Source organism: Shewanella spartinae, assembly GCF_019457555.1.
GTDB classification, from domain to species: Bacteria; Pseudomonadota; Gammaproteobacteria; order Enterobacterales; family Shewanellaceae; genus Shewanella; species Shewanella loihica.
Map to the genome: position 1 here is coordinate 1,205,861 of NZ_CP080418.1, position 115,343 is coordinate 1,321,203.

Genomic DNA, 115,343 nt, shown 5'->3' on the forward strand with positions numbered 1-115,343 from the left:
TTGTTTTTGGTAAACAGGGATTAAGGAAGAGGGCAATGCACAGGGGATATGTACTGCACACCCGTCCCTATCGGGAGTCGAGCGTGCTGGTCAATCTGTTGGTCGACGGCCTGGGCAGGGTCGATGCCGTCGCGCGCCTGGGCAGTGGCAAGACCTCGATAAAGAGCATACTGCAACCCTTTCAGCCCTTGCTGTTTCAGCTGTCGGGACGAAGCAGCCTCAAGAGCCTGTATCAGGTAGAGGCCGCCAGTCCGGCTGTGCCTCTGAGCGGTAGCGATAGCTTTGCCGGCCTCTATCTCAACGAGCTCTTGGTGCGCTGCCTGTCGGTAGAGCATGGCGCCGAGCAGTTCTTCTTTACCTATCATAAGACACTGATGGCCATGGCCGCCGCCTTTAGCGAGGCGCAGCTCAGACAGTTTGAGCTTTCGCTGCTCAAGGAGCTTGGGGTGATGCCCTCGCTCAATCTGGATATCGAGGGCAGCCCTATCGAGACCGATTTCTACTACCGCCTGTTATCCGAAGAGGGCTTTAGTACGGCGCTCGGCCCCAAGCCCAACCATTTTAGCGGTGAGATGCTGCGGGCCCTGGAGGAAGACAAACTCGCAGAGACCGACTTTAAACAGGCTAAACTGCTGATGAGGCAGCTACTGTCGCCCCTGCTGGGGGACAAGCCGCTTAAGTCGCGGGCGCTGTTTTTAAAGGGCAACAGGCCATCGAGTTACAGCAAGTAGCTCCCCATCCATGTTCGCAGCAGATAGTTGCGCACATTCATCGGGTGTTTCCCTTGTGGCCTTCCCTTAAGCTTTAGTAAAATAGGCACAAAATTCCAATCGCGACACTCTACACTTAAGGACTTTCCATGAGCCGTATTCATCTAGGCGTTAATATCGATCACATTGCCACCTTACGTCAGGCCCGTGGGACCAGTTACCCGGATCCCGTCCATGCTGCGGCCGTTGCCGAGCATGCCGGCGCCGAAGGTATTACCGTGCATCTGCGTGAAGACAGACGCCATATCTGCGACAGAGACATCTATCTGCTGGCCAAGACCATCAAGACACGTATGAACTTCGAGATGGCGGTGACCGACGAGATGCTGGATATCGCCTGCGAGGTGAAGCCTGCCTATGTCTGCCTGGTACCTGAGAAGCGTGAAGAGCTGACCACAGAAGGCGGCCTGGATGTGGCGGGGCAGCAGGAGAAGATCCGCGCCGCGGTTGAGCGTTTAAGTGCTCTTGGTATCAAAGTTTCGCTGTTTATCGATGCCGATCCTGTGCAGATCGACGCCACCGTCGCCGTAGGCGCGCCGGTTATCGAACTACACACAGGCTGTTATGCCGACGCCGAGACAGATGCAGAGCAAGCCAAGGAGCTGGCACGCATTACCGAGATGGCAACCTACGCCCATGGTAAGGGATTGGTGGTCAACGCCGGCCATGGTCTGCATTATCACAATGTGAAGCCTATCGCAGCCATTCCTGAGCTGTATGAGCTTAATATCGGTCATGCCATCATCGCCCGCGCCGCGATCGATGGCTTAGATAAGGCAGTGCGTGACATGAAGCAGCTGATGGTCGAAGGTCGCAGCGGTCAGTAATTGTATGGAGCTGAATTTAGGGTGCAGTTAGTAGGGAAGGGCAGATGATTGTTGGTTTAGGGACAGATATCGTCGAGATCGCGCGTATCGCCGACAAGGTGCCCGCGGCGGGAGACGAAGCGGCGCTGATCAAGTGTCCGCTCGCCAAGCGTGTGTTGACCCAAGCCGAGATGGCAATATTCTTGGCTTCCTCCCAACCCGGTCGCTATTTGGCGAAGCGTTTTGCCGCCAAAGAGGCGGCCGCCAAGGCGCTGGGCACCGGCATAGGCCGCGGTGTCTCCTTCCAGCATATCGAGATCAGTAACGATGCTAACGGTGCGCCGCTCATCGCCTTTCAAGGTGGTGCGGCCGAGCGGCTGAGTCTGTTGGGCGGCAGCCGTGCCCATCTCTCCATCGCCGATGAGAAACACTACGCCACGGCGACCGTGATCCTCGAGTCAAACTAGCTATTGGCCTTGATAGATGGGGTAATGCAGCTGCTGTTTAACTAGCTGTGCATTAGCCTCTCCTGGGTTAAGGTTCAGAAATATAGGCTGTTTTAATTTCGTTTTCGGTGCTTTGTGTCGACGCATCGCACTGGCATCTGTTAATAAAATGTTTTAGGTTAGGCTAACTGAGACGAGCGTCAAACTTAGCCTGACAGTCTAAAATGGCGGTTGCCAGGATAGGGCTGGCTTTGGTCTCGCAAGATAAAAAGACTATGGAGCCGAGCCATGAAATCTGCGATCGAGCAGTTATCCACCTACAAGAGTGTTCACCTCAACCCCACTAACATCGAGACCCACTTTGTCGGTATCCCGCTGATCATCTGGTCGGCCTTCGTGATGTTAAACACCATCCCCTTTAGCCTGTATAGCTTCGGCTCCACAGGGCTGGAGCTCAATGTGGCCGTGCTGTTTGCCTGCGCTGTATTGATTTATTACTTTGCGCTGCATGCCAAACTGGCGCTGGGGTTGGTGCTGTTTATCCTGCCCGTGCTCTACACCTCCTTCTTGGTATCGCGGATGGAACAGGCCTGGCCCATCGCCATCGGCGTGTTCGTGATTGGCTGGATCTTTCAGCTCATTGGCCACAAGTATGAGAAGGCCAAGCCGGCCTTTATCGACGATCTTAATCAGCTGTTGATCGGCCCCTTCTTCCTGATGGCTGAGCTCTATTTTATGCTGGGACTGGAGCGCGACTTAGACGAGGCGATCACCCCGCTGGCAAGAGATAAGCGTCGGGCCCTGACCCATGCCAGTAAGCATGACAATTAAAAATTTTGGTCGCTATGGGATAACAAAAAGGCGCCTTAGGGCGCCTTTTTTGATCAATAGTAAGGATTAGTTGCGACTGCCCTTGGGCGCCTTGTAGTGCTGGGGCATGACCCGCACCGTCTTCACCATGTTGTCGGCCACCTCGACTACCTCAAGCGGATAGCCTGAGAGACGCATAGAGGTGTTAGGCTCGGGGATCTCCTCGAGATACTCAAGGATCAGGCCGTTGAGCGTCTTAGGCCCGTCGATGGGGAAATGCCAGTCCATCTCCTTATTGAGATCGCGGATGTTGATGGTGGCGTCGATAAGGAAGCTGCCATCTTGCTGCTGGTTGATATCTTCGCTAGGCGTGGTGATCATCGAGGTGGTAAAGTCGCCGACGATCTCCTCGAGAATATCTTCCAGCGTTACCAGTCCTTGAATATCACCATACTCGTCTACTACCAGGCCGATACGTTCCTTGTTCTGCTGGAAGTTGGCCAGTTGCACGTTGAGGGGCGTGCCCTCGGGGATGAAGTAGATCTCTTTTACCGCCCGCAGCAGGGATGACTTACTAAACTGCTGCTTGGATTGCAAGCGCAGGGCGTCTCTTAGGTGAACGAAGCCGACGGCATCGTCTATGTTATCGCGGTAGAGCAGGACCCGGGTGTGGGGACTCTGAATCACCTGCTTGTTGATGCGGCTAAAGTCGTCGTTAACGTTGATGGCGTAGAGATCCGAGCGCGGGATCATGATGTCCTCGACCGTGACCTTTTCCAGATCCATGATAGAGAGCAGCATCTCCTGGTGGCGCTGGGGGATTAGGGCGCCGGCCTCGTGCACAACTGTGCGCAGCTCCTCTTGACTCAAGGCATCATCGGCCTTTACCGAGCGGATACCCAGCAGGCGCAGGAAAGTCGAGGTGATAAAGTTAACTATCTTCACTAGGGGAGATAGCAGCACCAACAGGGCTTTGAGCAGTACGCTGGACGGGAAGGCGATACGCTCAGGGTGTAAGGCGGCGACGGTTTTTGGCGTCACCTCGGCAAAGACTAATACCACCAGAGTGAGCACACCCGTGGCGATGGCCACCCCAACATCACCAAACAAGCGAATCCCCAATATGGTGGCGATAGCCGAGGCGAGGATGTTCACCAGGTTGTTGCCGATCAGAATCAAGCCGATCAGTCTGTCTGGGCGCTCTAGCAATCTGATGGCGCGTTTCGCGCCCTTATGACCATTGTTGGCCAGATGACGCAGGCGATAGCGATTGAGCGACATCATGGCGGTTTCGGAGCCGGAGAAATAGGCGGAGATGATGATGAGTACGAACAGGATGATGACAAGTACGCTGGTGGATATAGCTTCCAATCAGTGGCCCCACTTTGGCGTTGATGAGTAAGAATAGCGTTAAGATTTAGTAAATACAGCGATTTGGGCTGTGAGTCAAGTTCACCTAGGTCGCACTTTAGTCCATCTTGACCTAGGTGAAGTGTGCGGAATTTAGCGTGTCTGGCCTATTGCAGGATCAGTTCTTTGACGATGCGGGCGCCGAAGTAGGCCAGTGACAGCAGGGTTGCGCCAGTCAGAGTGTAGGCCACGGCGGTGCGGATCTTACAACCTACCCAGTACTGCTGCGCCAGCATGGCGATATAGGTAAACCAGGCCATGATAGACAGGATCGCCTTATGGCCCTGGCCGTCGGCAAACATATCATCGAGGAAGATAAAGCCAGTCGCCAGCGACAGACTCAGGAGTACCACACCGATGATTACCAGATGATAGAGCTGTTTCTCTACCGTCATCAGCGGTGGAATCGCCGGGCTCAGCATCAGCTGCTTCTTCTTCAGCTTGTTTTGAATCATCGCCAGTTGGATGGCATAAAGCGCGGCGATCATCAGGGCGCTGTAGGCCATCAGCGACAGCACCACGTGGGCCAGCACCTCGGGGTAAAGCTCGAAGTGGGTGATATATTTAGGCGGTAATAGCCACAGCAGGGCCACAGAAATGACGGAGCAGGCATAGACCACGGGCACGACGACGATCACCTTGAGACGGAACATCAAGATGGTGAAGGTGAAGGCGATGATCCAGTTCACCATGGAGATCACATTGGTCAGGCTGAAGTTTTGACCGTCACCGGTGAAGATGGCCTGAGACAGGGCGGCGGCATGAAGCACCACGGCCACGGCGGCGAAGGCGGCTACGGCTTTACGGTTTGGACCATCGGCATGAAACAGTCGGCTGACGACCAAGACGAGTGCGATACTGTAGAAGAAAATGGCTGAAGCCGAAAAAATCACCATCGAAAATTAACCTATCGTTATGTGAGCTTTCTTGTGGTCATCGACCTGCGCGAGGCGGTCGAGTTTTTATCCTTAGTTGATCGTTAGAATAACACGATGGATGCTATTTTGGGCAGAGGCTTTACACATAAAAATTAGCACTTTCTGAGCGTTACTCCTAAGTTTTGACATTTTTACCCTACAGCAGATAACTTGCCTAAGCCATAACTTACGCTGCGCGGTAGCATAATATCTGTGCATCGCTATAATACTGCCCCAATCATGTAAATTCTAAACGGTAAAGAACGCGATAATGTTTGAGAACCTCACCGACAGATTATCACGCACCCTGAAAAATATTAGCGGTCGTGGTCGCCTTACAGAAGACAATATTAAAGAAACGTTACGCGAAGTGCGCATGGCGCTGCTGGAAGCCGACGTCGCCTTGCCCGTTGTACGCGCCTTTGTTAACAGCGTTAAAGAGCGCGCCGTAGGCCAAGAGGTCACCAAGAGCCTGAGCCCAGGCCAGGCCTTCATCAAGATCGTCCAGAGTGAGCTCGAAAATGCCATGGGCGAAGCCAACGAGGCGCTAAACCTCTCGGCGCAGCCGCCTGCGGTGATCATGATGGCCGGTCTGCAAGGTGCGGGTAAGACCACAAGTGTTGCCAAGCTGTCTAAGTTCCTGCGTGAAAGACAGAAGAAATCTGTATTGGTGGTCAGCGCCGACGTCTATCGTCCGGCGGCGATCAAGCAGCTGGAAACCTTGGCCAATGAGGTCGAGGTCGAGTTCTTCCCATCGGATGTATCGCAAAAGCCTATCGACATCGTCGATGCGGCCATGGCCCACGCCAAGCTCAAGTTTATCGACGTGGTGATCGTCGATACCGCGGGTCGCCTGCATGTCGACGAGAGCATGATGGACGAGATCAAGGCGCTGCACGCCGCGGTCAAACCGGTAGAAACCCTGTTTGTGGTCGATGCCATGACGGGTCAGGACGCGGCCAACACCGCCAAGGCCTTCAACGAAGCCCTGCCGCTGACCGGTGTGGTACTGACCAAGGTCGATGGTGACGCCCGTGGTGGTGCGGCGCTGTCGATTCGCCATATTACCGGCAAGCCGATTAAGTTCCTGGGTGTGGGCGAGAAGACAGATGCGCTCGAGCCTTTCCATCCGGACCGTGTTGCTTCGCGCATTCTGGGCATGGGTGATGTGCTTTCCCTGATCGAAGAGGTTGAGCGCGGCGTCGATAAAGAAAAGGCGATGAAGCTGGCCTCTAAGGTCAAGCAAGGCGGTAGCTTCGATTTAGAAGACTTCCGTGAGCAGCTACAACAGATGAAGAACATGGGCGGCATGATGAGCATGCTCGAGAAGCTGCCCGGTGTCGGTCAACTCCCTCCAGAAGCCCTGGCTCAGGTGCAAGACGGCAAGCTAACGGGACAAATGGAGGCTATTATTAACTCCATGACCCCAGGCGAGCGTAAGCGCCCAGAGATCATTAAGGGTTCTCGTAAGCGTCGTATCGCCATGGGTTCAGGTACCCAGATCCAGGACGTCAATCGTCTGCTCAAGCAGTTCACTCAGATGCAGAAGATGATGAAGAAGATGTCCGGTAAAGGCGGCATGAAGAAGATGATGCGCGGCATGAGTGGAATGCTGCCTCCCGGGATGAAGATGCCGGGACGTTAATCGTCTGACTTTGTATAGATTTAGCTAAGTCCATTAAGGGTTTTCAGCCCTTAGTGGGCTTGCTATTTTTGCGTGAAAAACGTTGCATTTGTCGCCGGTTCAGGTAGAATCGTGCGGCTTTCTATCTGGGACTCTTCGCGAACACGGGGTTCCAGTTTTTATTTTTGCTTCAGAACGAAGCAAATCATTAGAGGATAAAAGACGCATGGTTACCATTCGTTTAGCTCGAGGCGGCGCAAAAAAGCGTCCATTCTATAACATCGTTGTTGCTGACAGCCGTAACGCTCGTGACGGTCGTTTCATCGAACGTGTTGGCTTCTTCAACCCTGTTGCTCGTGGTCAAGAAGAAGCTCTTCGCTTAGATCTTGATCGTGTAGATCACTGGGTTGCTAACGGTGCTGCTACTACTGATCGTGTAGCGAAACTGATCAAAGACGCTCGTAAAGCTGCTGCTTAATAGCGTTTAGGTATAGATTGATGAGTAGTCACCAAGAACCTGTCGTACTAGGCAAATTAGGCGCTAGTCACGGCATTAAAGGTTGGTTGAAGATCACTAGCTATACCGATTCTGTCGAAGATATTTTTGACTATTCACCTTGGTTGATTAAAGAGCAAGGCGAATGGCGCGAAGTCAAGGTTGCACAGTGGCGCTATCAAGGTAAGGCGATTATCGCCGCCCTGGAAGGCGTAACCACTCGAGACCAAGCGCAAATGCTCACTAACTGTGAGATTGCCATTCCCGCCGACGCGATGAAGGCACTGCCGGAAGATGAATTCTACTGGCGTGATCTTATCGGCTGTGAGGTGGTGAATACTAAAGGCTACAAGATGGGCAAGGTCGACCAGATCGTGGAAACAGGATCGAACGACGTGCTGCTTGTGAAGGCCAACGCGAAAGATGGCTTTGGCAAAACGGAACGTATGATTCCTTTTGTTACCGAGCAGTTCATCCTTGAGGTGAATCTGGCGGAAAAACAAATTTTAGTGGATTGGGATCCGGACTTCTAAGTCGAGGGACAACAGATGTGGTTAGGGGTAGTAACCCTGTTTCCAGAGATGTTTCGTGCCGTAACAGACTTTGGTGTAACGGGTCGGGCCGTAAGTAACGGTTTGTTAGAGTTGCAAACGTGGAATCCCAGAGATTTCACCCATGATAAACATAGAACAGTGGACGACAGGCCTTACGGCGGCGGACCTGGAATGTTGATGATGGTGCAGCCTCTACGTGATGCCATCCATGCAGCGAAAGCCGCTGCGGGTGATAAGGCTAAGGTGATTTATCTTTCTCCTCAGGGACGCAAGCTGACACAGCAGGGCGTCGAAGAGTTAGCTAAATCGGAGCGTTTGATTTTAGTGTGTGGTCGCTACGAAGGTATCGATGAACGTATTATTCAAACGGAAGTGGATGAAGAGTGGTCGATTGGAGATTACGTGCTTTCGGGCGGTGAACTCCCTGCGATGACCCTGATCGATTCGGTGTCTCGTTTGGTTCCTGGCGTGCTAGGTAAACAAGCGTCGGCAGAGCAGGACTCCTTCTCTGACGGATTACTGGATTGTCCCCACTATACTCGCCCCGAAAGCCTAGATGGTATCGATGTACCGGCGGTATTGCTTAGCGGCAACCACGAAAATATTAGACGCTGGCGATTGCAGCAGAGTCTCGGAAGAACTTTACTGCGGCGACCAGAATTATTTGAAAATCTAGCTCTGACTGATGAACAAACCAAGCTGTTAGCCGAGTTTGTTAATACCGCCCAAGCAGGCGAGTAAAAATGGTCAGTTATTACTAGTATGGAGTTTATTCATGAATAACATCATTAAAATGCTCAACGATGAGCAAATGAAGCAAGACGTACCAGAATTTGGTGCAGGTGACACAGTAGTTGTAAAAGTACGTGTTGTTGAAGGCGGTAAAGAGCGTCTACAGGCGTTCGAAGGCGTTGTTATCGCTAAGCGTAACCGTGGTCTGCACTCTGCATTCACTGTACGTAAGATCTCTAATGGCGAAGGTGTTGAGCGTGCGTTCCAAACTCACAGCCCGCTCATCTCTAGCATCGAAGTTAAGCGTCGCGGCCGTGTTCGTCGTGCTAAGCTTTACTACCTACGTGAGCGTTCAGGTAAGTCTGCACGTATCCGCGAGAAGCTTGCTAAGTAAGCACTCGCTAAAACGTAAAAAAAGATGCAGTGTTCGCACAATGACCCGCCTTATGGCGGGTTTTTGTTTTTTAGGCATTCGCTAATGAATTGCGCTGTTATCCTCAGCATAGCCTTGTGCATTTTCCCTTTTCCTATTCTCTTACCTGACTGATCCCACCTGACTGATCCCTCCTGGCTAAACCTCTCTTGGTAAATCCACTTTATTGGCAAACCCCTTCTCTTTAGCCAGCGCTAAATGGGGCTTTTACCGCTTCGATCGTGAATTCTGCTTGAAAAGCAAATTTCTGCTTGATCTAAATTTATGCAGCAGGCATAGTTAGCCCACAGGTGTAATGGTGTACCATTACAATATTGCATTTAGATATGAGAAAACACACTAGGTTGGTGACAGGTATGCAGCAAGACACGATTAATAATGTTCACATCAGCTCGGAGAAAGTGCTGGTGACCCCGGAAGAGTTAAAACAACAACTGCCCCTGTCGACTGCCGCCTATCACTATGTGCTTAACGCGCGCCGCACCGTATCGGATATCGTCCATAAGCGTGATAACCGAGTGCTGGTGGTCAGCGGTCCCTGTTCTATCCACGACATCGCCTCGGCCAAGGAGTACGCGCTGCGCCTCAAGACGCTACACGATGAGCTTAAAGATGAGTTCTACATCCTGATGCGCGTCTACTTCGAGAAGCCGCGTACAACCGTGGGCTGGAAGGGGATGATCAACGATCCCGATATGGATGAGTCTTTCGATGTCGAGAAGGGGCTGCGTCAGGCGCGCGAGTTGATGATCTGGCTGGCGGAGCTGGGACTGCCGGTGGCCACCGAGGCGCTGGATCCTATCAGCCCGCAATACATCTCCGAGCTGGTCACCTGGTCGGCCATCGGCGCGCGCACCACAGAATCTCAGACCCACAGGGAGATGGCGTCCGGTCTCTCCATGCCAGTGGGCTTCAAGAATGGTACCGACGGCAAGCTGGGGGTGGCGATCAACGCGCTGCAATCGGCGGCCAGCAGCCACAGATTTATGGGGATCAACCAGGCGGGTCAGGTGGCGTTGCTACAGACCGCGGGTAATCCTGATGGTCACGTGATCCTGCGCGGTGGCAAGACGCCTAACTATGATGCTTCGAGCGTGACCGAGTGTGAGCAGCAGCTGCATGCGGCCAAGCTTAACGCCCGCTTGGTGGTGGATTGCAGCCACGGTAACTCAAGCAAAGATCACACCCGCCAGCCGAGCGTCTGTCAGGATGTGTTCGATCAGATAGCCAATGGCAACAAGTCGATCATAGGTGTCATGCTGGAGAGTCATCTGAACGAAGGCAATCAGAGCAGCGACAAGCCGATGAGTGAGTTGGCCTATGGGGTGTCGGTAACCGATGCCTGCATCGACTGGCAGACCACAGAAGATCTCCTACGTCAGGGTGCGGCACAATTAGCATCGGTTTTACCAGGCAGATTTGCTATGCTCAAGGCGGTCAATGCCTGATGGAACACGCGCAAATGAGTGAGAAAACCACTAACGAATTGGAAAAACTGAGAGAGCATATCGACAGCGTCGATCAACAGCTGCTACATCTGCTGCGAAAACGCCTGGACCTCGTGGCCCAGGTGGGCGGCGTCAAGCATGCGGCCGGCGTGCCCATCTACGCGCCTCAGCGCGAGGCCTCCATGTTGGCCAAACGTCGGGAAGAGGCGGCAAAGATGAATGTCTCGCCCCAGCTGATCGAAGATATTCTGCGCCGCCTGATGCGCGAGTCCTATCTCAACGAGAAGGACGTCGGTTTCAAGCAGGTGAAGACGGATCTGGGCCATGTGGTGATCGTCGGTGGTCAGGGCAAGCTAGGCGGCCTGTTTGCGCAGATGCTGAGCCTGTCCGGCTATCAGGTGAAATCTCTTGATAAAGACGACTGGCAGCAGGCCGAGGCGATATTCGACGGGGCAGGGATGGTGATAGTCACTGTGCCTATCAGCATCACCTGCGAGCTTATTCGCGACAAGCTTACCAGCCTGCCAAGCAGCTGTATCCTGGCCGATCTCACCTCCATCAAGGAGAAGCCGCTCGAGGCGATGCTCGCCAGCCATCAAGGCCCGGTAGTGGGTCTGCACCCCATGTTCGGCCCGGATGTGGGCAGCTTGGCCAAACAGGTGGTGGTGGTGTGTCATGGCCGCGGTCGCGAGCAGTACGAATGGCTGCTGGAACAGATAGGGATCTGGGGCGCTCGCCTAGTCGAGGCCGATGCTCAGCAGCACGATAAGGCGATGCAGCTGGTGCAGGCGATGCGTCACTTCTCCTCCTTCGTCTATGGCCTGAATCTCTATCGTGAGGCGGCGGATATCGACAACCTGTTGCAGTTCAGCTCGCCTATCTACCGACTGGAGCTGGCGATGGTCGGGCGCCTGTTTGCCCAGAGTCCCGAACTCTATGCCGATATCATCTTCGCCCAACAGGAGAGCCTGACCGCAATAGGGGATTACCTGGATAACTATGCCCAGGCGCTCGAACTCCTGAAGCGCGGCGACAGGCAAGGTTTCATTCGCGAATTCGAGGAAGTGGCGGCCTGGTTTGGGGATTTTGCACCTCAGTTCCAACGCGAGAGCCGGGCGATGTTGCAGTCGGTTAATGATATGAAGACAGGCTAATCGATAACCTAGGGAGGGTGTGAATAAGTCCCGTGCTTGCTCTGCGTGTGCTTAAAGTGGATAGATGCAAGGCACAGTTTGCAGCGAATGGCCGTAGTCCTTCGCAAGAACTGTAACGCAGCAAATACCGCTGTAAGCCTCGCCCTGCGGGGCTTTGATAGCAACACCATTTCGGCGTTATTCAACTTCAGCAGGCCTCGGCATGCCTTCAGTTGAATGCCTTGAACTGTCGCTGCTATCAAAGCCAGAGCTGTGCGACGACTTGTTCGCACCTTCCCTAGATTAAAACTCCCTGGCGGCGTCCGAGTGATTGACACTCGGGGCGCCGTCTTTCTTTTGGTCCCCTTTAAAGGATAACTTGCTGTTTTAAATTGTTTTACCATATTTTTTAAAAACTTAGTTTCGCATAAGCTAATTTGATCCGCTTCATAGTTTCTCACATTGCTCGCAAGTTTCACTTTTGTGCCTGTGTTTACCACAGTAGACTCCGCTTAAAACATGTAAAGAAAAAGCATGATTAAATAAAGGAGCAGTATTGTGTTTTGTATTCAGTGTGAGCAAACCATTCGTACCCCTGCCGGCAATGGTTGTAGTTATTCCCAAGGCATGTGTGGCAAGCTAGCGGCCACCTCAGATCTGCAAGATCTGCTGATTTATATCTTACAAGGCGTATCTGCCTATGCGGAAAAGGCGCGCGCCTTCGGCATCATAGACCCGGCCATCGACACCTTCGTGCCTAAGGCATTTTTCGCCACCCTCACCAATGTGAACTTCGATGACGAGCGCATCATGGCCTACACCCAGCAGGCCTATGCCTACCGTGCTCAGCTTCAGGCGGCCTATGAGGCGGCTTGTAAGGAACAAGGGCAACCTATCGAGAGCCTGATCCCCGCCGCCAGCCTGGTACTCGCCAGTGTGAAAGAAGAGATGCTGGCCCAGGCCGCTCAGGCGCTGCCTAATCGCGGCAAAGAGGAGGTCAACGAGGATATCATGGGCCTGCGTCTGCTCTGTCTCTATGGTCTTAAAGGCGCGGCCGCCTACATGGAGCATGCCCGCGTATTGGATCAGACCGATAGCGAGGTCGCGGCCAAGTTTCATGAGATCATGGCCTTCCTAGGCTCAGATTCTGTCGATGCCGACAAGCTATTTGCCACCGCGATGGAGATAGGTCAGCTGAACTATCGCGTGATGGCCATGCTCGATGAGGGCGAGACCCAGGCCTTCGGTCATCCGGAGCCGACTCAGGTCAACACAGTTGCGGTGAAGGGCAAGGCGATTCTGGTTTCAGGTCATGACATGAAAGATCTCGAGCTTATTCTTAAGCAGACCGAGGGTAAGGGGATCAACGTCTTCACCCACGGCGAGATGCTACCGGCGCTGGCCTATCCCGAATTGAAGAAGTATCCACACCTGGTCGGTAACTACGGCAGTGCGTGGCAAAACCAACAGAAAGAGTTCGCCAACTTCCCTGGTGCGGTGGTGATGACCTCTAACTGTATTATCGATCCTAATGTGGGCGACTATGCCGACCGTATCTTTACCCGCAGCATAGTGGGATGGCCGGGCGTTACCCACATCGTTGGAGATGACTTCTCCGCGGTGATCGATAAGGCCTTATCCCTTGAGGGCTTCACCTATGATGAGATCCCCCATCACATCACCATAGGTTTTGCTCGCAATGCGTTAATGGCCGCCGCGCCTGCCGTTGTGGAAAATGTGAAAAACGGTTCCATCAAGCACTTCTTCCTGGTCGGTGGTTGTGACGGCGACAAGGCCGAGCGCAGCTACTTTACCGACATCGCCAAGGCGGCGCCTAAGGACTCCATTATCATGACCTTAGGCTGTGGTAAGTATAAGTTCAACAAGTTGGCCTTCGGTGATATCAACGGGATACCACGCTTGCTGGATATCGGTCAGTGCAACGATGCCTACTCGGCGATTCAGCTGGCGATCGCCCTGTCTGAGGTGTTCGAGTGCGAGATCAACGAACTGCCGCTGAGCCTGGTGCTCTCCTGGTTTGAGCAGAAGGCGATCGTTATCCTGCTGACTCTGCTGTCACTGGGCGTGAAGAACATACGCACAGGCCCTAGCGCGCCAGCCTTCTTGACGCCAAACCTGCTTAAGGTGTTGGAAGACAAGTTTGGCCTGCGTTCTACCACCACGGTGGAGCAAGACCTTAACGCTATTTTAAACGTTGCCTAAAACGCCCCCCAAACGTCCACGGTATTGCCGTGGGCGTTTTTTCTTTTTTGGTAAGTCACCCATGAATCAACAAGATTATCTATCACCCAACTGGCAAACAGGCGAGACTAGACTCGTCTGTGTCGAGCGCTGGCAGGAAACCCATGATGTGACCAGCTTTCGCTTTCAAGGGGCGCAGCCGGTTAAGTTTCATTTTAAGCCGGGACAGTTCATCACCTTCCTGCTGGATATTGAGGGGGAGCGGGTCGCCCGCAGCTATACCATCTCCTCGTCCCCCTCGCGTCCATACTCCCTGGTGGTAACCATCAAGCGTATTCCTGGCGGGCGGGTGTCGAACTATCTGGTCGATAACCTCAAGGCGGGACACAGCGTCAACGTCAGCGGCCCGGCCGGCGCCTTTAATCTGATCGACATTCCCGCCAGTCGTTACCTCTTCTTAAGTGCCGGCAGTGGTATTACCCCCATGTATTCCATGTCGCGTTGGCTGACGGACACTCAGGTGGGCAGTGATATCGCCTTCGTGCACAGCGCTAAGGCCATGGAAGATCTCATTTTCCATGAGGCGCTGCTGAAGATGGCCCAGCGTCATCCCAATATGGCGCTGCACTACAGCTTGGAATCGGGCGAGTTACTCGAGGCCTGTGCTAGTTTTGAGGGCAGATTAAACCTGGAGGTGCTCGTGAAGGCCGTGCCCGATTATCTTGAGCGCACCGTGTTCGTCTGTGGCCCCGAGCCCTACATGCAGGCGGTGAAGGCAATGTTGCAATATGCTGGGTTCGACATGAGTCGTTATCATCAGGAGAGCTTCGGTGCGCCGTCCTTCGCGTCTTCACAGCAAGTAGAAGGGCAGGACGAGCTTGCGGGTTCTACTCCCTTCACGCTACAGATCGGTGATCTGTCTACGCCCCTCACTGGTGAGCAGACGGTACTAGAGGGGATAGAGGCGAAAGGCTTGCCCATTATCGCGGCCTGTCGCTCGGGCGTCTGCGGCGCCTGTAAGTGTCAGGTGCTAAGCGGCGAGACAGAGTCCAGCAGCGAGATGACGCTGACACCAGCTGAGGTAGCGCAGGGCTTCATTCTTGCCTGCTCGACGCGATTAAAGTCTGATGTGACCCTCTCATTGGCATAAGAAGTGCTGGCTGGATAAGAGCTATTAGTCGGCAAAGGCGTGGAGCTTCAGCAAAGAATCTCGCCAGCTCTTACGGCATCTCTTTTAGCAGAGGCGCTATTGCCTGCGCAGACAGTTTGGCACTCTGCCAGCAGAATTGTCGCGCTGGGATAAATCGATCGCAAGATTTGCGCTAAAGACGATGACACAGTATGGTTAATGATAGGACTAGGCGCAGAATGGCATCTGGTTCATTCCTTATCCCCTGTGTGGAATTTGTGTGGAGCGCCCCTTATGGTATCGACTACGTCACAGCCTGTCGTTTTAGACGACCATAGCCTTGGCCATCTACTGTATGCCTTGATGTCGGCCTTTCCGCTGCTGTTACTGCCGCCTCTGTTTGCCCTAGTGATCAGTCTCGGGCAGAAGGGGGATAAGATGAGCAGCTTGCTCTATTCACATATTCGTTGGCAGCGTTGGTCGATTATCTCCTTGTTTTCGCTATTATTGCTGGCCTATTTAGTGCCCCAAGGCTGGGTGGCCGTGAGTTTGTCACTGCTGGCGCTCTTGTGGTTTTGTCATCGCACCATCAAAGGCTGGATGAATCTGGTGGATGGCCTGGCAATTTAAGTTTATCGGCAAAGAAAAAGAGGACCTCTGGTCCTCTTTTTTTATGACTTAGCAGCTCTTGTTATGACACAAGTGACTAGCCACGGTAGAGACGGGCGAGGATGTCGCTATGCCCCTTAAGTTGCTCTGGGTCACTCACGCCCAGCACCAGGCCATCGGCCTTGAGCGCCTTAGCTGCGCCCGCTTGGCTAGCAAGCTCCTCTTGCTGACAGGCGTAGCGGGTGTTGAGCAGTACCGGTAGGTGGCTTCTCTCTTTGAGGCTGATCAGGCCTGATAGGTCTAAGGTGGGGCGCTGCTGCTCGTTGAACGTCCTGATGCCGGCCTCGCTCAGGGCCAATTGTTGATTACCCGCGGCTAAGATGATCTCGGCGGCACCCAGCCACTCATCCAGGCTGGCCATGGTGTTGCGCTCTAAGATAACCGGCATGTGCAGGGCGCCAACTTGTTCGAGTAGATCGCGATTGTGCATCTGCTTGCCGCTGATCAGCAGCATGTCGGCATGATCGCTGGCCAGGGTCAGCTCGCTCTCATGTTCGATGGCGACGATACAGGCCAGATCAAACTGGTTCAGGGCTCGGCGCATCTCACTCAGCTGGCGATTGGCCATGGGGTTAGTATTTAGCTCGCTGACGGTCACCGCCTGGAAACCCGCCTCCTTTATCTGTTTCGCCAGTTGGCTGAAGTGGCCAGACTCTTGGGTCAGCGCCAATTGAGCGATGGCGCCAAACTGACCGTCGCCTATCTGTAGCTGTCTGCAGATGACGCTGGTGACCTGTGGATGTTCGGCCAGGCTATGACGCTGGTGTTTGGCATCCTGCTTCTCTTTGGCCTGTTGGTCCGCCTCGCGGCTGGTGGTGGGCTCAATCATCAGCTGACTGTTGCTTAGCTGGGTGGGGTTGACGGTTTCGCAAGGGTAGCAGCCCAGCACCTTGATGAAGCGAGTGATGCGCTCAAGCTCCTTCAATGCCTGCTGCATCTCGTCGCTGGCAAGATTCGCGTCGAGATCCAGATAGAACATCTCTTCCCATGGTGTGCCTGGGATAGGGCGGGATTCGAGCTTGCTCATGTTGAGGTCATGGGCCTTTAAGATAAGCAGGGCTTCCACCAGGGCGCCGGGCTTCTGTCCCGTGGCCATGATGAGGGTTGTCTTGGCCGGTAGTTGCTCGGGCACCGCAATCGCCTTCCTGGCCACCACTATGAAGCGGCTCTGGTTGATCTTTTGGTTGGCCAGCTCGCGCTCAACAGCCTCGAGTTGATAAAGGGCGCCCCCTTCGACGCTGCCTATGGCGGCGACGCTGTTGTCGTCGGCCTCGAGTACCCTCTCCATGGCCTCGGCGCTACTGGAGCAGTATTCCAGTTTGAACTCGCCATGTTGGCTCAGGTAGCGACTGCACTGACTGATGGGTTGCGGATGGGCATAGATGGTCTTGATCTGCTTAACGTTGGTGCCGGGCTTGGCCAGCAGGCAATGTCCTACCTCTATGGTGGTCTCGCCGACGATGGCCAGGCTGGTGTGTTGCAGCACGTCATAGACTTCGTTGATCGAGCCTGAGGAGGTGTTCTCGATCGGCAGGAAGCCGTAGTCCGCATGACCGGATTCCACCGCCTGCACTATCTCATCGAAGCTCTTGCAACCCAGATCCTGCATGCCCACCTGACGACGTTCGCAGTAGCGGGTAGCGGCTAGATAGGAGTAGGAGCCGCGAGCGCCCAGATAGGCGATGTTATATTGCTGCTTCTGCAAGTCTGGATTGGCACGCCCCTGTAGGTAGGCCTGCTGGTTCAATACCGAGTCTTCGATGATGCTCTGATAGAGAGAGAGGACATAGTGGGCGTCGAGTCCCTGCTCGCGTCCCTGCTTAACCAGGCGGGCCAGCAGCTCTTTCTCTCTCTGGGTGTCGCGTATCGGGCGAATATCGACCTCTTTGCTGCGGGCGACATCAAGGCTCAGTGCCCGTCGTTTGGCCAGCAGTGCCAGCAGTTCATTGTCGAGTGCTGTGATCTGTTCCCGGGTATGGCTAAGGGGATGTGGTTTGGTCATGCTGTCCTCTGTCGTTGAACGCTTCTCGATTACTAATACAAATAACTACAAATAAAAAAGCCCCCCATAATGGGAGGCCTTGGAATTTTTACTTTCGTTTTTACACCGAAATTCCGCCTCCCTAGAAGGGTGGAATAAAAAAGAAAGTAAAAAAAGCTTGGGTGTTCATTTTCATAGCCTTCAAATTAAGCCCTGCTCAATACCCTGTCAATCAAAAAAGGGACAAAGTGAGAATTTATCCCTTTGGGAATAAGCCGCCGGCTCTGACTGGGGGAGTCGCTATTAATAGAAAGCGCACCTATTGAGGTGCGCCGGGAGAGTAAAAGATCAGAATTTAAGATGGGGCATCCTCCTTTGCTTGTCGCCTGCAGATGAAAGCACTGCGGCAGGTGATAAGGGAGAGGCAGCGGGCTAATCGACTAGCGGTGATCCAATGGCCTGTTAACGTCTACTACGTTGGTTTGCCTTGATTGGTTATCTGGCTGCCTCAGTTAGGGAAAAAGCACTCAATATTAAAATGGGACTGCGCTCCTTTCTCACTACTTAGGGGGCAATAGTTTGAGATTATCTCAGCGGCCACCCTATGGCTCTCGGGGACGACTTGTTTGGCGCTATGCCTGGTTCCTATTTGGGCTCATCTTAAGCCTTAGGTTGTGTGAGTCGCCTACAATAAATCAAACGTGAAAGATTAACGTCTTGCGTTTGGCTAATGTGACCTCTTACTCCTGTGTTGGCTTTTATGTGACATCAGAGACGGCACTTAATAGTAAGTATAACAAGGGCGGACAACATAGCTAGTTCGTTAGCTGAGTTCTACGGCTTCTTATTGAAGGCCTGTGGCTGGTTTGAATGTCCGTCCTCGTCTTTTGCCTGTCGCTGTACCTTTATTTAGGTGGCGATTTGATTATCCACCAAGTTTGGGTAAGTGGCTTTTGTGCCTGTTCGTTAGCGTTCGTTCCTCGGTCTATGCCTGAGGCGATATTTCGCCACTTACCGTTAAATCTGTTACGCCGCGTATTCCTTATCTATTGTCTCGTCATACTCGTCGTCTAATTCGGCGCTTTCTGGCGTTGGGCTTGTCGCTGGAGCTGTGTAGCGAGCTCCTTCCGGTTTGTGGCTGAGGCGATTGAGCTGTTTCTCCAATTTTTGACCCATTGCATTGATTGCTGCATAGAGATCTTTGTCTTTCGCCTGAGCAAATAAGGTGTTGCTTGGTATACCGACTGAAGCTTCTATCTTAAACCCTTGCTTCTCTTGACCTATGATTACATGTGGATTTATGAGCTGTACATCGTGTCTACTTAGTTTTTCTAAACGGCTCTCGATACGTTCACGGATAGGAGTGGTGACTTCGAAATCTTTACTTGTAATCTTTATCATATGTCGAACCTTTCGTTGTTTCCTTGACTTCAGATTACCAATTTAGCCCCCATAAAATGTGATCTAGATCAACTTTTTGCAGCCATTATTTTCCGTTCGTTGGTTATTTGAGCCCTTAGACAAAATTGCAAAATAAACATTAGGAATGGCTTGTATTTCTCTATTTTAGGCTGCATATTTGACTGGATAACACTGCTTACATAAATCTATTTGCCTCTCCCTATCGCTTCAAATATCATCAATTTCATTATTTTCTAAAGCGATGAGTTATAAGATGTCCTCAGTAGAAAACCCTCAGTCTGGCCAGGTAAAAATTAAGGTATGGGATCTGCCTACGCGCCTGTTTCATTGGTCCATGATAGCGCTGCTCGGTGGTCTATGGTGGAGCGCCGAGGTGGGGGAGATGCAATGGCATCAGGTATTTGCCTATGGCCTATTGATCTTGATTGGCTTTCGTATTCTCTGGGGCATAGTGGGCAGCGAGACCTCGCGCTTTAGTCATTTCGTTAAGTCGCCGACTCAGGTGCTGGCCTATGTCAAACAGCCACAGGGCCGTAGCATAGGCCATAATCCGCTCGGTGGTTATATGGTGGTGGCGATGATTTTGGTGCTGGTGGCGCAGCTCACCACAGGCCTGTTTGCCACAGACGAAGTCTTTACCGAAGGGCCGCTATACAGTTATGTGAGCAGCGAGCTTGCCGGGATCCTGACCTGGCTGCATAAGCAAAATTTCAATTTACTCCTGCTGCTGGCGGTTTTGCATATTCTTGCAGTGATCTGGCACGGTATTAAAGGCGACAAGTTGGTGGGCGCCATGATCACCGGCTATAAGAGTGTCAGCCGCGAGAGCGTTACCGAGTTTAAGTTTCGCTCAGGCCTGATGGCCCTGACCTTGGTCGGCGTGTTAGCGGGCTTGGTAGTGAACTATCTGATTTGGCCAATCGCGGCCATGCTTTAGCGCTATTAGGTCTTAGTGTTGTTAGGTCGAAGCGGTATTAAATTGAAGCGTGATTGGCCGCGCTGAAGCAAAGGATAAAAAAAGGGAGCTTAACTGCTCCCTTTTTTATTCGTCTAACGAGTTATCTTGCTGGTCGTCTGACTAATCGTCTGCAATAGTCGAGTTTGAATTAGTCTTTCTTGTAGACGTCGTGGCAACCCTTACAGCTCTTGCCGGTATTCATAAAGGCTTGCTTGATCGCGTTTTGATCGCTTGATTGTGCGGTAACGGCGAGTTTAGCGGCGTTGTCTTGGAAAGCGCTCATCTTAGCGTCGAAATCGGCCTTGTCGCTCCAGATCTTTGCCAGCGCATCTGTGTGGCCCTTGTCAGAACCGGCAACGAAACCTTCGGCAGGTAGCTTGCTCAGTGCGGCAACGTTTTGTGCACGCATGGCAAAGACTTCGGCGTCGAATGGCTTCTTGCCCTTAAGCATGGCGCCCATGTCGCCAAAGTTGTGAGCGATCAGGCCAAAAGCAGATTGACGATAGTGGATTGCATCGTCTGTCTCCTTGAAGTTATTGGCTTGTACCGCTGAGGCCAGTAAGGCACTGCCAGCTAGGGCTAGCAGGCTTAATTTAATCTGTTTTTTCATGGCAATCATTCTCACTACTTTGTGGTTTTATGTGATCTAACGCAAACATTCTAATCTTAATTAACTATCAGATACTATAGATTTTTCTGTAAAAGTCCGGCCAAAATGTGTCCGAATGTGTCGAACCCTTAGGCGCTCGACTAACTGCATCGATGGCCCAGATAGCCAGCGCGACAGGTTTCTTGGTACACTTGCTTGTACTGGTAGGCAATGACAGCTTAGGGGCCAAAGTGCGCGCAAATTGGGATCTGGTTTTAGAAAAAGTGGTCAACCATCAAGACACCGACGCCTTGATGGATCTGTTCGATTTGCTGCTCACCGAAGAGGAGCGCAGCGCCATCGCCGGGCGGCTGAAGGTGTTTCAGGCCTTGCTGCTGGGAGAGATGAGCCAGCGACAGATTGCCGCCGAGTTCGAGATCAGTATCGCCACCATCACTCGTTGTTCAAATTACCTCAAACATATGCCAGTAGAGCAGCGCGATCGCATCAAGGCGCTCATTCTCTAACGGCAAGCTTTGACACGACTCAGTCTGTTAACTATTCAGGTTGTTAACTATCAGTTCTATCCGGAAGCTTTTTAACTAGATCACCCGAATAGTCACGGGTAGTTGGTGCTGACGATAGCTGTGGCGCTGCGCCAGACGAAACAGTGCGAAACTGGCTAATCCTGCGGCGGCAAACATCAGATAATTCGAGTCGCCATGGCGAAAGACAAACAGGGCGCCTAGCAGGTATGCATAGGGCAGCATATTGTAGAGGGCCTCAGGCAAGAGTCCGCGCCTGCGACGCTTGGGATTGTCGCTCCGCCGGTTTTGTGAGCGCATGTTGAAGATACGCGCGCCGAGCAGGAAGATTACCACGGCTAAGAGCACGGGAAGCGGCGCCGGGCTCAGCAATATGGTACTTGCTGCGATGAGCAGGTAGATGGCGGGGAGTTTTTCATAGACGGGCTGAGCTATCATGTCGACATCCTTATCGTTAATACGCAGCGAGCTGATTCTGTTTTGAAGCATAAAATAAAAGAGTCGGCTTCACCTAATAAAAGGTGGCCGACTCTGTTCAGAATCCTACCTGAGTCTGACGCGCCTGCGTCCAACTAAGGCTTTAGATTGAGTGGCTAATGCCTCTAGTTACTAGTGCCTTTAGAGCTTAGTGCTGGCAGCCGCAACCGCCGTTGCCGTCACAACCTTCTTTGGCTGGCTTCTCAGGATCTTCGCTACAGCAACCGCCATGGTGACCATGACCTTCGCCGCCACAGCAACCACCCTCATGGCTATGCTCGTGGCTACCACAGCCGCCGGCCGCATGGATATGGCCATGGGCGATCTCTTCGGCGCTGGCGTCGCGTACTGACAGTACTTCAACGGTGAAGTTAAGGGTTTGACCCGCGAGTGGGTGGTTACCGTCAACCACGACCACATCGTCTTTCACTTCGGTGACTTGTACTGGACGTTGGCCCATCTCTGTTTCGGCGATAAAACGCATGCCTGGCACGATATCTTCGATATCGCCGAAGGCTGCTAATGGGACCTCTTGGCGTAAACCATCGTGGTAAGGACCGTAAGCCTGCTCGGCTTCTACGGTAACGTCGAGCTTGTCGCCAACACTTTTGCCTTCGAGCGCCTGCTCAAGGCCGGGGATCATGTTTTCTGCACCGTGAAGGTATAGCATTGGCTCACCTTCAAATGAACTCTCGATCAACTCACCTTGCTGGTTCGTTAAGCGGTAATGGATGCTAACAGCTTTGTGTTGGGTGATTATCATATCGCCTCCAATTCAGAATGTGGCGGCATTTTAGCTCGCTTTGTTGGCCTTGGCGATGACCTAGCGCAGCTTCTTGAGGGAAAATCGGTAAATTTTTTTTCATTAGCCTAGGCTTTGGGAGAAGCTGGGCAGGTCTAACAATTTCTTTTTGATTTTTTATTCACTATTGGTGGGAAAATATTTTATTTTGTTGGTGGCTAAATTAGTGGGTTAACAGTGGATTTTGGGTCTCTCATTTCGGTAGGCGAGTTAGTTGTATTAAAGCCAGGGTTTATACTGGGTTAGATTGTTTTTGTGTCCCTACTTTACTGTTTAATAATGCTTTTATTTTCAGGTTAATAAAGGTGCTTTGACAGTAAAACTAAGTCTAATTCACCCACAGATGACTGGGAATCTATCTCCTATTATTTGATTTTAAGGCCCGCGGTACGCCCGGTGCCCAAAGTGTATTTTTATAAAGTTTCATTTCAGGGGTTGACACCTTGGGGCAAAAAAGGCAATTCTGTAGAGACTTCAACGAATATGTTTTGATACGACGAAAAGAATTTAAATGTTTAGCCTTAATCTCGTAGTAACCACCATTATTACAACCACCACGATTACCAGCGTGGGGGCCGGCTAAGCATACTCGAAAGAAATGATTTGAAATGACTAAGCCCGCTCCCCATCAAGGAGCGGGTTTTTTTGTTTCTGGGGCGCGGTACTAAGGAGAGAAGATGAAGGTAATGAAGTTCGGTGGTACCTCGCTGGCCAATTGGCAGAGGTTTAATAGTGCGGCGCAAATCGTCTTGGCTTCGGCCGCAGAGCAGCCGACGGCAGTGGTATTAAGCGCCCCGGCAACCGTGACCAACGGTTTGCTGGAGATGGTCGACCTGGCGGTGGCCGGGGATGATTTCTCTCCCGTCTTGAGTCAGGTGCATGAGGTCTTTAAGACTCTCTATGGCCAGGCGGCCAGTGAGGTGCTGAGTGCAGAGCAATCCGATAGCCTAGAAGCTGTTCTCGCGGCGCAGCTCAAGCACTGGCAAGACAAGCTACAAGGAGTAGTCTTGCTGGGTGAGTGCCCAGACTATGTTCGCGCCGAGATAGTGGTCGGTGGCGAGCGCCTCTCGGCGGCGCTGATGGAGCAGTTGATGTTGGCGGCAGGCGTGTCGGCCAATCAGCTAGTGCCACAACAGTTGTTTGTGGCCCACGGGCCGGCGCTCGAATCGGTTGTCGATATCGCCGCCAGTAAGCAGCGCTTTGCCGAGCTTTCTCTCGATGCCCATCAGGTGTGGGTGATGCCAGGCTTTACCGCCGGTGACAAGGATGGTCGTGTGGTCACCCTGGGCCGTAACGGCTCAGATTATTCGGCGGCCGTGCTGTCGGCCTGTATCGATGCCAGCTGCTGCGAGATCTGGACCGACGTGGATGGCGTCTATAACACTGACCCACGTGTCGTCGCCGATGCCAAGCTGCTGACTCAGCTCAGTTATCAAGAGGCGATGGAGCTGTCTTATTTCGGCGCCAAGGTGCTACACCCTAAAACAATCGCCCCAATCGCCCAGTACCATATCCCTTGCTATATACGTAACAGCTTCAACCCTCAGGCGCCCGGCACCTTAGTGTCGAATCAGGTGGACGAGACAGGGCTGAACGTTAAGGCTATCTCTAATCTCGACGAGCAGACCATGTTTGATATCGCCGGTCCCGGCATGAAGGGCATGGTGGGCATGGCGAGTCGTACCCTGGGCGCCATCTCTCGCTCTGGGGTGTCAGTCTCCCTCATCACTCAAAGCTCTTCGGAATACAGCATCAGCTTCTGTGTGGCGACCCAGGATGCCGAGCGGGTGCGCCTGGCGCTGGAGCAGGAGTTTGAGTTGGAGCTTAAGAGCGACATCCTCGAGCAGATCGCCATGCGCCACAATCTGGCCATCGTATCCCTGATCGGTGACGGCATGCGCACGCACAAGGGGGTCGCCGGTAAATTCTTCCAGGCCTTGGCCCAGGCCAATGTCAACATAGTGGCCATCGCCCAGGGCTCCTCCGAGCGCTCCATCTCGGCGGTTATCGAGCTGCGTAAGACCAAGCATGCTATCGCCGCCTGTCATCAGAGTTTCTTCGATGTGCAGCACTATCTGGATGTCTTCCTGGTAGGCTGTGGCAATGTGGGCGCCGGCCTGCTTGAGCAGATCAAGCAGCAGACAGAGATGTTGAAGGCCCAGCACATTACGGTGCGCGTCTGCGGCGTGGCCAACTCTCGCCACATGCTGCTCGATGCCAAGGGGATAGATCTCAATCATTGGCAGGGACTCCTGGCCGACAGCCAGCAGGCCTGTGACCTGGATAAGATGCTCGCCTGGGCCAAAGACCAGCAGCTACTAAACCCTGTGCTGGTGGATTGTACCTCTAACGAAGCGGTATCTGATCAATATGTTGCGGTAATGAATGCCGGCCTGCATGTGGTGACTCCTAACAAGAAGGCCAACACCCGCGACTATGATTACTACCGCGCCCTGAGACAGACAGCTTTGCATCAACGTCGCCAGTTCCTCTACGAAACCACAGTTGGCGCCGGCCTGCCGGTTATCGATAACCTGAAGAAGCTGTTGTTCGCCGGTGATAAGCTGCAGAAATTCACCGGTATACTCTCGGGTTCACTCTCCTACATCTTCGGTATGCTCGATGAGGGGATGAGCCTGTCTGAGGCGACAGGTATCGCCCGTGAGAAATGCTTTACCGAGCCCGACCCAAGAGACGACCTGAGCGGCATGGACGTGGCCCGAAAGGTGCTGATCCTTGCCCGCGAAGTCGGCATGCAGATAGAGCTGAGCGATATCCAGGTGGAGTCTGTGTTGCCGAGTCATTTTGACGCCTCCGGCGATGTCGAGACCTTTATGGCGAACCTGAGCGCACTTGATGGCGAACTTGCCGAGCGCGTAAATAGCGCCAAGGCGGCGGGTAAGGTGCTGCGTTATGTGGGACAGATAGACGAAGAGGGCTGCCGGGTGAAGATCGCCGAGGTGGACGCCAAGGATCCCCTCTACAGCGTTAAGGGCGGTGAGAATGCGTTGGCCTTCTATAGCCGTTACTATCAGCCGATCCCATTTGTGCTGCGCGGTTATGGCGCGGGCACAGAGGTGACGGCGGCGGGTGTGTTTGCCGACCTGCTGAGAACCCTTAACTGGACACGGGAGATGGGCGTATGAGTTTAACGGTTTATGCGCCGGCCTCTATGGGTAACGTCGGAGTCGGCTTCGATCTGCTGGGCGCCGCCTTGGCACCTGTTGATGGCTGCCTTCTCGGCGATCGCGTCGCCATTGAATCTGCGCCCCATGGCGTCTCGCTCAGTCTGGCCGGTCATTGGGCCGACAAGTTACCGGCGGCCAGCGAAGAGAATATCGTCTACCAATGTGCGACCTTCTTTCTCGAGCAGCTAGGGAGCCGCGCCGGCGTAGCCATGACCTTAGAGAAGAACCTGCCGGTGGGCAGCGGCCTTGGCTCTAGTGCCAGCTCTGTGGTCGCCGCCCTGTACGCCCTGAACGAGCATTTCGACAGGCCCTATGATAGCGACGCCTTACTGAGGCTGATGGGGGAGTTTGAGGGCAAGATCAGCGGCTCGGTCCACTATGATAATGTGGCGCCCTGTTACCTTGGTGGCATGCAGTTGATGCTGGATACCCCTAGCACCGTGTGTCAGGGCCTGCCAGTGTTTAAAGACTGGTATTGGGTCGTGGCTTATCCTGGGATCTCCCTGTCGACCGCTAAGATGCGGGCCCTGCTGCCGACGCAGTATGATAAGTCGGTGGCGATCGATTTTGGCCGTTACCTGAGCGCATTCGTACACGCCAGTTACCGTCAGGATGCCAAGCTGGCCATAGAGGTATTAAAAGATGTGCTGGCCGAACCTTACCGCGCCTCGGAAATTCCCGGCTATGAGCAGGCGCGTGCTGCGCTGGCTGAGCTTGGCATGGCCACTACGGGGATCTCGGGCAGTGGCCCCACGCTGTTCTCCGTGACCGATAACCTGGAGACGGCTAACAAGGCCAAGGCCTGGCTGAATGCAAACTATGTCACCTCCGGCGTGGGATTTTCCCATATATGTCAAATCGATATGCTCGGCACGCGCCGTGTAGATGCAGCAATTTTAGATAAATAGGCGGATCAAGATGGAACTCTATAACTTAAAGCACCCCTCACAGAAGGTTAGTTTCACTCAGGCGGTCAAGCTGGGCCTAGGGAAAGATCGTGGCCTGTTTTTTCCTGTCTCTATCCCCAAGTTAGATAATGTCGATGCGCTGCTGGCGATGGACTTTGTCGAGCGTTCTAAGGCGATCTTAGGTGCCTGGTTGGCCGACGAGCTGGGTCAGGAGATGGTAGATGGCCTGGTGGACCGCGCCTTTAATTTTGAGCTGCCGCTGACCAAGGCCGATGACAGACGTTTCTGCCTGGAGCTATTCCATGGCCCGACCCTGGCATTTAAAGACTTCGGCGCCCGCTTCATGGCCCAGTGCCTCAATAGCCTGGCCCAGGAAGATAAACTCACCATATTGACCGCCACTTCGGGTGATACCGGCGCCGCCGTGGCCGATGCCTTCTATGGGCTGGATAAGGTGCAGGTGGTGGTACTCTATCCAAAGGGCAAGATCAGCCTGCTACAGGAGAAGATGTTTACCACCCTGGGCGATAATATTCATACCGTGGCGGTGGAGAGTGATTTCGATGCCTGTCAGGATATGGTTAAGGCCGCCTTCGAAGACAGCGATGTGCGTGACGGCCTGCATCTTAACTCGGCAAACTCTATCAACATCAGCCGCTTGCTGGCGCAGATCTGCTACTACTTCGAGGCGGTGGCCCAGTTTAAACAGACCAATCAAGGCGATCCTGTGATCGCCGTGCCCAGCGGTAATTTCGGCAACCTGACGGCTGGCCTATTTGCCAAGGCGATGGGACTACCGGTGAAGCGTTTCGTGGCGGCCACCAACAGTAACGATACTGTGCCGCGCTATCTGGCCGATGGTCAGTGGTCGCCTAAGGCAACCGTCGCGACCCTCTCTAATGCCATGGACGTGGCCGAGCCGAGCAACTGGCCCAGGGTTGAGACCATCATGGAGGTGATGAACTGGCCACTGAGCGAACTGGTGGGCGTTGGTCTCTCCGAGCAAGATACCGTGGAGGCGCTGGATGAGCTCTATCGCGGCGGTTATCTATCCGAGCCTCACGCGGCCATCGCAGCAAAGGCGCTGTCATTAACCATGTCTGCCGATGAGCAGGGGATCTTCCTCGGTACGGCTCATCCCGCCAAGTTTAAAGAGGTGGTGGAAGAGGCGCTAGCTATCGAACTTGAGTTGCCGCCTGAGCTACAAGCGGTGAAGGATAAGCCTATCCTGTCGGCCGAACTGCCTGCCGATTTTGCCCGCCTCAAGGCTCACTTGTTTGAGACCTTGGCTTAGCTTCTACCTGGTTATTCATGCTTAAAGCCAAGGCGATAGTGCCTTGGCTTTTTTCTACCCGCTTCTGTCTGCTTTATCTTTTAGCACAGCTTTTTAGTTCAATTAGGCTCTGTCAATCCAGTTGTTTTAATCCAGTTGTTTCAATTCGGTTGTTTAGATGGGGCAGCTGCTAACCTCCGCGCCGTATTTTATCAGCAAGGCGTTTGCATCGAATCGCGCCAATTACCTAGGTTGCCAAATGTATCAATGACCTTGAGACCGGCGTGATGATTATCACAACCAAGCTCTGCTAAATCACTTATCTTACAGGCCTTTTTCTTTAGCCATTATTTGATAGAGCCGTGACGTGTTGCATCTTAGAGTGATTTTACCTGGCCTTTGTTTACTGACAGCCTGCGCCTCAAATGAGCCACAGCTCTATTCTCGAATCAATGAGGCCTATGATTTCGAGGTGACCCATTGCGATAGCTTCGCCATGGTGACTGGGATAGGCAGAGGAGAGGCGCCGCTAAGGGCGGCGCAGGATAATGCCAAGCAGCAAGGCGAGGCTCTGCAGGGCACTCATATTGTCTGGCTACAAGAAGATCACTTCGACAGGGATAATCAGGTCTGGGTGATTGCTGTGGTTTACAAGTGCCTGCTTTAGCGTGTCTGGCTACGTAGCCAGTTGATCTCTTGCTGCCAGATCTCAGGTTCTATCGTTTCTAATATGAGGGGGATCTGCCTGGTTGCCGGGTGTTTCATGATATAGCTAAAGGCGTCCATACCTATATAACCGGCGCCGAGGGAGTGGTGCCTGTCCACCCTGCTATTAAGTGGTGTCTTGCTGTCGTTGAGGTGCATTGCCTTAAGATAATGGTTGCCCACTATGGCATCAAATTGGCCGAAGCTCTCTTCACAGGCCTCGAGAGTGGTTAAGTCGTAGCCGGCGGCAAACATGTGGCAGGTGTCGATACAGATACCGACCCGGCTCTTATCTTCTACCTTGTCGATGATCTGTGCCAGCTGCTCGAAGCTATGGCCCAGGTTTGAGCCCTGGCCTGCGGTGTTTTCTATGATGGCGCTGACGCCTTGCGTCTTATTCAGTGCTAGGTTGATCGATTCGCTGATACGGGCCAGGCACTCGTCTATGCCTATCTTGTTGAGATGACTACCGGGATGAAAGTTGAGCAGGGTCAATCCCATCTGTTCGCAGCGCTGCATCTCGTCGAGAAAGGCTTCTCGCGAGCGCGCTAGCTGCTCCTCATTTGGGTGGCCAAGATTAATCAGGTAGCTGTCGTGGGGCAGAATGGCATCGGGTCGAATGTTGGCCTGTTCGCAGTTGGCCTTGAAGTCGTCAATCTGCGAAGGGCAGAGCGGCGCCGCCTGCCAGCGTCTCTGATTCTTGGTGAACAGGGCAAAGGCATTGGCACCTATCTTCTGTGCGTTCAGCGGCGCATTGGCGATACCGCCGGCGGCGCTAACATGGGCACCGACCCAATGAGTGTCTGGCATTTTTCCTCACTAACTTTAAACAAGTTTATAAATTTTATCGGTATTTTGAGCGATTTTCCTAAGCTGGACTATGCTCAATGAAAGGCATTTCGCCCGACTTCTTCATTTTTCAATAGTGGAATGGACTCTAGCGTGTTTAAGGATCTCTCTCAATCTGAATTTATGGACTTTGGCCCGGCCTTGATCGCCCAACTGGGGAAGTTACAGGGACAGTTTATTCGCGGTGACGATGTGCTCCTGCCCCTGTGTCGTATCCTGGCCGATAGCAGCGGCGCCGAATCTGTGATGATTCTCTCCCGTCGTCTGCTGGCCAGCGACGAGATGCCGGCCGATGTGACCTGTTGGTGTCGGGACTCCATGCGTTATATCACCCTGTGGCGACAGGTGAAAGACTGGCCGCTGCTGGATGGCCAGCGGGGGGCGCACCAGTGGCAACGCTTTGTGGTTTGGCCCATAGAGGGGCTCGACGTCAACATCTTCTTCTATCGCCCGGGCAAGGGCTGGCTGTCGTTTCTCACCTCCTATCAGACCTTCATTGCCGACAGCATCAGCGGCATGTTGCTGCAGCAGAGCCAGGATTGGCAGCAGAGCCGTAACGCGCAGATCATCAAGTCTATCGACACCCAAATGTATCAGTCTATCGTCAGTAATAGCGAAGATATGATAGTGGTCGCCTCGCGCCAGAAGGGGATGGCGCCGGTGATCATGTATGCCAATGCGGCGGCGACCGCCATCAGCCAATATCCGCGCAGTCAGCTTATCGGCAAGTCAATCGAACTCTTCTTCGGCGATCAGGACGACAAGGCGCTGGAACTGCTGGAGGCGATTGAGCTGCGCCTTGAATTTACCGGCGAGCTGGTCTGCTCCACCGCCACCGGGGAGAAGGTGATCCTGCATACCCATCTGATAGCCCTCAACGAGCAGTATGAAGATGGCAGCCTGTTTACCCTGGTGGGCCGGGACATCACGGAGCAGAAGCTGATGCAAAATACCATGGCCCGCACCCAGAAAATGCAGGCCATGGGCCAGCTGGTGGGGGGCGTGGCCCACGATTTCAACAACATCTTAGGTGTGCTCAAGGGCAACCTGGAGCTGATGGAGCTTAAGGGCAAGGATGATGCTATCGCCCGCTATCTGGCCACGGCGCTCAAGGCCTGTCAGCGCGGAACCGACCTGACCCGGCGTCTGCTGCAGTTTTCCCGGCAGGAGCAGTTCAGTGCTCAGCCGGTGCAGGTCAACGAGGTGCTGCAGAGCCTGGAGGAGCTGCTGGAAAAATCCTTAACCACTCAGGTGAGCCTCAACATTCAGCCCCAGCCATCGATGCGGGACATTTGCGTCGATCGCGGCGACCTCGAAGATGCGCTGATCAATCTGGTGCTGAATGCCAAAGATGCCATGCATGGGGAGGGACAGATCACCATAGTGACCGGCGAGCAGTATCTGTCGGGCTATCTTCCCGGCGTGGGCAATACCGTCAGCACAGATAACCGGGATTATGTCTGGGTGTCGGTGATCGATCAGGGCGGGGGGATCCCAGATAACTTGCTGGATAAGATCTTCGAGCCATTTTTTACCACCAAAGATAAGAGCAAGGGGACCGGGCTCGGGCTCTCCATGGTGTATGGCTTCGTCAAACGCTCCAACGGTTATATGAGCATCATGCGCACGGGCGCTGATGGCACTGAGATCCGCCTCTGGTTTCCGGCCATCAAGCCAGTCGAGCGGCAGATTGAGCGCCAGCACAGTCCGCTGGAGTATCCCAAGGTCGCGCACCCCATCAAGGTGCTTATCGTCGATGATGAGCCGGATCTGCTCGAGGTGCTGTGCGATTACTGTCAGATGATGGGGATGGAGGTTCTGGCCTATACGGATCCTCTGCTGGTCAAGGAGCAGTTTAAGGATGGCATAGATAACATAGACCTCATCATCTCAGATCTCTTGATGCCGGGGGGCATTAACGGTTATGAGCTGGTGACCGACCTGAGCGTGCACCGAACGATTCCTGTGCTGCTGATCTCAGGCTATGTCGGCGATGTCGGCATCAGCAGTCGGGAAGATCTGCCTTTTCAGGTGCTGCAGAAACCCTTCGATATCCGCACCTTCGTACGCGGCCTCGAGGAGATAGGGATTGAGTTTGTACAAGGAGAATTGCGATGAACAACATGGAGATTTGGGTTGTAGACGATGACAGGGATTACTGCGAGTTGATCGTCGAGATGTTGCAAGATGAGTTCAAGGTGAGCCCCTTCTATGGTGCGGCGGATTTTCGCGCTGCCCTGCAAACCCAGAAGCCGGATCTGCTGCTGATGGATATCAACCTGCCCGATACCGATGGTATCACCCTCTGCTGTGAGCTACAGGCCAGCAACCAAGAGGTGGCCGTGTTGTTCGTCTCTGGGATGAATACCCTGGAGGAGCGCCTCAAGGCCTATGAGGTGAATGCGGTGGATTTCATCGCCAAGCCGTTTGAGCTCAAGGAGTTGCTGGCCAAGGTGCACAGCGTCGCTCACTATGTGATGAAGCAGCGGGAGCTGATCCAGGCGGAATCTGTCTCGCGCAACATGGCCTTTCAGTCGATGACGGAGTCGTCACAGTATGGTTGTGTGCTGCAGTTTTTCCGTCAATGTTTTCTCTGTAACGATCATCAGACCCTGGCGGATGCCTTTTTTGATCTGATGCAGCAGCTTAATCTCAACACCTGCTTGGAGATACGAGGGGAAAACGTGGAGTATTTTGCTCCCAGGCATGCAGCCATCAGCCCCATAGAGTCGAATATTTTAGAGCTGCTGGATAAACATGGCCGCCTGTATGATTTTGGCTGCCGCACCATATGCAACGACAAGCATGTCTCCTTCTTGATCAAGAATATGCCGATAAACGACGAGATCCTCTACGGCAGGCTGAGAGATATCATCGCCGTGGTGGTCGAAGGGCTGGAGGCGCGCGTCTTGGATATCAGTCGTCAGCAGACGCTGACACAGGTGTTTCTAGACATCGAATCGCTTATCGGCGATATCAACGTCGCGACCCTAGAGCATGATGAGAAATTTAGTGCGGCGCTCATTAACATGACCACAGAGATCCGTGGGAGCTTCCATGTGCTGGACATGACCATAGAGCAGGAAGATTATTTTACGGCGCTTATCGAGCGTAATCTGAAGGAGGTGAAATCGGCCTCCGAGGCCTTTACCCGTCTGCAATCTGCGCTGGGTAAGGTGATGGATGTGCTCGGGGGAAGCGTATCTTAAGTGATTATTTTATGTTCGTTTTTCTTGATCTGAGTCACGTCATCATGACGGCTTACATATTAGTGTGAGTAAAAGTTCAACAATTTACTATAGTAACTAAAGGCGTCTAGAAGGTTGGAGGTGACGATGTTAGCGAGACTTCATAATGACCATAAACATATCGCGATACTGTTAAATATTCTTAAAAATAAGCAGCAGCGGCTGCAACATGGCGAGGCCGTCAACTTTAATCTGATCCGAGATATCGTCGAATATATGCAGAGCTATGCCGAGCATAGCCATCACCCGCTCGAGGATCTGATCAACGAATTTTATATTCAGACCCATCCCGAAGAGGCCTTGGAGAAGCAGTTGGGGGAAGAGCACCATAACCTTATCGAAAGTTCAACCAGTCTGATGTCTACCCTAAACCTTATCTTAAGTGACGTCCCGGTACAGAATGAAACCTTGAGCCAGGCCTTGAAGGAGTATGTCGAGGCGCAGCGCAATCACATGATGTATGAAGAGGGTAAGTTGTTCCCCATCTGGGAGGCGGGGATGACAGAGGCTCAGTGGCAGGAGGTGGCAGACAGATGCCAGGAGAAGTTGATCTGCGACCCATTATTTAGCGATGACGACAATCTACTCTTCGAAGAGTTAAAAGAGTATCTGGCCAAGGCCGATGACTAACAGCAAATCACTAACAACCTATAGATATAAAAATAGCGCCTAAGGCGCTATTTTTATTGTTTATTTACATCAGAAGGTTATCTAAGTCGTATTCGAAACTGCTGTCGATATCCTGAAGCTCTTTAATCAAACGCTGTTTCTCTTTGATAGCCTCTATCTCACGCCATTTTCGCTTCTTGTTGGAGCTTCGCGAACGACTGTTGGGTCTTTCAATGACGGTATCATCTAGCGCACTACCATAATCTAAGCGATTCATGGCAACCTCCTGTTGTTGTATTTTTTCTCAACAATTAAATATCACACTTCCAATTTATGGTGCAAGAAAAATGTTTCAATAATGTTAAGTCTGGGTGAATCATTTATGGCGCGGCAGGTGGTTTTTTGCCCGCTGTATGGGCGAAAGCTTAAGCTTGCTGGTGGATATTACTGCAGATAATAAAAAAGCCAGTGAAAACTGGCTTTTTTAATCGGCTAAGGTTGCAGGCTTAAAGGTGGCCGCGTCTAAAGAGATTGATGAGGGCGTTGCTGGAGGCGTCTAGCGCCTTAGCCTCTTCATCGCTCTGCAGACGTGCGAGCACATCGTTGCCTAGGGTCTTGCCCAGTTCGACGCCCCATTGGTCGAAGGAGTTGATGTCCCATATCGCGCCTTGAACGAAGGTTCTATGCTCGTACAGGGCGATCAAGGCACCCAGAGTTTCCGGAGTCAGCTTGTCCATCAGCAGGGTGTTGCTTGGCTTATTGCCTTCCATCACCTTGTGCTTAGCGATCAGTGCCTTCTCTTCCTGGCTCAGTGAGCTGTTGTCGAGTTCGGTGAGTGCCTCATCGAAGGTTCTGCCTTGCATCAGTGCCTGAGTCTGGCCAAAACAGTTGGAGGCCAGCTGCACATGATGTTCGCCGAGCGGGTTATGACTCTGCAGTGGCAGAATAAAGTCTGCCGGGATCAGTGCCGTGCCTTGGTGCAGTAACTGATGGTAGGCGTGTTGACCATTGGTGCCTTCGCCGCCCCAGATCACAGGGCCGGTTGCATGGTCGATATTGTCGCCATTGAGGGTGACAGATTTACCGTTACTCTCCATGTCCAGCTGTTGGAAGTAAGCCGGCAGGCCTCTGAGGTAGTGATCATAGGTCAATACCACATGGGATTGTGCTTGGTAGAAGTTGCCATAGAGCAGGGAAAACAGCCCCATGATCACCGGCATATTCTGTTCGAGCGGCGCCTCGACAAAATGCTTGTCCATCGACTTGGCGCCGGCCAGCAGCTGGTAGAAGTTGTCCATACCGATCAACAGGGCGATAGGCAGACCTATGGCTGACCAGAGTGAATAGCGACCGCCCACCCAATCCCACATAGGGAAGATGTTGTCCGCATCCATGCCAAATTCGGTTGCCTTGGCCACGTTTGAGGTGACGGCGACGAAATGCTTGGCGATATCCGCTTGGGTACCGCCATTTTCCAGGAACCAGGCCTTGGCACTCAGGGTGTTGGTCAGCGTCTCTTGGGTGCCAAAAGACTTAGACGACATCACGAATAGGGTGGTTTCCGGATCCACCAGACGCAGCTTCTCACACAGTGAGGTGGCATCGACGTTGGCGACGAAGTGACACTTGAGCGCCGGATTCCAGTATGGGCGCAGGGCCTGAGTAACTATTTTAGGTCCCAGGAAGGAGCCACCAATGCCGATGCTCACGATATCTGTGATCGCCTTGCCCGTGTAGCCCTTCCACTCGCCGCAGGTGACTGCCTCGACAAACTTGGCCATCTTGGCCTGAGTCTGTTTTACCTCGGGAACGATATTCTGGCCATCGACCAAAATAATCTCGTCGGCCTCGGCTCTGAGGGCCGTGTGCAGCACGGCGCGCTTTTCGGTGTTGTTGATGATCTCGCCATTGAACATGGCGCGGATCTTATCGCTTAGACCGGCAGATTTAGCCAGTTTAAACAGCTGCTCAAGCGTCTGCTCATCCGCTCGGTTCTTGGAGTAGTCCAGCAGCAGGCCGCAGGCGGACAGTGACATCTTGTCAAAGCGCTGTGGATCGGCCTCAAATAGCTCGCGCATGTGGGGTAGCTTCGCGGCTTGTGCCTCGAGCTGGGCCCATGCGTCTTGCTGAGTAAGCTTAGTCATGACATCTATTCCCTTAGGCTTCGAGTTCTGCTTTTAGCATGGTTTCAAGTTTGCCCTGATCGATGGCAAAGTTGCGGATACCTTCGGCCAGCTTCTCTACCGCCATCGCATCTTGGTTGAACTCCCAACGGAACTCGGCTTCGCTCAGTGCCGCACCAGGAGCGACCACTTCACTGGCCGCCTGTAGTTTTTGCACGACTGGAGTGTCGCTGTTGGCCATCTCTTCAAGCAGCGCAGGGCCGATAGTTAGACGGTCACAGCCTGCCAGTTCGATGATTTCTCCCGTGTTACGGAAGCTAGCGCCCATTACAACCGTCTTGTAGCCGTGACGCTTGTAGTAGTTGTAGATGTTAGTGACTGAGACAACGCCTGGGTCTTCTGCGGCGCTGTACTCTAGGCCTGTGTCTTTCTTGTACCAGTCGAGAATACGGCCGACGAAAGGTGAGATCAGGTAAACACCGGCTTCGGCACAGGCTCTGGCCTGGGCAAAACAGAAGAGTAGCGTCAGGTTACAGTTGATGCCTTCTTTTTCCAGCTCTTTGGCGGCGCAGATCCCTTCCCAGGTTGAGGCGAGTTTGATCAGGATACGAGACTTGTCTATGCCGGCTTCTTCATAGAGCTTGATCAGTTTATGCGCCTTCTCGATAGAGCCAGCCTTGTCGAACGAAAGGCGAGCGTCCACCTCGGTAGAGATGCGGCCAGGAACAATCTTTAGGATCTCCAGGCCGATGTTGACCGCCAGCTTGTCACCGGCATCTTCGACCTGCTGAGCCAGATCGTCACTCTGCGCCTTGGCCCATTCGATGGCATTGGCAATCAGGTGCTTGTATTCAGGAATTTGGGCTGCTTTTAGGATAAGAGAGGGGTTGGTGGTGGCGTCTTGTGGTTGATAACGCTTGATGGCTTCGATGTCACCGGTATCGGCAACTATGGTAGTGATAGATTTGAATTGCTCTAGTGTATTAGCCATGAAAATTACATCCTTCTTAAGAAGCAGCTTAAGTGTGTGGTTTACTAACGGCTATTAGACGCGATTTTGCCGATATTTCCAACCGTGAATGAAAAAAAATTACAGAAAAGTTGCTAAATATCAGTAAAAGGCATTTTTGCCGTCGCCGATTAGTGAGGCTGACGCTTGTGCTAAACGGACTTAGAGTATAACCATTAAATTATGACAGGAAAAAAAATCGCTGCCTAAGCAGCGATTTTTAGTGAGGTCGATCATTAAGTTAATCGTGAAGACTTACTTTAGAATCGGCTCTTTACGCACGCCAGTGACGTGGGCTTCGATGCGGCGGTTAGCCTTGTTGGCTTCGGCGCTTTTGCCTTCGATCAGAGGCTGAGTGATACCGTAACCTTTAGCGCTGACGCGATCTTGGCTGATACCGTACTTGCTAACCAGCAGCTCGGCAACGGCATTGGCACGACGCTCTGACAGATCCATGTTGTAGTCTGGGTTACCTACGTTAGAGGCGTGACCACCGATCAACACGGTTGCGCGTGGGTTTTGGTTCATGTAGTTGGCCAACTTTTCGATTTGACCGTAAGACGCAGAGTTCACCACGGCTGAGTTGTTGGCAAAGCGAATTGAACCTAGTTCATGCTTTTCGGTGACTTCGCGGTAAACCGTACAACCATTGGCATCAACCTTGTGGTTGCTTGGCGTGTTGGCACATTGGTCTTTGTCGTCGGTTACACCGTCGTTGTCTGAATCTTTTGGTGCAACAACCACAGGTGCAGCTACAGCGGCTGGTGCTGCGCGACCAAAGCGGTAGCTCAGCTCAAGACCCCAGTAGTTGCTTTCCATCTCAAGTGTGTTCCACTTGTCTTCGTCGAGATTTTCATAACGACGATACTTGGCTTGCAGCTTGAGGTTGTCGGTGAAGTTGTAGCCGATACCCGCACCAAAGTATGGTGCAACACCGCTGTCGCTGTAGTACTCGCTACCCCACTGTTTGTTGTTTGACAGTAGGTAGTTCATTGCACCCGCTTCGGCAGACAGGCTCCAACGGTCGGCAAATGGCCAGAAACCTACCAGGCCGAGTGTCATACCGCGAGCACCGACGTCGTTTAGTTTGTTGGCATAGTCGACCCACTCGGCACGGCCTAGGTCACGATAGCCTAGCTCGACTCCGAAATAGTCGTTAAAGAGGTAACCACCAAATACGTCCCAAGCATAAGGATCGTCTTCACCACACTGCTTCATGGTCTTCTGATCGCAGTTAGGCTCGTAGTTGTTAACGCCTAAACCGCCACCGACATACCAAGGGGTGAGTTCTTGTGCTGCATTGGCTGCAAATGGGAGCATTGATGTAAGCAGAATAGCTTTCAATGTATTGTTCATCATTTTCCAATTCCTTTGTTTTACTATCTTCCCCCATGCTGTTTTTATCCTGTAAAAACATGCCAGCACTTTGTGGGGGGACTCCTTAGATATTATCGCTAGCCTCTGTATTATCTTACGTGAATATAGAAATTGCCATGATAAACAGGCATTTTTTTTAGGATCATTGGTCACTTGATAATAAAAAAGGCGTTTCCGCTAGGAATCGCCTTTTTTCTAGTAGAATAATTAACGTAGCGTTAATCTATTCTTAACGTGTCCAGATCCAGTTTTCGATGTTTTCTGGGTCGACACCGTTTGCCTTGATGTAGTTACGGTGGTCAACCAGACGCTGTAGCATGTCTGTGGTGATGGCAACGTGTTGTGTCTCGTCGATCACACCTTGTTGGAATAGCTTGTAAGCCATATCGATAACCAGGTGGTAGCGAGAAGTACCGTTACGCACACCCATGTCGAATGGTGTAGTGGTTGAACCTTCCTCTTCATAGCCCTTGATGCGGAATCTGTGGCTACCCTTGTAATCGAATACCAGTTTCTTGATGGTGTTCGGATAACCGTGGTAGTTGAAGACCACACCCTTATCGGCGGTGAAGATCTCATCCATCATCCAAGGCTTGCTTTGGAACTTACGGCTACCCAGACCGCTGCTGGTTAGCTCGGTTACGCTGACGAAGCGCACGCGGACTCTTGGTAGCAGCTCACGCAGGATGACCAGAGAGGCCATACATTCTTGGGTCACATAGTCACCACAGCCTGCCAGTACTACGTCTGGGTTTTCATCTGAGGCGAAGTCCCACACCATGACGCCATCTTTAGCCTGTTGACGGGCTTCGTCCAGTGTTAGCCATTGTGGCAACTCTTTCTTACCGGCGGCGATGATGTTGAGCTTATCGCGATCGGCGAAGGCACGCTCTGTGTAAACCAGGGTAGAGTTAGCATCTGCTGGCAGATAAGCCGAGATGATCTCTGGGTGTTTCTCAAGCATAGCTCCTAGGAAAGAAGGGTTCTGGTGAGAATAACCGTTGTGGTCTTGGCGCTCCAGCAGTGAAGAGAGCACGACGTTACAAGCGGGAACTGGCTTACGGAAGTGTACGCCTTGGCTTGCATAGACATATTTACAGTATTGGTCGGCCATAGAGGAGACCACCTGTGAGAATGACTCATAAGTTGGGAACATGCCGTGACGACCCGTTACTGTGTAGCCGTGTAGCATACCGAATAGCAGGTTCTCAGATAGCAGCTCAAGTACTCGACCGTCGCGAGACATATCTTCGTCCCAGCTTTCGATAGGCCACTGCCATGCACGATCTGTCTCTTCAAACACAGCTTGCAGCTGGTTAGAATAGGTTTCGTCAGGGCTGAAGATACGCAGATTGCGTTGGTCTCTGTTGAGCTTGAATGCATCACGCATCCATTGGCCCATCTTGAGCATAGAGTAACCACGTTGGCCTCTAGGCGTTTCTGCACCGTAGGCCAGGTCTTCCAGCTTAGGATTGTTGAGTGAACGTACCACTTCGCCGCCGTAGCTCAGGTGTTGACGACCACAGCAAAGCTCTTTTGGTGGGAGCAATGATTGAATGTCTTTGTCGAACACGATCTGGTTTTGTTCGTTGATGCTATAGAGTTCGTTAAACTTGTAGCTGGCAAGCCATTGATCTAAGGCTTCAAGGTGTTGTTTGTCTTTCGCACACTTGTTAACGATAACCTGGTGAGACTCACAGTTACCTTCTAACTTCTTACCATTGTCTTCGGCAACGCCTGTCCAACCTTTTGCGGTGCGCATCAGAATCACTGGCCAGCGAGGCTTAACGACATCTTCGCCACTACGTGCCTTGGTCTGAATGGCTTCGATCATGGCATAGGATTCATCCATCGCCTTGGTCATCTGCACGTAGACATCTTCTTCAAGGTCACTGTCGACAATGATTGGGTGGTAGCCAAGGCCCTTGAATTCAAGTTCAAGTTCTTCGTGGCTCATGCGTCCCATACGGGTTGGGCCAGAGATCTTGTAGCCGTTGATGTGAACGATTGGCAGTACGGCACCGTTGTTGGCTGGAGATACCAGACGGTTGGCATACCAAGAGGCTGCTAGCGGGCCGGTTTCTGATTCGCCGTCACCGATAAGTACGGTAGCGATCAGGTTAGGGTTATCCAGCACGGCACCCCAGGCAACTGAGAGTGAGTAGCCTAGCTCACCACCTTCGAGGATCTGACCCGGTGCTTCTGGGTTAGCGTGAGAAGGGTAGCCATAGGCGGCTGAAAATTTCTTACAGATATCTTCGATACCTGTCTCGTTGTACGGAATCGTCTCTGGATAGAAATGACTCAAAGATCCTTCCATAAACAGGTTAGCTTGTACGGCTGGGAAGCCATGGCCTGGGCCGACAAGGTAGAGGAAAGGACGGTTGGTTTTCTTGATGAGACGGTTGACGTTAGCGTAGACGAAGTTGATACCTGGACAAGTCCCCCAGTGCCCTAGCAGTCTGGGTTTGATGTCGCTATGTTCTAGCGGACGCTTGTGCAGTACGTTCTGCTTCAGGTAGATTTGCGAGGTGGCCAGGAAGTTGGTCGCTCTTACAAATTTCTTTAGTGCGGTGATCTCTTGCTGTTGTGACATAAATAACCCCATTTATAGTAAGCAATAAGTTAATCAAAGCTCATGTGAGGCACTATATTTGTAATTTTATTACAAAAATGTGTTCAATATCTTATTTTTGCAAAGTCATTAAATTTGCCGAATGTTAAATTTTTGGTGGTAAACACCATGTTAGTTACGTTAATACAGTAGCTTATTTATGTCTGATTGCGTGATGGCAATGTCATGTAAATGGGTAACTGTGATCTGTATCACATGGTGCTTTTTTGATGGTATGCTATTTTGGCGTGTCGAATTCGGCAGGCATGTTGTTTTGGCATCATGAAAGGATAATTCGAAAAGATAATCCTGCCGGAAATATTCGATCAAATTGGGAAGGAAATTCAACAAAGGTGGCGGCTTGCTTGGCAAGGTCACCATAAACGTCCTAAGGGTTATAGAAGTTCTATGTTTGAATCTGTATTAAATTTAGTCGATTCGACTATCAACGCGGTAAACGGCATGCTGTGGGGCAGTGTGTTGATTTACGTGCTGGTCGCTGCGGGCGTGTTGTTTACATTGAGATTGGGCTTTATCCAATTACGTATGTTTGGTCATGGTAGCAAGTTAGTGCTACAGGGCCGTGAAAAAACCAATGGTATTTCGTCGTTCCAGGTATTTTGTACTTCTATGGCGGCCCGCGTGGGCACGGGTAACATGGCTGGTGTTGCGGTAGCAATCACAGTCGGTGGCGCCGGTGCTGTGTTCTGGATGTGGCTCATCGCCCTGCTGGGGATGGCTACCGCCTTTATCGAGTCGACCCTGGCGCAGGTATACAAGGTTAAAGACAGCGACGGTCAGTACCGTGGTGGCCCGGCCTATTATATGGAGCAAGGGTTAGGCAAGCGCTGGATGGGTTCTTTGTTCTCTGTCTTGCTGATCATCGCCTTCGGTTTCGCCTTCAATGCGGCCCAGGCCAATACCATGACTGATGCACTCAACAATGCTTTTGGGTTAGATAAGACTATGGTGGGTCTGGTGATCGTCGCAGTTGCGGCCTATATCATCAGCGGCGGCCTGAAGAAAGTGGCCAAGGCCTCTGAGCTTATCGTGCCTGTGATGGCGGTGGCTTATCTGGCGATTGCCCTGATCGTTCTGGTAATGAACCTTGAGCAGGTGCCTGCGGCGCTGGCTTATATCGTCAAGAGTGCCTTCGGTTGGGAAGAAGCCGCCGGCGGCGCCATGGGCGCCATGATGGCGGGCATCGCAAGAGGATTGTTCTCTAACGAAGCGGGTATGGGTAGTGCGGCCAATATCGCGGCGTCAGCATCACCAAACCCTAACCACCCCGCCTCTCAGGGTTTCGTGCAGATGATTGGTGTGTTTGTCGATACCATAGTGATCTGTAGCGCTACCGCAGCCATCATCTTGTTATCGGGTGTACTGGATGCACCGGGTGAGCAGAAGGGCATAGGTCTGTTGCAGTTAGCGCTCACCAACGAGGTGGGTGGCTGGGCAGCTTATTTTGTCGCCTTCGCTATCATTCTCTTCTGTTTCTCTTCTATCATCGCTAACTATAGCTATGCAGAGAGCAATATCATGTTCCTGAGTCGGAGCAAGAAGGTGCTCTATACTTTCCGCGCCTTGGTTTTGGCCATGGTGATGGCGGGTTCAGTGGCGTCTCTGCAGTTGGTGTGGAACTTTGCCGATGTCTCCATGGGCTTGATGGCGCTGGTGAATATTGCCGCCATCGTCATGCTCTCTAAGGTGGCCTTTGCGGTGATCAAAGATTACGAAGTGCAGCTAAAGGCGGGTAAGGTGCCGACCTTCGATGCGGCGCATTTCCCTGAGCTTAACGGTCTGGATGAGAAGATCTGGAAGGGCAAGCCCAGTGCCGATGCCTTGGCTAAAGAGGAAGGTAAGTCGATTGCCGTCCCCGAGGTGTAACCCAAGCGGGTTAATCGCGCCTCTCTATTAGTTCCATCTAAAAAACCACGCTCCAAGGGCGTGGTTTTTTACTGTCTGCGTCAGTATGATAGTCACCTCGCTTAATGTTAGATACAAAGGATAATTTATGCTGATCTTAGTCTCTCCGGCTAAAACCCTGGATTATGAAACGCCAGCAAGTACTCAAACCTTTACTATGCCTGCACTGCTCGAACACAGTGAAGCCTTGATAAAGGTGTGTCGAGAGCTAACACCAGCCGATATCGCCTCCTTAATGAAGGTTAGCGACAAGATTGCCGGACTCAATGCCGCGCGTTTCGCCGACTGGCATCGCGATTTTAATCTGGACAATGCCAAGCAGGCGCTGTTTGCCTTTCGTGGCGACGTCTATACCGGGTTGGATGCCGATACCCTGTCTGAGGAGAGCCTAGCGCGCGCCCAGCAGCATCTGCGTATCCTGTCAGGCCTCTATGGCCTGCTGCGCCCTCTTGACCTGATGCAGGCCTACCGTTTGGAGATGGGCACTAAGCTGGCTAATGACCGCGGGGCGAACCTATACCAGTTTTGGGGTGATATCGTCACTCAAGAGGTCAACAAGGCGTTGGCCGAACAGGGCGATGATATCCTGGTGAATCTGGCATCGAACGAGTACTTTAAGTCGGTGAAGCCAAAGCAGATCCAGGGACAGGTGATAACGCCTATCTTTAAGGATAAGAAGAATGGTCAGTATAAGGTGATTAGTTTCTTCGCCAAGAAGGCCCGCGGCATGATGGTGCGCTACATGCTTGATAACAAGGTGAGTCGCTATGAAGAGCTGCTTAAGTTCGACACCGCGGGTTATTACTACAGTGAGGCAGACTCCAGTGTTAACGAGCCTGTGTTCCTAAGAGAAGAGCAAGCCTAAGCTCAAGAACGAATTTGCCGAGTGAAAGACTCTGTCAATGCGATAAAAAAGCAGCCATAGGCTGCTTTTTTAGTCTTAAGCCAACTTAACTTTCGTCGGCCATGAACTCACGTTGGCTATCATCTGAGGCCGATTATCAAGGGCTTGCTTTGATTATTTGGCCTTAGGGGTTAGCGGTCTTAGCTCAATCTCTGATTGCGCCATGAGGTAAGCAAACTGGGCGTAAGCCGCCGCATTTTGCGCCAGCGCCTCAGGATCGATCTTATCCAAGGTATCGTTTGGCGTGTGGTGATAGTCGAAATAGTCGCTGCCATCTTGTCTGAGCGACGCCACGGGTACGCCATAGTCTGGCAGCATGGAGACGTCAGGGCCACCAGAGGCCTGGTTGTTGCCTGGCGCTACACCATTATCCTGCATCGAGCCGGTATGAGCCTGCACGGCGGCAAAGGCCCCATCGGCAACGTTAAAGTCGATCTGGTAGATACGCCCGGCGCCAAAATCAGATTCGGCGGCAATATAGTGTTTCGCCAGCTCGGCTTGATGGTCTTTGGCGTAGCTCTTACCACCAATTAACCCCAGTTCTTCGGCGGCGTAGAGCGCCACGCGAACCGTACGGGCAGGTTTAACGGGTAGCTGAGAGATGTAGTGGCCTGCGGCGGTCACAATGGCTACTCCTGCGCCGTCATCGATGGCGCCAGTGCCTTCATCCCAAGAATCCAGGTGCGCGCCGATAAGCACTATCTCATCGGGTTTGCTGCTGCCGGTAACCTCGGCAATTACGTTATAGGATGTGGCGTAGCCAAGGTTCTTGGGGCTCATCTCAAGATGCAGCACGACATTGGGATCGCGCTTAAGCATCAGGGTCACCAAGTCTGCATCGGGATTAGACATGGCCGCAGCCGGGATCTTATTTCCCCCTTCTTGATAGCGCATCATGCCGGTATGGGCCATTCTGTCATGGTCTGTGCCGATGGAGCGGATCACTATGGCGAGTGCGCCTTTCTCTGCAGCGGCGATGGCGCCCCGTGAGCGTCCGCCAACCGTCATGCCATAGCCTTTACCCGTCTTGAATCTAGGGGTGATGTGGTCGATAAAGACGATCTTGCCCGCAACCAGGCTTGGATCGGCTTGTTTTAGTTCGTCTAGGGTCTCGAAGCGGACGATTGGCGCGCTAATCCCTTCTTCCGGCGTGCCGACACTTCCACCTAGGGCGGTGATCACCAAAGGTTGGGCGTAAGGGGAGACGATATTGGCCTTGGCCTCGCCTCGTTGCCATACGGGCACCTGCACGGCTTCCTTATAGACCTTATCAAAACCGAGGGAGCCTAGCTTTTTCTCGGCCCACTCTACGGCGACTATGTCTTTGTCGCTGCCCGCGAGTCTAGGGCCTACTTCGACCGTGAGTGATTCGACAATATCATAGGCCAGGCTCGAAGAGAGTGCTTGCTGCTGTAGCTTGGCACTAACACTTTGATTTGTGTCTGTTGCTGCCGCATCTTGACAGGCAAACAGGCCGCTGAAAAAGAGTGTGGATAGGAGGATGAGAGGGGAGCTTTTCATGAGTTTCCTTTATTTTTATTACGTATGTCCCATTTTTGAAAACAATCTAGCAAAAAGTGTGCTTTATGTCCCGACTATATCTTTAAGTCAACGCTATATTAGTGCCGGGGTTTGTTTTAGGAGAAATTGCTCGTAATGAATATAGAATTGATGCAGCAACGAGCGGATAATGCTGTTGTATTGCTAAAGGCTTTAGCAAATGAACGCCGGCTGTTCATCTTATGCTACTTGTTGAGCGAAGGTGAGATGTGCGTCGGTGAGATGAATAAAAAGCTGGGGCTTAGCCAATCTGCGCTGTCGCAACACTTAGCATGGCTTCGTAAAGACAATTTGGTCGAAACGCGAAAAGAAGCGCAAACGGTATTTTATTCGCTGAAAAGCAAGGAAGTATCTGAAATTATTAAGTTACTTAACACTATCTATTGTCACTAAATGGCTTGAGAATAGCGCAGATAGAAAGCTGATGGGCGACTGGCCGTCAGCTTTTTTGTTTTTTTGCCCTGGGGATTTTGCCCGTTTAGAGTATTTACGAATTTTCGATTGACTCTACTGCCGCTTGAATGCTGTTTTTGCGAAGTGGCGAGATTGATTGGTGCTCGAACGACGGGCACAAAAAAACCGGCCTAAGCCGGTTTTTTTATATCGCTAAAAGATTAAGCAGCTAGTGCTTTGATCTTAGCGTTTAGACGAGCCTTATGACGGGCAGCTTTATTCTTGTGAATAAGACCTTTAGTCGCCATACGGTCAACAATTGGTTGTGCAGCATTGAATGCTTCAGTTGCCGCTTTGTGATCGCCAGTGTTGATCGCAGCGATTACTTTCTTAACGTAAGAACGTAGCATAGAACGACGGCTAGCGTTGTGCTGACGACGTTTTTCAGATTGAAGCGCGCGCTTCTTTGCAGACTTGCTATTAGCCAAGGTGCAACTCCTAAAAGGGTTAGATATTTTTAAAGGTCGAGGAATATGCCTTTTTTTCGTCAGTTTGTCAATGACAATGATCGGATCTTTATCCTAAAGATAAATTAATCAGAGCAGACTTGGCGTTCTTCAACCTAACTCGTGTAATATGGTGCGCTATTCTAGCAGTATTTGCTGCTTGGTGACAGGGGGTAGTCGACTTTTTAACTTGCTCGATACACCTGTAGTGCTCGTTTCAGGGGGAACTTTGAGCAAGAAACTATTTAAGTCAGGCATGATCGTGAGTGCTATGACGCTGATTTCTCGTGTTTTAGGCTTAGTGCGAGACGTGGTTATCGCCAATTTGATGGGGGCCGGGAGTAGCGCCGACGTCTTCTTTTTTGCCAACAAGATCCCAAATTTTTTACGCCGATTATTTGCCGAAGGTGCCTTCGCCCAGGCCTTCGTGCCTGTCTTGACCGAATATCAAGAGAAACATGACGATCAGGCAGTTCGTGAGTTGCTGGCCAAGGTCGCCGGTACGCTCGGGCTGGTGGTGACCTTAGTGACTCTAGTGGGGGTGATCGCCTCGCCATTATTAACGGCCCTGTTTGGCGGCGGCTGGTTCCTGGCCTGGCTAAACGATGAGCCAAATGGTCAGAAGTTTGAGCTGGCATCACTAATGCTGAAGATCACCTTTCCCTATCTCTGGTTTATCACCTTTACCGCCTTGGCGGGATCGATACTCAACACCCGTGGCCGCTTTGCAGTGTCGGCCTTTACCCCGGTGTTTTTAAACGTTGCCATCATCAGTGCTGCGCTGTTTCTGGCGCCTAAGCTCGATCAGCCGGAGATAGGCCTGGCCTGGGGCGTCTTCGCCGGTGGCCTGATCCAGTTTTTATTCCAAATTCCTTTTCTGTTCAGAGAGAAGGCTCTGGTTAAGCCGACATGGGGCTGGCAGCACCCGGGCGTGGTTAAGATACGCACCCTGATGCTGCCCGCGCTGTTTGGCGTGTCTGTGTCGCAGATCAACTTGCTACTCGATACCTTTATCGCCAGTTTCTTGGTGACGGGATCGATCAGCTGGCTCTACTATTCAGATCGACTGCTGGAGTTCCCCTTAGGTCTGTTTGGTATCGCAATCGCTACCGTTATCTTGCCGGCGCTGTCGAAGAAGCATGTTAACGCGGAGGGGGATGGGTTTGCCAAGACGATGGATTGGGGGATCAAGGCGATTCTGCTGATGGGGGTGCCAGCCATGTGCGGCCTGATCGTCTTGGCTAAGCCCATGTTGATGGTGCTCTTTATGCGCGGCGCCTTCACACTAGATGATGTGGATATGGCCTCTTATAGTTTAATGGCCTATGGCTCGGGGCTGCTGAGCTTCATGCTGATCAAGGTGTTGGCGCCGGGCTATTACTCCCGTCAGGATACCAAAACCCCTGTGCGTTACGGCATAGTTGCCATGGTGAGTAACATGGTGTTTAACCTGATTTTTGTGTTTCCTTTCGGTTATGTAGGCTTGGCGATTGCCACCTCGTTATCGGCGCTGCTCAATGCAAGCCTGCTTTATCGTGGTCTGCATCGCGCCTGTGTGTACCAAATTCCTCGCCAAACCTTTGTGTTTATGGGAAAAACCTTGGTTGCCGCTGCCTTGATGATCGCCGTGCTTTATCTATTGTTACCTAGCATTGATACCTGGCTAGCGCTTTCATTTATGGGCAGGGCAACTCAGCTGGCCTATTTGATCGGTGCAGGGGCTGTGGTCTACCTGTTGGCTATGTTATTGTTAGGAATTCGCCCCTGGAGGATGAAAGCTGGCTTTTGATTGCTGATTATCCTTCTCAGCTGGTATATAATCCGCGAACTTATGCTTGCTAGTTATTGAATGTAATGGAACTGATCCGCGGTATACATAATATTTTACCCAGACACCAGGGTTGCGTGCTGACTATTGGGAACTTTGACGGCGTGCATCGTGGGCATGCCGAAGTCATTGCTGCCCTTGTAAAAAAAGCCAAGCAACATGGGGTTCCTGCAACACTCATGACATTCGAACCTCAGCCGCAAGAGTTGTTTAAGGGGGATAATGCCCCGGCTAGGCTGAGTCTGCTGCGCGATAAGATTGTCTTGCTCGATGAGCTGGGCATAGATCGTCTGCTGTGCGTCAATTTTAATCAGAAGTTTGCCGCCATGCCGGCTGAAGCCTTTATCGAGGATCTCCTGGTAAAACAGCTAGGGGTGAAATACCTGGTGGTGGGGGATGACTTCTGTTTTGGCAAGCAGCGCCGCGGTAATTTTGAGATGTTAAAGGCCGCCGGTGAAAAATATGGTTTTGCCGTGGTCAATACCCATAGCTTTATCCTAGGGGATAAACGGGTGAGCTCGACCGAGATTCGTGGGCTGCTCGCCAAGGGGAACCTGGAGCAGGCAAGGCGCCTGCTGGGCCATCCATATGCCCTGAGTGGCAAGGTTGCCCATGGCGAGAAAATTGGCCGCACCATAGGTTTTCCTACAGCCAATATCGCCTTGAAACGCAAGGTGTCTCCGGTCAGGGGCGTCTTTGCCGTCAAGCTGTATTGGGACGGCAGTGATATCTATGAAGGAGTGGCCAACGTTGGCTTTAGGCCCACGGTCAACGGACAAAATTGTCAGTTAGAAGTCCATCTGTTTGATTTTGAAGGAGACCTTTATGGTCGCACCGTCGAAGTCGAGTTGGTGGCAAAGATTAGGGATGAACAGCCATTTAAGTCTTTAGATGCGCTGAAGCTACAAATTAAAGATGATGCTGACAGGGCCAAGGCCCTGCTTGGCTGCGATGCAGGCTGAGAGCAATCAGCTAAATTAACGGTATAGGATCAATGAGCGACTATAAATCTACTTTAAACTTGCCGGAAACTGAGTTTCCGATGCGTGGTAATCTGGCACAGCGTGAGCCAGAGATGTTGAAATCTTGGACAGAAAAGAAACTGTACCAAAAGATTCGTGAAAGCCGCACAGGTGCCAAGCCATTCATTCTGCATGATGGCCCACCGTACGCTAATGGTAGCATTCATATTGGTCACTCAGTAAATAAGATCCTTAAAGACATTATTATCAAGTCTAAGACCCTGTCGGGTTTTGACGCGCCTTATATTCCAGGTTGGGACTGTCACGGTCTGCCAATCGAGCTTAAGGTCGAGCAGAAAGTGGGTAAGCCTGGCCAGAAGGTGTCTGCGGCCGAGTTCCGTCAGAAGTGTCGCGAATACGCTGCTGTTCAGGTAGACGGCCAGCGTGAAGACTTTATCCGTCTTGGCGTGCTGGGCGACTGGCAAAATCCTTATCTCACCATGAACTTCGACACCGAGGCCAACATAGTTCGCTCTTTGGCTAAGGTGATCGACAACGGCCACCTGCATAAAGGTGTTAAGCCGGTGCACTGGTGTACCGATTGTGGTTCTGCACTGGCTGAAGCGGAAGTCGAATATGAAGATAAGACTTCACCTGCAATCGATGTTGCCTTTGTGGCTGTCGATCAAGCAGCAGTTCTGGCTAAATTCGGTCTGGAGCAATGTGACGCCGAAGTGGCGACCGTTATTTGGACCACAACGCCTTGGACACTGCCTGCTAACCGCGGCCTCTCAATGGCTGGTGATATCGATTACGATTTGGTTGAGTTCACTAAAGATGGCAGCAAGCGCGCGATTATTGTGGCGCAGGAGCTGGCTGAGTCTTGCATCGAGCGTTACGGCGCCGAGTCGCACAGCGTGCTGGGCACAGTCAAAGGTCAGGCGCTGGAGCTGTTGCGCTTTAAGCATCCTTTCTATGATTTTGATGTGCCTGTCATCATTGGCGATCACGTCACTGTCGATTCGGGTACCGGTGTAGTACACACGGCGCCTGGCCACGGTCAGGACGACTTTGTTATCGGTCAAAAATATGGTCTGGAAGTGGCTAACCCTGTAGGGGATAACGGTGTCTACAAGCCAGATACCGAGTTCTTCGCCGGCCAACATGTCTTTAAAGCCAACGATAATGTGGTTGCACTACTCGAAGAGAAGGGCGCACTTCTGAATCATGTGGCTTATCGTCACAGCTACCCACATTGCTGGCGCCATAAGACACCTATTATCTTCCGCGCGACGCCGCAGTGGTTCATCTCTATGGACCAAAAAGGTTTACGTACTCAGTCGCTGAGCGAGATCGAGAAGACGCAATGGATCCCTGACTGGGGTCAGAGCCGCATCGAGAAGATGGTCGAGAATCGTCCAGACTGGTGTATCTCACGTCAACGTACCTGGGGCGTGCCTATTACCCTGTTCGTACACCGTGATACCGAAGAGCTGCACCCTGACAGCGTTGCCCTGATGGAGCGCGTTGCCCATCGCATCGAACAAGAAGGCATTCAGGCCTGGTGGGATCTCGACGCCGCAGAGCTGTTAGGCGAAGAAGCCGACCAATACCGTAAGGTCACAGACACCCTAGATGTATGGTATGACTCAGGCTCTACCTTCTCATCTGTGGTTGCCGCTCGTCCTGAATACAATGGTCATCCGGTGGATCTCTACCTGGAAGGTAGCGACCAGCACCGTGGTTGGTTCATGTCATCACTGATGATCTCTACCGCCATGAATGGCAAGGCGCCTTACAAGCAGGTATTGACCCATGGTTTCACCGTGGATGGTCAGGGCCGTAAGATGTCTAAGTCGATCGGTAACGTGATCGCACCGCTGCAAGTCACTAACAAGCTAGGCGCCGACATTCTGCGTCTATGGGTGGCAGCGACCGATTATAGCGGTGAGATGACAGTGTCTGATGAGATCCTCAAGCGCAGCGCCGATGCTTACCGTCGTATCCGTAACACGGCGCGTTTCCTGCTGGCTAACCTGAATGGTTTCGATCCCGTAAACGACACAGTTGCCATCGAAGATATGGTTGCTCTGGATCGCTGGGTGGTGCGCCGCGCCGCAGCCTTGCAAACCGAGATCTTAGAGGCTTACGAGCAATATAACTTCCACCTAGTGACCCAGAAGCTAATGCAGTTCTGCTCTGTTGAGCTTGGCAGCTTCTACCTGGATATCATTAAAGACAGACAGTACACGGCTAAGCGCGACAGCCTGGCACGTCGTAGCTGTCAGAGCGCGCTGTTCCTGATCGCAGAAGCCATGGTGCGCTGGATCGCGCCAATCCTGAGCTTTACCGCCGATGAGGTATGGCAATCGCTGCCGGGTGAGCGTGAAGAGTTTGTCTTTACTCAGACTTGGTTCGAAGGCCTGGTCTCTGTGACCCTAGATAGTGACCTGAGCGACGAGTATTGGGCAAATCTCATCACAGTACGTGATGAGGTGAACAAGGCCATCGAGCAGGCGCGCCGCGAGCAGCGTGTCGGCGGCTCGTTAGAAGCCGAAGTGACTCTCTATGCCGATGAGGCCTTAACAGAGTCTCTGGCGCTGTTGGGGGATGAGCTGCGCTTCGTGCTGTTGACCTCTAATACTCAGATTGCTCCGCTGGCGAGTGCCAGTGACGATGCGGTCGAGACAGAGCTGGCTGGTCTTAAGCTATTAGTGGCTAAGACAGAGGCGGCCAAGTGCGATCGCTGCTGGCATCACAGAGAAGATGTGGGACAGGTTGAAGCGCACCCACTGCTGTGTACACGCTGTGTGACCAACATCGAAGGTGATGGCGAAGTTCGCCAGTTTGCATAAGGGAATCGAATGCCATCTAGCTGGAAAGAGAGTGGCTTACGTTGGTATTGGGTAGTTGTATTGGTGTTCGTTGCCGATCAACTATCCAAACAATGGGTACTAGCCAATTTTGACCTGAGAGAGTCAATCAACTTACTGCCATTTTTTAATTTCACCTATGTGAGAAATTATGGCGCCGCCTTTAGCTTTTTAAATGATGCCGGTGGGTGGCAGCGTTGGTTGTTTACCCTGGTTGCCGTCGGTTTTAGTACCTTGCTGACAGTCTGGCTGCGTAAGCAATCGAAAGGATTATGGCGCTTAAATCTGGCCTATACCTTAGTGATTGGTGGTGCGCTGGGGAATTTAATTGATCGCTTGCAACATGGCTTTGTGGTCGATTTTCTCGACTTTTATTGGAAGACGAGCCATTTCCCCGCCTTCAACATTGCCGATTCGGCGATCTGTGTCGGTGCCGGACTCATCATCTTGGATTCGTTTATTTCAGAGCGTAAGCCAAATGGCGAAGACGTTGCAAAGGGGTAAGAAGTGACTGTTACACGTTCATTATTGTGCCATATGAATATCCTGCTAGAAGATGGTTCGACTGCAGATAGCACAAAAGCCTCTGGTAAACCGGCCAAGTTAAACATTGGCGACCAGAGTCTAAGCCCGGCATTTGAGGCCGAGCTTTCGAATCTCAAGCAAGGGGATAAGCATAGCTTTACCCTGGCTGCTGCGGATGCCTTTGGCGAGTCTAACCCGGATGCTATCCACCATATGGACAGGAGTAAGTTTCCTGCGGATATGCAGCTCGAAACGGGCGTTATCGTCAGTTTCGCCGGTCCTGGTGGCAGTGAGATCCCAGGTATCGTCCGCGAGGTAGTTGGGGATTCGGTAACCGTCGATCTTAACCATCCATTGGCGGGCCGGGCGGTGACATTTGAATTGGAAGTGGTTCAGGAGCTCTAATCATGGCGCAACCTCCTCAAAGTCTGCAGATTAAACTGGCCAACCCGCGAGGTTTTTGTGCCGGTGTCGATCGGGCCATCAGCATAGTCGAGAGGGCGCTAGAGCTGTTCTCGCCGCCAATTTATGTACGTCATGAAGTGGTGCATAATCGATATGTTGTGCAAAACCTCAAAGACAGGGGCGCGGTATTTGTCGACGAACTAGACCAAGTGCCGGATGACAGCATAGTTATCTTCAGTGCTCACGGTGTATCCCAGGCGGTTCGTGCCGAGGCGAAAAAACGTGGCCTGCGAGTATTCGATGCCACCTGCCCATTGGTGACCAAGGTGCATCTGCAGGTCACTCGTGCCAGCCGTAAGGGTATTGAATGTATCCTTATCGGCCATGCGGGCCACCCTGAGGTTGAAGGCACCATGGGACAATACGACAACCCTGAGGGCGGCGTGTTGTTGGTGGAGTCGCCGGCCGATGTTGAAGCCTTAGTGGTGAAAGACCCGGAAAACCTCTGCTTCGTGACGCAGACGACTTTGTCTATGGACGATACTGCAGACGTGATAGCTGCTTTGCAGAAGCGTTTCCCGTCAATCCAGGGACCACGTAAGGACGATATCTGCTACGCGACCCAGAACCGACAAGATGCGGTGCGTAACGTCGCCGATGACGTCGACCTCTTCATTGTGGTGGGTTCTAAGAACAGCTCCAACTCGAATCGTTTGATGGAACTGGCCATTAAGAAGGGCACACAGTCTTATCTTGTGGATAATGCCGACGACATTAAACCCGAATGGTTTAACGATATCGAAAAGGTTGCCGTTACCGCTGGCGCATCGGCGCCGGAGGTGTTGGTACAACAGGTTATCGATGCAATCGCCAAGTTGGCACCTAGTGTGATCACTGAGGTGGAAGGGCGTAAAGAAGATACCGTATTTGCCGTACCGGCTGAATTACGCTAGATATCTTGCTGTTTTGGTAGGAAAAGGAGGCTAAGGCCTCCTTTTTTATTGCCTAAAAATTTCCTGTGGCATATCGAATTTCCTTTTTAGACCTAATATTACTAGCGAGTAACATTCGACTAATCTATGATTAACTAGTATAGTTTAAAGTTATGCTAACTTTCAGATTTTAAAAGACTAAACGACTGAAACGACTGTCAAAAGTATGGCTAATATCGGAGATTTGACATCATGGTAAAACGTGGGAAAGGGTTTTCCCTAATAGAGGTGATGGTTTCGCTCGTCATTCTTGTTATTGGCCTGATCGGCATATTTAATCTACACGTTGTTTCTAAGCGAGGCAGCTTCGAGTCTTTTCAACAGACCCAGGCTTCATACTACGCCAACGATATTATCAATCGCATGAAGTTAAATCCTAGCCAGTTAGCAAATTATGCAGGCACCTATAGTGGCGCGCCAACTCTGCCAAATCCCGCCTGTACTGGCGCAGCCTTATGCTCTCCCTCTCAGACTGTCGCTTGGGATTTATATGAGTGGCGTTCAGCGTTTATCGGTGCGGCTGAGGTCGTGGGAGGGCAAAATGTAGGAGGACTTGATACTCCGACAGCTTGCGTTACGGTTAATGGGAATACCGTAAATGTTGTTATGGCGTGGAAAGGGATAAGAGCTACCTCTGATGCAGGAAGCTCGGGTGATTGCGGCACAGCAAGCAATCGACGTCGTCTTTACTCAATACAAACAGTGATCATCTAGATGGATATGGCTTTGAAAATAAAAAATAAACAAAAGGGCCTGTCACTTGTAGAGATGATGGTCGCTCTAGTTATAAGTCTGTTTTTATCGGCTGGCCTTTTTACCATGTTTAGTATGTCGTCTTCGAATGTAACGACTACGAGCCAGTTTAATCAATTGCAAGAAAATGGACGGATAGCGCTTGCCATAATGGAGCGAGATATCTCTCAGCTTGGATTTATGGGGGATATTACGGGGACGGATTTTGTTGTTGGGACAAACACTGTACTTGAAGTGCCCACATCAGGTTTCATTGATTGTGTTGGCGCTGGATTAAATAATGCGACGCTTCCTAATACGCAACCTGCTCATTTCAGGCGGTTGTGGGGATACGAAAGTGGCGTTGGAGGTAGCTCTTTAAGCTGCTTGGCTGGTGTGACGGTTAATAAAAATACCGATGTATTACAGATGAAACGCTTTATCGGGCCCAATGTAGCAAATGGTAATAGTGATGCCATATTTGCTGCTACGAACTCTAGTGAAGTTGCATTTTTCGTCGGTGCTAACCCTGTAGCAGCCCTAACCAATCCTAGGATCTGGGAATATCAGCATCATGTTTACTATATTGCAGATGATGCAGCAGGTACTCCAGTATTACGACGAATTACTCTAACAAATAAGGGAATGAATAACTTTGAGCAATTAGTGGAAGGAATAGAAAATGTTCGTTTCCTTTATGGATTTGATAATGATGGCGATAGCACGCCAGATCGCTACATTCCCGAATCCCAAGTGACCTCGCTAATGTGGGATAACGAATCATTTCAGCGTTTGGTTGCGATAAAAGTTTTTGTTTTGGTTCGTTCTGTCCAGAATGACCCATCATATACGAATGAGACCACCTATCAATTGGGTGATAAGCAGATACAGCCTATCAAAGATAATTTTAGACGTAAGGTTATGTCGACAACGGTGGTATTGGAAAACCCAGTACTAATAAGGAGCTAAAGATGATGAAAAAACAGCAGGGGATAGTACTTTTTCTTTCCCTGATAATTCTCATTATCATGACTGTAATAGGTGTCGCGTTAGCTGTTAACTCTACACAGTCTCTTCGCATGTCTGGTGCTGGCTCTGAAAGAATTGAAGCTAAGGCAATAGCTGACGGTGGGCTTTCGCAAGTTATTGATAATTATTCTGGTGCCGCTTTTGCCAATCTTTCTAATAAGGTCACAGAGACGACCTTTAGTAGTACGCAAGTGATAACCCCACTCCCTGAGGCGGCCGTTAAGGATGTTGGCTGTCAAAGAACGACCAATGCGACAGGGGCTAATTTAGTGAGTTGTCGTCGTGCTCAGGTTACCAGTACTGCCGTTTTTGGCCGAGATAACCTTGGCTCTCTAACAGTGGCTTCCGGCATCGAACAGCAAGTACTTACAGGAAACTAGGATTATGTTTAAGAAATTACTATGCAGCACAGTTATGGCGGCTACAGTGGCTTCAGGCGTATCACTTGCTGATGATACAGAGTTGTATTTAATAAAAAATAGTGCGGTAACAGGTAAGTATCCGCAGATTTTATTTATTTTTGATAATTCTGGCAGTATGACCACGGAAAGCGAAAATGCTGTTAGTAGCTATTGTGCTACAGCGGGTCAAGTGGGTTGCGAAAAGTTTGATGCATATGCTGAAGCTTATTCTGGCTACATAAATGAAAAAGGTATTTATTGGAATGCCGGTGGCATTGACAATACCAGTTTGGCGCCGACACCAGATGATCCTACGGACTCCAGGCGTTTTTATCTTAACAATAATAACTGTGCAAATGCTGCGAAGGCATTAGAAGATAAAGGACGATATACAGGTTTTTTAAGAGAGTTTAAGGGAAAAGGTAATTCTGGGAGTTGGGTTCCGTTGGCCGATAATGAAGGATTCAATAAAGGCCAAATCGTCGATTGTTATCAAGATTTTGTTAGCATACCTGATGGGTATAGTAATAATCCAGGAACATCGGATGTAGGATATCCTATTAACAACAAAAATATGTATAACGAGACGATTGAGAATTCGACGAAGGAGCTTTTTTTAGAAGGGGCTCCTGTAACACTTTATACATCTCGTTATCTTGTTTGGTATAAATGGGTCACGACCACAGAAGATGGCCAAAATAGCGGCACAACAGGCACTCGTTTGGAAGTAGCTAAGTCTGCACTAAAAGATGTTTTAGAAGATTGGGCTGAGTCTGATATTAGAGTCGATGCAGGCTTGGCTGTTTTTAATCTAAACCATGCTGTAGAAGGTAATGCTGATGGCGGGCGAATAGTTTCAGATATAAAGGAAATGACGGATGTAAACCGCAGTTCGCTGATTTCACTGATTAATAGCATGCCTGCGCAAACGAATACGCCTTTATGCGAAACCCTTTATGAAGCGTATCAGTATTTTAGCGGTGGACCTGTAACATTTGGTAATAAAGACAGTAATGCTAAAGGAAATGAGAAAATAGATGGCTACGTGCCAAATGATCCGCCGAGTATCATATCTTCAGGAAATTATACAACGCCATTTAAAAAGTGTGCAGATACTGCATATATTGTTTACATCACAGATGGCGCACCAACACTAGATAAATATGCAGATCCGGCTCTCGCATCATTATTTTCAACAGGGAGTTCTAAAGGGAACTATAGTGCATTTACGTTTGTGAATGATAAAGGAGAGAATGAAGATAGTTATTTCCCCGCCTTAGCATCTTATATGGCAAACAATGATCTAGTTGTTGGAGTGAAAGACATTAACGGTGTAGATCATGAGCAGAATGTTCGTGTGTTTACCATCGGATTTTCAGCTGGTGCTGATAGGGCTGCAGCCTTACTAGAAGAGGCTGCTTACAGAGCTGGCTCATCAAGGGAAGGAGGCGTTTCGAAAGGCTATAAAAAGGCTGAAGATGATTTAGAATTAAAAGAAGCTTTTAATGAAGTGCTGAAGTCAATTTATTCTATTGACTCATCTTTTACTTCTCCAAGTATTGCAAGTAATAATTTCGATAAAACGCAGACCTATAACTCAGCTTATTTTGCGATGTTTTTACCAAGTAAGGGGCCTAGATGGAGTGGCAATCTCAAAAAGTTGAAAGTCAACTCTTCTGGAGAGATTGTTGGCCCCGGAGGGAATACAAAAGCTATTGATAGCAATGGTAATATTGCTTCTTCAACATGTACTTATTGGAATACCTGTGCTGCAAATAATCTAGATGGTAATAAGGTTAATTCTGGTGGTGTGCTTCCAGTTCTGAGATCGACGCTAAAGAACCGAAATATTAAGACAAATGATGCTTCCGGGTTAGTAGGAATTGAAGCATCAGCATTTGTATCCTCTTATTCACAAAACGATTTGGATTGGCTCTATGGCGTCGATATCGATGATGATGATAAGGATGGTAGTCATTCTGATGCCAGAGAAGACATTATGGGCGACCCACTCCATTCTAAGCCATTGGCAATAAACTTTGGTGATAAGCCTTTAGTTGGTGATGAATGTCTTGCTGCACAAGCGTTAGGGCAAAGTTGCGAGAATCTAGACGTGAGGGTGTTAGTTGGAACTAACCAAGGTCTAGTTCACATGTTTAAAGATTCTGATGCGGGAAGCGATGACTATTCTATAGGAACAGTCTCCGAGTCATGGGCATTTTTGCCTCAGGAACTGTGGGGGAACATTTCAAAGCTTAGGCAAAATGATCCAACGGGAGCTCATAGTGTGTATGGCATGGACCTATCACCAGTAGCCTACACGGAAACAGATTCAAATGGTAAGGTCAATAAGGCTTGGGTGTTCCTTGGTATGCGAAGAGGTGGTACTTCCTATTATGCCTTGGATATCACTAATCCGGACGTACCAAGTTTTAAATGGAAGATTGATTCGAATACAACTGGATTTGAAGATTTAGGTCAATCTTGGTCAGAACCTGTTGTTACCTTTGTACCTGGTATTGATGATCCTGTGTTAGTTATTGGTGGTGGTATGGCCTCAAGTGAAGGTGCTGGAGAGGCAGTTTATATTGTTAATGCGAGTTCTGGCGCATACATTGATAAGTTCACATCTACAGGTATGTCTAGTATCCCCAATAAGGTCGCTGTATTAGACAGTAATAATGACGGTATAACCGACAGAATTTATGCGGCTGATATTAGCGGAAATATTTGGCGTATGGATATGCCAGAATCGACTCAATCGACTTGGTCTACGTTCAAGTTTGCGTCTATCGCAACCTCTACTTCACCAAATGACAGGATGTTCTTCGCTGAGCCATCTGTTGCACAGACGCAGTTTAATAACATTCATAATAATAGTGGTGAGCTTACCTATCAGAGTGTTCCTTATGATGCTGTGACTATAGGTACAGGAAATCGAACCCATCCACTTGATATGACCACGAATGACATGTTCTATGTATTTCAAGATCGTAATGTTGTAACTAAAACCTTTACTAGTACCGACGCACCAACTGCGTTAACCATTAGTGAATTGTATGATGTCACCACAGCTGCGCCATCATCTCAGAGTGATAATGTTACTTTTGGAACCAAACGTGGTTGGTTTTACGATTATAGTGTTGCTGGAGAGAAAACACTGTCAGCGTCACTGATATTTGACGGAAAAGTTTATTTTACTTCATTCATTCCTCCGACTCGAACAGATGTCGATTTGGATGCCGGAATTTGTGGCTTTGCAGGACAAGGACGTTTATATGTGTTTGACCTGCATAAGGGAACCAGATCTTACAGCGAAACCTATTATGAAATTGGTGAACGGGTGCCGGATACACCGCAGATAGTAATACCTAAACCTGAAGAGGGTGAAGATTCCACTGCCTATATCATTGGTGTGGGTAAAGGAGAATGTGAAAACGGTGAATGTAAAGGTACCGTAGCTTTAGGTAGTGGATTGAGTACCAATAGAATTTATTATCATTTGAATGAGAACAACTAACAAATGCAGAAGTTAAAGGGTTTTACTTTGATTGAGGTGATGATCACCGTTGCTATAGTGGGGATATTAGCTGCAATTGCGTATCCTTCCTACATTGATTATGTGACTAAAAGTGGACGCGCTGAGGGAGTGGCTGCCGTGATGGAGGTTGCAAACCTTCAAGAGCAGTACTATTTGGATAATAGAACCTATGCCAGTGATCTAACCAAGTTAGGGATGAATGCAAGTCCTTTTGTTACAGAGCATGAGCATTATAAAGTGACTTCTACTGGAGGCGCTACATTTAGGGTAACCGCCACAGCTATTGGCTCCCAGGCTAGCCGGGATACTGCTTGTGCAACTATCACCATGACGGATGCAGGTGTTAAAGGTCCGTCAAAGGAGTGTTGGAAATGATTAAGCTGCTTAGTACAACGATATGTCTAATGTCGATTGCATTGATAACTCCAACTTATGGGAATATGCAAGAATACAAGTGCTTTGTTACTAGTGCCAAAAAGGGAGGGCAAGTTGTTTTTTATCAATGGCAAGAAAGCCAGTTACAACTTAGAGTGGCCGGATTACCAGGAAAACAATTAACAGATGCTAAGGGAAAGAAGTACTTTATTAAAGAGGTTGAGGAGTGTGTACCGCTGTCTGAGTCCTTTACAAGCGATAAAGCAAAAGCCGTAGATAAACGTACTCTCAGATAGTATTTTGGTATAGGAGTCCCTGCTATTAGGGACTTTAAATTAGCAGCTATTTCCATCGGCACCATAAGAGATGAGGCCACTGCTACTTATTGTTACACTTTGAGATTCGCTTGCCTTGCCATTTGGGCAATAGATAATAGAACCGCTGGAAGATAAACCATCTGCGCTAAAGGTAATCAATGGGCCGGAACCCTTGACAGAGTCATTAGTGTCAAAGCCATCTATTGCTCTTAGTTCTTTGTCTGTTCCCCCCGCGTCAGTTAGATAGACTCTAATTCCTCCTTTCCAATTTGTCCCTGTTCCACAAGAGGTTGCAGAGGCAAAAGGGCAGACATTGACTGTCGCACCGTAACTTATTGCCTGATTTCTGGCAAAAGACATTAAGTTATGGATACGCTCAATACTGCGATTTACTCTGACGCTTTCATAGGCAGAAATTAAAGATGGGAGCCCTATGGTTAATATGATTCCTGCAACGACAATAGTCACCATGAGCTCAACCAGTGTGAACCCATTTTTATTCTTCATCATGAGTAAAATCCTCTATTCACTTAACACTAGTATAAACGAGAAGTTTTAGGATTTCAGTATATATAAGCTATTCTTTTTAATGCCAATAATTTGTCGGCTTGATTAAAATTGGCGTGAGTCGTTAGCTTTGGATCTGTTATTGGTTGCAGCTGATATTTTTCTCCTTTGAAAAGCGTATCCTACCGGCTTGATTGACTATAACAGCTTTGGAATAAGGACTGTTGGCCGAGCCAGGACAGTACCTTAAAGTTCCGTTGCTGCCTGATGCAAGTCCATCGGGTTGAAAACGAGCAGAGGCGCGGTTGTAGTAGACAAAGTCACCACTATCAAATGAACCTGTTTGCATCAACAATTTGTCTGTGCCATCGAGCTGGTTGCTGGTCCCCGAATCGGTAAATACACCCAGGCCAAGGTGCCAGTCATTGGTACATTGGTTATCTTTTATTGGGCAAACCGTTACCCTAAGCCCGTAGTTGATGGCAGTATTTCTGGCGAACTGAAGAGTCTGTTGAATCATCTTTATCGCGGCGTCGGCTCGGTAAGCCTGATAGAGATCTGTAAGACTTGGTAGGCCAACCGAGAGGAGTATGGTCGCAACGGCGAGTGTGACCATTAACTCTACGAGTGTAAATCCATTATGATGTTTCATGGCTATTCCTTGCTGTATTTAGTCTATGCTTCCTGCAATGACCTGAACTCGTTTTTGGGGCGAGTTAATTGAGTATAGAAGAGTTAGCTCAAGTTTAGGCGATGGGCATATATTGTTCTGCTCTATGAATATTGAATCATTTCATCTCTCGATATAATCATCTTTGGTGGTTTGGGTGGACGTGGTAAGCTAGTGCCTAATAAACTTAGGTTTTGTCGAATTGGGTTAGCAGAATTTTAGGGAGCGTTTGATGAAGAAGGTCGAGGCCATTATTAAGCCGTTTAAGTTAGATGATGTACGCGAATCTCTGGCGGAGATCGGTATTACCGGCATGACGGTTTCTGAAGTCAAAGGTTTTGGACGCCAGAAAGGGCACACGGAGCTCTACCGCGGCGCCGAGTATATGGTGGATTTCCTGCCTAAGGTAAAAATTGAGCTGGTTATTCAAGATGAGCAGCTAGATCAGGCGCTCGAGGTCATCGTCGATACTGCGAGAACGGGTAAGATAGGTGACGGTAAGATATTTGTTACCGAAGTCGAACGCGTGATTCGAATTCGTACCGGCGAAGAGAACGAAGAAGCCGTTTAAGTCTAAAGTTATAAAAAAACCGCTGAGATATCAGCGGTTTTTTATTGTCTGTAGATAATCATTAATCAAAGTTTGATGCCGATTCCTAGACCTTTGGGCTTGCCGATGAGTCTCTCAGTACTGGCTCAGGAATGAAGACCTGATGAGTCGTCTCACTCTGCTTGTTGCCCTGATTCTCAATAAGTAATTCGGTTGCCGTCTGTGCTATCAACTTATTTGGTTGATGGACTGTGGTTAGCTTAGGCCAGGTTTGTCTCGAGAAGGGGCTGTCCTCGAATCCCACGATAGAGAGTTCGTCGGGTATTGCTACCCCTGCTAACCTAGCCGCGAAGAGAGCCCCCGCGGCAATTTCATCGTTACAGGCGACTATGGCCGTAGGTCGATTGGCTTTAGCCAGCAGTGTTTTAGCGCCTTCAACACCCGATTCAAAAGAATACTGACCATTGATGATGTTGGACTCGTCAAGCGATAGATGATTACTTTGTAAGGCGGCCTTAAAACCGGCAAGACGTTCCTTGGTGGATTCGTGCTGATGGTCACCGCTCAGGAAGGCGATATTTTTATGGCCGAGATCGATAAGGTGCTGGGTGATGGAAACTGCGCCATGTTTATCGTTGACCAGGATCGATAAGCCATCGGTTGGGCTCACCTCTTCCCCTGCAATAATGCGTACATAATTGGCATTAATCTGATCCAAGGCAGCCAAGACTTTTGGGTCTTCCGATAGAGGCGGGGTTAATACCAAGCCTGACAGCCTGGCATGGCGTACCATATCGACCAGCTCCTGACAGATATTATCTGACTTGGCATCGCAGGGATGGATGAGTAGCTCATAGCCTCTTTGCTTACAGGAAGACAAAATACCATTTTGCATATCAATGACATAGTAGGCATTGGGGTTGTCGTAGACAAAGGCGATCACATAGGATTTTGTACCGGCTAGATTACGGGCAGCGACATTAGGCTGGTAATTAAGTGCGGCAATCGCCTGATTCACTTTATCAATCGTCGCCTGACGAACCGAAGGCTCGTTATTTGTGACCCGTGAAACCGTTTTTATGGAGACGCCGGCATATTTGGCGACGTCATTAATGGTGACTTTCATCTAGCGGATACTCTTTGTGTCTGCACAGCGTCTAGCTGCTTCAGAATTCAAATATGTCTCAAACAATGTACTGTATGGTTACACAGCAGATCTCACTTCCCCTGGCGACAATATTGCTAAGTTTTACGCTATTAAGCAATCATCAAATTGATTTCTATCCCGAATTACATTTGTCCCGTTTCGAAAGCTAGTGATTTTTATCCTTGTTTATCAGTGAATTGCAACAAGATGCAAAGAGCGTGTTTTGTTTAATAAATGTATAAATCCAAAGAAATTCCTGCTTTTGGTTATTTTGTTGTGGCGCATCTGTTAATTGTTGTGTAATCTTTGTACTCACATGACAGCGTTGTCATTCCTTCGGGGATGGTTATGAATACGAAAAAAGATAATAAAGTTATGGAAGGGAAACGAGATGCGACCATCTACTTTTAAGAAAAGTGTACTAGCTACAAATATTGCGCTGCTGATGAGCGGTGCAGTGTCTGTTTCTGCTCTAGCGGCAGAGGCCGATGCAGAAGCGGTTAATACTGATAATATTGAAAAAATTGAAGTACGTGGTCTGCGTGCTTCGATGAAGGCGTCAATTAACGCCAAAAGATTTTCTGATGCCGTTGTCGATGCCGTTACAGCCGAAGACATAGGTAAATTCCCCGATGGCGACGTAGGTGAGTCACTGGGTCGTATTCCTGGTGTTACCGTTAACCGCCAGTTTGGCCAAGGCCAGCAGGTGTCGATTCGTGGTGCCTCTGCTCAGCTAACTCGCACCCTGTTAAATGGTCACTCGGTTGCCTCGACCGGTTGGTTTGACCAACAGGCTATCGACCGTAGCTTTAACTATTCTCTGCTGCCACCCGAGATGATCAGTGGCATCGAAGTCTATAAGTCTTCTCAGGCCGACATCACAGAAGGTGGTATTGGTGGTACCGTGGTTGTTAAGACCCGTAAGCCGCTGGACTTAGATGCCAATACTCTCTTCTTAAGCGCCAAGGGCGATTATGGTACTGTCTCTGAGGCGACAGATCCTGCGCTCTCTGGCCTGTATAGCTGGGCAAACGAGGCCGAAACCTTCGGTGTTCTGGTTTCTGCTGCGGGCTCTCAAACCGACTATCAGCGTAACGGTATCGAAACCTTGTTGGGTTGGGGCGAAATTGTGCCGACAACCTTCCAACAAGATCGTGAGCGCACCGCCTACAACATTGCCGCTCAGTATCGTCCAACCGACAACTTAGAGTTCGGCCTAACGGTTACTAGCCTGGATCTTAAGGCAAATAACGCCAACACCTCTATCTTCCTCTTCCCGACACAGCAAGGCGTTAGCTCTTGTAATAAGACCAATGCTGCGGGTGTTTGTACCGATATTACCCATACGGGCGAGGGTGGATTTGCCTGGGCACAGACTTGGGCTCGTGAAGCCGAGATGTCGTCAGATACTTATGACCTAGACTTCAAATATGAAGGTGAAGGTTTCACGCTCGAAGGCCGCGTCGGTAACACCAAGGCAGATGGTGGTACTAGCCTAACCTCTAACTATGGTAACTCTATCGGTCAGCCTGGTGACTTTGCCGGTCACTATGACGCTACCGGTGAAAAGATCATTATCGACATCGCCAACAAGTCTTTCGATGCGGGCGACTTTAACGGTCAGCTAGAAACTGCTGGTTGGGCACTGAAGAAGCAGCCTAACACCGACGAAGAGACCTATGCTCAGTTCGACCTGACCTTCCCGGTAGATTTTGGTGCCATCACCTCGATTAAAGCCGGTGTACGCTATGCAGACCATGACGTGACGCAGCAAACTGACGCGGCAATCGTGGGTGACATAGTGGCTAAAGATGCCTCTGAATACTACTCAGGCACCATCTCATCTGGCGCAGGTTTTACCCTGCCTAAGCCAAATTTCGATGCCATGATCCGCGACGCTAAAGCCTCTGTCGATGGTTTTACCCGCGATAAGTCTGGTTACGGTACCCTGAATGAGAAGAACCTGGCCGCCTACGCCATGGCTAACTTCGAGGCAGAAGGGATCCGCGGTAACTTTGGTCTACGCTTCATCTCGACCGATATCGAGTCTGATTACTATGCGCTGAGTTCAAGCGGTCAGTTCGCCGATGAGTTGAGCACTGACAAGTCGAGCTACAGTGACGTATTGCCAAGCATCAACGTGACGTTCGACTTAGCACCGGATCTCTTGCTACGTACCACAGCGGCTCAGGTGATGTCTCGTCCTAACTACGCAGACTTGTTTGCCACTTCGACCCTGCCGGGTCTGAACGATGGCACGCCAGGCAACGAGAAGCTTAACCGTGGTTCTGTTGCTCTGGAGCCATTTAAGGCGACCCAGGCCGATGTGAGCCTGGAATGGTACTTCGGCGGTGAGGGTCTGGCCTCTTTGACCTACTTCATCAAAGACGTGAGCTCTTTCATCACCACTCGTCAGAAGCTAAATCAACAGATTGGCATCGAAGACGATAACCTCAGAGATCAAGGCTACAGCGCCTGTGGTGTTGGCGTCTATGACTGCTGGACTGTCAGCGAGAAGTACAATGCTAACGGTGGTCATATCGAAGGGGTTGAGCTACAGCTGCAAGACTCGTTCGAAAATGGGCTTGGCTACTCGGTTAACTATACCTTCGCCGATGCCGGCTCTCCAGGCGAGAACTACCCTGATAAAGTGGGTGTCTTCTCTGACTCTTCTAAGCACACGGTTAACCTTGTGGGCTACTATGAGATGGAAAGCTTCTCTGCGCGTCTAGCCTACAACTGGCGCAGCGAGTACATGATGCGTGAGCTACCAGGTTTCTATGGTAACCGTCAGCACCAAGACTATGGCTCGCTGGATCTGAGCATGAACTACAGCGTGACCGATTGGATGGATCTGACCTTCGAAGCCGTTAACCTCACAGAGGAAGACAGCATCCAGATCGGTGTCTCGCCAGTCGACAATCCAGATGTGATCGCCGAGTTTAAAGATAACTACCCAGTATGGAGCTTCGAAGGCGAAGCGAGATACAAGGTGGGTGTCGCACTGCGTTTCTAATCGACACATGAGTGTACAAAGCCCGGCTTATGCTGGGCTTTTTATTAGCACCAACTTTTTATCAGCGACTTGTTATTAGCACCGACCTTTAATTAGACCAAGAGTAGGGCAGAGGTGAACCATGGACATTAAGCGTATCCTTATATTGGGCGGCGGCACGGCAGGCTGGTTGGCGGCCAATCACCTGGGTAAGGCCCTTGAGCATCGCCAGGACGTGACCATCACGCTGGTGGAGTCTCCCGATATTCCCATAATAGGGGTCGGCGAAGGCACTGTGCCCGCCATTCGTCAGAGCCTGAAACGCTTTGGGATTAGTGAATCTGAGTTTATTCGCCGGTGTGACGTCACCTTCAAGCAGTCAATCAAGTTCGTCAACTGGATGGATAAGGACCGTCACGGGGCGGGGAACTTCTATCATCACCTGTTCGATATGCCGAGCCCTCTGGGAGAGGACCTGACCCAGCATTGGCTAGATAATACTAATACTGCATACGGCGACATGGTCTCTCCTCAGCACAAGGTGTGTGAAGCCGGGCGGGCGCCGAAGCGGATCACCCATAGCGAATATGAGGGAGCGCTTGGCTATGCCTATCACCTCAACGCGGCTAAGTTTGCCAAGCTGCTTGCCGACAATGCCATCAGGCGTTTCAACGTCGAACATATCATGGCTAATGTGCAAGAGGTCACGCTAAGGGAGAACGGCGAGATCGCCTCCCTGGAAACCGATTGCCGGGGCAGTATCGGCGCGGATTTTTTTATCGATTGCAGTGGCTTTGAATCCTTGCTTATCGACAAGACGCTCAAGGTGCCCTTTGTCGATAAGTCTCATCAGCTGTTTGCCGACAAGGCGATAGCAGTGCAGGTACCAATCGATGAGAATGAGGCGATCCCGCCTTATACCCTGGCGACGGCGCATCAGGCCGGCTGGATATGGGATATCGCCTTGACCCATAGGCGCGGTGTCGGGTTTGTCTACTCCTCTAAATATATGGATGATGACACGGCGCTTAATAAGCTCTCCCGTTATCTGGGGCGGGATGTCGCCCAGTATCAATACCGAGTCTTGCCGATGAAACTTGGCCATCGCAGGGAGTTCTTGCATAAGAATTGCCTCTCCTTGGGATTGGCTCAAGGTTTCCTCGAGCCCTTAGAAGCCACCTCTATCTTGCTGACCGATTTTGCCGCAGGCTTCGTGGCTAATCGCATGCCTAAGGATAGCGAGGCGCTTGCCTTGCTCTCTGAACAGTTTAATCAGGTGATGACCTATGCCTGGGAGCGAGTCGTCGAATTTATCAAGATGCACTACTGCCTGTCAGACAGGAGTGATTCGCCGTTCTGGGTCGATAATCGTGATCCGGCAACGATTCCCATTGAGCTCTCCACTCGACTCAAGCTGTGGCAAAACCATTACCCTATAAGGCAAGACTTCTTCAGCAAGTTTGAGGTGTTTGATTTAGAGAATTATCTCTATGTCCTCTATGGCATGCATTATCCAACGGCGCCTCAGTTTGCAGGTAATAAACAGAGAGAAGCCTGGCAGGCGCAGGCTAGGCAGATAGCGAGTGTGGGTGAGCACCTGATGAAGGAGCTGCCAGAACACAGGGAGTTGCTAGAGAAGATCGCGGTATATGGCTTACAAAAATGTTGAGCTCGAAGCGCTATGATGTTTGATTTTTGAAAGGGCACAATCGATTTGGCGGGGCGTAGTTTATTCCAACGTCCCGCCATTAGCTTGCAGCGGATGCTTATTGTAGCTTGTCGAACTGGTTTTGCTTGGCGATAAGGCGAGACAGCTGGTTGAGCGAGGCTCTGTGAGCATAGACGATAGGCAGCAAACCTTTCTTTCTTAGCTCGAGGAAATCCTCATCGCTTAGCTCGTTCAGCACCTTATCGTCGATCAGGTAGACACCATTGATGTTGATCTTCTGCTCAGATCTTTCCAGCTTAATCGTTAGCTGCTGAGAAATCAGTAAGTTCTTATCTGCCAGGTATTGGCAAACGGCCTGTGTCTGTTGATGCATGGCGGCGACATCCAGCAGGGCATTGGTTCGCGCCGTCAGGTATTCACTGCGCTCACCCTCGTCGGTGAAGAGTCGATTACCAGCGTCCTCAGACACCATAGGACTATCCTCATCGATGCAGACGATCACGTTGTCGCCTTCTTCCGAAGTTCTGGCGATGGACAGCGGCGCATTGCTAAAGCCGATTGGGCTGATTGGCGCATCCCATTGATTGCTCTGGCAGTAGAGGTTAACTTCGGGCTCGATCCCCATGATGGCCACCGGAATAAACTGGCCGGTCTCACCATTCTTCACAAAGACGATGGGAAATTCGGCTGCCAGGCTAGGGATCTCCCTGGCCAGCACTGGGATCAGGTGTTCCTTGTTGAAACGGCTGAAATCGTTTGAATGAGTCAGCTTGATGTTGAGATGTTTTTCTGTCGATAGAGGGACAATCTTTGCCATGTTTTTACCTTAGTTAATTTTAGTTTGTGGTGTTTGTTCCTAGCCCTCTGTTCGTTAGGCTGGGAAACGCTGGGTTAATCTTTTACCGCTAGTGGCGGCCATAGTGCAAGCACTAATAGAGCAAGCAGGCGCGAAAGTGGTGCGATAAAGGCGTTAAGTTGAGCAACTTTCACTGTTCGGCGCTTCGAATTAGATTTATCGCTGGTAGGGCATGAGTTTGCTCTTCTTGATACTCTTCTCATAGGACCTTCTATTTTCTTTAAGAAATCATCTGGCGCCACCCCCATACTCATAGGCCCTTTTCGTTAGCATTGGCGCTCGTTTTCGGCTTTGAGTATCTTTTGGATGTTACCAATAGTTGACAGCGTTGTCATATTTATGTGGTGGCTAATGCTGGGCACTGCCTTTGTAGCTGTGTCTGCAACTGGCGGTTTTCAACTGGCAGATAAAAAATTGCCTCAGAATGTCAAAAAAATGTAGAAATTCTGTTCTTTCTTAGGTAAATTAATAAATGACAGCGTTGTCATTTGCTTGTGTGGCACGTTCGTTTTGTAAGGTTTGCATTGTTAGGAAGAGGTCTCCTAACTTGTGCATTGGCAGTAGCCATTAAGTTTGTAGCAATGGTTATTGTGTTTGTTTTTTCCTATAGTCTCTCCCCAGATACTAGAGATGGCTAGATGTGTTATGTCTCAACAGGCGCCTTTATCGGTGGCACTCGATACATGATGCATCTAGCGCTTTTTTCTGAATCAGAGTAGCGCCTGACGAGTGGGCTTTAGGGAAATGCGCAAGAGCGGAAAAAGCGAGCACAGCACAGCAGGGTGTTCGCTGTCTTGCAGAGGTTCAGATTAAATAAACAGATTTCTTTCATTGTCAGATTACTCTCCGTAGCCAGAACGCTTTCTATAGCCTGATTACTTGCCAATTCTAGATTGCCTGTAATTGCTAGGTGGGGTTCGGGGAGCCGCTAGATTTGTACCAGTCTGACGATGATCTATTTTCGCGGCGGCATTTTTGTTAATCGGCCAAGATGCGGCGGCAAATAAGACCAAGCGTAATAAGTAAGTGATCAGCAATAGCGCAGGGAAAATGTTTGAGAGCAAGGCTGGATTTTTAGGTAAGTAGTTATTCTAAAATCAAAAGTAATGCAGTTATCGAACGTTTTAACAAGTTCGCTTGAACAGTTATTTATTAGGATTGGCATAAAGTGGTGGCTATCTCAGATATCGCAATAGCAGGAAGCTGATTGCCTATGCTGACGGGGAAGGGTGGCTGCAATGAGACTTGAACGTTCAAGTCGAGAAAAGTGAGGATAACAATGAATAATAAGCTCATTCCAATAACATTACTCATGAGCCTGGGACTGCTTGGGTGCAGTCAGCCAACCACTAACCAAATAGCCAAGGATGAAGGCGTCGCGGCGCAGCAGGTAAGCGAAAGTTCTGCTCAGCAGGCACTACATCAGTTTGCTATCAGCCTTGCCGTTAATTATCACACCCTGACCAATTATCCTCAGCAGTGCACCTCAACAGGTGTCGATGGCCGCTGCTTCGCCGCCCAGATAGAATTAGTTCCGGGTATTGATTTTGACCGTAAGGATTGGGCTATCTACTACAGCCAGATGCGTCCGGTGAAACAAGTGCTAACCGATGCCTTTGAGCTGACTCAGGTTAAAGGGGATCTGCATCGCATCACGCCCACGGACAGATTTAGCGGTTTCCAGAAAGGCCAACCGGTCGACATCGCCTTTCTCGGTGAGTTATGGCAGCTATCGGAAACCGATGCCATGCCCAACTACTATATCGTCGTTCCCGGCCTTAAGCCCGAGATTATCAGCAGCACTCAGCTGACTGTCGATGTGAGTACCGGCATGGAGCAGCGGCCCTATGTCGAGGCCTATGTCAGCGCCGAGAGTCAATATAAGCGTGGCGATACCGATAAGCTTAAGTGGGCGACGCCTCAGGTCTTGTTTGATGCAAACCAAGATATTGAGAGTCGGCCTGAACTTGCCGTCAACGCGATCATCCCAACGCCCAAGCGACAAATGATCAATAGTCAAAGCCCAGTGTTATCCCTGGCCTCAGGCTATCATCTGGATGCTGGCAACGTTTCTAGAGCGTCTGTCGAGGCGGCCTTGGCTCGCATGGCCCGCCTTGGCGTTAAGCCATCGCCTCAAGGTGTACCACTCAAGTTAGAGCCGTCGACGACTAAACTCGCCGAAGGGGGCTATCGCCTCGATATTACCTCTGATGGCATCACCATAGGCGCCAGCGACGATGCCGGTTTCTCCTATGGCTTGGCGTCGCTAACAAGCCTTATTTCTCTCGACACCCTATCGATCAATGCCATGCAGATTGAAGATGAGCCTAGATTTGACTTTCGCGGCATGCATGTGGACGTGGCGCGTAATTTTCACAGCAAGCAGTTTATCTTAGATCTGCTGGATCAGATGGCGGCCTATAAGCTAAACAAGCTGCATCTGCATATGGCCGATGATGAGGGCTGGCGCCTAGAAATAGACGGCCTGCCCGAGCTGACCCTAGTGGGCAGTCGTCGCTGTCACGATCTGCAGGAAGATACCTGTTTATTGCCGCAGCTGGGCAGCGGCCCAGATGGCGATAGTAAGGTCAATGGTTTCTACTCTAAGGCCGATTATATCGAGATCCTCAAGTATGCCGGCGCGCGCCAAATTCAGGTGATACCGTCCATGGATATGCCGGGTCACTCGCGCGCCGCCATCAAGTCTATGGAGGCCAGGTATCGCCGTCTGATGGCCGAAGGCAATGAAGCCGCTGCTAACGAGTATCGCCTCATCGACCCGCTGGATAAGACCCGCTACGCCTCGATCCAATATTATGACGACAATACGCTCAACGTCTGTATGGATTCCAGTTATCACTTTGTCGACAAGGTGGTGAGCGAGATAGCCAAGCTGCACCAGGCTGCAGGTCAGAGCCTGGAGCTTTACCATATCGGCGCCGATGAAACAGCCGGTGCCTGGGTCGACTCACCCGTCTGTCAGACGCTGCTTGCAGATAAAGACAGCGGCCTGGATAGCGTGGCACATTTTGGGGCTTACTTTATCGAGCGGGTAGCCAATATGTTGGCCGATAGAGGGATTGAAACCGCGGGCTGGAGCGATGGCATGAGCCATACTCGCCCCGAGCGTATGCCAGCAAAGAATCAAACTAACATCTGGGATGTGGTTGCCCACGGCGGCCATAAGCGCGCTCATGCACAGGCCAACTTGGGCTGGGATACGGTACTGAGTAATCCCGAGGTGCTCTATTTCGATTTCCCCTACGAGGCCGATCCCAAAGAGCATGGATATTACTGGGCGAGTCGCAGCACCAACGAACGCAAACTCTTTAGCTTCATGCCAGATAACCTTCCGGCCAACGCCGAGCAGTGGACGGATATCGAAGGTAAACCATTTGAGGCCGACGATACCCTTAAGCTGGATGAAGAGGGCAAATGCCTCAGCGGGCCGCTAAATCAAGGCGTTAGATTCAAAGGGATCCAGGGCCAGCTCTGGAGCGAGACGATACGCTCAGATCAAGTGGTGGAATATATGGTGTTTCCTCGCCTGTTAGTGCTGGCTGAAAGGGCATGGCACAAGGCCGATTGGGAGGTACCATATCAATATCAGGGGGCTAAATATGGCCCAGAGACAAACTACTTCACGGCCGAGATGCGCGAGAAGCAGCGCGTGCAGTGGCAGACCTTTGCCAACACCTTAGGCTATAAGGAGCTGGCAAAGCTGGATGGGGCAGGGATAGCCTACCGTGTGCCAACCTTAGGTGCCAAGATCAAGGAAGGTTATCTGCAGGCAAACAGCATCTACCCCGGGCTTGGAATAGAGTATCGAGTCGATGGCGGCCAGTGGCAGCAATATACAGAGGCGGTTAGCGTCTCAGGTAGAGTCGAGGTCAGAGGCGTCGCCGCCGATGGTATCCGTAAGGGGCGCATACTCAAGGTCAATTAGCATTTCGCTATTAGCACTAGTTTACTGACCGAGAAATAGGTCATTTAAGCCGGCTAATGAAAATGCAAAGTAAGCTAGCGCGGTTATCTGAGAGCCGATAACCGCTTTCCTCCCTGTTATATAGCAAACACAAATCTGGACGCCTTAGAGGCGTTAACCGGGCAGTGACTGAGAAGCTTGCTGTCACAAATTTAGTGATAATTTTAAATGACAGCGTTGTCATTTCTGTTGTAACATGACATTAACTTAGTCAGTGGGCAGGGCGGGCGAAGCTAGATGCCCTGGATAATAAAACTGTGAAAGAGGTTGGTAATGGGATTTAACCAGACAGAGGAACAGGCCCTCGTCATAGGCATAGATGGTGGTGGCAGCAAGTGCCGCGCGACTATCTACGCCGCCGATGACAGTGTGATCGGCACTGGTGTGGCCGGGCGTGCGAATCCGCTTTACGGCCTGACACATACCTTCGACTCTATCTCGCGCGCGACCGAACTCGCTCTACAAGACGCCGGGCTAAAAGCGAGCGACAGCAAGACACTGGTAGCGGGCGTAGGCCTGGCTGGAGTTAACGTCGCTCATCTCTATCAGGCGATCAAAGCATGGCAGCATCCCTTTGCAGAGATGTATGTCACCACAGATCTGCACACCGCCTGCATCGGCGCCCATAAAGGTGGCGATGGCGCTGTGATCATCACAGGTACCGGCTCCTGCGGTTATGCCCACGTGGGCGAGCAGTCCTTGAGCCTAGGTGGGCATGGCTTTGCTCTGGGCGATAAGGGCAGTGGCGCTTGGCTTGGCTTACAGGCCGCGCAGCAGGTACTGTTAGATCTCGATGGCTTCGGCCCGGCTACCCAGCTAACAGAGCGTCTATTGGAGCACTTCAAGGTGAACGATGCCATGGGCATAGTCGAGCACCTGGCGGGCAAATCATCCGGTTGTTATGCCAGCCTGGCGCGCACGGTGTTATCTTGTGCACAGGCCCAGGATGAGGTGGCTAAGACGATAGTGGTCGAGGGCGCCGCGTATATCAGCGCCTTGGCCCACAAGTTATTTGAGATCCACCCGCCGCGTTTTTCCATGATAGGCGGCCTAGCCGAGCCTCTGGCCCCCTGGTTGGATAGGCGGGTGGTCGACAAGATCTCGCCAATTCTTGCCCCGCCCGAATTAGGCGCTGCCTATTTTGCGCGTCAGCAGCTAGGCTCTAGTAGTTAAGCTTTAGCAGTTAGGCTTTAGCTGTTTGCCTTGAGCAGTCTGGCGTGAGCCAAGCGTAACGAGTTGTAGATGATGTTTTGCCAGGAATTGAATCGATGAAACAGACACTGATTGCCGAGCGGGTATTTGACGGCGAACACTTCCACCATAACCAGGCCATCACCATAGAGGACGGGCGTATCGTTTCTTTCGATAGGGCTAGCGATGTCGAGCCGATTCTGCTGGTCGGTACCCTGGTGCCTGGCTTTATCGATGTTCAGGTCAATGGCGGCGGCGGTGCCCTGTTTAACGACGCGCCCAGCGTCGAGAAGATAAAGACCATAGGCCAGGCCCATGCCAGATTTGGCACCACGGGCTTCTTGCCGACCCTGATCACCGACGAAATTGAGGTAATGCGCGCCGCCGCCGATGCGGTGGCCGAGGCGCTGGCGCTGAATACGCCTGGCGTGCTGGGGATCCATTTCGAGGGGCCGCACCTCAGTGTGCCCAAGAAGGGCGTCCATCCGGCAAACTATATTCGTCGTATCTCAGATGAAGAGTTGGCGGTTTTTGCCCGCGATGATCTAGGGACTAAGGTGGTGACACTGGCGCCGGAGAATGTTGCACCAGAGGTGATTAACGCCCTGGTCGAGTGCGGCGTCAGAGTCTGTCTCGGTCACTCTAATGCCGAATACGATACCGTTATTAAGGCGCTTGAGGCCGGGGCAACCGGTTTCACCCACCTGTTTAACGCCATGTCGCCCATGGATTCCAGGGCGCCGGGCATGGTGGGCGCGGCGCTGGAGAGCCAGAATGCCTGGTGCGGCCTGATAGTCGATGGTCACCACGTGCATCCGGCCTCGGCTAAGGTAGCCATCGCCGCTAAGCCAAGGGGCAAGGTGATGCTGGTGACAGACGCCATGCCGCCTGTGGGCATGGATGATAACGCCAGCTTCGAGCTGTTTGGCACCCAGGTGGTTCGCCGCGGTGACAGGTTAAATGCCGTAACCGGCGAGCTTGCCGGATGTGTGCTGGATATGATTGGCGCGGTCAACAACAGCGTTAGCATGCTAGGTGTGACCCACGAAGAGGCGCTGCGGATGGCGGCTAGATATCCCGCCGAGTTTATCGGTCATCGTCAGCGCGGCGTGTTTACCATAGGCGCCAGGGCGGATATGGTGTTGCTAGGCAGCGATAATAAAGTGGCGCGCACCTACATAGATGGCCAGTTGGTCTATCAGGTATAGCGACCCCATTAGATGCATAGCCTTCGCGCTAGAGAATTGCAAAAGGCGCTGAAACAAGCGCTCTATTTGTGCTCGGAATTAAGGCGCTAATTAGACTCAATGCTCGTGCTACCGGGTTAAGCTTAGTGTTTGATTTATAATAATAACGATAAGAGAGAGGCTCCTGATGGAACCTAAAACAGATCCCCATTCCAAACCGGCCGCGAAACCCAGGCTAATGTCGCTCGATGCCCTAAGGGGCTTCGATATGTTCTGGATCCTGGGGGGCGAGGCGCTGTTTGCGGCGCTGCTGGTCTGGACCGGCTGGCAGGGCTGGCGTATCGCCGATGCCCAGATGCACCACAGTCAATGGCACGGCTTTACCTTCTATGATCTTATCTTCCCTCTATTCATCTTCCTCTCCGGCGTCGCCTTAGGCCTATCGCCCAAACGCCTGGATTCGCTGCCCTGGCCAGAGCGTCTTCCCCTCTATCGCCACGCGATAAAACGTCTGATGCTGCTGCTTCTGTTTGGTGTGCTCTATAACCATGGCTGGGGCACCGGCATGCCGATGGCGGCAGATGAGGTGAGATATGCCAGCGTGCTGGGACGCATCGCCTTTGCCTGGTTCTTCGCCGCCTTACTGGTGTGGCATACCGGGCTGAAGACGCAGGTATTGGTCGCCATCGGTATACTCTTCGGATACGCCGCGATGCAGCTGTGGCTGCCGGTTCCCGGCGGCGTGGCGGGGGACTTCTCTATTTCTGGTTCGATCAACGCCTATGTGGACGGCAAGTTTCTGCCCGGGATTAGCTATCAGGGCTGGGCGACTGATCCTGAGGGGATCCTCTCTACCCTGCCTGCCATAGTCAATGCCTTAGCGGGTGTCTTTACCGGTCGCTTCATCGTTAAGTCTCATCCCAAGTGGGGAGGGGTAAAGGGCGAGTGGGCCAAGGTTGGCATCTTGTTACTTGCTGGCTTGCTCAGCCTGGGGCTAGGCTGGATGGTGAATCCTTATATTCCGGTGAATAAAGATCTCTGGACCAGCAGCTTTGTCATGGTCACCCTGGGCTGGAGCCTTATCTTACTCGCCATCTTCTATGCGCTGGTGGATGTGCTAAAGCTGCACAGATTGGCATTTGGATTTGTGATCATAGGCTGCAATGCCATCATCATCTATCTGGCCTCGAGTCTGGTGAAATGGGACTACCTTGCCAGCAGCCTATTTGGCGGCGCGATACAGGCGCTGCCGATTGAGATGCAGCCACTGGCGTCTGCCTGCGCCTTACTCTTGGTGCAGTGGTTGCTGCTCTACTGGATGTATAAGCGCGGCATCTTCATCAAGGTTTAAGTCTTATAGAAGATAGTGGCTGGGCAATTTAATAAGGAAAACGCTGTGTTAGCCTGTAAAGGCTAAAAAGCGAAAATGACAGCGTTGTCTTTTTTCTGTTTATGTTTTAACATCGATGAAACAAGGGGGCAACTTGCGCCCGAGCTGTAATGTACCAAGCCGATATCGCGAGCTGATATCCGAAGATTAATTACTATAAGAAAACAGGCTTATGGAAATGACATTAAATAGTGAAAGTAAGCGCAGCAGCGTGATCCCCATGGCGATCGTTGCCGGACTCTTCTTTATTCTGGGTTTTGCGACCTGGCTAAATGGGTCCTTGATGCCTTACCTCAAGCAGATCCTGCAACTCACCCCGCTTCAAGCCTCCCTCATTCTCTTCTCCTTTTATATCGCCGTGACCTTTACCGCATTGCCCTCGGCATGGGTGATCCGTAAGGTGGGTTACAAGACGGGCATGGCGATGGGCATGGGGATCATGATGATTGCCGGCCTGCTATTCATACCCGCGGCCAAGACGCAGGTATTTGCGTTGTTTCTGTTTGCGCAGCTGGTGATGGGCACGGGCCAGACCCTGCTACAGACTGCGGTGAATCCCTATGTGGTCAGAATCGGTCCCGAGGAGTCGGCCGCCGCTCGCGTGAGTGTCATGGGGATCCTCAACAAGGGCGCAGGGGTGATCGCGCCGCTGGTGTTTACCGCCCTGATCCTCGACAGCTTTAAGGACAGAGTCGGCGTTGAGCTGACCCAGGCGCAGATCGACGAGATGGCCAATGGCCTGGTGTTCCCATATTTGGGCATGGCTATCTTTATCGGTGTGCTGGCGCTGTTGGTGAAAAAATCGCCTCTGCCAGAGCTTGAAAATGAAGACGAGCAAGAGCAGGGCACCAAGGGGCATACCCGTGAGGCGCTGTCTCATCCTAATCTGGCATTAGGGGTAGTAGCACTGTTTTTCTATGTGGCGGTAGAAGTGATCGCCGGCGATACCATAGGCACCTTCGCCCTCTCTCTCGGGGTCGAGAACTATGGCGTGATGACCTCCTATACCATGATCTGCATGGTCATCGGCTACTCCCTGGGTATCCTGACCATTCCCCGTTTTATCTCTCAGCCTAAGGCGTTGATGATCTCGGCGATACTAGGCCTAATGCTGACGCTGGGGATCCTATTTGGTGACAACGAGTCTTATGCTATCGCCAACGCGTTACTGGTTCCCTTTGGCGGTGCCATGTTGCCAGATACCCTGTTGATGATCGCCTTCTTAGGCTTGGCCAACGCCATCGTCTGGCCAGCTGTATGGCCGCTGGCGCTATCTGGCATGGGTAAACTGACCAGCACAGGCTCGGCGCTATTGGTGATGGGCATTGCTGGTGGCGCATTCGGTCCGCTGTTTTGGGGATTAACCAGCTCGGCCACATCACTTGGTCAGCAGGGCGGCTATATGGTGATGTTGCCTTGTTACCTGTTTATCCTCTTCTATGCCGTGAAAGGCTATAAGATGCGTAGCTGGAAATAGCTGAGAGTGTTTATCGAATCAAAAGGAGCCGAGTGCTCCTTTTTTGTTGCCTAGTATCAAGGGGCAACTCGTTAATGACGGCTTAATTAAGAGAGGGGATGTTTGTATCAGGAGTGTAATGAATTCCATAAAGGGCGGTAAATTTCAGATATAAAAAAGCCCCGACATTGTCGAGGCTGTTTTATATGGTGCCGGCACCAAGAGTCGAACTCGGGACCTACTGATTACAAGTCAGTTGCTCTACCAACTGAGCTATGCCGGCTAAATTGTGGTGCCCGAACCCGGAATCGAACCAGGGACACGAGGATTTTCAATCCTCTGCTCTACCGACTGAGCTATTCGGGCAACTAAACTAAGTGTCTAGTTAACTACTTCAAACCAGGCCTCTGTGACCCTTGCCGTTTGGAGTGCGCGTATAATATAGCGCTGATATTTATCCTGCAAGCGCTTTTTTGGAGAAATTTAACTGCATGGCTAGTTAATGTGCAAAGTGCTGGCTTTTTGGCATTTATGCCGATTTTTAGCACAGTGGCTGTGGTTAAAACTCAGGTTTTAGCCACTAATTGTTCTTAAGGGGGCATTTTCAGGCCTCTTATTTCCCAACTCCCCACTAATCTCGTTTGTCTTAGCACTACCTTTCTAAAAATTAGAATTTTATTGGCGAAATTACGCGATATTTGTCGATCTAAATCGAAGTTAATATGCTGTTAAGTCATAAATGAGGATGAATCGTGTTTAAAAATACCCAGAGCCGCTACGGCTTGGTGAGCATAGGCCTGCATTGGCTGACGGCGATTGCCGTATTAACGCTGTTCGCCCTGGGCGTGTGGATGGTCGAGCTGACCTATTACAGCGCCTGGTATAAGCGAGCGCCGGATTTGCATAAGAGCATAGGCGTGCTGCTGATGGTGTTAACCCTGTGCCGTCTGCTGTGGCGTTGGTTAAACCCGGAGCCTAAGGCGCTCCCCGGGCATCAAAGGTGGGAGAAGCTGGCAGCGGGCCTGGTGCATCGTCTGCTGTATCTGATGCTGCTTGGCATCTTGATCTCTGGCTATCTTATCTCTACCGCCGACGGCAGGGCCATTGGCGTTTTCTCACTCATCGAGCTGCCGAGCCTGGGGCTATTGTTTGAGGGGCAGGCGGATATTGCCGGCAAAGTACATCAATATCTGGCCTATGGCTTTATCGCCCTGGTAACTCTGCATGGCCTTGGGGCACTTAAACACCATTTCATCGACAAAGACGCAAGCTTAAAACGCATGTTAAACATTAAGGAGACACAATGAAGAAGGCTATATTGAGCGCCGCACTTATTAGCACACTAGGCGCGGGTGCATTCATGTTACCGGCTACAGCCAATGCCGCCGATTACGTGATAGATACCCAAGGTGCCCACGCCTCGGTGCAGTTTAAGGTGAGCCACTTAGGTTACAGCTTCGTGGTGGGGCGCTTTAACGAGTTTGCCGGCGACTTTAGCTTCGATAGCAAACATATAGGTGATGCCAAGGTAAATGTAACGATCAATACGGCGAGTCTCGACTCTAACCACGCCGAGCGTGACAAGCACCTGAGAAGCGAAGATTTCCTTAATGTGGCTAAGCATCCCGAGGCTAGCTTTAAGTCGACCTCGGTCAAAGAGCTGAGTGACGGCAAGTTTGTGCTCAATGGCATGCTGACCCTTAACGGGGTGACTAAGCCTGTGGCAATCGATGCAAAGTTTATTGGTGAAGGGCAAGACCCTTGGGGTGGTTACCGCGCCGGTTTTGTCGGCCAGACAGAATTTGCCCTGAAGGACTATGATATCAAGATGGATCTAGGCCCCGCGTCCAGCCATGTGACCCTAGATCTCGTGGTCGAAGGCATTCGTCAGTAGTGACTGCTTAAGCAAATCCCCATTATAGAAAAAGCGCCCATTGGCGCTTTTTACTTTTATAGAGCGAGTAATTTATTACTCGTCATCTTTTTGCGGAACATAGCCTTCGATCTCGACCTCTTTGCCCTCAAACAGGAAGTTAACCATCTGCTCTTCGAGGAATTTGCGATCGTCAACATTCATCATGTTGAGTTTCTTCTCATTGATCAGCATGGTCTGCTTGGCCTGCCAGAGCGACCAGGCTTCCTGGCTGATGTTGTCAAAAATTCGCTTACCGAGTTCACCCGGGTAGAGCTGAAAGGCTAGGCCGTCTGCCTCTTTCTTAAGATACTGGCAGTTCACTGTACGCGCCATGATTACTCCTTATTTGATACTGAACCTAAGCTGGCGAGGATCCGCTCTGTGGCGGCGGCCAGACCAACCTTGGGTGGCTTGGCTATGTTATACCAGAGAGAGCCGCTCTCTTCCATGATCTCATGTGCGCTTGTGGCCTGGTGTGCCACAAAGGCGCTGATATCCAGATGGAAATGGCTGAAGGTGTGACGAAAACTGTCTATCGGCTCCTGACTTTCGAGTGTCAGCCCTTTTGTTTCGGCAAACTCCTCGAGCGCTTCCAGGCTGTCAAACTGCGGAAAGCACCAGAGGCCGCCCCAGATCCCCGCAGGTGGGCGTTTGCTCATCAGCACTCTATCATCATCTTTAATCACTAACATATAGCCGAGCTTTTCCGGAATAGTCTTCTTCGGCTTCTTGCCGGGAAACTCAGTCTGGCGGCCCATCAGCTGCGCCTTACAGTCGATGGCGACGGGGCACTGCTCGCACTTGGGCTTAGAACGGGTGCAGATGCTGGCGCCAATATCCATCATCGCCTGATTGTATTTGGTCACACCTGCTTTTGGAGTCAGGCTGTTGGTGAGCTGCCATAGCTGCTCCTCCACCTCGCGCTTACCGGGCCAGCCTGCTATGGCGCCGTGTCTGGCAAGCACTCGCTTGACGTTTCCATCTAATATGGGGTGATGTTGTCCAAGAGAGAGTGAGAGTACCGCCCCAGCGGTCGAGCGGCCAATGCCCGGCAGGGCGAGTACTTGCTCGAATTGGGTGGGGAACATACCATCATAGTCGCTGGCGATCAGCTGGGCGCTCTTATGTAGGTTACGCGCCCTAGCGTAATAGCCAAGGCCGGTCCAGTGGTGCAGTACCTCATCCTGATCGGCATTTGCCAAGTCCAAGATAGTGGGGAAACGCGCCATAAAGGCTTCAAAGTAGGGGATAACGGTGGCAACCTGAGTCTGCTGCAACATGATCTCGGACACCCATACCTTATAAGGGGTCTTATCTTGTTGCCAGGGAAGATGCTTGCGTCCGTGTTTGTCGTACCAGGTGACGATGCGCTGGTGAAATTGCTCTGTTTTCATGGCGCTCAGTCTATAGAGGGGTAAGGTTTTTCTCAACCAAAATGGCATCTCAAGGACGCCATGGCTCGCACGCCGTGGGATAATTGGTATACTTTGGCAACATAGGGCTTGCCTTAGCGCAGTAACTTTGGATAATGCCCTTCTTTTTATAATTTTCCAATCATATAAGTGTCAGGATCCCGTGGGATCATATGAGTTTGTGAGTCGAGCCTAGAGTCGCTTGACGCTGACTTTTTCTCGGCGCTATATGGCCAACCAATGGCAGATCTGAGGCTGAAAAATAATGAGCGAAGTGACCACCGCAGAGTTTAACGAAGAGGGTAAATACCTTCGCAAAGTGAGAAGCTTTGTTTTACGTGAAGGACGTTTGACCAAGGGCCAGGCGCAGGCGATGGAGCAGCAATGGCCTGTGATGGGATTGGACTACTCGCCCGAGCCACTGGATCTGGTCAAGGTGTTTGGCCGCGAGGCCGATACAGTGCTGGAAATTGGGTTCGGCATGGGTGCCTCGCTGGTTGAGATGGCTAAGGCGGCTCCCGAGCTTAACTTTATCGGTATCGAAGTTCACAAGCCTGGCGTGGGTGCCTGTCTTGCTGATGCGGCTGAGGCCGGCGTCACCAACCTGCGCGTGTTCCACCACGACGCCATCGAGGTGTTGGAAAACAGCATCCAAAACGGAAGCCTAGCCAGAGTACAGCTATTCTTCCCAGATCCTTGGCACAAGAAGCGTCATCATAAGCGCCGTATCGTTCAGCCGGAATTTGCCGAGCTTATCCGCCGCAGCCTTAAGATAGGTGGTGTGTTCCACCTGGCGACCGATTGGGAAAACTACAGCGAGCACATGTTAGAGGTGATGAGCGCGGCGCCTGGCTATAAGAACCAGGCGCAGGATGGCGACTTCGTGCCCCGTCCAGATCATCGACCGCTGACCAAGTTTGAGGCCAGGGGCCATCGTCTGGGACATGGCGTCTGGGATCTGATGTTCGAGCGTACCGAGTAAGCTTAATTTCTATAAAAAGAGGGAATACACATGGCAACACGTAGTCGTCGTTTACGTAAAAAATTACGCATTGATGAGTTTCAAGAGTTCGGCTTCGATGTGAATTGGACCTTCGATGATTCGGTAAGCGAAGAGCAGATCGATGCTATCGTCGATCAGTTTATCGACCAGGTGATCGAGGTGAGAAAGCTGGGTTTCCACGGTGGCGGCCATAAAGAGTGGGAAGGCATCATCGCCACTCAAACTATCGGCAAGTGCACCGAAGAAGACAGGCAGGCCGTGAGTGACTTCTGGAAGAGTCAGCCGGTAAAAGACGTCGTGGTCAGCGAGCTGTACGACATCTGGTGGAACTAATGCCACAGAAGGACCTGCTCGAGACTATTATCGAGCAGGTGCGTCCTCTGCTGGGAAAGGGCAAGGTCGCCGACTATATTCCTGCCCTGGCCGAGGTGGATCCTACCAAGCTTGGGATCGCCGTGACCACAATCGATGGTCAAACCATAGGGGCTGGAGACTATCTCGAGCCCTTTTCGATCCAGAGTATCTCTAAGGTCTTTAGCCTCACGGTCGCCCTGACCCTGTACGAGGAGGCCGAGATCTGGTCTCGCGTCGGTAAGGAGCCCTCGGGGCAGTCCTTTAACTCCCTGGTGCAGATAGAGCTCGAGCGCGGAGTACCGAGAAACCCCTTCATTAACGCCGGCGCTCTGATCATAGCCGATCTATTGCAGAGCCGCCTCGGCGCGCCTAAGCATCGTATGCTCGAGGTGGTCAGAAAGCTCAGCGCCAACCCCCATGTGATTTATGATAAGCGTGTCGCGGCCTCTGAATATGAGCATAGCGCCCGCAACGCGGCCATCGCTTACCTGATGAAGTCCTTCGGCAACTTTAATAACGACGTCGATAGGGTGCTGAGAAACTACTTTCACTACTGCGCGCTGAAGATGAGCTGCGCCGATCTATCCAAAGCCATGCTCTATCTGGCCAATCGAGGCCAGAGCCTCTCGGCAGAGCAGGTGGTTTCGCCCATACAGACACGTAAGCTTAACGCCCTGTTGGCGACTTCTGGTCTGTACGACGGTGCGGGTGAGTTTGCCTATCGCGTCGGCATGCCGGGTAAGAGCGGCGTGGGCGGCGGCATCATAGCCGTGATCCCGGGCGATATGAGCATCTGTGTCTGGTCGCCCGAGCTGGATAAGAACGGTAACTCTCTAGCGGGCACAGCCGCACTCGAGAAGCTCTCCCAAGCCCTGGGCCGTTCTATCTTCTAACAGAGCGCCAGATTAGGCGCGCTCTTCCATTTAAACCTTCGTTCTGTCTTTATCTTTCTCTGCATTTTACTTTTCATCTCTTAGCTGTATTCAAATCGATGGTGAAATTTACTAAAAACTGGTTGAAGGCTTTACTTTTGCTCGTTCATCGCCGACTTACAGCCTTGGTCTACATCGTAATTTCTAGCTAATCCATTGATTATATTTAATTAGTCAAAATTGGCACGATACCTGTATTGTTAGTCATCAACGACACATGGTGCACCTTAAGCTTCTCATCATGTGATTTTCGATGACTTAAGGAATAAGAATATGAAGAAATTGACCGCATCTCTTGGACTGACAGCTTTCGTACTTGCCACCACCAGCGCCGCCTGGGCCGGTGAAGATAAGGACAACCATATCTCCTTTGGACGGGATGACAAGCAGTGCGAGGTGAGCCTCAACTATGATGTTTCCGTCGAACCTAGCAAGTTAGTGGTCAGTGAGGCGAAGAAAGAAGTGTATCGCATCGAACTTGGCCGCCTCTATGTTAACGGTGACAAGGTTGAGCTCAATGACAAGCAGCAGGCGCTGGTTAATCAATATGCCGGTGAAGTATCTAAGCAGCTTCCCGAGGTGATCGATGTGGTGCATGACGCCGTCGATATAGCCTCTACCGCCGTGAGCATGGCGCTCACGCCGCTGCTGGGCGATGCCGCCGGAGCCAAGATTGATGAGATGATGGACGGCCTGTCGAAGCGCATCGATACGGTTGCCTATCAAAATGGCGACAAGTTCTACCTGGGGGCCACCGAATCTTCTATCGAAGACACCTTCGGCAAAGAGTTCGAGCAAGAGATGGAGCAGCTGGTGCAGAGCTCTATCGGTAGCATGATGATGACCCTGGGCAGCGAGATGATGAAGGGCGACGGTGAGAGCTTCGAGGAGAAGATGAATGCCTTCTCGGCCAAGATGGACAAGGTGGGCGACGATATCGAAGCCCAGATTGAACAGCAGGCCACAGATCTCGAGGCGCGCGCCGACAAGCTGTGTGACAACTTCCAGCAGCTGGTGGCCCTAGAGTCTCAGATGCGCAGCGAAGTACCGGCCCTACGTGACTACCCACTGGTGAGCGCTAAGCAACAAACCCTGCGGGAATAGCCCGCAAACGATTTCCTCTGGCATAGCAAGATCCACATTTCCCTGCACTTACCTTGGGTGCAGGGCTTTTTTTATTCTGGGCCAGCCATTGTTATGACTTTTCCTCCACTCCTAACTGGGTGTATAGTGGCTAGAAAATAGGTATTAGAATCAAAGAGCAAATCTTTGGTATACTTGTAAAAAATAATAACAATGCTGGCGAAATTTCGATAACGAAATGGCTAACAGTCTGACTCTACTCTTAAAATAATCTGCATAGTCAAGGGGATAACTTCGCACTTAGGAGGTATCTCTATGATTTATAATTGGTATTTATAGGGTCGCAAACACCTTAAGGCTATTTAAATGTTAGAACTTTTAGAACCTATTGCAATTTTTACTCATGTTGCTCGCGCCGGGAGCTTTAGCTCTGCCGCGCGAAAATTGGGGATTTCTAAATCAAAGGTCAGTACTCAGGTTGCCGACCTTGAGCATAAATTAGGTGTTCAGCTGATACAGCGTACCACTCGTAGCTTGAGTCTAACCGAGGCGGGACAGCTGCTTTATGCCCAGGGTGAAGAGTTGCTTCGCGATGCCGATCAGGCGGTCGCCAGCGTACACAATCTCAACGACGCCACACGCGGCGTACTCAAGGTGGGGATCTCCCAATCCTTCGGTACCATGCACATCATTCCTGCCTTGCCTGATTTTATGGCCAGACACCCTGAGCTGGAGCTACAGGTTAGCCTGTTGGACCATAAGGTTGACGTGGTTAGTGAGGGCTTAGATCTCCTGTTGACCATGTCTGAGCAGCTGCCGCTTGGCATGGTGGCCAGGCCCCTGATGAAGTGTCAGTTTCTACTGGCGGCATCTCCCGAGTATGTGGCCAAGCACGGTTACCCTGAGCGTCCAGAGCAGCTGGTGGACCATAACTGCCTCGTGTATCACGGCGAGTGGCATGAGCACAGCGTGTGGCAGTTTAAGAAGGGTGATGACTACTGTGAGATTGGCGTATCGGGTAACTTCAGGGTCGACAATGCGCCTGCGCTTAAGTCTGCCGCGGTGAGCGGCCTGGGTGTGGTGTATCTTGCCAGTTACCTGCTTGAGAATGAGATAGAGAAGGGCACCCTGGTTCCCTTATTGCCAGAATGGCAGTTGACTCACCATCTGCCATTGCAGGCCGTTTACCCAAGACGTAAGCACCTGGCACCTAAGGTGAGCGCCTTTATCGACTTCATTAAGGATCATATCGGTTCACCACCATATTGGGATGAGCCATACGCCGCCCTGTATGCCCAGCGTAAATAGCAGGATGTGGCTGAAAAAACAGCATTTTATCCATGTTGCTGTTAAGGTCTTTACGATTTTCAGTTATCAATAACTTAAAAACATTGTTCTGGTAACAAGACGATAACCCCCGGTATTTTTGATGTCGGGGGTTATCTTTTTATAATCATATAGTTGCACTGGTATTACCTCTCTATTTTGCGATGGCTTATTTAGCTCAAGCTAAAGCTTGAGAGGAATTCACGTTGCAGTCTGTTCTTAATTTAATACAATGGTGGCAGTTGATATCGGGATGACCTGAATCAGTTAGCCGAGCCAGAGAATGACCCCTCTCTCGTTTGGTTACACAGGTCGGCGTTACTGCAATCTTGAATCAATGCTGGCAGCGGTTTAAGAACTAAAACAATGCTAGCCTTAAAACCATCATCCTAGTTTTGGTTTACCCCAGCAAAGATTGCTGGGGTATTTTTCTTTTAGGGCCTCGGTTTATTGAGCGTCCAGATCTCAGCCCAATCTTTTCCTGTAGCTTCCTCCTTAAGTCATTGCGCTCTGGCTTTGACCAAGCATCTTCATCTTTTAGTTTCTTATGACTGAAAAATAAAGATAGTTTAATGCGCTGTGCATGGTATCTGAGTACTACTCAGGGTATCGTGCTGATATTGTTTATTTCAGCTCGTTTCGTGTACGACGCATTGCATAAAGGGCATCGTTTAAAGGCCATTGCATAAAGGGCATGGCGCGATGAGTGTGAAGCGAGATAAAGGGAAGTCTATGGCGCGTAAGATCTTATTGTTGATTGTGGGTTTGCTGGTTCTAGTGGTGCTGGCGGGTGTCTATCGTTTTAATTTTACAAATGACGATCTCTATGTGGTTAAGGAGGATGGTAGTGTCATCCCCTTAGATGAGGATGTTGATAAGGTGATGCTTACCCTCTTTAGCATCAAGACCCATAAGGCTTGGTCTATCAAGCTGCCCGAGTCTCAGGCTGAGGCGAGACTCACCAGTATCAGCCTGAGCGGCGACAGACGCTTTGCCAGCGGCGATTACCAAGATGGCCCAGAGCGGGGCAGTGTGCATCTGGACTATATGAAGATAGTGACCCTAAACCATGTCGCCGATGGGGATGAAGAGCGCGTGTCGGATACAAACAGCGACGAGATGCTGTTTGTGGCGCCTTTCTTCGTCTCCAATCAGGGCAGCGGCGTGTTCGCCTATCTGGGGCTGTTTAGCATCAATCACAAGCTTGGTGATATTAAGCAGTTAGACAGCTACTTTATCGGAGACAGAGTCGAGATAAGCGCCCTGCAGACCGAGGAGCCGTTTGATCTGACCTCGAGTGTGTCGCTGAGCTATCTCACCCATGGCGATCAGCAGGCGATGGCCGAGGCGCCCACCAACAAGGTGACTAAGCTTATCAAGGTGACCCCTAAGGGCTTTAGCGAGTAAGCCTTAATCTTCAGCTAAGAGGCGTTAGCCTTGATTGAGAACAGGATTAGCCGATAAAACTAAAAAGGCCGCTCTGGTTGAGAGCGGCCTTTCTTATGGCTAACTATGTCTTAAATACTGGCTCTAGTGATGAGTTAGGCCTTATGAGCCCAGTTCATCACCTTAGCCTCCAGCACATCCAGCGGCAGCGGTCCGTTCTTGAGTACCAGAGTGTGGAACTCGCGAATATCGAACTTATCGCCCATGATCGCCTTGGCCTTCTCGCGAATATCGACAATCTTGAGCATGCCTATCTTGTAGGCGGTCGCCTGTGAAGGCATCACGATATGACGCTCCACCATCTTGATGGCGTCTGACTCGGCATTAGGGGTGTTGTTGACATAGTATTGGATCCCTTGCTCGCGGGTCCAACGCTTGGCGTGGATGCCGGTATCAACCACCAGACGGCATGAGCGCCATAGCTCCATGGCTAGGCGGCCAAAATCTGAGTAGGGGTCTTTATACAGGCCCATCTCCTTAGGGAAGAATTCGCTGTACAGGCCCCAGCCCTCTATGTAGGCGGTGTAGCCGCCAAACTTTCTGAATTTAGGGATCCCCTGCAGCTCCTGGGCAATGGCGATCTGCATATGATGGCCAGGAGTACCCTCGTGGTAGGCCAGTGCCTCCATCTGATACTTGGGCATGGCCTCCATGTCATACAGGTTGGCGTAGTAGGTGCCTGGGCGGCTGCCATCCGGGGTCGGCTGATTATAGAAGGCCTTACCGGCCGATTTTTCTCTGAACGCCTCGACCCGTTTGACTATCATGGGCGCCTTAGGCTTAACAAAAAACACCTCATCCAAACGAGAGGAGATGTTATCTATCAACGCCTTGGCATCGTCTAGATAGGCGGTGCGGCCTTCCTCTGTGTCGGGATAGTAGAACTGCTTATCTTCACGCATAAACTTGAAGAAGGCCTTAAGATCGCCCTCGAAGCCGACCTTCTTCATGATGGCGCGCATCTCCTGATGGATGCGGTCCACCTCGGCTAGCCCCAGCTGGTGGATCTCATCGGCTGTCATTTGGGTAGTCGTGGTGCGTGCCAGGGCGTTGTTGTAGAAGGCCTCGCCGTCTCTGAACTTCCATACACCATCTTTGGTATCGGCGCGCTTTTCCAGGGTTTCGACATAGGCGATAAGCTTGTCATAGGCGGGCTTGACCTGAGCGGTCAGTGCCAGCTTGGCCTCATCGAGCAGTTTATTGCGCTGCACATCGTCTATCGCAAGCTTAGCCACCTTGCGCTGAAAATCTGCCCAAATGGCGCTGTCATCAGTTTGATCGAAGGGGGCGCCGCTGATGATGTTGCGGCTGTCTGACAGCACATAGGCAAACACAAACTTAGGCGCTATGATGCCCGCCTTGGCGCGCTCTTCTAGGGCTTCTTCCAACTGCTGCATGTAGTGGGGCACACCCTTGAGGCGGCTGATATAGGCCTCGGCGTCCGAGACGCTGTCTATCTGATGTTGGTTGATCAGGAATGATGCCACCATGGAGTGGCCGCCATACATCTGGTTAACCGGATAAGTATACAGGCGCCACTTGTAGTCGCTGATGCTCTGCTCGAGTTTCTGAGTCAGCAGGTCGTAGCTAAGCAGGGTCTGGGCATCTAACTTGCTTTTATCTATCTGCTTAAGCTGGGCCAGATGCTGCTTATCTCTTGCAAGGCTCTTCTTGTCGGCGGCTTCACCGCGCTCATCCCACTTGCCATAGTCTGTCTTGATCCCAAGATGGGTCTGGCTGATAGGGCTGGCCATCACATTTTCCATGAAGATGGTTTCGAACAGCTGATTGGCCTTCTCCGATTCCTGGGCGCTGATCTTCTGTACGGGTTCGCTGGCGCTAAGTAGAGGGAGTGAAACTGGCGCGGCGTGCACTGCGCCAGAAAGGAGTGTCGCCAGTGAGATGGCGAGCATAGTTGTTTTTGTTTTTATTGGCATGACTTTATTGGCTTAACTCTATTGGCCAAACTTGGCGTTTGTTGATTAGTGCCTGTTATCCTAATAAAGCCCACGATTAAATATGCAAACTAAGTGTTAGAAAATGTTTCTGTTCCCCTCGAAAGAGGGGAAAGATTATTCGCAAAATAGCCCAAGTAGTTCGTTGACAAACATCTGCCCCTTGGCCGTGAGCTGCCAATGTTCATCTTGTATGATGACCAGCCCCTTGGCCGCGCCCCGCGCCATGCCTTCATCCAGCACCTCTGCCGAGAGGCCGGTGCGGCTTTCAAACTCGTGCTTAGGGATGGGCGACATCAGTCTCAGGCGGTTCATTAGATATTCCAGCGCCCTGTCTTCCGCTAGCACCTCGCTCTTATCGAATAGATAGTCACCGGCGCCCAGATAACCCTTGGGATGCTTTATCTTCACCGTGCGGTAGATGCGCTGATCTTCTGCCATGGTTATCTTGCCGTGGGCACCACAGCCGATCCCCAGATAGTCACCAAACTGCCAGTAGTTGAGGTTGTGACGACACTGGTAGCCGGGCTTGGCGTAGGCGGAGATCTCATACTGCTCATAGCCGAGCGCCGCCAGGCGCTGCTGGCCCTGCTCATAGATCTGCCACAGCGCCTCATCATCCGGCAGCTGTGGAGGCTTAGAGTGAAACAGGGTATTAGGCTCTATGGTGAGCTGATACCAGGAAAGATGGGGCGGATTGAGGGCCGCCGCCTTATCGATATCCCCCATCGCCTCCTCGAAGCTCTGATTGGGCAGGCCGTGCATGAGATCCAGGTTAAAACTCTGATAACCGGCCTGGGCCGCCTTGCTGGCCGCAATCTCGGCCTCATGCTTGTCGTGAATTCGCCCTAGCAGATTGAGCTTATCGCTGGAAAAACTCTGCACGCCGATGGAGAGGCGAGTCACCCCGGCGGCGCAGTAGGCGCTAAAGTCATCGTGCTCCAGGGTGCCAGGGTTGGCCTCCATGGTGATCTCTATATCCGGCGCAAAGGGGATCAGCGCCCTCACGCCATCGAGCAGTCGCTTTATCTGGCTTGCATCGAACAGGGACGGCGTGCCGCCACCGATAAAGATGGAGTGCAGGCTGCGTCCCTGAACATAGGCCGCATCGTTTTTCAGATCATTGAGCAGGTCGTCCACATATTCCTGCTGCGGCAGCTCACCATGCTGGCCATGGGAGTTGAAGTCGCAGTAGGGACATTTCTGCACGCACCAGGGAATGTGAATATAGAGACTGAGCGGAGGAAGCGTAAGCATTAGCCGAGTACACCCTTGGCCTTGAGTTCGCTTAGCAGCAGTTGCATCGCCTTGCCTCTGTGGCTGAGGGCATTCTTCTCATCGCTGCTCAGCTCGGCGGCGCTGCACTCGTGCTCGGCCGGAATAAAGACTGGATCATAACCATGACCGTTATCGCCTTTAGGCTCGAAGCCTATGCTGCCCTCCCAGGAGGCCTGGCAGATGATGGGGGTCGGGTCTTTGGCGTGACGCATGTAGACCAGGATGCACTGAAAGCGCGCGCTGCGCTTATCGTTGTCAGTCAGGGCGCCGAGCAGCTTAGTGTAGTTGTCGCTATCGCTCGCGCCCTCGCCGCCGTAGCGGGCCGAGTAGATGCCGGGGGCACCCTCTAAGTCGTCTACTTCCAGGCCGGAATCGTCGGCGATGGCCGCAAGGCCGGTTACCTGTGCGGCGTGGCGAGCCTTGATGATGGCGTTCTCGACGAAGGTGGTACCGGTTTCCGGGACCTCTTGAACATTAAATTGGCTCTGTGGCAGGACTTCGATGCCAAATTCGGCAAGGATCTCGGCAAACTCTTTCAGTTTTCCCTTGTTGCCGCTGGCTAATACGATTTGATTCATTTTCGCTGACTCATGGTGGCAGGTTTCAATGGCCGCAATCATACCCAAGCTGGCGGGGAAACGATAGGGCATCTGCTTAAATAACAACAAGCCGCGCTAGGCGCGGCTTCAACTGGGTTTGAAGTGGCTTAATGGTGCCGCTTAATCGACGTAAAACTTCTGCTTAAACTTCAGCTGAGTGTTGAGCTTGTTGCCATACTTGATGGCTATCTGAAAGTTGATCTCCTGATCGTCCCGGTAGGGCACCTCGGCGATGTAATAGATGGCCTCACCTTCGCGGATCTCCTTGAAGGTCAGCTCTACCCTGGCATCGAGCAGGTTGTTGGCGATCCCCGAGATCTCTACCGGAATGGCCGGCGTGCCTTCGGCGCTGGTATCGAGCACAGAAATATTGATAAGGCCGGTATAGCTGCTGCGCTTGATGCCATAGGTCTTGGCGATAGAGGGGGTGATAAAGGTACTGCCCAGGGCAACATAGTGGATATCGAAATTGCCGACGCTCTGCTTCTGCTCCGCCGCGGCATTGCCCATGCTAAGCAGGGTAAGCGCCAGGGCACAAAAAAGGGTACGTATCATGGTGAACTCCTGTCACGGGATAATTGATTCTAGTATAGCTATTAAAGTCTTAGGCTGCGGCGCCTTAGTTTATTTGCTTACACATTTCATGGGATTAAGACAGATATAGCCTCTGGGATCTCCTTTGGCATCACCACGCGGATCTGCTTGTGGCGCCCAAGTTCCCCCTTCTCGATAAGGATATTGCCCTTGGCCGTCTTAAACTGCTTCGCCAGAAACTTACACAGGTGGGCATTGGCCTTGCCGTCGATGGGCGGGGCGGTAATGGCCACCTTAAGCTCGTCGCCGTGGGGACCAACAATCTGGTCCCGGCTGGCTTTAGGCTGGATATAGAGCCTGATGACGAGGTCGTCTTGCTCTTTGGTGACAACCGCCATCTAGACGTTGGCCCAGAAGGGAACGTACTGAGACAAGAGCTTGTTGATGAAGATCAGACCGAACATGAAGATCATCACAGAGAAATCCAGACCGCCCATGGGAGGGATGACCCGGCGGATAGGGGCGACCAGCGGCTCGGTCAGCTGCGCCATCACCATCTCGATGGGGTTGTGGCCCTGGCTGACCCAGCTGAGGATGGCGCGCAGGATAAGCATCCAGAACAGCAACACGCCTGCCTGTTTCACCACTGAGACCAGCGCCACCAGGAGTATGATAGGCAGGTTAATGGCGGCGCCCGCCATCAGGCTGAGGATCACAAACTTAATCACCACCACCGCCAGGGCGAGTACCACTGAGGCGGTATCCAGCCCGCCCAGTGGCGGCAAGAAGCGGCGCATGGGGCCTACCACGGGATGGGTCGCCTTGACGACAAACTGGCTGAAGGGGTTGTAAAAATCGGCGCGGGCCAGCTGCAACCAGATACGAATGATGACCACCATGAGGTACAGGTCAAACAGGGTGTTCACTAAAAAACTTAATGCATCCATTGTGTTTCTCTACTGTGCTGTATCGAATAAAACTAGGGTTAAACCTATATAAGGCCAGCCCTAAAACTGCTTCGCCATCTCCTGGGCCCTGTCCATGCAGTCGTGCATGGCGGTGCGCACTATCTCCCTCAGGCCGGCGCGCTCGAACGCCGCTAGGGCCTGAGCCGTGGTACCGCCCTTAGAGGTGACATTTTCCCTTAATTGCGCCGGTGAAAGCTGTGGATTCTGCTTCACCATAGCGGCCGCGCCTAATGCTGCCTGCTGCACCATCTCTCGGGCGGTCTGCTCGTCGACGCCATCTTGTTTGGCACTGTCAATCATAGCCTCCATCATAAGGAAAAAATAGGCTGGAGAACTGCCCGCCAACGCGATCACCTGGTTGAGATCTTCTTCCTTTTCGACCCATACGGTTTCGCCGCCGGTTTGCATCAGCTGCTCACACAGCTCGCGGTCTTGCGCGCTCACGCCCTGCTCGGCGTAGAGCCCGGTCATGCCAAGGCCTATCTGTGTCGGGGTATTGGGCATGGTGCGGATAAGCTGAATCGGCTGCTTGAAGAAGGCGTGGTAACGCTCAGCCGTGACCCCGGCGGCTATGGTGACGATTAGCTTGTCTTTCAGCTTGAGTCCGCTCATCGCCTCGCACACCTGCTGCATCAGCTGAGGTTTCACCGCCAGTACGATAACGTCGGCCTCATCGGCAGCCTGCAGGTTGTCGTGGGAGACTCGAATGCCTAAATCCTGCTTAAGAGCGATGAGTTTGCCTTCGCTGGGGTTAGTGGCGTGAATAAGCTCTGGCGCATAGCCGCCCTTGACCAGGCCGCTGGTGATACTGCGGGTCATGTTGCCCGCGCCGATAAAGCAAATCTTCTTCTGTGTCATAAGGGTCTCTATTTATTCGTCTAACTATCTATATTTGGGCATTCAGGGCAATTACAAGGCCTGAGTTTTAGTGCCTACGCCTAAAGTGCCTACGCCTTAAGCGCTAGCCCTTAGCCCCTTGGCCTTTATGCTTTAGCGTAATCCCGGGCGCCGAAGATGGCGCTGCCGATACGCACCATGGTCGAGCCTGCGGCGATTGCCTGCTCAAGATCTTGGCTCATCCCCATGGAGAGGGTATCCAGGCTCGGGTGTTGCTGTTTCAGCGCCTCGAACAGGGCCTGCATCTGGCTAAACTCGGCCTGCTGCAGCGCAACATCGTCTGTGGCGGTGGGAATGGCCATAAGCCCTCTCAGGGTCAGCCTGGGCAGGGAGGCGATGATTTCGGCCAGGTGAGCAACCTCGTCTGGATTAACGCCCGACTTGCTCTGCTCCTGGCTGACATTCACCTGGATGCAGACCTGCAACGGCGCAAGATGGCTGGGGCGCTGCTCGCTCAGGCGTTTGGCGATCTTCTCTCGGCTCAGTGTGTGCATCCAGTCGAAGTGCTCGGCGATGCTCTTGGTCTTGTTCGACTGTAGCGGGCCGATGAAGTGCCATTCGATGTCGCCATGGCTTTCGCGCAGGGCATTTATCTTCTCTTCACCTTCCTGAACATAGTTTTCACCAAAAAGCCGCTGCCCGGCATCATATGCCGCTACTATCTGATCTATCGGCTTGGTTTTACTGACCGCCAGCAGCTGTATCTCCCTGTTGTCACGTGATGAATTTTGCGCCGCTTGAGCGATTCTTTGGTGGGCGTCGGCCAGTCTGTCTGCTATTGTTGTCATGTTGTAAGTTTTTGGTTGAATGGATATCCCATACTATGGAAATCACAGAGTTACTTGCCTTTAGTGTAAAACACAACGCGTCGGATCTACACCTTTCTGCGGGAGTCTCTCCCATGATACGTGTTGATGGTGAGGTCAGAAAGATTAATCTGCCGGCCCTGGATCATCAAGGCGTACACAGCCTCGTTTATGACATCATGAACGACAAACAGCGTAAAGATTATGAAGAGCATTTAGAGATAGATTTCTCGTTCGAAGTGCCCAACTTAGCCCGTTTCCGTGTGAACGCCTTTAACCAGTCCCGCGGCGCCGCGGCGGTGTTCCGTACCATTCCCAGCGAGATCTTAAGCCTGGAGAAACTGGGCGCCCCTGAGATTTTCAAGAAGATTGCCAGCTTTCCCCGTGGTCTGGTGTTGGTAACCGGCCCGACAGGTTCGGGTAAGAGTACCACCCTGGCGGGCATGATAGATTATGTGAACGAGAACCGTCACGACCATATCCTGACCATCGAAGACCCTATCGAATTCGTGCACCAAAACAAGCAGTGTCTTATCAACCAACGTGAGGTGCACAGACACACCCACAGCTTCAACGCCGCGCTGCGTAGCGCACTGCGTGAAGACCCGGACGTGATCCTGGTGGGTGAGATGCGTGACCTCGAGACCATACGTCTGGCGATGACGGCGGCGGAAACCGGTCACTTGGTATTTGGTACTTTGCACACCACCTCGGCGGCGAAAACCATCGACCGTGTGGTCGACGTATTCCCAGAGGGCGAGAAGAGTATGGTGCGTACCATGTTGTCTGAGTCCCTGCAGGCGGTTATCTCCCAGACCCTGATCAAGAAGGTCGGCGGCGGTCGTGTGGCGGCTCACGAGATCATGATGGGCACCCCGGCGATTCGTAACCTTATTCGTGAAGATAAGGTGGCACAGATGTACTCGGCCATTCAAACGGGTATGGCCCACGGCATGCAGACCCTAGATCAGTGTCTGCAGAATCTGGTCAACCGTGGCCTGATCACCCGTGAAGATGCGATGGCCAAGAGTTCTAATAAAAACGCTAGTTTCTAGTAAGGTTTGAGTATGGAAGTTCGTCCATTTTTAAAGGTGATGGTAGAGCGCAAGGCGTCGGATCTCTTCATCACCGCCGGCTTTCCCCCCAGCGCTAAGGTTGATGGCGAGGTGCGCCCCTTAGCCGAGAACCCTTTTACCCCAGCCCAGTCGCTGGAGTTTGTCGAGGCCCTGATGACAGAGGCCCAGCGCAAAGAGTTTCATGAGACCCGCGAGTGTAACTTCGCCTATGGCGAGAAGGGCCTGGGACGTTTTCGTGTCAGCGCCTTTTGGCAGCGTGAGTCGCCGGGCTGCGTGATGCGTCGCATCGAGACCAAGATCCCGCTGGTGGAAGATCTTAAGCTGCCACCAATCCTGAAAGATCTAGTGATGAGTAAGCGTGGCCTTATCATCATGGTGGGTGGTACGGGTACAGGTAAGTCGACCTCACTGGCGGCGCTTGTGGGTTACCGCAACTCCCACGCCCGCGGTCATATCCTCACCATCGAAGATCCGGTGGAATTCGTCCACGATCATCGCAAGAGCATCATCACCCAGCGTGAGGTGGGCATAGATACCGACTCTTTCGATGCCGCGCTGAAAAGTTCGCTGCGTCAGGCGCCGGACGTGATCCTGATCGGTGAGATCCGTACTCAGGAGACCATGGAGTTTGCCCTGTCGTTCGCCGAAACCGGTCACCTCTGTATGGCTACATTGCACGCCAACAACGCCAACCAGGCGCTGGACCGCATCATGCACCTGGTGCCCGAGAGTAAGCACCAGCAGCTGCTGTTCGACTTGTCGCTGAACCTTCGCGGTATCGTGGCGCAGCAACTTGTGCCCAAGGCAGATGGCACGGGTCGCCGGGCGGCCATCGAGGTGCTGATCAACACCCCAAGGGTTGCCAGCATTATCCAGAAGAACGAGCTGCATCTGCTTAAGGAAACCATGGCCAAATCCAACGAGCAGGGGATGCAGACCTTCGACCAAGCGCTGCTCAAGCTCTATGTGGAAGGTGAGATCAGCTACTCGGATGCGCTGCACCACGCCGACTCGCCAAACGATCTGCGTCTGATGATCAAGCTGCAAAGCTCAGAATCGGCAAGCTCAGGCTTCATGGAAGGTGTGACGCTGGATCTCGACTAGCCTCTTATTGCACTTTGAAAAAACCGATAATCCCTTTATCGGTTTTTTTATGTGTGGCGATTGATCTCTAAGGGGCCGAACCGCGTACTGATGCCCATGCATCATTAGCCTCGGCCAGGTGCCCAGGTGCAAAGAAAAAGAAAGCGCGTTGGGCAACACAGACAAAAACAAGGAATCATTTTGGCAAAATACTTTGGATTGAATAAACAGCAGGGCCATGGCGGCCGTGGCAAAACCACAGTGCTGCTGATGAACCTGGGCACGCCGGATGCGCCAACAACGGGCGCGGTGCGTCGTTATCTGGCGGAGTTTCTCTCGGATCCCAGAGTGGTGGAGATCCCTAAGCTGGTGTGGATGCTGATACTGCACGGCATCATTTTACGCGTCCGCCCGGCAAAGTCTGCCGCCCTGTATCAGTCTATCTGGACGGAGCAGGGCTCACCCCTGATGGCGATCACTCAGGCGCAGCGGGACAAGCTAGCACAAAGGCTGAGTGAAAATGGCAGTGACGCCAATGTGGACTCCTGCATGCGTTACGGCAAGCCGAGCGTCAAGGAGACGCTGAGACGGCTTCATAGTGAGGGAACCGACAAGCTCATCGTCTTGCCCCTCTATCCTCAGTACGCCGCGCCCACCACTGCCTCGGCCTTCGACGCCCTGACTAAGGAGCTGATGTCCTGGCGCTACCTACCATCGCTGCACTTTATCAACAGCTATCATGACCACCCAGATTATATCGCGGCGCTCTCTGACTCTATCGCCAAGGACTTCGAGCAACATGGCAAGCCGAAGAAGTTAGTGCTCTCTTACCATGGCATGCCCGAGCGAAACCTGCACCTTGGCGACCCCTACTACTGCCTGTGTCAGAAGACCACCCGTTTGGTGGTGGAGTGTCTGGGACTTCATGAGAATGACTATATAACCACCTTTCAGTCGCGCTTTGGCAAGGCCAAGTGGCTCAGCCCCTACACGGATGCCAGCCTGGAGGCGCTAGCTAAAGAGGGCGTGGATGATGTGGCCATCGTCTGTCCGGCCTTCAGCGCCGACTGCCTCGAGACTTTGGAGGAGATTGAGCATGAGAACCGGGATGTGTTCACCCAGGCCGGTGGCAGCAAGTATCGTTATATTCCTTGTCTCAATGACCAGGAACTGCATATCCAGATGATGGTGAATTTGGTCAGGCCTTATCTTTAACTGGGTTAGGTTAAAGGGGACGGGCTTGGTTGCCCCAAGGTGGCCATTGGTGAAAATGCCGAGTCTTTAGAAGGACTCGGCATTTTTGTTTTAGAAGATCGAATCTTCAAGGTTTCTTCTTGTTCTGGGGGAGAGTAGTTTTAGATTTTTCGATTTGGTGGACTCGGTATGAGTTGAGAAGCAATCGTTGAGATGTTTTGCTACAACGTTTGCTTGAGTAGCGTTTGGCAGCATGTTTATTGGCTGAGTGGATTTGAAGGTCGTACTTTCATGGCGACCTAACGCCTGCCCGGCGAGGGATGTGCAAGCACTCTTTTGGCACGCCGCAAGCACGTCCGTGTGGGCTTCACGGCGGCGTCCATGCCGCCGAGAGCCAAAAGCGTGCTTACACCCGTATCTAAACGTCTCTTCGATTTAACTTCATTTGTTGCTGATAGATGGAGACTTAGCGCACCTTTGCTTATTTGAAGCAACTCATAACGAGTAGTTGAAACTGGACAGGTATACAGTCGTATTTAAATGATGTGACTTTTGGGTGATTTTAAGTCGAAATCCGTGCGCGTTTTTCCATTGTTGTCAAAGTTAACACTTTTAAAATTAATCACTTATGATTTTGATTAAGTAGATAATAGGTTTGGAAAACGCGCATGCGCGTTTTTCTGGATGGTGTATTTGAAGTAAAGGTGATAACTTCGTTGAAATACAACCAGTTAACAATGCGCGTTTTTACTGGTCTAACATGATAAACACGCATGCGCACTAATAAGCTGTTAGCAAACTAGGACTTCGGTAGTCTATAGTGAGGATTATTAATTGAATATAGAAGAATTTAGTGCATCATTTCGTAACTACCTTTTAGATGAAAATGAAAATGTCTTATTAGTTAAAGGTCAGTGGGGCATTGGTAAAACACATTATATTGATAGCTCATTAGAGGAAAATAAAGAGCATTATAAGTATGTAAAAGTATCTCTTTTTGGGCTTGACAATATAGACGAACTCAGTAGGGCTGTATCTGAAAGCTTGATTAATAATTTCATTTCGCCTGCAGTAAGTAAACTAGGTAAGGCAGTCGCTTCGGTTCCTTTTATAACAAAGTTCATTCCGAAAGAACTACCATCTTTTGACGATGTTACAATAGACAGTTCAATTACTAGATTTGTAATATTCTTCGATGATATAGAGCGAATGACATTAAGCTTACAAGAGTTTTTTGGATATGTTGATCGTTTGAAAAACTCTTCCCCCTTTAAAATAGTAATTGCTTTGAATGACAAGCAACTAAAGGACCAAGAAATATGGAAACTAAAAGAAAAAGTAACAGATAGAGAGTTGCGACTAAAAGACACTTTGGAACATGTTATAGGCAATATATTTTCTCAAGACTCTGAACTGGCGTTATATATCTTCAGGCAATTAAAGGTGGTTAACTTAAGGGTTATTATAAAATCTAGTGTTGTAATGGATTTGTTTGTAAATAAATCAGAGGGATTGGATAACGAAAATCTAACTAGGTTAAAGGTAAGTTGTCTATGTTTGTCAGCAAAGTATTATGCGAGTGAAGACTTTGATGAGAGTCGGTTTGAAAACGTTAGTCAGTATGATCGTTACTTTTCATTCAACTCTCTTATTAATTCATATTTAGATTCTCAGGTAATTACGGATGAACTGTTCAATAATAAGAATAGATTTATTGTAAATAGACAAATAGAAAATGACAATGATGAAGCTTTTAAGACGATAATAGAAATGTTTGAGAATACATTTTGTTATAACTCTCAAGAGTTGCTAAGGTTATCTGGTGAGTTTGTCAAAAGACCGTCATTAAATGAAAGTCAGTTAATCTTTATAGTAAACGTTATTCACAAACTTGGTGGTTTAGTAAGTAGCGAAACTATAGAATATTGGTTTAATGTGGAAAGTAAAAGTCAGTGGTTTATTCGTGATTTATTAAGTGTATTTGAGTCTGGTGATACTTATGAAGAAATTCTTCAATACCAAGAACAAGAAGATACGACTAGTGAAGATGATAATACAGATGTGTCGTCTGATGAAACTAGTAGCTTTATCGCAGCTTATTTAATTCAATCTAATAATTCTAACCTAAAATATTTTGAAGATGATCTTAGTGTATACAGTAAAGATGACTGGATGAATTATATTTCAAGTCATGATCCAGTTAATTTATTCCGTAAAATTCAAGATGGGATCTTTCAGTTTATTGAAGAAGGTAAAGGTGAAAATCTCAAGCAAGCACTAATTGAAATCAGTATAGAGCCGATACAAAGAATGCGGTTGGTAAATATTTTTGGTACTAGGATTAATAATATATTAAATTAATCCTAATACCCATTGATGAGCTACAAGTTTGCTAACAAGCAATTTAAGAGGGATTCACAACGCTTGGCATTTTTGCTTCTACTTCGAATTTAGTGTTTATGGCACAATGCGTTAGGTTTGGGTGGAGGCGTTGTTCACCCCTTAATTGGGCGTTAAATTTCAAAGGATATGAATCAGTTGTCATCTAAATTGTTAGCAATATTTATTACTTTTCTCTTGGGTTATGGCGTAGCTAGTTATCAGTCTGCTCGGGCTGAACTTAAGGAGGAACTCAATGATTACCAAAGAGAAATACTAATTGCTTCTAGGTTGTTGGAAGAATATGGTGAAATTTGTGCCAAGTCAAAACATAGTAATTTTTCGCCTTATGTTGAACATGCAATAAGTCGCTATGAGTTACTGGTCAAAAAATCCGAAGGTTTCCCGTATCTTATGGGCGAGAATTTTATTTTTGATCATGAAGAATCTGTATTTGAGTTTAAAGAAAAAACAGGAAAAATACGTAAAGCTGTAAGTTCGTGTAAAGAAACTTAACAAGCCTCTGAATTAAGATTTACCAAGGCTGTCATGCCATTTGCTGAGAAAATCGCCCGCCAGCGCATGGTTCACTTATTAGAGGGGCGTTAAATAGCCAAGGACACATCGGCGATAAAATGACCTACGAAGAATTCTATTACAGTATCGATTGCAAGTTTCCTTACCATGATGAAAGTGAATGGAAACGAATCATAGAGCAATCAATTGACTTAGGTGAAGATGCTCCCTTTCTAGTGCTTCATGAAATATGTCGTTTGCCAGCATCAGAGAAGTTGAAGCAAGAAAAGCACATGGAAATGTATAATTATTGGAAGCAATCATTTTCCAGCCCTGTGCAGGAAATCGTTGAACCAGCTTCACTTTCGTACATTAATAAAAACAAGCTAACCGACTCTGAAGCACTGGAAATAATGGATAAGCTTTCTGAATTTCCAAAATCCTATAATGCTCTTCAAGTTGTTTTATTTTCTTGCCCAGACGATGACGAACTGGTCGACGAAAAATACGAAAGCATTGTAGTTAAATGGAAGTCGGCTACTTAACAAACCACTGAAGCGGGACTCGTAACAGTTGGCTCGGTTCCGCTTCGCTACACATTTTAGCCAACTATTACTCGCTCCATAGTGGGGTGTTAGTTTCCCATGGAGGAAATTATCGAATATATTGAATTGGGTGGAGCATATTTAATATTAGAACCTAATGATGGAGAACCTCGTTTCAAATATGAGGCTATTCAATTTGAGACTAGTACTGATTCTGGTTGGTTCTATATACTTAATCTTGAAGAGCTTCAACGAACTGAAAGCGGGTTTACTTGGGTGGAAGGCATTTTTTCTTTTGAGTTGAAGTTTATTAAAATCGTAAATAGCTTGTACAAATTTAGAATCACCAAGTATATTTTTGGCTTTATTCCTTACAACGCTTATCGTGGTGAAATTGGAATTACAGATAAAAACAAGCTAATAAACTTTATTGAGAATGGAAACTAATAAGTGACTGAGGCGTTATTTATACAGTGATTAGTATCAATTTGATGATGGGGCAGAGCCAAGAACCTAACTCAAACTTGTTTTGGCTCCACCTTTCCACATCGTCTAATCGAAGAGATGGATAGCTGGGTGTAGATACGCCGGTGAGCTTTTGAAACAGGGGCGCTCTTTGACATCCATGTCATTGCGGCATTCGTGAGTCCATTCACATCAGATGTTTAGACAGAGCCTAAAGGGACTATTCTCCATAAACAAAGAGTCGGTGTCTCACAGGCGTATCTGCACGACAAGGTCGCTCTTACACATCCCTGTGTTCGCGACATTGGTGCGTCCATACACTGCACCTGCTGCAAGCAATTCAAAACAGTGACGGTCAACGCTAGAGTTAGCTTTACTACAGGACAAACCAAGCTAGATGCTAGGTTTAGAAATCTCCGCCACCACTATTCCACTTACTGTAAGTAATTCAAGAACAACTGCGAATAGTGCTAGCTGGGTAAATGCTAACTACCCTATGGAAATAGTTTAAAGAAGGGTAAGCATAACCCTAGGCAATAAAAAGCGGCCTTGTTTGGCCGCCTTCGAACGTTCAAATTTTAATAGAGATTCTCGAAATAACTCTCGATGATGAGTACTGCCGACATGGAGTCTACCTGGCCCTTGGATAGGGCCTTGTAGCCGCCCATCTCGAACAGCCTGGCCTTGGCATCTGCCGTGGTGAGGCGTTCATCCTGGGTGGCGGTCTTGACGCCGAAGCGGCCGCTGATGCGGTTGGCGAACTTGCGGGCTCTCTGGGTCATCTCCTGCTCTGTGCCATCCATGTTGAGGGGCAGGCCGACGACGATAAGGTCGGGTTTCCACTCCTTGATAAGCGCCTCTATCTCTTCCCACCTGGGGATGCCGTCGTTAGCCTTGAGGGAGGCGAGGGGAGTGGCGCTGCCGGTGATCTGCTGTCCGATGGCGACGCCTATGCTCTTGGTGCCGAAGTCGAAGCCCAAGACGCTTGCTGAACTCATAGTGAATTTTATCCTTTACTGTTAGGCGTGACCGGCCTGGGAGGAGAGCTGCCAGATGTCGAAGCCCAGTGATTCAGTGGCCTTCTGCCAGCGGCTCTCATGGTCTGTGTTGAACATGAGGTCGATATTGGCCGGGATGGAGAGCCAGGTGTTGTCGGCTAGTTCCTGTTCCAGCTGATGACGCCCCCAGCCGGCGTAGCCGAGGGCGACGATAAACTGCTCGGGGGCCTCTTTGCTGCCCAAGGAGGTGAGCACGTCTCTTGAGGTGGTAAGCATGAGATCTTCACTGATCTGCTGGCTGTTGCTCCACTGTGGCTGCGGCGTATGCAGCACGAAGCCCTTCTCCTGCCCCACGGGCCCGCCCACCAAGACTTTGCTGTTGATGCTCTCTATGGTGTGAAAATCATCCAGCTCCATCTGCCTGAGCAGCTCATTGACATCGACCCCTATGGGGCGGTTTATCATCAGCCCCATGGCGCCTTGTTCGTTGTGCTCACACAGGTAGATCACGCTGCGCTCGAAGAAGGTGTCCTTAAGCGAGGGCATGGCAATGAGTAAATGATTTTGCAAACTATCCATCTAGCGCTCCAATGGGTTAACCACCCGCCAGTTTCACCTGATAATTCAGTTTTTCCAGCAGTGTCTTCAGCTGCTCTCTGTTGTCTGTTTGGATCTCTATGTTGAACTCTTTTACCGTGCCGCCGCAGCCGCACTGTTTTTTCAGCTTCTGCGCCAGTGCCTTGAGCTCTTTCTCGTCCAGGCCAAGGCCCTTGATCACTGAGACGCCTTTACCTTTGCGGCCCTTGCTGTCTTTATGAATGCGCACTATGCCGTCGCCTTCAGGGATGGCCTTGGTTTCCTTGGGCTGGTCGATTTTGCCGCCATCAGTGCTGTACACCAGGGCAATATTGGGATCGATTCTCATCATCTGTCACATGCTTAACTAAGATACCCTGAGTCTATCAAATTGAAACTCCCTTGTGGGAGGAGTAATTCTTAGATACGAAAAAAAGACCACCCTAGGGTGGTCATGGATAAGCATAGATACCAAATGCAGGGAGGTATCGATGTTTTAATATCCCAAGGCGCCGGGCGAGCTGGCGCAATCAGTGAGCAAAACTCTTTAAGCGAAAACCCTTTTAGCGAAACCTAGAGACTAGAGGTACTGCATTGCCAACATCAGCAGCGACAGGCCTGTGTAGGCGGCGCAGGGGAGGATGAATCGGTGAAAACGGCTGATGGCCACGCTACAGGCGGTGAGGGCGAAGCCGATGGCGATGCTGGCATGACTCGAGCTATAGCCCTTCGCCATGGCGATCATCATGATGACCAAGGCCAGTAGGGGCAGGGTAAAGAGTACCCACTGGGAGGTCTTTACCTTGGGGCTCTCCGCCATGGGCGTGGCCAAAGATTTAGGGGCAAACATGAAGATGGCGCTGGCGATAACAAATGCTGTGATAAACCAAGTCATGGGACAGATCTCATATAACACCAATTGATAATCATTATCATTTAGGCTTTTACTGAAGTCAAGCTGAACGAAACGCTATTTACAATAAAGAAGAGTTGTAGAACAGAGGTTTGCTATGTAAGCTTTAGGATAAATTCCTGTTTAAGTCATGCCTGAAACATGCTGGAGAGTCTATGAAAAAGGTGATTATCTTAGCCGCTGCACTTGCCCTGTCGGCCTGTAGCACACTGAAAACCAGCTCTGATTATGATCCCAAGGTCAACTTCGATGATGTGAAGAGCTATGCATGGGTGGTGAAGAAGACTGACGATACCACCTACAACTTAGATGGCTTGATGGATCAGCGCGTTCGCGAGGCGGTAGACCGTGAGCTGCAGATGAAGGGGATTAGCAAGGTCGAGGCGGACAACGCCGACGTGCTGGTGAACTACTTCACTAAGGTCGACAAGAAGATCAATGTCGATACCTTTAATACAAACTTCGGTTATGATCCTTACTACTATGGCCCGGGTTGGGGCTGGGGCGGTAGCGTTCACACCCAGACCACGGTACGTGAGTATGAGGTGGGCACCCTGGTGCTGGACATGATCAACAAAGAGACGGGTAAGCTTATCTGGCGCGGCTCTGTGGCCGATACCATTCGTGACAAGAGCACCCCAGAGGAGCGCGTCGAGGTGGTCAACAAGGCGGTAGCGGCCATGATGCTTAACTACCCACCACAGAAAGAGGCGAAATAGCCTCTCTATGAGCTAAGAGTTAAGATGAAAGCGGCCAACAGGCCGCTTTTTTAATCCCCTACTTTCTATCATTTCTCTCTACAGTCAGTCTCTGTAGTTTCTTGCCGGCATTTCGAGGCTAATGTTTCGAGCCTGTCATCTGTCCCATCACTAAGAAGTGTGAACCGGGTGGCGCGGCCAGGGGCGCATTTGCACCTTCCTTCGACCAAAGTCCTAGTTATTCCACCGCTGGCCTGGTGTTATGCTGCCTCGACCAGGATTTTTTAAACTCATGATTTAATCGTATCTAGGGGGCAGCGTGGAACAGTTTTTACAGCAGTGGTTTCACCACTATGAGAAAGGCGAAGGCGTCGAGGCTAAGGAGCTTAGCCAGGAGACCTTGAGTCATTGGCAGCAGCTGCTGGGCGGCGCCAAATCAGGTGACCTGGAGCACTGGCAGAAGAATCCGCCGGGGCGTCTGGCACTTATTCTTCTCATGGGGCCGGTGGCGCATCTGCTGGAAGACGAGGCGGCGCTAGCGCTGCAACTCAAGGCGCGGGATCTCTGTGTCTCCGGCGTGGACCGCGGCTTCGATACCCAGCTCGAGCCTCTGCAGCGTCGCTGCTTCTACGATCCTCTGTTCTATTCCAGCAAGAGTGAAGACAGGGCATTGCTGGTTCGCTTGCTTGAAGGGATGCAATCCCACATGGCAACCACCGCTAGGCCAGCCTGGAGCCACTGGTATCAGCAGGCCTCACTCGCTAATTAGATTGCTACTCAAGCGCAGCTGCAAATAGCTAGTCCATCGCTGGCGAGTCATCCGGCTCGCCACGACTATCTTTTAACTCGGCTCTCTTATCTCAGATCTCCTATCTACTCTCTTCAATCTCGCTCTCCTACCTCAGCAGCATCGGGAATAGGTCGCCATAGTCCGACTAGGCGATGGCGGCGCTTAAGATTCGCCGGAATACCTGACTCACCTCCAGGTTGACGCTGCTGTGCTGGATCAGATCCACGTTGGCAATCCAGCCCATCTGCTCCATATTCAGCGGAATCGGGCACAGCTGCCCCTGGGCCAGGGCGTCCTGCACCAGGTGCTCCGGCAGTAGCGTCCAGCCGAAGCCTGACTTGGCCAGATCCAGCAGGGCATAGTAGCTGTCGGCCAGCCAGAGCTGGGGCGAGTGCTCCGCCTGAAAGCTCGATTGCTGCGTCTGCTTGCTGCCTATGGTGAGCTGACGATGAAGCTTCAATTGGTCGAGGTTGTTGGTCTCTGCCTTGGCCAGTGGGTGATTAGGGCTGACCACAGGCTCAAACTTCACCGACCCCAAAGATTCGAAGTCTATCTGCTGGGGATAAATCTCCTCGCTGAAGATCACCCCCATGTCGACGTTTTGCCGCCTCACCTGTTCGATGATCTCCTTGCTGGGGAGCATGCGCAGCTCGAGCTGCATCAGGGGGTATTTGTCGGCAAACAGATTTAGATGCTGACTGAGCTCTGAGAAGGGCACCCCTTCATCGATCGCCAGACGAAATTGTTGCGGCAGACCGGCGTCCAGCGAGCTTATGAGGGATTGCAGCCTTAGGTGCTGAGCGATCACCGCCTTGGCCTGGGGCAGCAGGGTCTGACCGGCCGGGGTGAGCACAGGATAGCGGCCACTGCGGTCGAACAGCTGCTTGTCGCAGTCTATCTCCATGTTGATGATCTGCTGGCTCACCGCAGATTGTACCTTGTTGAGGCGCCGGGCGGCCGCCGAGAAGGAACCGGTTTCCACCGTGGCCAGAAAGAGTTGTAGCTGCTCGAGTGTCGGCATATCGTAAAATGAGATGGTATCTAACTTTTATGTATCATAAATATGGATGAAAATGGTCGCAAGTTAATTTTGCGGAGCGACGACCATGTCTACTTTAGAGAGAATCCTACATTCGGTGCTTTTTGAGATCTTTGCCCTGGCCTTAGTAGTGCCCATCGCCATCTGGTTCACCGGCCACGGTGTGGGTGAGATGGCCGCCGTCGGTATTGGTCTTAGCCTCTATACTGTCACCTGGAACTACTTCTACAACCTGGGGTTCGACAACTATTTCGGTGAAGATCGCACCAAGCGATCGCTTAAACTGCGGGTGGTGCATGCGCTGGGCTTCGAAGGTGGATTAGTCTTTGTGACCGTGCCTGTGGTGGCCTGGTTCTTGGGGATCACCATATGGCAATCTTTGATGCTGGAGGCGGTTTTCTTAGTGGTGTTTTTCTTCTATGCCATTATCTTTAACTGGCTTTTTGACTGGGCAAGATCTAAGTTTTATGGGCAGCGTGCGAAGGCTTAACGAGGTGAGTGCACGCGGCAGCTAGGTGATAGCCAAAATGAGAATTAATTTCACTAGATAGATATTCTTATATTGGAGATGCAGGCAGAAGGATATAAAATGTATCCCTGTCTGCATCTTTATATTTGATTGTTTTTCATGCGTTTTGAGATAGCTCTGTTTGAGATAGCTCTGCTTGAGTTAGTTGTTTGAGTGAGTTGTTTGAGAGAGTGCCATGAGTGCTTTATATGACAGATATGAGTGATCCAAGGGCCTATGCCCGCAAAATGCCGATTAGAAGCAGTTCGTTTGCCGCTAAGCTGAGCCTAGGCTTAATCTGTGTTGTCTGCGGCCTCTGCATTAGTGGCGCCGTGCTGGCTCTTGGCTGGGTCGATAGCGATTTAGATGGCGTGCCAGACAGTAAAGATGCCTGCCCGCACTCTCGCCCCAATGCCGTGGTCGATGCTAAGGGCTGCGAGATAAGGCGAGGTGAAATAGCTTGCATCGCGCCCGAGGGAGAGCTGCTGACCTTTTGTGAACCGGCCGCTCAGACAGCCAAAAATGGGCAAGCCAGACAGAATAAGCAAGACGAGCAGGTTAAGAGGTCGATAGGCGAGTCCAATGTCGTGCGCGTCTACTTTGCCTTCGCCAGTGCCGAGGTGAGTATCGACCAGTGGCAGCAGCTGGCCAAGGTGCGCGACTTTCTTAGCACGAGTGATGCAAATGCAAGGCTCACCCTGGTCGGGCACACGGATAATATAGGCAGCGAGGCGGTGAATCTTAGTTTGTCACGCCAGCGCGCCGAGCGGGTAAAACAGATTTTTGTTCAAGATTATGGTGTGAAGGCGGAGCGACTGTCGATAGTCGCCAAAGGTGCCAGTCAGCCCGTGACCGATAACCTTGGTCCTGGCGAGCGGGCCTTGAACCGCAGAGTCGAGTTTATAGTTGAGGCCAGGTAATACTGGTCCATTTTATTAGGGAGCGTTACATGGAAAATTTGGATAAATATATCGAGCAAGCGCCTGAGCTGATCCTGACCTATGGTCTGCAGGTGGTCTTCGCCATTATCATCTTTATTATTGGTAAGTACCTGGCCAATGTGGCTAAGAAGCTTACCACTAAGTTGATGAATAAGCGTAAGATCGACAAGACTGTGGTCTCTTTCGTGGCTAACATGGCCTGGGCTTTGGTGTTTGTCTTCACTGTGATCGCCACGCTTGGGCAGATCGGTGTTCAGACGGCTTCTCTGGTTGCCGTTATCGGTGCCGCCGGTTTGGCGGTTGGTCTGGCGCTGCAAGGCTCGCTGTCTAATTTCGCCTCTGGCGTGCTTATGGTGCTCTTCCGTCCTTGCCGCGTAGGTGACTACATAGAGGCGGCAGGTATCGCGGGTACGGTCGATGAGATCACCATCTTCTCCACTAAGCTACGCACCCCAGATAACAAGGTGATCGTGGCGCCTAACTCATCAATCATGAATGGCACCATCACTAACTATTCGGCCATGGAAACCCGTCGTATCGACTTGGTTATCGGTGTGTCTTACGATGCCGACCTAAAGCAGACCAAGGCCGTGCTTAAGCAGGTATTGGACAACAACGCCTACATTCTGAAAGATCCTGCCTACACAGTGGCACTGACCGAGCTGGCGGATTCTTCAGTTAACTTCGTGGTACGTCCTTGGGTTAAGGGTAGCGACTACTGGCCGGCCCGTTTCGAGATCCTAGAGCAGATCAAGCTGGCGCTGGACGAGAACAATATCGGTATTCCATATCCACAGATGGATATCTATGTCAAAGAGACGCCAGCGGCTTAAGCCTTGGCTCGATTGACAGTAAAAAGGTCGGCATTTGCCGACCTTTTTTTGTGCCTGAATTCAGGGCTGAGCGCCAACTTTCTTATTGGGACTGACTGTCCTGGTTGCCGTTGATAGTCGAACTTGGGCATGCCCCAGTGATAGCGAATGGCCAGCATGCGGAAGCTAAAGCCAACACTCAGGCTGATGGCCAGGTTGACCCAGTCGGTCACCTTGAATTCAGGGCTGAGCGCCAACTTTCTTAGTGGGCCTGACTGTCCTGGTTGCCGTGATCGCCATGCTGATAGTCGAACTTGGGCATGCCCCAGTGATAGCGAATGGCCAGCATGCGGAAGCTAAAACCGACACTCAGGCTGATGGCCAGGTTGACCCACTCGGTCACCTCAAAGCTGCGCAGCAGCATGTAGAGGCTAGCGGTGGTCAGCGAGACCAGGGCGTAGAGCTCCTTCTTGAAGATCAGCGGCACCTGATTACAGAGGATGTCGCGGATCACCCCGCCGAAGACGCCGGTGACCACTCCCATGACGATGGCAAGTGTCGGGCTAAAGCCCAGCAGCAGGGTCTTCTGGGCGCCCACAATGGAAAATACTGCCAGGCCCAAAGCGTCTATGGCCAGAAACAGTTTGGAGAGATAGCGCATCACGGGCGAGATGATGACCGTCAGCAGCGAGGCGAAGGCGATGGCCAGCAGGTAATGGATATTCTCTACCCAGATGAGGGGGTAGTTGCCCAGGAGGATGTCGCGTAGGGTACCGCCGCCGATGGCGGTGGCACAGCCTATGATGACCACGCCAAACAGATCCATCTGTTTTCTGCCGGCGCACAGCGCACCTGTCATGGCCTCGGCCAGTATGCCGATGAGCCAGAGTAGGGTGATAAATTCAGCTTCTTGCATTGTCGATTCAGTCGGGAAAAAAGAGAGCGCATATTGCCAGTCTCTCACGGGAAATGACAGCGAGATTATTTGAAAAATTCGGATTAGATTTTTTAATTCTATATGTTGGTGAACTTTGGCTTGTTAGCAGTTTGTTTCCTTAAATATGGCTTGTTGTGGTTTTCATACTATTAGTTTATTCAGGTTAAAGCTAAGGGTGAGTGACGCCTAATGATAATTTTCTCGGCTGGCGATAGGGCAGGCTCTAGCGAGGGCGGGCGACGAGGAGTACTATTTGCGCTCGGTGTATCATTTTTAAGATGAGTAGGATGGGGAAGATGATTGATTTTCGCAGTGACACAGTAACTCAGCCCACGGCGGCGATGCGCCGCGCCATGGCAGATGCCCAGGTTGGCGACGATGTGTATGGAGACGATCCCAGTGTTAACCGACTGGAGGCGATGGCGGCAGAGCGTTTTGGATTCGATAGTGCCCTGTTTACCTCCTCTGGCACCCAGGCCAACCTGCTGGCGCTGATGTCCCATTGTGATCGTGGCGACGAGTATCTCTGTGGTCAGCAGGCCCATAACTATAAGTTCGAAGGGGGCGGAGCGGCTGTGCTGGGCAGCATTCAACCTCAGCCGCTCACCAACCAGCCTGATGGCAGCATCTTGCTGTCGGATATCGAGGCGGCCATCAAACCGGACGATTTCCATTTTGCCCGCACTCGTCTCCTGAGTCTGGAAAACACCATAGGCGGCAAGGTGTTGCCACAGTCCTATCTGGCCGAGGCCCAGGCGCTGGCCTTCAACAAACGGCTCAAGATCCACTTAGATGGCGCCCGCATCGCCAATGCGGCGGTGGCCCAGAATCTGGATATCGCCGATATTACCCAGTATTTCGACTCTGTCTCTATCTGTCTCTCTAAGGGACTGTGCGCCCCCGTGGGCTCGCTGCTACTCGGCGATGAGCGGCTGATCAACAAGGCCCGTCGCTGGCGTAAGATGCTCGGCGGCGGCATGCGTCAGGCGGGGATTTTGGCGGTGGCTGGTGAAATCGCCCTGAACGAGCAGGTCTCCCGCCTGGCCGTAGATCATGAAAACGCCCGCTATCTGGCCGAGCAGTTAAGCAGCCTCGATGAGTTTGAGGTGGATCTCGCCGAGGTGCAGACCAACATGTTGTTTGCCCGGGTGGCAGAAGGTGTCGCCATCGACAAGCTGACCGCGTCACTGAAGGCATCTGGTATCCTCATCAGCCCGGGCAAGACGCTGCGGCTGGTCACCCACGCCGATATCCGCCGCGAAGATATCGACCTCTTTATCGATAAGCTCAAGGCGCTGCTCTGAGCGATTAGTCTAACGAGACAGCCATAGTGAAAGCAAAAAGCCATCCTCAGGATGGCTTTTTTGTTATCAGGTAAACGGCCTAGTGATGATGGTCGTGGCCGCCTTCAAGTAGCTTGCCATCGGCCGAGTAGAAGCCTGAGCTGCCGTGCTGAATGAAGCCCTGGGTGATCATCTTGGCGATGAAAGGGTCAGACTCGCTGTCGCCCACATCGGCAAAGTCGAGGTCTTGGTAACCCGAAGTCAGCAGGTCGAAACCTTGCTGGTTGATAGGGGTCAGCTTGGTGAGTTGATAGTGAAGCTGCTGCTCGCCCTGGGTAATGGTCAGGCTGGCGGGTAGCTGGAGTTCGTTTATCCAGTCAAGTTCCAGAGACTGCTGCTTGCCTTGGGCGTGTGCTTTGCCCTTATGGGAGCCGCTGTTGTGAGTGTAGCTTTGCTGGGTAAAGCAGGCATCCTGATGCTGCTCGCCCTTATCGAATTGGTTCAAGGCGGCGGGGGCGATCAGATGAAACTGCTTGTCGATATCCGTATGAATATTAAGGGCCAGCAGATCGCTACGGCGATAGCTGATAGAGCGTTTCTGCTCGGGGAAGTAGCGTACATACTCGCCATTCTTCTGCCAGGCCTCATAGCTTACCGGGCCGCGCTGATAGATGATGGTGTCGTCGAAGCGGGTCAGGATCAGCTGGTGGGCCTGCGCCTTATCATCGTTTCCAGCGGTTATCTGATAGCTGGCTTGAAAGCGTGTCGGCTGAGCGGCGCTGTCGCAGACCAGAGTGCTGGCGGCATGCTGATGTCCTTGGCTGTCTGACTGAGCGTGAGCCATGGCTAGTTTTCCAAGGAGCAGGTTGCCCATTAGCAGGCTGCCGGTGACGCCTAAGAAGAGTGAGACTGACTTGAATGTTGAGCGAGACATAATAGACCTACTGATATTTCTCTTTAACCAAATAAGCAGCCTGACAGCCTAGTTTAATAGGTGTCAGGCTGCGGGTCGCTGCGCCTTATTGCGCTGCGGCGGCTTCTGCCTTCTTGACCAGGTCACCGGCATAGTTCATCACATGGAAGATGTGATTCTGCTCTACGGTACCCTCAACCAGGCTTGCACCTGGACCACGGGCGAAGATGGCCACATCTTCACCGGCATGGGTTTCGCTTTCCAGCGGTACTAGGGCTTCCTGGTGGAAACCGGCACTCTGGGTGTCGATGTAGTTCAGATCCACACGACCAGGCTCGGCGGCGTAGTTGTAACGCTCGTCGCCACCGGTTTCCAGCGAGCCAAAGCCCAGACCGTTGGCATAGCCGACAGTGGTGTATGGCATGCCGTTGGCATCGGTAGAGTTAGTCACAGACGGCTGACCGTTTGCATCGTTGCTCTTAACCAGACCTAGGATTGGGTTACCACGGGTTGGATAACCTGCGATGGTGAACACATGGCTGTGGTCGGCGGTGACCATCAACAGGGTGTCGTTAGCCGAGGTCTTCTCCATGGCAACACGTACTGCCTCAGACAGGGCGATAGTGTCGTGCAGGGCACGGGCAGCGTTACCGGCATGGTGAGCGTGGTCGATACGACCGGCTTCGACGATCAGCACGAAGCCTTTGTCGTTCTTGCTCAGAATGTCGATACTCTTAGCCGTCATCTCGGCTAGTGAAGGCTCGCCGTTTACGCCATCTTCGACTCTGTCATAGTCATATTCCATGTGAGACGAGTTGAACAGACCCAGAGCGTGCTCTGTGGTGCTTGTGTCCATGGCCAGGAAGCTGTCACGGTCGGTCACATAGGCGGCGTTAGGGTACTGCGCCATCCACTCGGCGGTCAGGTCACGACCATCTTTACGCTTACCCGCCTTGCCTTCTGGATCGATAGTGGTGTTAGGGATGAAGGCGCGACGACCGCCACCCATGACCACGTTGATCCCCTTGCCGTCGTTGAAGTCCAGCATCTGGGCGGCAATGTCTTTACAGCCATTGGTAACGGCTTCGGCCGGCAGGTTGCTGTCTGCTTCCCAATCACGCTCTGGCACATGGGCATAGGTCGCCGCAGGGGTAGCGTGAGTGATACGGGCGGTAGAGACCACACCGGTAGACATGCCCGCCATTGCGGCCAGTTCCAGCGAGGTGACCAGATCTTGGCCTGTAGTTGATGAACAGACACCGCGCTCGACGCCTTCACCCTGAGAGATCACGCCTACGTCTGTCTTCACACCGGTGACCATGGCGGTCATGGTGCCGGCAGAGTCAGGCGTTTGGCCATCGACGTTATAGGTCTTTGCCAGACCTAGGTGAGGCAGGGTCTCGAAAGAGAGTGAGTTCTCTTCACCTGTCTGACCTTTTAGCTGACCGTCGAGGATGCGCGCCGCGGTCACGGTTGACACGCCCATGCCGTCGCCCACAAACAGAATGATGTTCTTGGCGGCGCCTGCCTCATTGTTGTTGGTCATGCCCGACGCCTTAGTGACGCGGTTTTGGCCATCGATATACCATTGGTTAACGCCGGTCCAGTCTTTGCCGTTAGTGCCGTTGCTACCGTCGGTACCTGGCGTACCTGCGGTGCCATCTTTACCGTTATCACCGTCGCTACCACAAGCCGCTAGGCCGAGAATGGCTGCTAGAGACAGTACTAGTAGTTTCTTATTCATTTTGTTGCTCCCAATTAATACTTAGTACCGCCAAGCGCTTGGGCTTGGTTGATGATGTGGAAAATGACGTTCTGTTCCATCACGCCCTGTACCAGGTTTGAGCCTGGGCCTGTGGCGTGCAGGCTGATATCTTCACCGGCGTGTGTCTCGCTACCCATAGGGATAAGTGACTGCTGCATAAAGTCTTTGTCTTGCGTATCGACAGAAGATAGGTCGTCACGATTACCCACAACGGCGCCAGGACCATTGGTGTAACCTAGGGTGGTGTATGGCTTGCCATCTAGGGCGGTTGAAACAGTGCCGTCTACGCCATGTACCAGACCAAGGATAGGGTTACCACGTTTTGGATAGCCTGCGATGGTGAACACGTGGCTGTGGTCGGCGGTAACCAGGATCAGTGTCTCATCTGGGTTGGTGTTTTCTACCGCGGCCTTAACGGCGTTAGAGAGTTCGACGGCGTCAGCCAGGGCGCGCTTGGCGTTGCCCGCGTGGTGACCGTGGTCGATACGGCCCGACTCGACGATCAGCAGGTAGCCGTTGTCGTTCTTCTTCAGCATCTCGATAGACTTTTCAGTCATCTCGGTCAGTGAAGGCTCGCCACCTACATCGTCGGCGCGATCGGCTTCATATTCCATGTGAGATGAGTTGAACAGACCCAGCAGGTGGTCTGTGGTGGCAACATCGATGGCGTTGAACTCTTCGCTGTTCCACACATAGGCGGCGTTGTCGAAGTTTTCAACCCAAGCCTTGGTCAGATCCATGCCATCCTTACGCTGACCCTTCTTATTTTCACCGTCGGTAACTGTGTTAGGGATGAAGGCGCGGCGACCGCCACCCAGGGCGACTGTCAGGGCATTGTCTTTATCGCGCATGACCATCTGGTAGGCGATATCCTTACACTCGTTAGCCACTGCCTCGGCAGGCAGATTGGCGTCTGATTCCCAGTCGCGCTCAGGGCTGTTGGCATAGGTAGCCGCTGGCGTGGCGTGGGTGATACGGGCAGTAGAAACTACGCCGGTAGACAGGCCCTTAGCGTTGGCCAGATCAACCAGGGTGACCAGCTCGTTGCCTTTAGATGACAAACAGTTACCACGCAGTGACTGGTCAGATACGGAGATAACACCCGCCTTAGACTTAACGCCCGTGGCGATGGCTGTCATGGTGCCGGCGCTGTCAGGAGTCTGTTGGTTAGTGTTGTAGGTCTTGATCAGGGCGGTATGGTCGAACTTCTCGAAGCTTAGGAAGTTCTCTTCACCACCTTGGTTACCGGCCATCTGCTGGCCTTGGTAGATACGCGCGGCGGTCAGGGTAGAGATCCCCATACCATCGCCCACAAATAGAATGACGTTTTTGGCCTTTGCTTTGGTTTCTAGTGTGGCCTTGTCTGACACCCGTTGGGCACTTTCCTTATACCAATGGCTGTCTGTCTGAACACTGGGTAACACGGCGCTGTTGGCGGCCATGGTTACTAGGCTGCAAGAGATCAACGCAGCTAATCTTTTTATCATCATCACTTTCATCATCCGTATTGGGTTGAAGTAAATTGTTCGCTATTTGAGATAAAGCGGCCTGATTGTCAGGTATCCAGATGACAGAATTGATGAATTAAGATTGCAGTTATGTGAAGCTAAGATGTCGAAACCCTTTTTATGCCTGAGTTAACTTGGTGCAAAGGGCACTAAAACGGTGAGATAAGTGTATATGGTGAAATTTTAAGTTATTGTTTTTATGTTTAATTAATTTGTTGGTCTGTTTCTTGTAACGCTTTCGTCTGAGTCTATCAGGGAGAGCCCAAATGAAATATTACAGTCGACGCTTTATTAAACCCGAACATTTAAATCCGGCTAATGCATTGTTCGGCGGACAGTTATTAAGCTGGATAGATGAGGAGGCGGCCATCTTCGCGGCCTGTCAGATGAATAGCCAGAGCATAGTCACCAAGATCATCTCAGAGATCAACTTCATGACGCCAGCGCGCCAGGGGGATGTGATTGAGTTCGGCTTAGCACTCATCAGCGCCGGGGTCAGTTCCATTACCGTCTGCTGCGAGGTGCGTAACAAGGCGACTCGGTTGCCTGTGGTGACCATAGATAAGATGATCTTCGTTAACGTGGATGAGAACGGCCTGCCCAAGCCCCATGGTATGCGGGCTAATGCTGCCTAATAGCTGCTTAGTCGCTGCTTAAGAGCTGCTACATAGAGTCTAAAGCTGCGCCAGAGATAGCCAATAAAAAAGAGGGCCTATTTGCCCTCTTTATCTTTATCTTCAGAACAAGGCCACTAGGCCGGTCCGATTT

Annotated in this window: 107 protein-coding genes, 2 tRNA genes and 1 other annotated feature (1 of these 110 cut by a window edge); of the genes, 68 read left to right on the top strand and 41 right to left on the bottom strand. The window is 51.2% G+C overall.

The window, feature by feature from the left end; genetic code table 11:
* Positions 1 to 35: 35 nt before the first annotated feature.
* From recO to K0I31_RS05340, 4 genes are all read left to right on the top strand, one after another.
* Positions 36 to 731 (top strand): DNA repair protein RecO, encoded by a 696-nt coding sequence (gene recO, locus K0I31_RS05325; protein ID WP_220080145.1) that lies wholly within the window; start codon positions 36 to 38, stop codon positions 729 to 731.
* A gap of 128 nt (positions 732 to 859) precedes the next feature.
* Complete coding sequence (gene pdxJ, locus K0I31_RS05330) at positions 860 to 1,597, top strand: pyridoxine 5'-phosphate synthase (protein WP_220080146.1); 738 nt, start codon at positions 860 to 862, stop codon at positions 1,595 to 1,597.
* 44 nt (positions 1,598 to 1,641) lie between these two features.
* Positions 1,642 to 2,043 (top strand): holo-ACP synthase, encoded by a 402-nt coding sequence (acpS, locus tag K0I31_RS05335; RefSeq protein WP_220080147.1) that lies wholly within the window; start codon positions 1,642 to 1,644, stop codon positions 2,041 to 2,043.
* A 267-nt stretch (positions 2,044 to 2,310) separates the two neighbouring features.
* Positions 2,311 to 2,853 carry an Mpo1 family 2-hydroxy fatty acid dioxygenase gene (locus tag K0I31_RS05340; protein WP_220080148.1) on the top strand — a complete coding sequence of 181 codons (543 nt, stop codon included), beginning with the start codon at positions 2,311 to 2,313 and terminating at the stop codon, positions 2,851 to 2,853.
* 66 nt (positions 2,854 to 2,919) lie between these two features.
* Here the strand turns inward: K0I31_RS05340 and K0I31_RS05345 are convergent, their stop codons facing one another.
* Both K0I31_RS05345 and K0I31_RS05350 read right to left on the bottom strand, forming a co-directional pair.
* A complete protein-coding gene (locus tag K0I31_RS05345) occupies positions 2,920 to 4,203 on the bottom strand; it encodes an HlyC/CorC family transporter (RefSeq protein WP_011864864.1) in 1,284 nt (427 codons plus the stop codon).
* A 146-nt stretch (positions 4,204 to 4,349) separates the two neighbouring features.
* The gene (locus K0I31_RS05350) at positions 4,350 to 5,138 is read right to left on the bottom strand and encodes a cytochrome C assembly family protein (RefSeq protein WP_220044554.1); all 789 of its coding nucleotides are present in this window, start codon (positions 5,136 to 5,138) and stop codon (positions 4,350 to 4,352) included.
* Between the two features lie 292 nt (positions 5,139 to 5,430).
* Here K0I31_RS05350 and ffh point away from each other — a divergent pair, with 292 nt between their 5' ends.
* The 10 genes from ffh (at position 5,431) to K0I31_RS05400 (ending at position 15,540) form a co-directional block, all read left to right on the top strand.
* Positions 5,431 to 6,804, top strand: coding sequence for a signal recognition particle protein (ffh, locus tag K0I31_RS05355; protein ID WP_220044555.1), 1,374 nt, complete (start codon positions 5,431 to 5,433; stop codon positions 6,802 to 6,804).
* 205 nt (positions 6,805 to 7,009) lie between these two features.
* On the top strand, positions 7,010 to 7,261 hold the full coding sequence (rpsP, locus tag K0I31_RS05360) for a 30S ribosomal protein S16 (protein ID WP_011864867.1): 252 nt from the start codon (positions 7,010 to 7,012) through the stop codon (positions 7,259 to 7,261).
* Between the two features lie 20 nt (positions 7,262 to 7,281).
* A complete protein-coding gene (gene rimM, locus K0I31_RS05365; RefSeq protein WP_220080149.1) occupies positions 7,282 to 7,812 on the top strand; it encodes a ribosome maturation factor RimM in 531 nt (176 codons plus the stop codon).
* Positions 7,813 to 7,827: 15 nt separating this feature from the next.
* The gene (gene trmD, locus K0I31_RS05370) at positions 7,828 to 8,574 is read left to right on the top strand and encodes a tRNA (guanosine(37)-N1)-methyltransferase TrmD (RefSeq protein ID WP_220044556.1); all 747 of its coding nucleotides are present in this window, start codon (positions 7,828 to 7,830) and stop codon (positions 8,572 to 8,574) included.
* A 34-nt stretch (positions 8,575 to 8,608) separates the two neighbouring features.
* On the top strand, positions 8,609 to 8,959 hold the full coding sequence (gene rplS, locus K0I31_RS05375) for a 50S ribosomal protein L19 (protein ID WP_011864870.1): 351 nt from the start codon (positions 8,609 to 8,611) through the stop codon (positions 8,957 to 8,959).
* A 395-nt stretch (positions 8,960 to 9,354) separates the two neighbouring features.
* Positions 9,355 to 10,446: a 3-deoxy-7-phosphoheptulonate synthase gene (locus K0I31_RS05380; RefSeq protein ID WP_220080150.1), complete on the top strand. Its 1,092-nt coding sequence runs from the start codon at positions 9,355 to 9,357 to the stop codon at positions 10,444 to 10,446.
* Between the two features lie 14 nt (positions 10,447 to 10,460).
* Entirely contained in the window at positions 10,461 to 11,600 is a 1,140-nt protein-coding gene (gene tyrA / locus K0I31_RS05385; protein ID WP_220080151.1) for a bifunctional chorismate mutase/prephenate dehydrogenase, read from the top strand.
* 537 nt (positions 11,601 to 12,137) lie between these two features.
* Positions 12,138 to 13,802, top strand: a complete 1,665-nt coding sequence (gene hcp, locus K0I31_RS05390; protein ID WP_220080152.1) for a hydroxylamine reductase — start codon at positions 12,138 to 12,140, stop codon at positions 13,800 to 13,802.
* A gap of 61 nt (positions 13,803 to 13,863) precedes the next feature.
* On the top strand, positions 13,864 to 14,931 hold the full coding sequence (locus K0I31_RS05395) for an FAD-binding oxidoreductase (protein WP_220080153.1): 1,068 nt from the start codon (positions 13,864 to 13,866) through the stop codon (positions 14,929 to 14,931).
* 273 nt (positions 14,932 to 15,204) lie between these two features.
* A complete protein-coding gene (locus tag K0I31_RS05400; RefSeq protein WP_220080154.1) occupies positions 15,205 to 15,540 on the top strand; it encodes a hypothetical protein in 336 nt (111 codons plus the stop codon).
* Positions 15,541 to 15,616: 76 nt separating this feature from the next.
* Here the strand turns inward: K0I31_RS05400 and K0I31_RS05405 are convergent, their stop codons facing one another.
* The gene (locus K0I31_RS05405; RefSeq protein ID WP_220080155.1) at positions 15,617 to 17,581 is read right to left on the bottom strand and encodes a chorismate mutase; all 1,965 of its coding nucleotides are present in this window, start codon (positions 17,579 to 17,581) and stop codon (positions 15,617 to 15,619) included.
* A gap of 50 nt (positions 17,582 to 17,631) precedes the next feature.
* Positions 17,632 to 17,754 (bottom strand) — a sequence feature (Phe leader region).
* 832 nt (positions 17,755 to 18,586) lie between these two features.
* The gene (hpf, locus tag K0I31_RS05410; RefSeq protein WP_011864877.1) at positions 18,587 to 18,961 is read right to left on the bottom strand and encodes a ribosome hibernation-promoting factor, HPF/YfiA family; all 375 of its coding nucleotides are present in this window, start codon (positions 18,959 to 18,961) and stop codon (positions 18,587 to 18,589) included.
* A 274-nt stretch (positions 18,962 to 19,235) separates the two neighbouring features.
* On the opposite strand from hpf, the gene K0I31_RS05415 reads away from it, so the two are divergent.
* Complete coding sequence (locus tag K0I31_RS05415) at positions 19,236 to 19,919, top strand: cytochrome b/b6 domain-containing protein (protein WP_258406576.1); 684 nt, start codon at positions 19,236 to 19,238, stop codon at positions 19,917 to 19,919.
* A gap of 169 nt (positions 19,920 to 20,088) precedes the next feature.
* Here K0I31_RS05415 and K0I31_RS05420 read toward each other — a convergent pair whose 3' ends face one another.
* Complete coding sequence (locus K0I31_RS05420; RefSeq protein ID WP_434086918.1) at positions 20,089 to 20,538, bottom strand: c-type cytochrome; 450 nt, start codon at positions 20,536 to 20,538, stop codon at positions 20,089 to 20,091.
* Positions 20,539 to 20,780: 242 nt separating this feature from the next.
* Here K0I31_RS05420 and trpR point away from each other — a divergent pair, with 242 nt between their 5' ends.
* Positions 20,781 to 21,056, top strand: coding sequence for a trp operon repressor (gene trpR, locus K0I31_RS05425; protein WP_144201138.1), 276 nt, complete (start codon positions 20,781 to 20,783; stop codon positions 21,054 to 21,056).
* A 75-nt stretch (positions 21,057 to 21,131) separates the two neighbouring features.
* On the opposite strand, the gene K0I31_RS05430 is transcribed toward trpR, so the two are convergent.
* Both K0I31_RS05430 and slyD read right to left on the bottom strand, forming a co-directional pair.
* Positions 21,132 to 21,512: a hypothetical protein gene (locus K0I31_RS05430; RefSeq protein WP_220080158.1), complete on the bottom strand. Its 381-nt coding sequence runs from the start codon at positions 21,510 to 21,512 to the stop codon at positions 21,132 to 21,134.
* Positions 21,513 to 21,699: 187 nt separating this feature from the next.
* A complete protein-coding gene (slyD, locus tag K0I31_RS05435) occupies positions 21,700 to 22,314 on the bottom strand; it encodes a peptidylprolyl isomerase (RefSeq protein ID WP_220080159.1) in 615 nt (204 codons plus the stop codon).
* 716 nt (positions 22,315 to 23,030) lie between these two features.
* On the opposite strand from slyD, the gene thrA reads away from it, so the two are divergent.
* The 4 genes from thrA (at position 23,031) to K0I31_RS05455 (ending at position 28,389) form a co-directional block, all read left to right on the top strand.
* Complete coding sequence (gene thrA / locus K0I31_RS05440) at positions 23,031 to 25,499, top strand: bifunctional aspartate kinase/homoserine dehydrogenase I (protein ID WP_220080160.1); 2,469 nt, start codon at positions 23,031 to 23,033, stop codon at positions 25,497 to 25,499.
* Positions 25,496 to 26,449 (top strand): homoserine kinase, encoded by a 954-nt coding sequence (gene thrB, locus K0I31_RS05445; protein ID WP_220080161.1) that lies wholly within the window; start codon positions 25,496 to 25,498, stop codon positions 26,447 to 26,449. The genes thrA and thrB overlap by 4 nt, the downstream gene beginning before the upstream one ends.
* Positions 26,450 to 26,459: 10 nt before the next feature.
* A complete protein-coding gene (gene thrC, locus K0I31_RS05450; RefSeq protein ID WP_220080162.1) occupies positions 26,460 to 27,743 on the top strand; it encodes a threonine synthase in 1,284 nt (427 codons plus the stop codon).
* Between the two features lie 349 nt (positions 27,744 to 28,092).
* The gene (locus tag K0I31_RS05455) at positions 28,093 to 28,389 is read left to right on the top strand and encodes a hypothetical protein (RefSeq protein ID WP_220080780.1); all 297 of its coding nucleotides are present in this window, start codon (positions 28,093 to 28,095) and stop codon (positions 28,387 to 28,389) included.
* On the opposite strand, the gene nfo is transcribed toward K0I31_RS05455, so the two are convergent.
* Positions 28,386 to 29,237 (bottom strand): deoxyribonuclease IV, encoded by an 852-nt coding sequence (gene nfo / locus K0I31_RS05460; RefSeq protein WP_220080163.1) that lies wholly within the window; start codon positions 29,235 to 29,237, stop codon positions 28,386 to 28,388. The genes K0I31_RS05455 and nfo overlap by 4 nt on opposite strands.
* A 132-nt stretch (positions 29,238 to 29,369) precedes the next feature.
* On the opposite strand from nfo, the gene K0I31_RS05465 reads away from it, so the two are divergent.
* The 3 genes from K0I31_RS05465 (at position 29,370) to K0I31_RS05475 (ending at position 33,154) form a co-directional block, all read left to right on the top strand.
* Positions 29,370 to 31,394 (top strand): hybrid sensor histidine kinase/response regulator, encoded by a 2,025-nt coding sequence (locus tag K0I31_RS05465; RefSeq protein WP_258406577.1) that lies wholly within the window; start codon positions 29,370 to 29,372, stop codon positions 31,392 to 31,394.
* Positions 31,391 to 32,485 (top strand): response regulator transcription factor, encoded by a 1,095-nt coding sequence (locus tag K0I31_RS05470; protein WP_220080165.1) that lies wholly within the window; start codon positions 31,391 to 31,393, stop codon positions 32,483 to 32,485. Before K0I31_RS05465 ends, K0I31_RS05470 begins: the two co-directional genes overlap by 4 nt.
* A 126-nt stretch (positions 32,486 to 32,611) precedes the next feature.
* The gene (locus K0I31_RS05475) at positions 32,612 to 33,154 is read left to right on the top strand and encodes a hemerythrin domain-containing protein (RefSeq protein ID WP_011864890.1); all 543 of its coding nucleotides are present in this window, start codon (positions 32,612 to 32,614) and stop codon (positions 33,152 to 33,154) included.
* A 64-nt stretch (positions 33,155 to 33,218) separates the two neighbouring features.
* On the opposite strand, the gene K0I31_RS05480 is transcribed toward K0I31_RS05475, so the two are convergent.
* From K0I31_RS05480 to K0I31_RS05500, 5 genes are all read right to left on the bottom strand, one after another.
* Positions 33,219 to 33,410: a DUF3545 family protein gene (locus K0I31_RS05480; RefSeq protein ID WP_011864891.1), complete on the bottom strand. Its 192-nt coding sequence runs from the start codon at positions 33,408 to 33,410 to the stop codon at positions 33,219 to 33,221.
* 229 nt (positions 33,411 to 33,639) lie between these two features.
* On the bottom strand, positions 33,640 to 35,277 hold the full coding sequence (gene pgi / locus K0I31_RS05485; protein ID WP_220080166.1) for a glucose-6-phosphate isomerase: 1,638 nt from the start codon (positions 35,275 to 35,277) through the stop codon (positions 33,640 to 33,642).
* A gap of 13 nt (positions 35,278 to 35,290) precedes the next feature.
* Complete coding sequence (gene tal / locus K0I31_RS05490; RefSeq protein WP_144201158.1) at positions 35,291 to 36,247, bottom strand: transaldolase; 957 nt, start codon at positions 36,245 to 36,247, stop codon at positions 35,291 to 35,293.
* A gap of 273 nt (positions 36,248 to 36,520) precedes the next feature.
* A complete protein-coding gene (locus K0I31_RS05495) occupies positions 36,521 to 37,624 on the bottom strand; it encodes an OmpA family protein (RefSeq protein WP_220080167.1) in 1,104 nt (367 codons plus the stop codon).
* A gap of 247 nt (positions 37,625 to 37,871) precedes the next feature.
* Complete coding sequence (locus tag K0I31_RS05500; protein WP_011864895.1) at positions 37,872 to 40,238, bottom strand: phosphoketolase family protein; 2,367 nt, start codon at positions 40,236 to 40,238, stop codon at positions 37,872 to 37,874.
* Between the two features lie 426 nt (positions 40,239 to 40,664).
* Here K0I31_RS05500 and K0I31_RS05505 point away from each other — a divergent pair, with 426 nt between their 5' ends.
* A complete protein-coding gene (locus K0I31_RS05505; protein WP_220080168.1) occupies positions 40,665 to 42,143 on the top strand; it encodes an alanine/glycine:cation symporter family protein in 1,479 nt (492 codons plus the stop codon).
* 127 nt (positions 42,144 to 42,270) lie between these two features.
* Positions 42,271 to 43,047, top strand: coding sequence for a peroxide stress protein YaaA (gene yaaA / locus K0I31_RS05510; RefSeq protein ID WP_220080169.1), 777 nt, complete (start codon positions 42,271 to 42,273; stop codon positions 43,045 to 43,047).
* Positions 43,048 to 43,200: 153 nt separating this feature from the next.
* Here the strand turns inward: yaaA and K0I31_RS05515 are convergent, their stop codons facing one another.
* Positions 43,201 to 44,607 (bottom strand): M28 family peptidase, encoded by a 1,407-nt coding sequence (locus K0I31_RS05515; protein ID WP_220080170.1) that lies wholly within the window; start codon positions 44,605 to 44,607, stop codon positions 43,201 to 43,203.
* 135 nt (positions 44,608 to 44,742) lie between these two features.
* Here K0I31_RS05515 and K0I31_RS05520 point away from each other — a divergent pair, with 135 nt between their 5' ends.
* Positions 44,743 to 45,039 carry an ArsR/SmtB family transcription factor gene (locus tag K0I31_RS05520; protein ID WP_011864899.1) on the top strand — a complete coding sequence of 99 codons (297 nt, stop codon included), beginning with the start codon at positions 44,743 to 44,745 and terminating at the stop codon, positions 45,037 to 45,039.
* Positions 45,040 to 45,260: 221 nt separating this feature from the next.
* Here K0I31_RS05520 and rpsT read toward each other — a convergent pair whose 3' ends face one another.
* A complete protein-coding gene (gene rpsT, locus K0I31_RS05525) occupies positions 45,261 to 45,527 on the bottom strand; it encodes a 30S ribosomal protein S20 (protein WP_011864900.1) in 267 nt (88 codons plus the stop codon).
* Positions 45,528 to 45,774: 247 nt separating this feature from the next.
* On the opposite strand from rpsT, the gene murJ reads away from it, so the two are divergent.
* From murJ to K0I31_RS05585, 12 genes are all read left to right on the top strand, one after another.
* Positions 45,775 to 47,334 carry a murein biosynthesis integral membrane protein MurJ gene (murJ, locus tag K0I31_RS05530; RefSeq protein WP_220080171.1) on the top strand — a complete coding sequence of 520 codons (1,560 nt, stop codon included), beginning with the start codon at positions 45,775 to 45,777 and terminating at the stop codon, positions 47,332 to 47,334.
* A gap of 65 nt (positions 47,335 to 47,399) precedes the next feature.
* On the top strand, positions 47,400 to 48,335 hold the full coding sequence (gene ribF / locus K0I31_RS05535) for a bifunctional riboflavin kinase/FAD synthetase (protein WP_011864902.1): 936 nt from the start codon (positions 47,400 to 47,402) through the stop codon (positions 48,333 to 48,335).
* A gap of 32 nt (positions 48,336 to 48,367) precedes the next feature.
* Positions 48,368 to 51,190, top strand: coding sequence for an isoleucine--tRNA ligase (gene ileS, locus K0I31_RS05540; protein ID WP_220080172.1), 2,823 nt, complete (start codon positions 48,368 to 48,370; stop codon positions 51,188 to 51,190).
* A gap of 9 nt (positions 51,191 to 51,199) precedes the next feature.
* Positions 51,200 to 51,712, top strand: coding sequence for a signal peptidase II (gene lspA / locus K0I31_RS05545; protein WP_220080173.1), 513 nt, complete (start codon positions 51,200 to 51,202; stop codon positions 51,710 to 51,712).
* Positions 51,713 to 51,715: 3 nt separating this feature from the next.
* Positions 51,716 to 52,138, top strand: coding sequence for an FKBP-type peptidyl-prolyl cis-trans isomerase (fkpB, locus tag K0I31_RS05550; protein ID WP_011864905.1), 423 nt, complete (start codon positions 51,716 to 51,718; stop codon positions 52,136 to 52,138).
* A 23-nt stretch (positions 52,139 to 52,161) separates the two neighbouring features.
* A complete protein-coding gene (gene ispH, locus K0I31_RS05555) occupies positions 52,162 to 53,091 on the top strand; it encodes a 4-hydroxy-3-methylbut-2-enyl diphosphate reductase (RefSeq protein ID WP_186300593.1) in 930 nt (309 codons plus the stop codon).
* Between the two features lie 231 nt (positions 53,092 to 53,322).
* Positions 53,323 to 53,844 (top strand): type IV pilus modification protein PilV, encoded by a 522-nt coding sequence (pilV, locus tag K0I31_RS05560; RefSeq protein WP_220080174.1) that lies wholly within the window; start codon positions 53,323 to 53,325, stop codon positions 53,842 to 53,844.
* On the top strand, positions 53,845 to 54,831 hold the full coding sequence (locus tag K0I31_RS05565; RefSeq protein WP_434086636.1) for a PilW family protein: 987 nt from the start codon (positions 53,845 to 53,847) through the stop codon (positions 54,829 to 54,831).
* 5 nt (positions 54,832 to 54,836) lie between these two features.
* Positions 54,837 to 55,271 carry a pilus assembly PilX N-terminal domain-containing protein gene (locus K0I31_RS05570; RefSeq protein WP_220080781.1) on the top strand — a complete coding sequence of 145 codons (435 nt, stop codon included), beginning with the start codon at positions 54,837 to 54,839 and terminating at the stop codon, positions 55,269 to 55,271.
* Between the two features lie 4 nt (positions 55,272 to 55,275).
* A complete protein-coding gene (locus K0I31_RS05575; protein WP_220080175.1) occupies positions 55,276 to 58,812 on the top strand; it encodes a pilus assembly protein in 3,537 nt (1,178 codons plus the stop codon).
* Positions 58,813 to 58,815: 3 nt separating this feature from the next.
* Complete coding sequence (locus K0I31_RS05580; protein ID WP_220080176.1) at positions 58,816 to 59,208, top strand: type IV pilin protein; 393 nt, start codon at positions 58,816 to 58,818, stop codon at positions 59,206 to 59,208.
* Entirely contained in the window at positions 59,205 to 59,504 is a 300-nt protein-coding gene (locus K0I31_RS05585; RefSeq protein WP_220080177.1) for a TapY2 family type IVa secretion system protein, read from the top strand. Before K0I31_RS05580 ends, K0I31_RS05585 begins: the two co-directional genes overlap by 4 nt.
* A gap of 39 nt (positions 59,505 to 59,543) precedes the next feature.
* Here the strand turns inward: K0I31_RS05585 and K0I31_RS05590 are convergent, their stop codons facing one another.
* Positions 59,544 to 60,035, bottom strand: coding sequence for a GspH/FimT family pseudopilin (locus K0I31_RS05590; protein ID WP_011864912.1), 492 nt, complete (start codon positions 60,033 to 60,035; stop codon positions 59,544 to 59,546).
* A 136-nt stretch (positions 60,036 to 60,171) separates the two neighbouring features.
* The gene (locus K0I31_RS05595) at positions 60,172 to 60,684 is read right to left on the bottom strand and encodes a GspH/FimT family pseudopilin (RefSeq protein ID WP_220080178.1); all 513 of its coding nucleotides are present in this window, start codon (positions 60,682 to 60,684) and stop codon (positions 60,172 to 60,174) included.
* Between the two features lie 250 nt (positions 60,685 to 60,934).
* Between K0I31_RS05595 and K0I31_RS05600 the strand changes: the two genes are divergently transcribed.
* The gene (locus K0I31_RS05600; RefSeq protein WP_011864914.1) at positions 60,935 to 61,273 is read left to right on the top strand and encodes a P-II family nitrogen regulator; all 339 of its coding nucleotides are present in this window, start codon (positions 60,935 to 60,937) and stop codon (positions 61,271 to 61,273) included.
* A gap of 85 nt (positions 61,274 to 61,358) precedes the next feature.
* Here the strand turns inward: K0I31_RS05600 and K0I31_RS05605 are convergent, their stop codons facing one another.
* On the bottom strand, positions 61,359 to 62,378 hold the full coding sequence (locus K0I31_RS05605; RefSeq protein ID WP_220080179.1) for a LacI family DNA-binding transcriptional regulator: 1,020 nt from the start codon (positions 62,376 to 62,378) through the stop codon (positions 61,359 to 61,361).
* Between the two features lie 412 nt (positions 62,379 to 62,790).
* Between K0I31_RS05605 and K0I31_RS05610 the strand changes: the two genes are divergently transcribed.
* Together K0I31_RS05610 and K0I31_RS05615 are read left to right on the top strand one after the other, a co-directional pair.
* Positions 62,791 to 65,415: a TonB-dependent receptor gene (locus K0I31_RS05610; RefSeq protein WP_220080180.1), complete on the top strand. Its 2,625-nt coding sequence runs from the start codon at positions 62,791 to 62,793 to the stop codon at positions 65,413 to 65,415.
* 121 nt (positions 65,416 to 65,536) lie between these two features.
* Positions 65,537 to 67,063, top strand: coding sequence for a tryptophan halogenase family protein (locus K0I31_RS05615; protein WP_220080181.1), 1,527 nt, complete (start codon positions 65,537 to 65,539; stop codon positions 67,061 to 67,063).
* Positions 67,064 to 67,160: 97 nt separating this feature from the next.
* Here the strand turns inward: K0I31_RS05615 and K0I31_RS05620 are convergent, their stop codons facing one another.
* Positions 67,161 to 67,880 (bottom strand): SapC family protein, encoded by a 720-nt coding sequence (locus K0I31_RS05620; RefSeq protein WP_220073367.1) that lies wholly within the window; start codon positions 67,878 to 67,880, stop codon positions 67,161 to 67,163.
* A 1,318-nt stretch (positions 67,881 to 69,198) separates the two neighbouring features.
* On the opposite strand from K0I31_RS05620, the gene K0I31_RS05625 reads away from it, so the two are divergent.
* From K0I31_RS05625 to nagP, 5 genes are all read left to right on the top strand, one after another.
* The gene (locus K0I31_RS05625; RefSeq protein WP_220080182.1) at positions 69,199 to 71,865 is read left to right on the top strand and encodes a beta-N-acetylhexosaminidase; all 2,667 of its coding nucleotides are present in this window, start codon (positions 69,199 to 69,201) and stop codon (positions 71,863 to 71,865) included.
* 312 nt (positions 71,866 to 72,177) lie between these two features.
* Complete coding sequence (gene nagK, locus K0I31_RS05630; RefSeq protein ID WP_220080183.1) at positions 72,178 to 73,077, top strand: N-acetylglucosamine kinase; 900 nt, start codon at positions 72,178 to 72,180, stop codon at positions 73,075 to 73,077.
* A gap of 95 nt (positions 73,078 to 73,172) precedes the next feature.
* Complete coding sequence (gene nagA / locus K0I31_RS05635; RefSeq protein ID WP_220080184.1) at positions 73,173 to 74,303, top strand: N-acetylglucosamine-6-phosphate deacetylase; 1,131 nt, start codon at positions 73,173 to 73,175, stop codon at positions 74,301 to 74,303.
* A 166-nt stretch (positions 74,304 to 74,469) separates the two neighbouring features.
* Positions 74,470 to 75,633, top strand: a complete 1,164-nt coding sequence (gene nagX, locus K0I31_RS05640; protein ID WP_220080185.1) for a transmembrane glucosamine N-acetyltransferase NagX — start codon at positions 74,470 to 74,472, stop codon at positions 75,631 to 75,633.
* Between the two features lie 211 nt (positions 75,634 to 75,844).
* Positions 75,845 to 77,149, top strand: a complete 1,305-nt coding sequence (gene nagP / locus K0I31_RS05645; protein WP_434086910.1) for an N-acetylglucosamine MFS transporter NagP — start codon at positions 75,845 to 75,847, stop codon at positions 77,147 to 77,149.
* Positions 77,150 to 77,335: 186 nt separating this feature from the next.
* Here nagP and K0I31_RS05650 read toward each other — a convergent pair.
* Positions 77,336 to 77,411: transfer RNA gene (locus K0I31_RS05650), tRNA-Thr, on the bottom strand.
* Between the two features lie 7 nt (positions 77,412 to 77,418).
* Positions 77,419 to 77,494 (bottom strand) — tRNA-Phe (locus K0I31_RS05655).
* Positions 77,495 to 77,880: 386 nt separating this feature from the next.
* Here K0I31_RS05655 and K0I31_RS05660 point away from each other — a divergent pair.
* Both K0I31_RS05660 and K0I31_RS05665 read left to right on the top strand, forming a co-directional pair.
* The gene (locus K0I31_RS05660; RefSeq protein WP_220080186.1) at positions 77,881 to 78,435 is read left to right on the top strand and encodes a cytochrome b; all 555 of its coding nucleotides are present in this window, start codon (positions 77,881 to 77,883) and stop codon (positions 78,433 to 78,435) included.
* Positions 78,432 to 79,022 (top strand): YceI family protein, encoded by a 591-nt coding sequence (locus K0I31_RS05665; RefSeq protein WP_220080187.1) that lies wholly within the window; start codon positions 78,432 to 78,434, stop codon positions 79,020 to 79,022. The genes K0I31_RS05660 and K0I31_RS05665 overlap by 4 nt, the downstream gene beginning before the upstream one ends.
* A gap of 75 nt (positions 79,023 to 79,097) precedes the next feature.
* On the opposite strand, the gene K0I31_RS05670 is transcribed toward K0I31_RS05665, so the two are convergent.
* Complete coding sequence (locus tag K0I31_RS05670; protein WP_011864926.1) at positions 79,098 to 79,376, bottom strand: oxidative damage protection protein; 279 nt, start codon at positions 79,374 to 79,376, stop codon at positions 79,098 to 79,100.
* Positions 79,377 to 79,378: 2 nt separating this feature from the next.
* Entirely contained in the window at positions 79,379 to 80,437 is a 1,059-nt protein-coding gene (mutY, locus tag K0I31_RS05675) for an A/G-specific adenine glycosylase (RefSeq protein WP_220080188.1), read from the bottom strand.
* A gap of 283 nt (positions 80,438 to 80,720) precedes the next feature.
* On the opposite strand from mutY, the gene trmB reads away from it, so the two are divergent.
* The 6 genes from trmB to K0I31_RS05705 all read left to right on the top strand — a co-directional run bounded on the left by trmB (position 80,721) and on the right by K0I31_RS05705 (position 86,560).
* On the top strand, positions 80,721 to 81,437 hold the full coding sequence (gene trmB / locus K0I31_RS05680; protein WP_220080189.1) for a tRNA (guanosine(46)-N7)-methyltransferase TrmB: 717 nt from the start codon (positions 80,721 to 80,723) through the stop codon (positions 81,435 to 81,437).
* Positions 81,438 to 81,467: 30 nt separating this feature from the next.
* Entirely contained in the window at positions 81,468 to 81,791 is a 324-nt protein-coding gene (locus tag K0I31_RS05685) for a YggL family protein (protein ID WP_011864929.1), read from the top strand.
* Positions 81,791 to 82,705 (top strand): glutaminase B, encoded by a 915-nt coding sequence (gene glsB, locus K0I31_RS05690; RefSeq protein WP_011864930.1) that lies wholly within the window; start codon positions 81,791 to 81,793, stop codon positions 82,703 to 82,705. The genes K0I31_RS05685 and glsB overlap by 1 nt, the downstream gene beginning before the upstream one ends.
* Before the next feature lie 312 nt (positions 82,706 to 83,017).
* Positions 83,018 to 83,848, top strand: a complete 831-nt coding sequence (locus K0I31_RS05695; RefSeq protein WP_011864931.1) for a YggN family protein — start codon at positions 83,018 to 83,020, stop codon at positions 83,846 to 83,848.
* 345 nt (positions 83,849 to 84,193) lie between these two features.
* Positions 84,194 to 85,135, top strand: a complete 942-nt coding sequence (locus K0I31_RS05700; protein WP_011864932.1) for a LysR family transcriptional regulator — start codon at positions 84,194 to 84,196, stop codon at positions 85,133 to 85,135.
* A gap of 750 nt (positions 85,136 to 85,885) precedes the next feature.
* A complete protein-coding gene (locus K0I31_RS05705; RefSeq protein WP_258406579.1) occupies positions 85,886 to 86,560 on the top strand; it encodes a hypothetical protein in 675 nt (224 codons plus the stop codon).
* A 134-nt stretch (positions 86,561 to 86,694) separates the two neighbouring features.
* Here K0I31_RS05705 and K0I31_RS05710 read toward each other — a convergent pair whose 3' ends face one another.
* The 8 genes from K0I31_RS05710 to K0I31_RS05745 all read right to left on the bottom strand — a co-directional run bounded on the left by K0I31_RS05710 (position 86,695) and on the right by K0I31_RS05745 (position 93,618).
* Positions 86,695 to 88,536 (bottom strand): DUF885 domain-containing protein, encoded by a 1,842-nt coding sequence (locus tag K0I31_RS05710; RefSeq protein ID WP_220080191.1) that lies wholly within the window; start codon positions 88,534 to 88,536, stop codon positions 86,695 to 86,697.
* Positions 88,537 to 88,671: 135 nt separating this feature from the next.
* A complete protein-coding gene (gene hemW, locus K0I31_RS05715) occupies positions 88,672 to 89,811 on the bottom strand; it encodes a radical SAM family heme chaperone HemW (protein WP_220080192.1) in 1,140 nt (379 codons plus the stop codon).
* Positions 89,811 to 90,410 (bottom strand): RdgB/HAM1 family non-canonical purine NTP pyrophosphatase, encoded by a 600-nt coding sequence (gene rdgB / locus K0I31_RS05720; RefSeq protein WP_220080193.1) that lies wholly within the window; start codon positions 90,408 to 90,410, stop codon positions 89,811 to 89,813. Before rdgB ends, hemW begins: the two co-directional genes overlap by 1 nt.
* Positions 90,411 to 90,551: 141 nt before the next feature.
* Positions 90,552 to 90,986: a DUF4426 domain-containing protein gene (locus K0I31_RS05725; RefSeq protein ID WP_011864937.1), complete on the bottom strand. Its 435-nt coding sequence runs from the start codon at positions 90,984 to 90,986 to the stop codon at positions 90,552 to 90,554.
* 86 nt (positions 90,987 to 91,072) lie between these two features.
* Complete coding sequence (gene yggU / locus K0I31_RS05730) at positions 91,073 to 91,363, bottom strand: DUF167 family protein YggU (protein ID WP_220080194.1); 291 nt, start codon at positions 91,361 to 91,363, stop codon at positions 91,073 to 91,075.
* Positions 91,364 to 91,912 (bottom strand): YggT family protein, encoded by a 549-nt coding sequence (locus K0I31_RS05735; protein ID WP_220080195.1) that lies wholly within the window; start codon positions 91,910 to 91,912, stop codon positions 91,364 to 91,366.
* A 60-nt stretch (positions 91,913 to 91,972) separates the two neighbouring features.
* The gene (gene proC, locus K0I31_RS05740) at positions 91,973 to 92,791 is read right to left on the bottom strand and encodes a pyrroline-5-carboxylate reductase (RefSeq protein WP_220080196.1); all 819 of its coding nucleotides are present in this window, start codon (positions 92,789 to 92,791) and stop codon (positions 91,973 to 91,975) included.
* A gap of 125 nt (positions 92,792 to 92,916) precedes the next feature.
* Positions 92,917 to 93,618: a YggS family pyridoxal phosphate-dependent enzyme gene (locus K0I31_RS05745; protein WP_220080197.1), complete on the bottom strand. Its 702-nt coding sequence runs from the start codon at positions 93,616 to 93,618 to the stop codon at positions 92,917 to 92,919.
* A 35-nt stretch (positions 93,619 to 93,653) separates the two neighbouring features.
* Between K0I31_RS05745 and K0I31_RS05750 the strand changes: the two genes are divergently transcribed.
* The 7 genes from K0I31_RS05750 to K0I31_RS05780 all read left to right on the top strand — a co-directional run bounded on the left by K0I31_RS05750 (position 93,654) and on the right by K0I31_RS05780 (position 100,876).
* Complete coding sequence (locus K0I31_RS05750; protein WP_011864942.1) at positions 93,654 to 94,691, top strand: type IV pilus twitching motility protein PilT; 1,038 nt, start codon at positions 93,654 to 93,656, stop codon at positions 94,689 to 94,691.
* A 12-nt stretch (positions 94,692 to 94,703) separates the two neighbouring features.
* Positions 94,704 to 95,816 (top strand): PilT/PilU family type 4a pilus ATPase, encoded by a 1,113-nt coding sequence (locus K0I31_RS05755; RefSeq protein ID WP_011864943.1) that lies wholly within the window; start codon positions 94,704 to 94,706, stop codon positions 95,814 to 95,816.
* 180 nt (positions 95,817 to 95,996) lie between these two features.
* The gene (gene hemH, locus K0I31_RS05760) at positions 95,997 to 97,010 is read left to right on the top strand and encodes a ferrochelatase (RefSeq protein ID WP_220080198.1); all 1,014 of its coding nucleotides are present in this window, start codon (positions 95,997 to 95,999) and stop codon (positions 97,008 to 97,010) included.
* A gap of 813 nt (positions 97,011 to 97,823) precedes the next feature.
* Positions 97,824 to 99,350, top strand: a complete 1,527-nt coding sequence (locus K0I31_RS05765; RefSeq protein ID WP_220080199.1) for a P-loop NTPase fold protein — start codon at positions 97,824 to 97,826, stop codon at positions 99,348 to 99,350.
* A gap of 177 nt (positions 99,351 to 99,527) precedes the next feature.
* On the top strand, positions 99,528 to 99,884 hold the full coding sequence (locus K0I31_RS05770) for a hypothetical protein (protein WP_220080200.1): 357 nt from the start codon (positions 99,528 to 99,530) through the stop codon (positions 99,882 to 99,884).
* A gap of 119 nt (positions 99,885 to 100,003) precedes the next feature.
* Positions 100,004 to 100,429: a hypothetical protein gene (locus K0I31_RS05775; RefSeq protein WP_220080201.1), complete on the top strand. Its 426-nt coding sequence runs from the start codon at positions 100,004 to 100,006 to the stop codon at positions 100,427 to 100,429.
* A gap of 99 nt (positions 100,430 to 100,528) precedes the next feature.
* Positions 100,529 to 100,876 carry a hypothetical protein gene (locus K0I31_RS05780; RefSeq protein ID WP_220080202.1) on the top strand — a complete coding sequence of 116 codons (348 nt, stop codon included), beginning with the start codon at positions 100,529 to 100,531 and terminating at the stop codon, positions 100,874 to 100,876.
* A gap of 596 nt (positions 100,877 to 101,472) precedes the next feature.
* Here K0I31_RS05780 and ruvX read toward each other — a convergent pair.
* The 4 genes from ruvX to K0I31_RS05800 form a co-directional block, all read right to left on the bottom strand.
* Complete coding sequence (gene ruvX, locus K0I31_RS05785) at positions 101,473 to 101,892, bottom strand: Holliday junction resolvase RuvX (RefSeq protein ID WP_220058764.1); 420 nt, start codon at positions 101,890 to 101,892, stop codon at positions 101,473 to 101,475.
* A 21-nt stretch (positions 101,893 to 101,913) separates the two neighbouring features.
* Positions 101,914 to 102,471, bottom strand: coding sequence for a YqgE/AlgH family protein (locus K0I31_RS05790; protein ID WP_220080203.1), 558 nt, complete (start codon positions 102,469 to 102,471; stop codon positions 101,914 to 101,916).
* 16 nt (positions 102,472 to 102,487) lie between these two features.
* On the bottom strand, positions 102,488 to 102,817 hold the full coding sequence (gene yciH, locus K0I31_RS05795; RefSeq protein ID WP_011864948.1) for a stress response translation initiation inhibitor YciH: 330 nt from the start codon (positions 102,815 to 102,817) through the stop codon (positions 102,488 to 102,490).
* A gap of 231 nt (positions 102,818 to 103,048) precedes the next feature.
* On the bottom strand, positions 103,049 to 103,363 hold the full coding sequence (locus tag K0I31_RS05800) for a hypothetical protein (RefSeq protein ID WP_220073387.1): 315 nt from the start codon (positions 103,361 to 103,363) through the stop codon (positions 103,049 to 103,051).
* 173 nt (positions 103,364 to 103,536) lie between these two features.
* Here K0I31_RS05800 and K0I31_RS05805 point away from each other — a divergent pair, with 173 nt between their 5' ends.
* Both K0I31_RS05805 and K0I31_RS05810 read left to right on the top strand, forming a co-directional pair.
* Positions 103,537 to 104,100: a DUF4136 domain-containing protein gene (locus K0I31_RS05805; RefSeq protein ID WP_144203236.1), complete on the top strand. Its 564-nt coding sequence runs from the start codon at positions 103,537 to 103,539 to the stop codon at positions 104,098 to 104,100.
* Between the two features lie 298 nt (positions 104,101 to 104,398).
* Entirely contained in the window at positions 104,399 to 104,848 is a 450-nt protein-coding gene (locus K0I31_RS05810) for a DUF924 family protein (RefSeq protein ID WP_220080204.1), read from the top strand.
* A 166-nt stretch (positions 104,849 to 105,014) separates the two neighbouring features.
* Here K0I31_RS05810 and K0I31_RS05815 read toward each other — a convergent pair whose 3' ends face one another.
* On the bottom strand, positions 105,015 to 105,890 hold the full coding sequence (locus tag K0I31_RS05815) for a LysR family transcriptional regulator (protein ID WP_220080205.1): 876 nt from the start codon (positions 105,888 to 105,890) through the stop codon (positions 105,015 to 105,017).
* An 85-nt stretch (positions 105,891 to 105,975) separates the two neighbouring features.
* Here K0I31_RS05815 and K0I31_RS05820 point away from each other — a divergent pair, with 85 nt between their 5' ends.
* The 3 genes from K0I31_RS05820 (at position 105,976) to K0I31_RS05830 (ending at position 108,190) form a co-directional block, all read left to right on the top strand.
* Complete coding sequence (locus K0I31_RS05820) at positions 105,976 to 106,398, top strand: PACE efflux transporter (RefSeq protein WP_220080206.1); 423 nt, start codon at positions 105,976 to 105,978, stop codon at positions 106,396 to 106,398.
* A 227-nt stretch (positions 106,399 to 106,625) separates the two neighbouring features.
* Positions 106,626 to 107,336 (top strand): OmpA family protein, encoded by a 711-nt coding sequence (locus K0I31_RS05825; protein ID WP_220080207.1) that lies wholly within the window; start codon positions 106,626 to 106,628, stop codon positions 107,334 to 107,336.
* Positions 107,337 to 107,365: 29 nt separating this feature from the next.
* Positions 107,366 to 108,190 carry a mechanosensitive ion channel family protein gene (locus K0I31_RS05830; protein ID WP_220073390.1) on the top strand — a complete coding sequence of 275 codons (825 nt, stop codon included), beginning with the start codon at positions 107,366 to 107,368 and terminating at the stop codon, positions 108,188 to 108,190.
* A gap of 241 nt (positions 108,191 to 108,431) precedes the next feature.
* On the opposite strand, the gene K0I31_RS05835 is transcribed toward K0I31_RS05830, so the two are convergent.
* Entirely contained in the window at positions 108,432 to 109,085 is a 654-nt protein-coding gene (locus K0I31_RS05835; protein WP_220058758.1) for a trimeric intracellular cation channel family protein, read from the bottom strand.
* Positions 109,086 to 109,402: 317 nt separating this feature from the next.
* On the opposite strand from K0I31_RS05835, the gene ltaE reads away from it, so the two are divergent.
* Complete coding sequence (gene ltaE, locus K0I31_RS05840; protein ID WP_220080208.1) at positions 109,403 to 110,410, top strand: low-specificity L-threonine aldolase; 1,008 nt, start codon at positions 109,403 to 109,405, stop codon at positions 110,408 to 110,410.
* A 79-nt stretch (positions 110,411 to 110,489) separates the two neighbouring features.
* Here ltaE and K0I31_RS05845 read toward each other — a convergent pair whose 3' ends face one another.
* The 3 genes from K0I31_RS05845 to K0I31_RS05855 form a co-directional block, all read right to left on the bottom strand.
* Positions 110,490 to 111,323: a hypothetical protein gene (locus K0I31_RS05845; RefSeq protein ID WP_220080209.1), complete on the bottom strand. Its 834-nt coding sequence runs from the start codon at positions 111,321 to 111,323 to the stop codon at positions 110,490 to 110,492.
* Between the two features lie 85 nt (positions 111,324 to 111,408).
* Positions 111,409 to 113,046: an alkaline phosphatase family protein gene (locus K0I31_RS05850; RefSeq protein WP_220080210.1), complete on the bottom strand. Its 1,638-nt coding sequence runs from the start codon at positions 113,044 to 113,046 to the stop codon at positions 111,409 to 111,411.
* A gap of 14 nt (positions 113,047 to 113,060) precedes the next feature.
* Complete coding sequence (locus K0I31_RS05855; RefSeq protein ID WP_220080211.1) at positions 113,061 to 114,557, bottom strand: alkaline phosphatase family protein; 1,497 nt, start codon at positions 114,555 to 114,557, stop codon at positions 113,061 to 113,063.
* A 284-nt stretch (positions 114,558 to 114,841) separates the two neighbouring features.
* Between K0I31_RS05855 and K0I31_RS05860 the strand changes: the two genes are divergently transcribed.
* A complete protein-coding gene (locus K0I31_RS05860; protein WP_011864961.1) occupies positions 114,842 to 115,210 on the top strand; it encodes an acyl-CoA thioesterase in 369 nt (122 codons plus the stop codon).
* 131 nt (positions 115,211 to 115,341) lie between these two features.
* On the opposite strand, the gene K0I31_RS05865 is transcribed toward K0I31_RS05860, so the two are convergent.
* Positions 115,342 to 115,343, bottom strand: partial view of a hypothetical protein gene (locus tag K0I31_RS05865; RefSeq protein ID WP_011864962.1) — a 2-nt sliver only. It continues 205 nt past the right edge of the window; just 2 of its 207 coding nucleotides fall inside the window; the start codon falls outside the window, past its right edge; its stop codon straddles the right edge of the window (only 2 of its three bases are visible, at positions 115,342 to 115,343).

Bases quoted from the DNA above. Each gene is read 5' to 3' on its own strand.
- K0I31_RS05400 (WP_220080154.1), top strand. From the start codon at position 15,205: ATGGTATCGACTACGTCACAGCCTGTCGTTTTAGACGACCATAGCCTT.
- K0I31_RS05415 (WP_258406576.1), top strand. From the start codon at position 19,236: ATGTCCTCAGTAGAAAACCCTCAGTCTGGCCAGGTAAAAATTAAGGTA.
- K0I31_RS05695 (WP_011864931.1), top strand. From the start codon at position 83,018: ATGAAGAAATTGACCGCATCTCTTGGACTGACAGCTTTCGTACTTGCC.
- hemW (WP_220080192.1), bottom strand. From the start codon at position 89,811: ATGCTTACGCTTCCTCCGCTCAGTCTCTATATTCACATTCCCTGGTGC.
- yciH (WP_011864948.1), bottom strand. From the start codon at position 102,817: ATGAGAATCGATCCCAATATTGCCCTGGTGTACAGCACTGATGGCGGC.
- K0I31_RS05825 (WP_220080207.1), top strand. From the start codon at position 106,626: ATGACAGATATGAGTGATCCAAGGGCCTATGCCCGCAAAATGCCGATT.
- K0I31_RS05750 (WP_011864942.1), top strand. From the start codon at position 93,654: ATGGAAATCACAGAGTTACTTGCCTTTAGTGTAAAACACAACGCGTCG.
- thrB (WP_220080161.1), top strand. From the start codon at position 25,496: ATGAGTTTAACGGTTTATGCGCCGGCCTCTATGGGTAACGTCGGAGTC.
- K0I31_RS05850 (WP_220080210.1), bottom strand. From the start codon at position 113,046: ATGAATAAGAAACTACTAGTACTGTCTCTAGCAGCCATTCTCGGCCTA.
- K0I31_RS05755 (WP_011864943.1), top strand. From the start codon at position 94,704: ATGGAAGTTCGTCCATTTTTAAAGGTGATGGTAGAGCGCAAGGCGTCG.
- nagA (WP_220080184.1), top strand. From the start codon at position 73,173: ATGAAACAGACACTGATTGCCGAGCGGGTATTTGACGGCGAACACTTC.
- K0I31_RS05470 (WP_220080165.1), top strand. From the start codon at position 31,391: ATGAACAACATGGAGATTTGGGTTGTAGACGATGACAGGGATTACTGC.
- K0I31_RS05670 (WP_011864926.1), bottom strand. From the start codon at position 79,376: ATGGCGCGTACAGTGAACTGCCAGTATCTTAAGAAAGAGGCAGACGGC.
- hpf (WP_011864877.1), bottom strand. From the start codon at position 18,961: ATGATAAAGATTACAAGTAAAGATTTCGAAGTCACCACTCCTATCCGT.
- tyrA (WP_220080151.1), top strand. From the start codon at position 10,461: ATGAGTGAGAAAACCACTAACGAATTGGAAAAACTGAGAGAGCATATC.
- K0I31_RS05700 (WP_011864932.1), top strand. From the start codon at position 84,194: ATGTTAGAACTTTTAGAACCTATTGCAATTTTTACTCATGTTGCTCGC.
- K0I31_RS05625 (WP_220080182.1), top strand. From the start codon at position 69,199: ATGAATAATAAGCTCATTCCAATAACATTACTCATGAGCCTGGGACTG.
- pilV (WP_220080174.1), top strand. From the start codon at position 53,323: ATGGTAAAACGTGGGAAAGGGTTTTCCCTAATAGAGGTGATGGTTTCG.
- pdxJ (WP_220080146.1), top strand. From the start codon at position 860: ATGAGCCGTATTCATCTAGGCGTTAATATCGATCACATTGCCACCTTA.
- K0I31_RS05495 (WP_220080167.1), bottom strand. From the start codon at position 37,624: ATGATGAACAATACATTGAAAGCTATTCTGCTTACATCAATGCTCCCA.
- K0I31_RS05775 (WP_220080201.1), top strand. From the start codon at position 100,004: ATGACCTACGAAGAATTCTATTACAGTATCGATTGCAAGTTTCCTTAC.
- rimM (WP_220080149.1), top strand. From the start codon at position 7,282: ATGAGTAGTCACCAAGAACCTGTCGTACTAGGCAAATTAGGCGCTAGT.
- K0I31_RS05855 (WP_220080211.1), bottom strand. From the start codon at position 114,557: ATGATGATAAAAAGATTAGCTGCGTTGATCTCTTGCAGCCTAGTAACC.
- thrC (WP_220080162.1), top strand. From the start codon at position 26,460: ATGGAACTCTATAACTTAAAGCACCCCTCACAGAAGGTTAGTTTCACT.
- K0I31_RS05580 (WP_220080176.1), top strand. From the start codon at position 58,816: ATGCAGAAGTTAAAGGGTTTTACTTTGATTGAGGTGATGATCACCGTT.
- nagP (WP_434086910.1), top strand. From the start codon at position 75,845: ATGGAAATGACATTAAATAGTGAAAGTAAGCGCAGCAGCGTGATCCCC.
- K0I31_RS05480 (WP_011864891.1), bottom strand. From the start codon at position 33,410: ATGAATCGCTTAGATTATGGTAGTGCGCTAGATGATACCGTCATTGAA.
- rdgB (WP_220080193.1), bottom strand. From the start codon at position 90,410: ATGAATCAAATCGTATTAGCCAGCGGCAACAAGGGAAAACTGAAAGAG.
- K0I31_RS05800 (WP_220073387.1), bottom strand. From the start codon at position 103,363: ATGACTTGGTTTATCACAGCATTTGTTATCGCCAGCGCCATCTTCATG.
- K0I31_RS05605 (WP_220080179.1), bottom strand. From the start codon at position 62,378: ATGAAAGTCACCATTAATGACGTCGCCAAATATGCCGGCGTCTCCATA.
- K0I31_RS05780 (WP_220080202.1), top strand. From the start codon at position 100,529: ATGGAGGAAATTATCGAATATATTGAATTGGGTGGAGCATATTTAATA.
- recO (WP_220080145.1), top strand. From the start codon at position 36: ATGCACAGGGGATATGTACTGCACACCCGTCCCTATCGGGAGTCGAGC.
- nfo (WP_220080163.1), bottom strand. From the start codon at position 29,237: ATGCCAGACACTCATTGGGTCGGTGCCCATGTTAGCGCCGCCGGCGGT.
- K0I31_RS05570 (WP_220080781.1), top strand. From the start codon at position 54,837: ATGAAAAAACAGCAGGGGATAGTACTTTTTCTTTCCCTGATAATTCTC.
- K0I31_RS05500 (WP_011864895.1), bottom strand. From the start codon at position 40,238: ATGTCACAACAGCAAGAGATCACCGCACTAAAGAAATTTGTAAGAGCG.
- K0I31_RS05835 (WP_220058758.1), bottom strand. From the start codon at position 109,085: ATGCAAGAAGCTGAATTTATCACCCTACTCTGGCTCATCGGCATACTG.
- K0I31_RS05610 (WP_220080180.1), top strand. From the start codon at position 62,791: ATGCGACCATCTACTTTTAAGAAAAGTGTACTAGCTACAAATATTGCG.
- K0I31_RS05830 (WP_220073390.1), top strand. From the start codon at position 107,366: ATGGAAAATTTGGATAAATATATCGAGCAAGCGCCTGAGCTGATCCTG.
- K0I31_RS05845 (WP_220080209.1), bottom strand. From the start codon at position 111,323: ATGTCTCGCTCAACATTCAAGTCAGTCTCACTCTTCTTAGGCGTCACC.
- ffh (WP_220044555.1), top strand. From the start codon at position 5,431: ATGTTTGAGAACCTCACCGACAGATTATCACGCACCCTGAAAAATATT.
- K0I31_RS05380 (WP_220080150.1), top strand. From the start codon at position 9,355: ATGCAGCAAGACACGATTAATAATGTTCACATCAGCTCGGAGAAAGTG.
- nagX (WP_220080185.1), top strand. From the start codon at position 74,470: ATGGAACCTAAAACAGATCCCCATTCCAAACCGGCCGCGAAACCCAGG.
- nagK (WP_220080183.1), top strand. From the start codon at position 72,178: ATGGGATTTAACCAGACAGAGGAACAGGCCCTCGTCATAGGCATAGAT.
- K0I31_RS05520 (WP_011864899.1), top strand. From the start codon at position 44,743: ATGAATATAGAATTGATGCAGCAACGAGCGGATAATGCTGTTGTATTG.
- K0I31_RS05350 (WP_220044554.1), bottom strand. From the start codon at position 5,138: ATGGTGATTTTTTCGGCTTCAGCCATTTTCTTCTACAGTATCGCACTC.
- K0I31_RS05615 (WP_220080181.1), top strand. From the start codon at position 65,537: ATGGACATTAAGCGTATCCTTATATTGGGCGGCGGCACGGCAGGCTGG.
- K0I31_RS05620 (WP_220073367.1), bottom strand. From the start codon at position 67,880: ATGGCAAAGATTGTCCCTCTATCGACAGAAAAACATCTCAACATCAAG.
- ltaE (WP_220080208.1), top strand. From the start codon at position 109,403: ATGATTGATTTTCGCAGTGACACAGTAACTCAGCCCACGGCGGCGATG.
- K0I31_RS05600 (WP_011864914.1), top strand. From the start codon at position 60,935: ATGAAGAAGGTCGAGGCCATTATTAAGCCGTTTAAGTTAGATGATGTA.
- ruvX (WP_220058764.1), bottom strand. From the start codon at position 101,892: ATGAGTTCAGCAAGCGTCTTGGGCTTCGACTTCGGCACCAAGAGCATA.
- trmB (WP_220080189.1), top strand. From the start codon at position 80,721: ATGAGCGAAGTGACCACCGCAGAGTTTAACGAAGAGGGTAAATACCTT.
- K0I31_RS05505 (WP_220080168.1), top strand. From the start codon at position 40,665: ATGTTTGAATCTGTATTAAATTTAGTCGATTCGACTATCAACGCGGTA.
- mutY (WP_220080188.1), bottom strand. From the start codon at position 80,437: ATGAAAACAGAGCAATTTCACCAGCGCATCGTCACCTGGTACGACAAA.
- rplS (WP_011864870.1), top strand. From the start codon at position 8,609: ATGAATAACATCATTAAAATGCTCAACGATGAGCAAATGAAGCAAGAC.
- K0I31_RS05665 (WP_220080187.1), top strand. From the start codon at position 78,432: ATGAAGAAGGCTATATTGAGCGCCGCACTTATTAGCACACTAGGCGCG.
- yaaA (WP_220080169.1), top strand. From the start codon at position 42,271: ATGCTGATCTTAGTCTCTCCGGCTAAAACCCTGGATTATGAAACGCCA.
- K0I31_RS05515 (WP_220080170.1), bottom strand. From the start codon at position 44,607: ATGAAAAGCTCCCCTCTCATCCTCCTATCCACACTCTTTTTCAGCGGC.
- K0I31_RS05585 (WP_220080177.1), top strand. From the start codon at position 59,205: ATGATTAAGCTGCTTAGTACAACGATATGTCTAATGTCGATTGCATTG.
- acpS (WP_220080147.1), top strand. From the start codon at position 1,642: ATGATTGTTGGTTTAGGGACAGATATCGTCGAGATCGCGCGTATCGCC.
- K0I31_RS05575 (WP_220080175.1), top strand. From the start codon at position 55,276: ATGTTTAAGAAATTACTATGCAGCACAGTTATGGCGGCTACAGTGGCT.
- thrA (WP_220080160.1), top strand. From the start codon at position 23,031: ATGAAGGTAATGAAGTTCGGTGGTACCTCGCTGGCCAATTGGCAGAGG.
- K0I31_RS05685 (WP_011864929.1), top strand. From the start codon at position 81,468: ATGGCAACACGTAGTCGTCGTTTACGTAAAAAATTACGCATTGATGAG.
- K0I31_RS05805 (WP_144203236.1), top strand. From the start codon at position 103,537: ATGAAAAAGGTGATTATCTTAGCCGCTGCACTTGCCCTGTCGGCCTGT.
- ribF (WP_011864902.1), top strand. From the start codon at position 47,400: ATGGAACTGATCCGCGGTATACATAATATTTTACCCAGACACCAGGGT.
- yggU (WP_220080194.1), bottom strand. From the start codon at position 91,363: ATGGCGGTTGTCACCAAAGAGCAAGACGACCTCGTCATCAGGCTCTAT.
- K0I31_RS05475 (WP_011864890.1), top strand. From the start codon at position 32,612: ATGTTAGCGAGACTTCATAATGACCATAAACATATCGCGATACTGTTA.
- K0I31_RS05590 (WP_011864912.1), bottom strand. From the start codon at position 60,035: ATGATGAAGAATAAAAATGGGTTCACACTGGTTGAGCTCATGGTGACT.
- K0I31_RS05705 (WP_258406579.1), top strand. From the start codon at position 85,886: ATGGCGCGTAAGATCTTATTGTTGATTGTGGGTTTGCTGGTTCTAGTG.
- K0I31_RS05745 (WP_220080197.1), bottom strand. From the start codon at position 93,618: ATGACAACAATAGCAGACAGACTGGCCGACGCCCACCAAAGAATCGCT.
- K0I31_RS05735 (WP_220080195.1), bottom strand. From the start codon at position 91,912: ATGGATGCATTAAGTTTTTTAGTGAACACCCTGTTTGACCTGTACCTC.
- glsB (WP_011864930.1), top strand. From the start codon at position 81,791: ATGCCACAGAAGGACCTGCTCGAGACTATTATCGAGCAGGTGCGTCCT.
- slyD (WP_220080159.1), bottom strand. From the start codon at position 22,314: ATGATAATCACCCAACACAAAGCTGTTAGCATCCATTACCGCTTAACG.
- ileS (WP_220080172.1), top strand. From the start codon at position 48,368: ATGAGCGACTATAAATCTACTTTAAACTTGCCGGAAACTGAGTTTCCG.
- proC (WP_220080196.1), bottom strand. From the start codon at position 92,791: ATGACACAGAAGAAGATTTGCTTTATCGGCGCGGGCAACATGACCCGC.
- K0I31_RS05595 (WP_220080178.1), bottom strand. From the start codon at position 60,684: ATGAAACATCATAATGGATTTACACTCGTAGAGTTAATGGTCACACTC.
- trmD (WP_220044556.1), top strand. From the start codon at position 7,828: ATGTGGTTAGGGGTAGTAACCCTGTTTCCAGAGATGTTTCGTGCCGTA.
- K0I31_RS05430 (WP_220080158.1), bottom strand. From the start codon at position 21,512: ATGATAGCTCAGCCCGTCTATGAAAAACTCCCCGCCATCTACCTGCTC.
- pgi (WP_220080166.1), bottom strand. From the start codon at position 35,277: ATGACTAAGCTTACTCAGCAAGACGCATGGGCCCAGCTCGAGGCACAA.
- K0I31_RS05820 (WP_220080206.1), top strand. From the start codon at position 105,976: ATGTCTACTTTAGAGAGAATCCTACATTCGGTGCTTTTTGAGATCTTT.
- K0I31_RS05860 (WP_011864961.1), top strand. From the start codon at position 114,842: ATGAAATATTACAGTCGACGCTTTATTAAACCCGAACATTTAAATCCG.
- K0I31_RS05340 (WP_220080148.1), top strand. From the start codon at position 2,311: ATGAAATCTGCGATCGAGCAGTTATCCACCTACAAGAGTGTTCACCTC.
- tal (WP_144201158.1), bottom strand. From the start codon at position 36,247: ATGGCTAATACACTAGAGCAATTCAAATCTATCACTACCATAGTTGCC.
- K0I31_RS05725 (WP_011864937.1), bottom strand. From the start codon at position 90,986: ATGATACGTACCCTTTTTTGTGCCCTGGCGCTTACCCTGCTTAGCATG.
- K0I31_RS05710 (WP_220080191.1), bottom strand. From the start codon at position 88,536: ATGCCAATAAAAACAAAAACAACTATGCTCGCCATCTCACTGGCGACA.
- K0I31_RS05815 (WP_220080205.1), bottom strand. From the start codon at position 105,890: ATGCCGACACTCGAGCAGCTACAACTCTTTCTGGCCACGGTGGAAACC.
- rpsP (WP_011864867.1), top strand. From the start codon at position 7,010: ATGGTTACCATTCGTTTAGCTCGAGGCGGCGCAAAAAAGCGTCCATTC.
- lspA (WP_220080173.1), top strand. From the start codon at position 51,200: ATGCCATCTAGCTGGAAAGAGAGTGGCTTACGTTGGTATTGGGTAGTT.
- K0I31_RS05790 (WP_220080203.1), bottom strand. From the start codon at position 102,471: ATGGATAGTTTGCAAAATCATTTACTCATTGCCATGCCCTCGCTTAAG.
- K0I31_RS05395 (WP_220080153.1), top strand. From the start codon at position 13,864: ATGAATCAACAAGATTATCTATCACCCAACTGGCAAACAGGCGAGACT.
- K0I31_RS05405 (WP_220080155.1), bottom strand. From the start codon at position 17,581: ATGACCAAACCACATCCCCTTAGCCATACCCGGGAACAGATCACAGCA.
- K0I31_RS05565 (WP_434086636.1), top strand. From the start codon at position 53,845: ATGGATATGGCTTTGAAAATAAAAAATAAACAAAAGGGCCTGTCACTT.